Origin of the sequence: Kineococcus gynurae, from assembly GCF_042433995.1 — a bacterium.
GTDB classification, from domain to species: Bacteria; Actinomycetota; Actinomycetes; order Actinomycetales; family Kineococcaceae; genus Kineococcus; species Kineococcus gynurae.
The window spans coordinates 287,220-400,437 of sequence record NZ_JBHLUI010000009.1 but is presented as its reverse complement, the minus strand read 5'-3'; the positions used below and the strand labels follow the sequence as shown (position 1 = coordinate 400,437).

The window sequence follows — 113,218 nt, the reverse complement described above, 5'->3', positions numbered from 1 at the left end:
TCCGCGGCGGGGCGGGTGCTGCCGCCGCCGGCGGGGGTGGACCGGCGGGCGGTCTCGACGGAGAGGGGGCGGTCCAGGATCTCGGTCATCGAATCCTCCTCGGTGAGGTCGTGTCGGGGTGGTGGACCCAGATTGGGCCGTTCTTGACGCAAGTCCGGGCCTCGACCCATGAAATTTGCGCCTTTCTTGACGTAGCGTGCAGCCATGACGGAAGTCGTCGACCTCGAAGGCGCGGACCTGCTGACGCTGGGCCGCCGCGTCCGGCACCTGCGGACCGCGGCGGGCCGCACGCTCGAGGACCTGGCCGGGGCGGTCGGGTCCTCGGCCTCGGGCCTGTCCCTGCTGGAGAACGGTCGGCGCGAACCTCGGTTGTCCCTGCTGCGGGCGCTGGCCGCCGAGCTGAGGGTGCCGGTCACCGAGCTGCTGGCGGCCGAACCTCCGTCGCGGCGGGCGGCCCTGGAGATCCGGCTGGAGCAGGCGCAACGCTCGCCGCTCTACTCGACCCTGGAGCTGCCCACGGTCCGCCCGGGCAAGCGGCTCCCGATCGAGGTGCTGGAGGCCCTGGTCGGGTTGCACGACGAGCTCGTGCGCCGGGCCCACGAGCGGGCCGCCACGCCGGAGGAGGCGCGCAACGCGAACGTGGAGCTGCGGGCCGCGATGCGCGAGCAGGGCAACTTCTTCCCCGAGGTCGAGCAGGCCGCCGAGCGGTTGCTCGCCTCGATCAGCTACCCCGGTGGTCCCTTGTCGGAGCGGCACGTCGAGGCGCTCGGGGCTCGCCTGGACTACGAGTTCCGGATGGTCGAGGACCTGCCGCACGCGACGCGCTCGGTCACCGACACCCGCAACCGCCGGATCTACCTGCGGACCAGCCCGACCGGGATGCGGCGACGAGCGGTTGCGCTGCAGGCGCTCGGGCACCTGGTTCTGGAGCACGGGGTTCCCCGCGGTTACGCCGAGTTCCTGCGGCAACGGGTCGAGGTCAACTACTTCGCGGCCGCGCTGCTGCTGCCCCGGCGGGCCGCCGTGCCGATGCTGCGGACCGCGAAGGCCGAGCGGGACATCGCGGTCGAGGACCTGCGCGACGCGTTCAACGTGTCCTACGAGACGGCCGCGCACCGCTTCACGAACCTCGCCACCCACGACCTGGGTCTGCCGACCCACTTCCTGCGGGTCCACGAGAGCGGCACGATCTCGAAGGCCTACGAGAACGACGGCGTGCTGTTCCCCGTCGACGCGGCGGGGGCGATCGAGGGCCAGCCGGTGTGCCGCAACTGGACGGCGCGCACCGTCTTCGAGCAACCCGAGGGGTCGACCCACTACCAGTACACCGACACCCCGTCGGGCACGTACTGGTGCACGGCCCAGGTCGAGTCGGACGCGAACGGGTTGTTCGCCCTCAACGTGGGGGTCCGGTTCGCCGACGCCCGCTGGTTCCGCGGTCGCGAGGTCACCGGGCGGTCGGTGTCGCGCTGCCCCGATCCGACGTGCTGCCGGCAGGCCCCGCCGGACCTCGCCCGTCGGTGGGGCACCCACGCCCGGCCGGCCGCGCGCGCCCACTCCCACCTGCTGGCGGCGCTGCCGCCCGGGACGTACCCGGGGGTCGACGACACCGAGGTCTACCGCTTCCTGGAGGCGCAGGCCCGCCGACCCGGCTGACGGTCGGGGGGTAGCGTGCCGCCGTGCGCCTGACCCCCGCCGAACGCGACCGGTTGCTGATCTTCACCGCGGCCGAACTGGCCCGCGCCCGCCGGGCCCGAGGGGTGCGGCTCAACGTGCCGGAGGCGAGCGCCCTCATCGCCGACACGGTGTGCGAGGCGGCCCGCGACGGAGCCCGGTTGCGCGACGCCCTCCGGGCCGGGCAGGCCGTCCTGGGGCCGGACGACGTCCTGCCCGGCGTCGCCGACGTCATCGGCGACGTCAAGGTCGAGGCCCACTTCGACGACGGGACCCGGCTGGTCGTCGTGACCGACCCGATCGGTGCCTCCCTCGGACCGGAGGGCCCCGGGGCCGTGCTGCCCGGTCCGACCCCGTTGCCGTCGTGGCCGGACGCGGTGCCGCTGCGGGTGCGCAACACGGCGGCGGTGCCGGTCTCGGTCACCAGCCACTTCCACTTCTTCGAGGTGAACCCCCGGTTGGCGTTCGACCGGGCCCGGGCCTACGGCCGCCGGCTGGCCGTCCCGGCCGGTTCCAGCGTCCGGTTCGGACCGGGGGAGACGGCGGTCGTCGAGCTGACCGCCATGGGCGGTGACCGCATCGCCTATGGGTTCTCCGGGTTGGTCGACGGCGAGCTGGACGCGCCCGGGGCGGCCGAGGCGGCGTTGCGCCGGGCGGTCGAGTGCGGGTACCAGCACGTCCCCGAGGACGCGCCGGACGAGGACGCGCGGGACGAGGACGGGGAGACGCGATGAGCTCGGCGGGTGGTTTCGGTTTCGAGGAGTACGTCGCCTCCTACGGACCCCGGGCCGGCGACCGGATCCGGTTGGGGGACACCGGTCTGGTCGTCCAGGTCGAGAGCGACGCCTCGCGGACGGGGGAGGAGTTCCTCGTCGGTTTCGGCAAGACCGGTCGCGACGGCCTGCACATCAAGGCGGCGACCGCACGGGAGACCTGCGACCTCGTGATCAGCAACGTCGTCGTCGTCGACGCGGTGCTCGGCGTCCGCAAGGTGTCCATCGGCGTGCGCGACGGTCGCATCAGCGGGGTCGGGCGGGCCGGGAACCCGGACACCCTCGACGGGGTCGACGTCGTCGTGGGGACGGGGACCACCGTCGTCAGCGGCGAGGGACTCATCGCCACCGCGGGGGCCATCGACACCCACGTCCACCTGCTGTCCCCGCGGGTCCTGGAGGCCGAGCTGGCCTCCGGGGTCACCACGGTCATCAGCCAGGAGTTCGGGCCCGTGTGGGGCCCGGGGTTCAACACCCCGTGGGCCATGCGGCACGCCTTCACCGCGTTCGACGCCTGGCCGATCAACATCGGTTTCCTGGGGCGCGGGTCGTCCTCGCGCCGCGAGCCGCTGGTCGAGGGCCTGGTCGAGGGCGGAGCCTGCGGGTTCAAGGTGCACGAGGACATCGGGGCGCACCGGCGGGCCCTGGACACCTGCCTCACCGTCGCCGAGGAGTTCGACGTCCAGGTCGCGGTGCACACCGACGGGTTGAACGAGAACCTTGCGGTCGAGGACACGCTGGCCGTGCTGGAGGGACGGACGATCCACGCGTTCCACATCGAGGGGTGCGGCGGCGGTCACGTGCCCAACGTCCTGCGCCTGGCCGGGGTCGCCAACGTCATCGGCTCCTCCACCAACCCGACCCTGCCCTACGGCCGCGACGCGGTCGACGAGCACTTCCACATGATCATGGACGTGCACGGGATGAAACCGGACCTGGAGTCCGACCGGCTGATGGCCCGCGAGCGCATCCGCGCCGGGACGATGGGCGCCGAGGACGTGCTGCACGACCTCGGCGTCATCGCCATCACGTCCTCCGACGCCCAGGGCATGGGCCGGGCGGGGGAGACGTTCCGGCGCACGTTCGCCATGGCCGGGAAGATGAAGCGTGAGTTCGGGGTGCTGAACCCGGTGCACGACAACGACCGCGCGCTGCGGTACGTGGCCAAGCTGACCATCAACCCGGCGATCGCCCACGGCCTCTCCCACGAGGTCGGATCGCTCGAGGTCGGCAAGCTGGCGGACATCGTGCTCTGGCACCCGCACTCGTTCGGGGCGAAACCCCAGCTCGTGCTCAAGGCCGGTTTCCCCGCCTGGGGGGTCACCGGTGACCCGAACGCGACCATCGACAACGCCGAACCCCTGGTCCTGGGCCCGCACCTGGGCGCCTACGGCCCCACCCCGGCCGACCTGTCCGTCGCCTTCGTCAGCCAGGCCGCCGCCGAGGCCGAGACCGACGTCATCGGTGGACGCCGGCGGCGGGTCGGGGTCCGCGGGACCCGCGGGATCGGACCGGCCCAGATGCTGCTCAACGACCGGCTGGGCTCGGTCGAGGTGGCCGCCGACTCGGGCCGGGTCACCCTCGACGGCGCCCCCGTCGACTCCGCCCCCGCCGAGGAGATGTCCCTCTCCCGCCTCTACTACCTCTGACCCACCCGAGGGTGGGAAGGGGTCAGAGGAGGCGGCGTTCCGCAGCGGTGGCGACACCGACGCGCAGGGCCTCGCGGATGGCGAGGACCGCGGGGTGGGCGACCGAGCCGCGGCGGACGCCCGTGTAGAGCCGGCGGGCGGGGCGGCCCGGTAGCCGCACCAGCCGGACGCGGGGCCGGCCCCACGTCCACAGCAGGTCGGGCAGGACCGCGAGCGCGTGCCCGGTCTCGACGAGGTGGGCGTGCAGCACCAGGTCGGGCGTCTCGAAGCGGACGTCGGGCTCGAACCCGGCGTCGCGACAGAGGTCGCGCAGCCAGCGTCCGGGGACGGCCGCGACGGGGTCCATGACCCAGGGGGCGGCCGCCAGCCCGGTGAGGTCGGCCGTCCGTCCCCAGCCCGCGGGTACCGTCCAGGGGCCCTCGGCGGGCAGGGCGAGCCGCATCTCGTCGTAGGTCAGGTCCTCCTCGGCCACTCCCGGGGCGGGCGCGGCGGACATCCCGGGGTACTGCTCACCGAGGACGAGATCGACGTCGTGGGCCAGGAGGGCGGCGAAGGACTCCTCCGGCTCGGCCTGCGTGATCTCGAGCCGCAGCCGCGGGTGCGCGGCGCGCAGGTGGTCCAGCGCCACCGGGACGACGGCCAGCAGCACCGACTGGAACGAGGCGACCCGGACCGTCCCGGCGACCTCGTCGACGGAGGCGGCCAGGTCGGCCTCGGCCTGCTCCAGACGTTGCAGGACCGCGTCGGCGTGGTCGACCAGCAGCCGACCCTGCGCGGTCAGACGGACCCCCCGGCCCACCTTCTCCAGCAGGGCCACCCCGGCCTCGGCCTCGAGCAGGGCGAGCTGCTGGGAGACGGCGGAGGGGCTGTAGGACAACGCCTTCGCGACCGCGGCCAGGGTCCCGCGGCGGCTCAGCTCGCGCAGCAGCCGCAGTCGGTGGACGTCGAGCACGGGCCCTCCTCACCAGTAAGTTCTGCTTCAGGGTATCGGTCGGAAACATGCGCTGGACGGGGGAGTCGACGGCCCCGGAGACTGGCGGGGTGAGAGTTCCCCCCGTCCTGCTCCTCATCGGCTCCTGCGTCTCGCTGCAGTTCGGGGCCGCGTTCGCCGCGCACCTGTTCCCGGTGACCGGCAGCGCGGGGGCCACCGTCCTGCGACTGGGGGTCGCCGCGGTCTTCCTGCTGGCCCTGACCCGCCCGGCCGTGCGGGCCTGGACGCGGGCCCAGTGGCGTTCGGCGCTGGTCCTGGGCGTGACGCTCGCCGGGATGAACGGTTTCTTCTACGCCTCGATCGACCGGATCCCGCTGGGGATCGCGGTCACCCTGGAGTTCCTCGGCCCCCTGACCCTCGCGGCGGTGACCTCGCCGCGGCGGCGCGACCTCTCCTTCATCGGGTTGGCCCTCGTCGGCGTCGTGCTGCTCGGAGTCTCCGGATCGCACGCCGGCGGCGGCGGGCTCGACGTGCTGGGCTGCGTCTACGCCCTGGTCGCGGGAGCGTTCTGGGCCGCCTACATCCTGGCCGCGGCCCGGTTGGGCACGCTGGTTCCGGGCCGCGGGGGCCTGGCCGTCGCGACGGCCGTCGCCGCGCTCGTGGTGCTGCCGATCGGGGCGGCCGGCGCCGGGCAGGTCGTCGTCGAACCCGGTCTGATCCCGTGGGTGCTGGCCACGGCGCTGCTCGCCTCGGTGATCCCGTACTCCCTGGAGTTCGTCGCGCTGCGCACGTTGTCGCCGCGGGTCTTCGGGGTGCTGCTCAGCCTGGAGCCGGCCGTCGCCGCCGTCGCCGGGGCACTGCTGCTGGCGCAGGCGCTGCACCCGCTGGCCGTGCTCGGGATCCTCGTCGTGATCGCGGCCAGTGCCGGGGCCACCCTGAGCGCCCCGGCCCCCGTCTCGGTGGACGAGGCGGGCCCGGTCCCGCCCGAGGCCCCCGCTCCACTGCCCGCCCCGCGGCGGCGGCGTCGCCCCGTCCGGGTGCTCGCCCGCGCTCGACGGTGAGATCCCGTCACCTGCGGTGACGCGAACGGGGGTCGGGACTGCTCCGTCCAGGGGGGTCTGATCGCGTGGACGGGTGACGTGGTGGCGCAGCGTGGTGGAACAGGCGCGCGGACTGGAACGCTGAACGTGTTCCCGCCGCCGACTCCCAGGGGTTCCCCGTGTCCCGCATCCTGATGCCCGCCACTCCGCTCTGGGGCCACCTCGCGCCCGTCCTCACCGCCGCCCGGGCGTTCGTCGACGCGGGTCACGACGTCTCGGTGCTCACCGGTCGCAAGTACCGCGCCCAGGTCGAGAAGTCGGGGGCGGAGTTCCTGGCGCTGCCCGCCGAGGTGGACTACGACGACGACGAGCTCGAGGCCTTCATGCCCGGGCGGGACGCGGTGACCGGGGTCGCCGCGATCAAGCTGAACATCATCGGGTTGTTCGTGCGGACCCTGCCCGGGCAGTACCGGGCCCTGCAGGAACTGATCTCCGACGGCGGGTTCGACGCCGTCGTCGCCGACGCGACGTTCTGCGGGACCTTCCCGTGGTTGCTGGACGTGCCTGCGGCGCAGCGACTCCCGATCGTCGGGCTCGGGGTGCTCCCGCTGCCCTTCGCCAGCCGTGACACCGCCCCCTTCGGCACCGCTCTGGCCCCGAGCTCCTCGGTGCTCGGCCGGCTGCGCAACCGGGTCCTCAACGCCGTGGTCGACGGGATCGTCCTGCGCGAGGTCAAGCAGCTCACCGACGCCGCCCTCGCCGAGGTCGGCGCCGGCGCCACCCGGACCGGGTTCGCGGGCAACGGCGAGCTGTACGACCGCTACTTCCACCTGGCCTGCGAGGGCATCGAGTACCCGCGCAGCGACCTCGCCGCGTCCGTCCGTTTCGTCGGTCCCTTCCCCCCGGCGCGCAACGGCTGGAACCGGCCCGTGCCGGAGTGGTGGACCGACCTCGAGCTGGCCCAGCTGGTGGGGCGCCCGGTCGTGCACGTCACGCAGGGCACGATGGACAACGCCGACCTGACCCGGGTCCTCGTCCCGACCATCCGGGCGCTGGCCGAGGAGGACGTCCTCGTCGTCGCCGCGACCGGTGGCCGTCCCGTCGAGGAGGTCGAACGGCACTTCCCCGACGGCCTGCCCGCCAACGCCCGGGTCGGGGAGTTCCTCGACTACGCCGACCTGCTCCCGCGCTGCTCCCTCGTCGTCACCAACGGCGGGTGGGGCACCGTGCAGCTGGCGTTGTCCGAGGGTGTCCCGGTGGTCGTCGCCGGTTCGACCGAGGAGAAGCCCGAGGTCGGGGCCCGCGTGCAGTGGGCCGGCGCCGGCCGCAGCCTGCGCACCGGCACCCCCACGCCCGGCCAGGTGCGCAAGGCCGTCCGGGAGGTGCTCGCCACGGACTCCCACCGGGTCGCCGCGGCCGGGCTGGCCCAGGAGATGGCCGCCCTGCCCGACCCGCGCGAGGTGATCGTCGCCGAGGTCGAGGAGATGATCGCGGCCCGCACGATCTCGTTGCCGCAGTCGCGGACCATCGACCTCACCGCCCTGGAGCGGCAGTCCGTCCAGCACTGAGACCGGCGGGTCCGGAACCCGGTGGACGACGCCCCCGCCGTTCCGTCACCGTGACGGGGTGACCCGGGCCCTCTGCGTGATCGCGCAGGCGTCGACCGTGGCGATGCGTCTGGCCCCGGGGCGCGGCGGTCGCCGCCTGTTCCTGTCCTACGCCGACCAGGTGCCGCTCGCCGCGGAGTTCGACCCGCTGTCGTTCTGGATGGCCGACGCCTACGCCGCCCGGCTGCAGCTGGCCGGTCTCGCCCCGAGGTTGGCGGCACCGACGTGGGACTGGCTGAGCGGGATCGAGGCGGACCTGGTCGGACGAGGGGTGGTCTCCACCACGCTGGACCGGGTCCCCGCCGGGCGGATGTTCCTGAAGCCGGCATCGCTGAAACTCCTCGGCGTCCCGGCCGGCGTGCAGGAGACGGAGGACTTCCGCCGGGCCGCGGCGGCCGAGGGAGCCGATCCGCGGATGCAGGTGCAGTACAGCCGCCGGATCCTCGACCTCGACCACGAGCACCGGTTCGTGGTGCGCGAAGGGCAGGTGCTCACCGGCAGCGCCTACCGGGTCGGTGGGCGGGCCTGGAGCCCGTCGCTGCGCTCGGACCGGTCGGTGGAGGCGGACCGGTTCGCGCGGGAGGCGGTGCGGGCGCTGGGCGAGGAGTGTCCCCCGGTGTGCGCGCTCGACGTGGCGTGGGACCGCACCGACCGGCGCTGGCTGATCGTCGAGGCCAACCCGCTGTGGGCCTCGGGGCCGTACAGCTGCGATCCGGTGCCCTTCGTCGACGCGGTCGAGCACGCCAACACCGCCGGCGTCGGTCGCTGGGCCTGGCGGGCGGAGGCGACGCAGCTCGCGCGGGCCCGTCGGCACGAGCCGATGGTCGCGGTGGGCGTGGAGAACGCGACGGGGTACGCGGAGTACGCCGCCTGACCGCGCTCGGCATCACCGCGCTCGGCCCCGAGCCGGTCGACGAGGAGGTGGCACCGGCCCGGCGCCGAGCGCTGGGGGGGTTGCACCTGCGACGCACCGACCTCGCCGACGAGGTCCGGGTGGTCAGCGACGGAGAATACGTCGGGCCACCACGCGGTGCGAGATCGCGTGCGCGCGAGCGAAGGGCACGATGCTCAGCTCGGTCGAGCCCGGCTGGTGCGGGTGAGCGAATTCCTTGATCACGGGGGGAGGGGTGGGGGTGGTGGGGGTCGGAAGTCGCGGGGCGGGTGGGGGGCGGGCACGGTGGGGGCATGTCCCGCGCCTGGCTGCTGTCCTGCAACCCCCGCGTGTGGCGGGTCGAGGAATGGCTGGCGGAGGGGGAGGACGCGGAACCCCTGACGGCGTGGACCGTCCGGCACCACAGGGTCCCGATCGCCCCGGGGGACGACGTCGCGCTCTGGGTGAGCGGAGCCGACCGCGGGGTGCGCGCGCTGGGTCGGGTGACCGAGGCGCCGTTCGGGCCGGTGCTGCCGCGGGGGCGGTACTGGGCCGAACCCCCGCGGACGCCGACCTGGATGGTGGGGGTCGAGATCACCCGACGGTTCCCGGTCGAACCCCTGTCGGGGGAGGACCTGCGGGCCGACCCGGGGTTCGCCGGGGCCCTGATCCTCCGCCTCCCCCGGGCCGCCAATCCCGTTGCGCTGCAGACAGAGGAGTGGGCGGCGATCGAACGCCTGGCCGGGGAGCGCGACGCGTCGGGATGACCGCGGGCGGACGTTCCACCTACACTGCTCGCAGATATCCAGGGTCAGGGTCGCGTCAGAGGTGGGGGGCGCGCCGCCGTACTGGAGCACACCCTTGAGCACCCCGTTCGCGGAGTACCGCGTCCTGCCGGCCGTCGCCGGTCGCAGTTTCCTGCCCGTCACGTTCCTGGCCCGGTTGTCGGCCACGATGCTGCCGCTGGCCATGCTGACCTTCATCACCGCCGAACGGTCCTCGATCGCCGTCGGCGGTCTCGTCGCGGCGGGCACCGCCGTCGGGCAGGCGGTGGGGCCGCCGTTGGCCGGGGCGCTCGCCGACCGGCGCGGGCAGCGCGGCATCCTGCTGGCCCTGGTCCCCGTCCACGTGCTGACCCTGCTGGCGCTGGCTGCCGTGGCCGCGACGGCCGCCGAACCCGCCCTGGTGGCGCTGGCCTGGGTCGCGGGGCTCACCCTGCCCGCGGTCGGACCCATGTCGCGGGCCCGGTGGATGCGGTTGGCCCCGGACCGGCTGCGCACGGCGCTCGCGCTCGAGGGCACCCTGGACGAGGCCGGCTTCATCGCCGGCCCGGCCCTCGTCGGGCTGCTCTCCCTGCCGGCCGGCCCCCGGTTGCCGATCGTCGTCGCGGCCGGGCTGACCCTGGTGTTCGTCACCGCGTTCGCCCTGCACCCCTCGGCCGTGCGGGCCCACGCGGAACGGCCGGCCCCGGCAGCCTCCCGGCCAAGGACCCCGGTCGTCGCCGCCCTCGTCCCCTTCGTCGGCATGGTCGCGATGGGCGCGATCTTCGGCGCGACGCAGGCGTCGGTCACCGCGACCGCGGCCGAGGCCGGTCGGGTCGAGCTGGGGCCGCTGGTCTACGCCCTGATGGCCATCGGGTCGACGATCACCACGCTGTGCCTCGTGCTCGTCCCGGGCCGGATCGGGTTGTGGCGGCGCTGGGGCGTCATCGCCCTGGGTCTCGTCGCCGGGGGACTCGCCCTGCTCCTCGCCCCGGGCCTCGGTGGGGTGACCGCCGCGGTCGCCCTGCTGGGGCTGTTCGTCGGGCCGGCCCTCGTCACCATCAACTCGGTCGCCGCCGAGCGGATCGACCTCGCCCGGGGCGGCGCCGTGATGGCCCTGCTCGGCAGCGGGGTGGTCGTCGGCGTCGCGCTCGGGGCGGCCCTGGCCGGGTCGTTGGCCGAGGGGTCCGGGCCCGCGGCCGGGTTCGCGGTGGTCCTGGCCGCGGCCCTCGTCCAGGCGCTGCTGGTGGCCGGCCACGTCCTCGGCGGGGTCCGGACCGGGCGCCGCGGTGGGCCCGACCGGCCCGGGGTTGGGGCTCGGGAGGTCGCCGGAGTACGGTGACCACGTGGCCCGACGGGAGACCCTCCTCCTTCGCTGCCGCGGCGGGGTCTGCTAGGCCGGTCCCCTCGCCGCGGGACATCGTCGTGCGCCGGCCGCCCCCTCCCCAGCAGCACCACCGAGGGACCCGCAGCAGCAGCGTCGCGAGAACCGCGACAGAGGAGATGACCAACGTGCGCAACACCCAGCAGCCGTCCCCGATGCCGTTCCACCGGTACACGCCCTTCCACGAGCAGATCGCGGTCGACCTGCCCGACCGGACGTGGCCGGACAAGCGCATCACCGTCGCCCCGCAGTGGTGCGCGGTCGACCTGCGCGACGGCAACCAGGCCCTGATCGACCCGATGAACGCCGAGCGGAAGCTGCGGATGTTCCAGCTGCTGGTCGGCATGGGCTACAAGGAGATCGAGGTCGGGTTCCCCTCGGCCAGCCAGACCGACTTCGACTTCGTCCGGACGCTCATCGAGGACGACCTGATCCCCGACGACGTCCGCATCCAGGTGCTGACCCAGGCCCGCGAGCACCTCATCGAGCGGACCTACGAGTCGCTGCGCGGGGCCAAGCAGGCCATCGTCCACCTCTACAACTCCACGTCCGTGCTGCAGCGCAAGGTCGTCTTCGGCATGGACCAGGACGGGATCGTGGACCTGGCCCTGCACGGGGCCCGCCTGTGCAAGAAGTTCGAGGAGACGATCCCGGAGACGACCGTCTACTACGAGTACTCCCCGGAGAGCTACACCGGGACCGAGCTGGAGTTCGCCGCCCGGATCTGCAACGCGGTGCTGGACGTGTTCGAGCCCACCCCGGAGCGCAAGGTCATCGTGAACCTGCCGGCGACGGTGGAGATGGCCACGCCTAACGTCTACGCCGACTCCATCGAGTGGATGTCGCGCAACCTGAACCACCGCGAGAACGTCCTGCTGTCGTTGCACCCTCACAACGACCGGGGCACCGCGGTCGCCGCGGCCGAGCTCGGGTACCAGGCGGGTGCCGACCGCATCGAGGGCTGTCTGTTCGGCAACGGGGAGCGGACCGGCAACGTGTGCCTGGTGACCCTGGGCATGAACCTGTTCAGCCAGGGCGTCGACCCGCAGATCGACTTCTCCGACATCGACGCGGTGCGTCGCACCGTCGAGCACTGCAACCAGCTCCCGGTGGCCGAACGCCACCCCTACGGCGGTGACCTGGTCTTCACCGCGTTCTCCGGGTCGCACCAGGACGCGATCAAGAAGGGGCTGGAGGCGCTGGAGCGCGAGGCCGCGGCGCAGGGACGATCCGTCGACGAGATCGGCTGGGAGGTCCCGTACCTGCCGGTCGACCCCAAGGACCTGGGCCGCAGCTACGAGGCCGTCATCCGGGTCAACAGCCAGTCGGGCAAGGGCGGCGTGGCCTACCTGATGAAGACCGAGCACCAGCTGGACCTGCCCCGTCGCCTGCAGATCGAGTTCTCCGGCGTGGTGCAGAAGCGCACCGACACCGGTGGCGGGGAGATCTCGGCCGCCCAGATGTACGAGGTCTTCGCCGACGAGTACCTGCCCTCGCCGACGGGCACCCCCGACTGGGGCCGTTTCGCGCTCCGGGGAACCCGTTCGGTGAGCGAGGTCGACGGTCAGGACGCGCTGGAGGTGGATCTCCTCGACGCCACCGCCGGCGGCGCGGTGGCCACGGTGAGCGGGCGCGGCAACGGTCCGATCGCCGCGTTCTGCGCTGCGCTGCAGGAGAACGTGGGCATCGACGTGCGTGTCCTGGACTACAGCGAGCACGCTCTTTCCGCGGGGGGTGACGCCCGCGCGGCCGCCTACGTCGAGTGCGCGGTCGGCGAACGCGTGCTCTGGGGGGTCGGGGTCGACGCGAACATCACGACCGCCTCGCTCAAGGCGATCGTCTCCGCGGTGAACCGGGCCGTCCGCGACGCCGGGAGCTGACCCGGGTCGTCGGCGCCCCGCCGCGGGCCGAGATCGACGGTGACGGCCGGGTCGGACCTCAGGGTCGGACCCGGCCGTCACCGTTCTCGTGATCGCCGCGTGCGGCCGTCGACGTAGCGTTAGTCTGCGGTAACGTCGAGTCAGGTGAGCGCTCGGGTGGGGACCGGGCGGGCCGAAGGGGGCGAGATCGTGCGTACGGACGGCATCCGTGCCGACGGCGGCAGGACGGTCGGGAAGGTGCTGGAGCCGGCCACGTCCTTCGGTCCCTACGACGCGCTGGCCGAATGGACCCACCGGCTCTACCTCGACGGGTTCGGCGAGCTCGCCGTCCGCCGGGCCCGGGAAGGCTTGGCCTTCTGCGAGGCGGTTGGCGACGAGCAGACCGCCCGCTACCTGAGCTTCGTCTGCGGGGTCGCGCTCCACCAGCTCGGCCGCAGCGCCGAGGCCGCCGAGGAGGCCGGTCACCTGCTGGCCCGGTTGCGCCCCGACCAGGACGTCCTCTGGCGTGCGAAGGCCCTCGCCCTGCTCGCCGAGGCCCGCATCGAGCTCGGGCTCACCGCCCTGGCCATGGACCACCTCGCCGAGGGCCGGATGCTGGTCGCCGGCGACGCCGGTCGCGGGTACAGCCACGTGTCGGCCACCATGTCGGTCGCCCTGGCGCTGCGGGCGCTCGTCCTCTACGAACCCGCCGACGAGCTCATGGTCCAGATGCTGGGCGACCGCTCGCTGCGGCCCGACGTGATGCTGAACGTCGTGCAGGAGGCGGCGGTCCTGCAGGTGTCCTGGGGGGCCATGCTCGAGGTCGTGGGCCGCCCCGAGGAGGCGCGCGAGCACTACGCGGCGACCCGGGAGCGGGCCGCCCGGATGCGGGCCCTCGCGCTGGAGGTCGACTACCCCGAGATGCGGGCGCGGGCCGAGGCGATCGAGGGTTTCGTGCTGCAGCGCACGGGGGACAGCGCGCTCGCAGTGGCCCGCCTGCGCCCGGCGATGGCCGCCTTCCGGCTGCGCGAGGAACTGGCCGAGACCCAGATCGCGCGGCTCGGCCTGGCCATGGCCAGCGCCGACACCGGTGACTTCGCCACGGCCGAGGACCTCGGCGAGCAGGTGGCGAGCACCTCGAACGCGGTGCGTCTCGACGTCTGGGTCCTCACCGCGTTCGCGGTGCAGGCGCGCAACGCCGTGGTCCGGGCGGGGGCGCACCCGGCCGTCGCCCCGATGGAACGACTGGCCCGAGCCTCCCTGCAGCAGCTCTGGGAGGACCGCGAGAGTCGCTTCGAGTCCCTGCAGGACCGCATCCGCATCCGCGAGATGACCGAGCAGGCCGAACGCCGGGGCCGTACCGCGCTCGAGGACCCGCTGACCGGTCTCGGCAACCGCCGCCGGCTGCAGCAGCTCCTGGAGCGGCCCGACCAGCGGTTCGTGGCCGTCTACCTCGACGTCGACCGGTTCGCGCAGGTCAACGAGGAGCACGGACCCGAGGCGGGCGACGACGTGCTGCGTCGCCTGGCCGATCTGCTGCGGCGGCACTGCCGCAGCGAGGACGTCGTCATCCGGTACGGCGGCGACGAGTTCGCGGTCCTGCTGCCGGTGGTCGACGGGATCGTCCCCGACGGCCACGGATTGGCGGCCCGGCTGCACCGGGGGGTGGGCGAGGAGGACTGGACGGTCCGCGACCGCGGGCTGCGGGTCAGCGTGTCGCTCGGGGTCGGGGGCCCGGCGAGCGCGGCCGAGGCGCTCTCCCGCGCCGACAACGCCTGCACGGCCGCCAAGCGCGGCGGACGGGACCGCGTGTTCGTCGCCGCCTGAGGGGCGCCGTCGGCCCGGCGTGGGAAACTTCGGCGGTGGGCGGGATCGGCGGGGCGCGCAGCTACCGCGAGGAGGCGGTGGTCCTGCGCACCCACAAGCTGGGCGAGGCCGACCGGATCATCACCCTGCTCACCCGGCACGGCGGTCGCGTGCGGGCCGTGGCCAAGGGGGTGCGCCGCACCTCGTCCCGCTTCGGGGCCCGGCTGGAACCGTTCTCCCACGTCGACGTGCAGCTGCACCGGGGGCGGGCGCTCGACACCGTGACCCAGGTCGAGGTCATCTCGCCCTACGGACAGGCCATCGGCGCCGACTACGGCCTCTACACGGCCGGCCACGCGTTGCTGGAGACCGCTGAGCGCTTCACCGAGATGGAGGGAGAGTCCGCGACCCAGCAGTACCTGCTCCTCCTCGGGGCGCTGCGGGCCCTGTCGCGCCGCGACCACCCGGCCGGGCTCGTGCTCGACGCGTTCCTGCTGCGCTCGCTCGCGGTCGCGGGGTACGCGGCCACCTTCACCGACTGCGCGCGCTGCGGGGCGCCCGGCCCGCACCGGGCCTTCGCCGTCGCCGCCGGGGGAGCGGTGTGCCCCTCCTGCCGCCCGCCCGGCTGCGCCGCCCCGGCGCCCGAGACCCTGCAGCTGCTGGCGGCGCTGCTGACCGGGGAGTGGGAGGCGGCCGAGGCCTCCGACGACCGGGCCCGCCGCGAGGGCAGCGGTCTGGTCGCGGCCTACCTGCAGTGGCACCTGGAGCGGGGGATCCGCTCGCTGAAGCACGTCGAGCGCGTGTGATCCTGCTGCCGTGAGCCCGACCCGCGCCGTCGCCCCCGTCCCGCCACCGCCGCACCCGTCGGGGGCCCGCCCACCAGCGATCCCCCCGGCGCTCGTGCCCCGCCACGTCGCCGTGGTCATGGACGGCAACGGCCGGTGGGCCAACGAGCGTGGCCTGCCCCGCAACGAGGGGCACAAGCGCGGGGAGGCCGCGCTGCTCGACGTGGTCGCCGGTGCGGTGGAGATGGGGATCGGGCACGTCTCGGCCTACGCGTTCTCGACCGAGAACTGGAAGCGCAGCCCCGACGAGATCCGTTTCCTCATGGGGTTCAACCGCGACGTCATCCGCCGCCGCCGTGACGAGATGCACGCGTGGGGGGTCCGGGTCCGCTGGGCCGGGCGGCGGCCGAAACTCTGGCGGTCGGTGGTCAAGGAGTTGGAGATCGCCGAGGAACTGACCCGGAACAACACCGTCTGCACCCTGACCATGTGCGTGAACTACGGCGGGCGGGCCGAGATCGCCGACGCCGCGCGAATCATCGCCGAGGAGGTCGCCGCCGGTCGCCTCGACCCGGGGAAGGTCGACGAGAAACTCCTGGCCCGCCACCTCGACGAACCCGACATGCCCGACGTCGACCTGTTCTGGCGTTCCTCGGGTGAGCAGCGCACGTCGAACTTCCTGCTCTGGCAGAGCGCCTACGCCGAGATGGTGTTCTCCGACGTGCTCTGGCCCGACGTCGACCGGCGGACTTTGTGGGCGGCCGTCGAGACCTACGCCCGCCGCGACCGCCGGTTCGGCGGTGCGGTGGACGCCCCGCAGCGCTGAGCCCGCGCGGGATTCCAGCGGGGTCCCACCGGGACGACGACGGCCCCCGGTGCGGGGCACCGGGGGCCGTCGGGGCGGACAGCGAGGCGGTCAGCCGGTGTTGCGCATCCCGGCGGCGATCCCGTTGATGGTGAGCAGCAGGGCCCGGCGCAGCGCCGGGTCGACCGCGTCGGGGTCGCCGGCCGCGCGCGAGCGCGAGAGCAGGGTGACCTGCAGCGCGTGCAGCGGGGCCAGGTAGGCGTCACGCAGCTGCAGCGTGTGGCGCAGGATCGGTGCGGTCTCGAGCAACTCCTCCTGACCGGTCAACCAGAGGATCTGCTCCAGCGTGCGGGCGTGCTCGGCCCGGATGGTCTCGAAGACCGCGCGGGCCTGCGGGTCGACCAGGGCGTCGACGTAGCGGCCGGCGATGGTGAGGTCGGTCTTGGCCAGGGTCATCTGCACGTTGGAGACGAACGAGGCGAAGAAGGGCCAGCTCGCGTACATCTCCCGCAGGGCCTCGCCCCGACCGTCCTCGCGGGCGGCGGCCAGCCCCGATCCGACCCCGAACCAGCCCGGCACGTTGATCCGGCTCTGCGTCCACCCGAACACCCACGGGATGGCCCGCAGGTCCTCCAGCCCCCCGGTGCCACCGGGACGGCGGGAGGGACGGGAACCGATGTTGAGGTGACCGAGCTCCTCGACCGGGGTCGCGGCCAGGAAGAACGGGACGAGGGCCTCGTCGCGGACCAGGCCGCGGTAGGCGCGCTGACCGGCCGAGGCGACCAGGTGCATGGTCGCGTCCCAGACGTCGAGCACGTCGCGGGGCAGCAACGAGGTCCGGTGCAGCGTGGAGGCCTCCAGCGCGGCCGACAGCGCCACCTCGAGGTTGTGCCGGGCCAGGCGCGGCTGCACGTACTTGTCCGAGATCACCTCGCCCTGCTCGGTGATCTTGATGGGCCCGTGCAGCGTGCCGTAGGGCTGGGCCAGGATCGCCTGCCCGGTCGGGCCGCCGCCGCGCCCCACGGAACCGCCCCGGCCGTGGAACAGCCGCAGGGTGACCCCGTGCCGGGCGGCCACGTCGCGCAGCGCTCGCTGGGCGCGGTGGATCTGCCAGCGCGAGGCGGCGATCCCCGCGTCCTTGGAGGAGTCGGAGTAGCCGAGCATGATCTCCTGGACGTCCCCGCGGGCGGTGACCACCCGACGGTAGGACGGGTCGGAGAGCAGGCCCTCGAGCAGCTCCTCGGCCGCCTCCAGCTCGGTGACGGTCTCGAACAGCGGCGCGAACCCGATCCGGGCGACGTCCCCGGTCTCGCCGGACTCCCCGTCGGAGAGGTCCACCAGCCCCACCTCGCGGGCCAGCAGGACCACCGCGAACAGGTCGTCGATGCCCTGCGTCATCGAGACGATGTAGGTCTGGACCGCCTCGTCGCCGAAGCGGTCGAGGGCGGTGCGGATGGTCGAGAACAGCCGGAACGTGTCGGCCGGGGCGCCCTGGAGGGTCCGGACGGCCGCCCCGATGAGGGGCCGGTGCCCGGACAGCTCCTTCGACAGCAGTGCGGTGCGCGCCGGGCGGTCCAGCTCGGCGTAGGGGGTGTCCAGCTCGCCGAGCCGGTCGTAGGCGGCGGCCAGGGCGGCGTGGTGCTTGCCCGCGTGCTCCCGGACGTCGAGCGTCGCCAGACCGAACCCGACGGCGCGCACGACGCGCTGCAGGCGGGCGACGGCGCCGTCGGCGGCGAGGCCGCCGTCGTTGGCGCGCAACGAGTCGGCGATGAGCTGCAGGTCGGCGTCGAGCTCCTCGGGGCCGGCGTAGTCGTGGCCGGCCACGGCCGTCGCCCCGCTGCGCAGCCGGGCCCGGGTGTTCTCCAGCCGGGTGAGCACGTAGGAGAGCTTGAAGCGGTAGGGCTCCTCGCCGTTGATCCGCCGCCGTACCTCCTGGACCTGCGGCAGGGCGGCGGCGTCGGCCTCGAGGGAGGCGAGCAGCTCCGGGCTGACGTCGGCGATCTGCGTCGAGGTGGCCAGCTGGGTCCGCAGCGCCGCGACCTGCTCGGCCAGCATGGTCAGCGCGGTGTCGTGCTGCAGCTGCAGGACCTGCAGGGTCACCTCGGGGGTGACGTTGGGGTTGCCGTCGCGGTCGCCGCCCACCCAGCTGCCGAAGCGCAGCGGGCGCGGGGGCACGGCGTCGGCGGGCAGCCCGGTGCGGGCCAGGCCGACCTCGAGGTCCTCCAGGAGGTCCGGCAGGACGTCGGTGGCCAGCGCCCGCAGGTAGTGCAGGGCCGAGCGGGCCTCGTCGACCGGGGTGGGGCGGACGGTGCGCAGCTCGTCGGTCTGCCAGAGGAGGTCGACCAGCTCGGCCTGCCGCCGGGCGGTCCGGGCGGCGTCGGCGGCCGAGAGCCCCGCGGCCTCCCCGGCCTCGATGGTCTGGGTCAGCCGCAGCAGCAGGACCAGCACCGAGCGCCGGGAGGACTCCGTCGGGTGCGCGGTGAAGACGGGGCGGTACTCCAGCCGCTGCAGGATCTCGGCGGTCTCCGCCGGGTCGGCCGACCCGTCGGCCAGGGCCGCGGAGAGGCGCTGCACGACGGGGTCGAGCCCGTCGTCGGCGCGCCCGGCCAGCTCCAGGCCGCGGTGCAGCTGCTCGGCGGCGTTGACCAGCTGGAAGTAGACCGTGAACGCGCGGGCCAGCACGATCGCGGTGCGGTCGTCGACGTCGGCCAGCAGCCGGGCCAGGCCCACGCCGCCGTCGTCCTCGCGGGCCAGGGCCCGGACGCGCTCGACCAGCTCGAGGAACTCCGGGCCCTCGTGCCGGGTCAGCGACTCCCCGAGGAGCTCGCCGAGGCGGCGGACGGAGGAGCGCAGGGCCGCGTGCCCCGCGTCGGAGGACAGGCCGTCGACGGCGGAGAAGGAGCCCGGGGTCGGGGTCTGCCCGGCCCGCGCGCCGGCCGGGGTCGTGCTCGTCGTCATGCGTCGTCCTCGCTGCCGGTTCCGAACGGATGTCGACGCTGACGTCCGAAGAGTGACACCGGGCGTTCCCGGTGGCGGCAGTCTGACGTGATCCACCCCCCGACCGGAAGTCGGGGGGTGGAATCGGTCGTCGCGGGGCCCTCGCGGGGCGGGCGACTCAGCTGCCGGAGGCGGCGGCCTTGAGCTTGGAGCCGGCGGTCAGCTTGGCCCCGAAGGACGCCGCGATCTCGAGGGTCTCCCCGGTGCGGGGGTTTCGGCCGGTGCGCGCGGCCCGCTCGACGCGCTCGACGGTCATCAGACCGGGGAGCTTGACGGCCTCGCCGGAGCCGACCGCCTCGACGAGCACGTCGCCGAAGGCGGTGAGGACCGAGTCGGCCTGCGCCTGGGTGACGCCGGAACGCTCGGCGAGGGAGCTGACGAGTTCGGAGCGGTTCACATGATCTCCCGGATCGTGAGGTCGCTGCTCGGAGCAGCGGCGGACGTCTTGCGCGGAAACGTTACCCGTCGTCACCCGTCGTACCCGCAGTCCGGGGGGAACCGGGCGCGTCCGGGCCGGCTCCCGGGGGCTCCCGGGCACGCGCGGGGGGCTGCTACGGTTCCGTCTTGATGAGAACGCGTCTCAGTAAGAGACGTCCCGGACCGCGACCCCGAGGAGTGCCCCGTGGCCCCCGTGCCCCTGACCGTCGTCTGCTCCCTCGACCCGGTGCTGCGCGACTGCGTGACCGCCACCGTGCTCTGGGACCTCGACGACACCGTCGTGCTGCGCTACGACCTGCACGCGGGTTCGGACACCGAGGAGGGCTGGGTGGCGCGCCTGGTCGCCGACGCCGGCGGGGTGGAGGAGGACGTCCGCCTGCCGCTGGAGCACGCGTGCCTGGACTGCGCGTTGCGCGAGGACCTGCTGCCGACCCTGCTGACCGTCGCCCGCAGCGGCCGCTGGGCCCGGGTCGTGCTGGCCCTGCCCGTCGCCGCCGAGCCCTCCCCGCTGCTGAAGGCGTTGACGCACAGCAGCTGCGAGGGCGTGGCGCTGAGCGAGGCGGTCCGTCTGGACGCGGTCGTCACCGTGGCCGCGACCGACCGGGTGGCCGACGACCTGCTCGGCGACGACTCGTTGCTCGAGGCCGGGGTCCAGGCCGCCGCGGGCGGGGACGAGCGGGCCTGCGGCGAGGTGCTCGCCCACCAGCTCGACGAGACCGACCTGCTGCTCGTCGTCGGCCCCGCCGACGCCCGGGCCGAGGCCGTCCTCGCCCATGTCTGCAGCGGCACGAGGACCGGCCTGCACGAGGTGACCGGCCGCGCGGTCACCGCGCGGCGCCGGGTGGGCACCCACGACCGCTCCGACCTGCGCCGCGCGCACCCCACCGGGGCGGCCGACGGGGAGCACGCCTGGACCCTGGACCTGCACTCGGCCCGCGCCCTGCACCCAAGGAGGCTGCTCTCGCGCCTGGAGCAGATCGGGGCCGGTCGGCTGCGCTCGCGGGGGGTCTTCTGGCTGCCCGCCCGCCGCGACGTCGTCGGGGCCTGGGACGGCGCCGGGGGTTCGCTCTCGATCGGGTCCGTCGGGCCGTGGGACGCGCAGGGGCCCCGCACCCGTCTCGTCGTGACCGGGGACGACCCCGCCGATGCGGACCGGGTCCGCCGCGCTTTCGAGGAGATCCTCGCCACGACCGAGGAGGCCGCGGCGCTCGCCGGGGCCGCCCAGGACGGCCTGGAGCCCTGGCTGGGACCGGTCGCCGGCGACCCCCACGACCTCGAGGGCTACGGCCGGGTGGCCTGATCCGCGACGCCCTGGGCGCTGCAGGAGGCGCAGACCCCGAAGACCTCGACCACGTGCTCGACCTCGGTGAAGCCGTGCTCGGCCCCGATGCGGCGCGCCCAGGACTCCACGGTCGGTCCCTCGACCTCGACGGTGCGCCCGCAGCGGCGGCAGACCAGGTGGTGGTGGTGTCCGGTGCTGCACCGGCGGTAGACCGCCTCGCCGTCGTCGGTCCGCAGCACGTCGACGTCGCCGTCCTCGGCCAACGCCTGCAGCGCGCGGTACACCGTGGCCAGCCCCACCGCCTCGCCGCGATCACGCAACCGGGCGTGCAGGTCCTGGGCGGAGAGGAAGGCGTCGGCCTCGTCGAGGACCGCGGAGACCGCGCTGCGCTGCTTGGTCGAGCGCCGTTGCACGGTCATGGTCCTCCTCCAAGGAATGGGGCGGCCCGATCCTAGACCAGTCGACCCGGCGCTAGCCTGAGCCTCGGCCGCCGCCGACCGGCGGGGCCGACCGCCGACACCCAGCCGGATGGAGCAGCAGTGGCACAGAAGTCCGCGGCGAGTGCACCGGGCAAGAAGCTCGAGGCCGTCGTCAATCTCGCCAAGCGCCGAGGTTTCGTCTTCCCCTCCGGGGAGATCTACGGGGGTACCCGATCGGCGTGGGACTACGGACCCCTCGGGGTCGAGCTGAAGGAGAACATCAAGCGCCAGTGGTGGCGCACCATGGTCTCCAGCCGCGACGACGTCGTCGGCCTCGACTCCTCGGTGATCCTGCCCCGCAAGGTGTGGGAGGCCTCAGGTCACGTCGAGGTGTTCACCGACCCCCTCGTCGAGTCGCTCGTCACCCACAAGCGCTACCGCGCCGACCACCTGCTCGAGGCCTACGAGGCCAAGCACGGGCACCCGCCGGAGAACGGCCTGGCCGACGTCCCCGACCCCGAGACCGGGGTGCGCGGGCAGTGGACCGAACCCCGGGAGTTCTCCGGGCTCATGAAGACCTACCTGGGGCCCGTCGTGGACGAGGAGGGGCTGCACTACCTGCGTCCCGAGACCGCCCAGGGGATCTTCGTGAACTTCGCGAACGTCATGGGGGCGGCCCGCAAGAAACCGCCCTTCGGGATCGGGCAGATCGGCAAGAGCTTCCGCAACGAGATCACCCCCGGGAACTTCATCTTCCGGACGCGCGAGTTCGAGCAGATGGAGATGGAGTTCTTCGTCGAGCCGGGCACCGACGAACGCTGGCACCAGTACTGGCTGGACGAGCGCATGTCCTGGTACGTGGGCCTGGGGATCGACCCGGGCAACCTGCGCTTCTACGAGCACGCGCAGGAGAAGCTGTCGCACTACTCCAAGCGGACCGTCGACATCGAGTACCGCTTCGGGTTCACCGGTTCGGAGTGGGGCGAGCTCGAGGGTATCGCCAACCGGACCGACTACGACCTGTCCACGCACTCGCGCGAGTCCGGCGTCGACCTGTCGTTCTTCGACCAGACCAAGGGCGAGCGCTGGGTGCCCTACGTCATCGAGCCCGCGGCCGGTCTGACCCGCTCGCTCATGGCGTTCCTGGTCGACGCGTACTCCGAGGACGAGGCGCCCAACACCAAGGGCGGGGTCGACAAGCGCACCGTGCTGCGCCTGGACCACCGCCTCGCGCCCGTCAAGGCCGCGGTGTTCCCGTTGTCCCGCAACGAGGCCCTCTCGCCCAAGGCCAAGGACCTCGCGACCGAGCTGCGCCGCAGCTGGAACGTCGAGTTCGACGACGCCGGGGCCATCGGGCGCCGGTACCGCCGTCACGACGAGGTCGGCACGCCCTACTGCATCACCGTCGACTTCGACACCCTCGAGGACCAGGCCGTCACCATCCGGGAACGGGACTCGATGGCCCAGGAGCGGGTCGCCCTCGACCAGGTCACCGCCTGGCTGGGCGCCCGTCTCGTCGGCGCCTGAGTTCGTCGTCCTCCGGTCTCGCGGCCCCCCTGACATCTGTCACGGGGGCCGCGTGACGTCCGGGCCGGGTGCGGGGCCGCGCCCCCGAGCAGGGTGGCCGCATGGACACGCTGACCTCCGCGCCACCGGCCGTGGCCCGCCTCGGAGAGGCCCTCGCGATCGACGTCCGCAACCTCCGCCGGACGTTCGGACCCGTCGTCGCCGTCGACGGCCTCGACCTGGAGGTGGCGGCCGGTGAGGTCGTCGCCTTCCTCGGCCCCAACGGCGCCGGCAAGACCTCGACGATCGACATCCTGCTCGGTCTGTCCCACCCGAGCTCCGGTTCGGTGCAGGTGTTCGGCACCACCCCCCGTCAGGCGGTCGCGAACGGCTGGGTCTCCGCCGTCCTGCAGACCGGGGGGTTGCTGCGCGACCTGACCGTCCGGGAGACCGTGCAGATCACCGCGAGCCTGTTCCCCGCCACCCAGCCCGTCGACGTCGTGCTGCGGCGCGCGGGGATCGAGGACATCGGTTCGCGGCGGGTCGGCGCCTGCTCCGGCGGGCAGCAGCAACGGTTGCGGTTCGCCATGGCCCTGCTGCCCGACCCGCGCCTGCTGGTCCTGGACGAACCCACCACCGGGATGGACGTCGAGGGTCGCCGGGCGTTCTGGCAGGCCATCCACGCCGACGCCGCCCGCGGACGCACCGTCGTCTTCGCGACGCACTACCTGGAGGAGGCCGACGCCTACGCCGACCGGATCGTCCTGGTGGCCCACGGCCGCGTCGTCGCCGACGGGACCCCGGCCGAGATCAAGGCGTTGACGTCGGGACGGACCGTGCGGGCCGCGTGGCCCGGCGTGCGCGCGTCCGACCTGGAGGCGATCTCCCGGGTCGGTGACGTCGAGGTCACCCCGGGGCGGGTCCTCGTGCGCACCGACGACTCCGACGCCGTCGCCCGCTGGTTGTTGACCGAGACGCCCGCCCGCGACGTCGAGATCGCGGGCCGGGGGTTGGAGGACGCGTTCCTCGCGCTGACCGGGCCCGCCGACCCGTCCCAGGACCAGACCGAGAACGCCGGGGGGAACCGATGAGCACCACCGCCACCACCACCGCCACCACCGCTTCGCCGGGCGCCGCGGCGCGCCCGGCCCCCGATCACCCCCGGGCCGGGCTCCGGCTCACCTGGCTGAATCCCACCTACCTCGTCCTGGACGCGCGCCGGGTGCTGCGCAACCGCCGGACGTTGATCTTCACGATCGCCATGCCCGTCGTGTTCTTCTTCGTCTTCGGTGCGGGACAGGGCGATCCGGACGCCAAGGCGTACATCATGATCAGTCTGGGGGTGTACGGCGCGATGGTCGCGGCCACCAGCGTCGGCGCCTCCGTCGCCGTCGAACGGGCCGGCGGGTGGAGCCGACAACTGCGGCTCACCCCGCTGCGACCGTCGTCGTACGTGATGGGCAAGGTCCTCACCGCGACCGCGATCGCGCTGCTGCCGATCCTCGTCGAGTTCGCGGTGGGCGCGGCGTCCGGGGTCCGGTTGTCCGCGGCCGACTGGGTGCTCAGCGGCCTCCTGGCCTGGGTGGGTTCGTTGGTGTTCGCGGCGTTCGGACTGGCCGTCGGGTACCTGGTCCCCTCGGAGAACGCGATGCAGATCGTCGGCGCGGTCATGTCGATCCTCGCCATGCTGGGCGGGTTGTTCGTGCCGCTGAGCGCCTTCCCGCACCTCATGCAGGAGATCGCGCGGTTCACCCCGGCCTACGGGGTCGGCGTCCTGGCCCGGTTCCCGCTGATGGACTCCGGCTGGCTGCCCGGCGCCGTCCTCAACGTCGCGGCCTGGACCGCGGTCTTCTCCCTGGCCGCCGGGCTGCTGTTCCGGCGCGACACGGCGCGGGTGTGAGCGGCCCCGGTCGGCCCCGGTCGGCCTCGGCCGGTCCCGGCCGGTGGTGGACCTGGCAGGCTCGGTCCGTGACCGACGCGCCCGCCCCGGTGCCGCAGACCCCTCCGGTCGGGTTCGACGCCCGCCGGCGGTTCGGCTGGGTCTTCGCCGCCGTCTGGCTGTTCTTCCTGGCCGAACCGTTCGAGGACGCCCTCGCCGCGCGCGACCGCGGTGCGGGCGTCCTCGCCGTGGTGGCCCTGGCGGCCTTCGCGGTGACCTACGTCGCGCTCTGGGTCGGTTGGCAGCGGCGTCGTTTCGACCCCGCCCGCGGGCAGCTCGGGTGGCGGGAGGGCCTCACCGGCGTCCTCGTGCTGGTCGTGCTGGCCGCGCTGGCCTTCCCCGGTGCGGGGCAGTCGGCGGCGAACACGTTCGTCTTCGTCTGCGCCTACGGCATGTTCGCCCTGCCCGTCCGCGGTGCGCTGACGCTGGTGGGGCTGGTCGTCCTCGGTCTGGTCGTGGCCTCGCGGGTGGATCCGGCCTGGTCGGGGCTGCTGAGCACCGCGGCCGGAACCGTCCTGGCCGCGCTGGCGACGTTCGGCATCTCGCGGATGTTCGCCCGGACCCGGGAACTCGCGCTCGCCCACCAGGACCTGGCCCGGTTGGCGGTCGCCGAGGAACGCGGCCGTTTCGCCCGCGACCTGCACGACCTGCTCGGGCACTCCCTCACCGTCATCACGCTGAAGTCGGAACTGGCCGGGCGCCTGATCGAGGTCGACGCGCAGCGGGCCGCGGCCGAGATCACCGACGTGGAACGGTTGTCGCGGCAGGCGCTGACCGACGTCCGGGCCGCGCTCGAGGGGTACCGCGACGTGTCGTTGGCGACCGAGCTCGCGGGGGCCCGGCAGGCTCTGGCGGCGGCCGGGATCACCGCCCACCTGCCCGGCGCGGTCGAGGAGGTCGGCGCCGACGACCAGGAACTCTTCGGCTGGGTCGTGCGGGAGGGGGTCACCAACGTCGTCCGGCACTCCGGGGCGTCGAGCTGCTGGATCGAGGTGGAGCCGAGCGGGGTCGCGGTCTGCGACGACGGCGCCGGCCCCCGGCCCGGTTCCGGCGGGGGACGGGGTCTGACCGGCCTGGCCGACCGGGCCCGGTCGGCGGGGGGCCGCCTCACCGTGGGGCGCTCCGCCCAGGGCGGATTCCGGTTGGAGGTGCGGAGGTGATCCGGTTGCTGCTGGCCGACGACCAGGCCCTGGTGCGGGGGGCGCTGTCGGCGCTGCTCTCGTTGGAGACCGACCTGGAGGTGGTCGCCGAGGTCGAGCGCGGGGACCTGGTGGTGGCCTCCGCCCGCGAGCACCGGCCCGACGTGGCCCTGCTCGACGTGGAGATGCCCGGCCTCGACGGCATCGCCGCCACCGCCGCCCTGCGCCGGGCCCTCCCGTCGTGCCGGGTCCTCATCGTCACCACGTTCGGCCGCCCGGGGTTCCTGCGGCGCGCGATGGACGCCGGGGCCTCGGGTTTCGTGGTCAAGGACACCCCGGCCCGGGAGCTGGCCGACGTCGTCCGCCGGGTGGCCGCGGGGCTCCGGGTCGTCGACCCGGCGCTCGCGGCGGCCACGCTGGCCGGGGGCGGCAACCCGTTGACCGCGCGCGAGCTCGACACCCTCCGCGCGGCCCGCGACGGCGGCACGGTCGCCGACATCGCCGCGGCCGTGCGGCTGTCCGAGGGCACCGTCCGCAACCACCTGTCGGCAGCCATCGGCAAGACGGGCGCCCGGACCCGGGCCGAGGCGGTCCGGCTGGCCGAGGAGGCGGGCTGGTTGTTGTGACCCGGCCTGCCCCCCGGCCCTGACCCCTCGGCCCTGACCTCCCGGCGGGGGACCTCAGAGCTCGACGCGGGCGCTGTCCCCGACGTCGGGCTGACCGCCGGTGAGGATCGCCTTGGCGTACTTCACGGCGGCGACGACCTTGAGGTTCTCGGTGGTCCAGACCTCGGCCGAGTCCGCGTCGACGACCAGCAGGGCGACGCTCGGGTCCTCGCGGCCCTGGTCGAACCAGGCCTCGGCGTGGCGGTTCCACAGCTCGTCGATGAGGGCCGGGTCCTTGCTGATCGAGGCGTGGCCGGCGATCGAGACGTAGTTGCCCCCGCCCTCGGCCGCGACGTTCACATGGCTCTCGGCGCGGACCTGGGCGGTCTTGTCGCTCGGGTCCTGCGTGAAGAAGTACAGGTTGCCGTCGAACTCCTTGTCCAGCAGCGCCATCGGGCGGCTGAGCAGCGAACCGTCGGCGTCGGCCGTCGTGACGGTCGCGAAGCGGGCCTTGCTCAGGACGTCGACCACGGCCTTCAGCGCGGCCGGGTCCGACGGGGTGCTGGGCGTGCTGCTCGGGTGGATGTGATTCATGGTCCAGACGCTAGGACGGGCCGCGGGGACCCGCCCGCCGAGGCGTCACAATGGGGGGGTGAGTGCTCCCACCCCGACCCTGACGGCCCCCCCGCTCGTGGGGCCCCTGCGCATCGGGCCGCACGTCTCGCAGACCCCCGTCGTGCTGGCCCCGATGGCCGGCATCACCAACTCCGCCTTCCGTCGGCTGTGCCGCGAGCACGGGCGCGGCTTCTACGTCTCGGAGATGGTCACCTCGCGCGCGCTGGTCGAGCGCAGCCCCGAGTCCATGCGGCTGGTCGGCTTCGACGGGGACGAGCGTCCCCGCAGCCTGCAGCTCTACGGCGTGGACCCGGCGACCGTGGCCGCGGCCGTGCGGATGGTCGTCGCCGAGGACCTCGCCGACCACGTCGACCTCAACTTCGGCTGCCCGGTCCCCAAGGTGACCCGCAAGGGCGGGGGTGCCGCGCTGCCCTGGAAGGCCGACCTGTTCCGCCAGATCGTGCGGGGGGCGGTGCGCGAGGCCTCTCGCGGAGGCCTGCCGCTGACGGTCAAGATGCGCAAGGGCATCGACGACGACCACCTCACCTACCTGCAGGCCGGGCTGGCCGCCGAGCAGGAGGGGGCCGCCGCCGTGGCGCTGCACGGGCGGACCGCCGCGCAGCACTACTCCGGTCAGGCCGACTGGGAGGCCATCGCCCGGCTCAAGGAGACGGTCACCACCGTCCCGGTGCTCGGCAACGGCGACATCTTCTCGGCCGAGGACGCGCTGGAGATGGTCCGGCGCACCGGCTGCGACGGGGTCGTCGTCGGCCGCGGCTGCCTCGGGCGCCCCTGGTTGTTCGCCGACCTGGAGGCGGCGTTCGCCGGTCGTCCCGAGCGCCACCGCCCCGGCCTGCGGATCGTCGCCGCGACGATCCGCCGCCACGCCGAACTGCTCGCGGAGTTCTACGGCGACGAGCTGCGCGGGTGCCGCGACATCCGCAAGCACGTCGCCTGGTACTTCAAGGGCTACGTGGTCGGCGGGGACCTGCGGGCCCGGCTCGGGCTGGTGGAGTCGTTGGAGAACCTGGACGAGCTGATCGCGACCCTCGACCTCGACGCTCCCTACCCGGGGGCGCCCGCCGAGGGGTCGCGCGGTCGCGCAGGCTCCCCGCAGCGGGTGGCGCTGCCGGAGAACTGGCTGGACGACCAGCACCTCACCGGAGCCGCGGCCGAGACCATCCGCCAGGCCGAGCTAAGCGTCTCCGGTGGCTGAGCAGCATCCCGGTTACACCGAGCAGGACCTGCAGCGGTGGAGTCCGGAACCGCCGAAGACCCACGGCCGCACCGCGTTCGCGCGCGACCGGGCCCGGCTGCTGCACTCCTCGGCGCTGCGGCGCCTGGCGGCCAAGACGCAGGTCGTCGGGCCGGGCACGGACGACTTCACCCGCAACCGGCTCACCCACTCGCTCGAGGTGGCCCAGGTCGGTCGTGAGCTCGGGGCCGCGCTCGGCTGCGACCCCGACGTCGTCGACACCGCCTGCCTGGCCCACGACCTCGGGCACCCGCCGTTCGGGCACAACGGCGAACGGGCGCTGGCCGAGATCGCGGCCGGCGTCGGGGGGTTCGAGGGCAACGCGCAGACCCTGCGGTTGCTGACCCGGTTGGAACCCAAGAGTTCCGCGCCCGACGGTCGACCGGTGGGGCTGAACCTGACCCGCGCGAGCCTCGACGCCTCGACCAAGTACCCGTGGCTGGTCGGGGACGCGCCGCGCCCGACGTCGAAGTTCGGCGCCTACGCCGACGACGCCCCGGTCTTCGGCTGGTTGCGCACCGACGCCCCGGCCCACCGGCCCTGCGTCGAGGCCCAGGTCATGGACTTCGCCGACGACGTGGCCTACAGCGTCCACGACGTCGAGGACGCCGTGGTGGCGGGGTCGGTGCAGCTCGGGTGGCTGGCCGAGGGGGAGACCCGGCAGCGCGTGGCCGCCGTCGTCCGCGACTGGTACGTGCGGGACGCGACCGACGAGGAGGTCTCCGCCGCCCTGCAGCGCCTCGTCGCGCAGCCCTACTGGGCCGGGGAACGCTCCGGGGAGTCCCTCGGGTCGCGCCGGCACCTCGCAGCGCTCAAGGACATGACGTCGCAGCTCATCGGCCGCTTCGCGCACGCGGCCGAGAGCGCCACGCGGGCCGCGCACGGTGCGGGTCGCCTCACCCGCTACGGCGCCGACGTGGTCGTGCCGCGGGAGACGGCGCTGGAGGTCGCCGCCCTCAAGGGGGTCGCGGCCACGTTCGTCATGACCGCCCAGGAACGCCAGCCGTTCTACGCCCGGCAGCGGGAACTGCTGACCGAGTTGGCCGCGGCCCTGCTGCGAGGGGCCCCGGAGACGCTCGAACCGCTGTTCCGGGAGGATTTCGCGGCCGCGGTCGACGACGCGGCCCGGTTGCGCGTGGTCGTGGACCAGATCGCCTCGCTGACCGACCCCTCGGCGGTGCTGCTGCACCGCCGGCTCACGGGGACCTGAGCCCGGATCAGACCGTGCGCGAGGGGGTGCCGGGGGTCTGCAAGGTCCCCTCGGCCAGCGAACCCGTGAGCTGGGCGTCCGGGTCGTCCTCGTCCCAGGCGTAGACGAGGCACACCACCTGGCGGTCGCCGTCGGCCCACGTCTCCTCGCTCGGGACGTACCAGGAGAAGTCCACGGGGTCGGGGCTGAGCGAGGCCTTCTCGAGGGCCGCGAGCAGGTCGGCCCCGCAGCGGTCGTCGGCGTCGGTGGCGACCGACCCGTCCCCGGGGAAGGCGTCCTCCGCCCCGTCGGGGAGGTCGAACGTGGAGACGACCTCGTAGTCGTGGTTCTCGGCGCACGGCTCGACCTCGACCGTCGAGCCGAGCAGACCGGCGTCCTCGTCGAAGCAGTCACCCACCGCCAGGGAGTCCGCCCCCTGGACGGGGCCGTCGACGACGAAGCCGTCGTCGTCGGACAACTGCAGGGCCGCGGTGCCCGCGACGACCAGGACCACGGCGAGGACGAGCCCGGCCAGCACCTCGAGCACCCCGAGGACGAGGGCCGCGACGGCGAACCCTCGTCCGCCCCGGCCCGGGGAGCCGTCGGGCGCCCGGCCGGTGCGGGCGATCCCCACGGCCCCGAGGACGACGGCCGCGACCCCGAGCACCCCGAGCAGGGCGGCCACGAAACCCGCGATCGAGACGGGGTCGGTCTCGCGCGGGGCGGGCGCCGGCGGGGGAGCGGCCCAGGTGCGGGCGGGGTCCATCACCCTTCGATGATGCCGGTCGTCGGCCTCGGCGGGGCGGGGAGACACCGTGGCCCGTCCCGGGACCACCCGGTCAGCGGACGGTGTGCCGCCGGGAGGAGATGACGCCGGTGTCGAAACCGGCCATGTGCAACCCCCCGTGGAAGCGGGCGTGCTCGATCTTGAGGCAGCGGTTCATGACGACGTCGATCCCCGCCTCGTGCCCGCGGCGGGCCACCTCGTCGTCGGAGAGACCGAGCTGCAGCCACAGCACCGGTGAGCCGACGGCCAGCGTCGCGTCGAGGGCGGCGCCGAGGTCGGCCGGGCGGCGGAACACGTCCACGATGTCGGGGACCCCGGGCAGGGCGTCCAGGGAGGGGTAGCAGGGCCGCCCCAGGATCTCGGTCTCGTTCGGGTTCACGAACCAGACCTCGTAGTCGGAGGAGGAGAGCAGATACGTGGCCACGAAGTAGGACGCGCGCGACGACTTCGCCGAGGCCCCGAGGATCGCGACCGTCCGGGTGCGGCGCAGGATGCGCAGCCGCTGCGTCGGGGTGGGCGCGGCCCAGGCCGACGGCGGGGCGTCCTGGGAGCCCGTGCTCGGCGCCGCGGGCGGGTGCTCGACGGCGGCGGTCCCGACGTCCGGGACGGAGCCCAGGGTCGGGTCGGTGGGCCCGGACGGGGTGCTCACGACGCCACCTCCGTCGCCGCGGCCAGCGCCTGGTCGAGGTCCCAGAGGACGTCCTCGACGTCCTCCAGCCCGACGCTGATCCGGATGAGGTCGGCCGGGACGCCCGCCGCCTGCAACTGCTCCGGGGACAACTGCTGGTGGGTGGTCGAGGCGGGGTGCAGCACCAGGGTCCGCGCGTCACCGATGTTGGCGAGGTGCGAGAGCAGCTGGCAGTTCTCGATGAACCGTTCCCCGGCCGCACGCCCGCCGACGACCCCGAAGGAGAACACCGCCCCCGGACCCTCGGGCAGATACCGTTGTGCCAGAGCGTGACTCGGGTGCGACGGCAGCCCCGAGTAGCGGACCCAACCGACCCGCGGGTCCGATTCCAGCCACTCCGCGACGCGGCGTGCGTTCGCGACGTGCTCGCGCATCCGTTGGGGCAGCGTCTCCACGCCCATCAGCAGCAGGAAGGCCGAGTGCGGGGACAGGGTCGCGCCGACGTCGCGCAGCTGCTCCGAGCGCAGCTTCATGAGGAACCCGTACTCGGCGAAGTTCCCCCACCAGGACAGGCCCCCGTAGCTGGCCACCGGTTCGGTCATCGCCGGGAACTTCCCGTTGTCCCACGGGAACGTTCCGGCGTCGATCACGACCCCGCCCAGGGTGGTGCCGTGGCCGCCGAGGAACTTGGTGGCCGAGTGGATCACGATGTCGGCGCCGTGCTCGATCGGGCGGCAGAGGTAGGGGGTCGCGGTGGTCGCGTCGACGATCAGCGGGATCCCGGCGGCGTGGGCCACGTCGGCCAGCCCGCGGATGTCGACCACGAGCGTCGAGGGGTTGGCGACCACCTCGGTGAACACGAACCGGGTCTTCTCGGTGATCGCCGCCGCCACCGACTCCGGTGTCGGGTCGACGAACACCGTGTCGACCCCGAACCGGCGCAGGGTCACGTCGAGCTGCGTGACCGTGCCGCCGTAGAGGTTGTTGGAGGCGACCACGTGGTCGCCCGCGCCGGCCAGGGCGGCGAACGTCAGGAACTCCGCGGCCTGCCCCGATGCCGTCGCGACCGCGCCGAGACCGCCCTCCAGGGAGGCGAGCCGTTCCTCGAACGCCGCGATGGTCGGGTTGGAGATCCGGGAGTAGATGTTGCCGAACTTCTGCAGCGCGAACAGGTTCGCGGCGTCGGCGGCGTCCTCGAACACGAAACTCGTGGTCTGGAAGATCGGGACCGCACGGGCCCCCGTCGTCGGTTCGGGGACGGCTCCGGCGTGCACGGCCCGGGTGCGGAACCCCCAGGCCCGGTCCTCCTGGGTCGCGCCCCGCGCGGGGGCCGGCGTGCCGTGTTCGCTGTCCACAGCCCGATCCTGCCACCTGCGGGGGGCGGTCGCGGCACGCCATACAGTTGCCCCCGTGCCCCGCATCCACGACGACGACGTGCAGGCGGTGCGCGAGCGGGTCCGGGTCGACGAGGTGATCGGGGAGCAGGTCGCGCTGCGACCGGCCGGTATCGGCTCCCTCAAGGGGCTGTGCCCCTTCCACGACGAACGCACCCCCAGCTTCTCCGTCCGCCCCGCGCTCGGGCGCTGGCACTGCTTCGGCTGCGGCGAGCGCGGGGACGTCATCGACTTCGTGCAGCGCCTCGACGGGCTGGGCTTCGCCGACGCCGTGGAGCGCCTGGCCGCCCGGGCCGGGATGCAGCTGCGCTACGTCGACGACGGCGGCCGTCCCGGTCAGCGGCCGGACCCGGGGCGGGCCGGGCAGCGGCAACGGTTGACCGAGGCGCACCGCGTCGCCGCCGAGTACTTCGCCGAGCAGCTCGAAGGGCCGGGGGACGGGCCGGAGACCGCCCGGACCTTCCTGGCCGAGCGGGGTTTCTCCCGGGAGGACTGCGCCCGCTTCGGGGTCGGTTTCGCCCCCGCGGGCGGCGAGGCGCTCCTGCGCCACCTGCGCGGGCGGGGTTTCACCGAGGACGAGATCGTCACCGGCGGTCTGGCCGGACGCGGGCAGCGCGGCCTCTACGACCGGTTCCGGGGACGCCTGGTGTGGCCGATCCGGGACGTCTCGGGGGCGACCATCGCGTTCGGCGCGCGTCGACTCTTCGACGACGACCGCATCGAGGCCAAGTACGTCAACTCCCCCGAGACCCCGCTGTACAAGAAGTCGCAGGCCCTCTACGGCCTCGACCTCGCCAAGCGCGACATCGCCCGGCGGCGCCAGGTGGTCGTCGTCGAGGGCTACACCGACGTCATGGCCTGCCACGTCGCCGGGGTCTCCACCGCGGTCGCCACCTGCGGGACGGCCTTCGGGGAGGACCACGTCCGGATCGTGCGGCGGATGCTGGGCGACGCCGACGGCACCGCCGAGGTGGTCTTCACCTTCGACGGGGACGAGGCCGGGCAGAAGGCCGCGCTGCGCGCCTTCGAGCTGGAGGAGAAGTTCTCCGCGCAGACCTACGTCGCGGTCGAACCGAGCGGGCAGGACCCGTGCGACCTCCGCTTGTCCTCCGGGGACGCCGCCGTCGCCGCCCTCGTGGCCGGGCGGGTGCCCCTGTTCGAGTTCGCGATCCGCTCGACGCTCGACCGCTTCGACCTCGACAACGAGGCCGGTCGGCTCGCCGCGCTCGACGCGGCCGCCCCCATCGTCGCCAACATCCGCGACCGCGGGCTGCGCCACCGCTACGCCGTCAACCTCGACCGCTGGCTGGGCTTCCTGGACGAGCGCTTCGTCCTCGACCGCGTCCGGCGCCATTCCGGCGGTCGTGGGTCCGGCGCCCCCGAACCGGCCCGTCCCGCGACGCCCGCCCCCGAGCGGGACCCGGTGACGCTGCTGGAGCGAGGGGTCCTGGCCTGCGTGCTGCAGGCGCCCGCGGTCCTGGCCGACGACTTCGACGCCCTGGACCCCGACGCGTTCACCGCCCCCGGTCACCGGGCGGTCGCCGAGGCCGTCATCGCCGCCGGGGGACCCGCCGAGGCCCCGGTCGGCCCGGCCTGGGTCGCGACCGTCCTGGACTACTGCACCGGCCCCGTCCTGGCGCTGGCCCAGGAGCTGTCCATGGTGGAGCTGCCCGTGGGCACCGAGGAGGAGCTGGACCGCTGGGGCCGCTCGGCGCTCGCCGCCCTGGCCGGTCAGGCCGCGACCCGGGCCGTCGCCCAGGCCCGCCGGACCCTGCAGCGCCTCGACCCCCAGGCCCACGCCGAGGAGTACCGCGAGGCCTCCGCGGAACTGTTCCGGCTGGAGGCGCAGCGGCGGGAGTGGCAGCAGCGCGCCCGGGGCGGCTGACCGCGATCCCGATGGGGGACAGCGCTCCCCAGGACGTGGGGCCGGCGTCGGCGGCGCCACCCGCCTGGCACGACGTGGCGTCACGGGCTGGTACGGTTGAACCGCTGAACGGGGGAGACCCGCGGTTCGGTCCCGCCTAGCTCAATTGGCAGAGCAGCCGGCTGTTAACCGGCAGGTTACTGGTTCGAGTCCAGTGGCGGGAGCAAGAGACGAGGGGTGTGCGTGCAGACGCACACCCCTCGTCCGTTCCCGCGGAGGTGCTGTGAGCCGGGGCCTGTCGGCCGTCGCCGCCATCGTCGTCCCCCTCCTCGTGCTCGCAGTCCTCGCCCTGGTCTGGGTCGGGCGTGACGTCGCCGAGCCCGAGGTCGGGGTGCCCGCCGGGCCGGTCGGGACGGCGCTCGCCGAGCTGCCGGTGGCCCCCGCCGGGACGATGACGGGCTACTCCCGCTCCGCCTTCGGTCCGGCCTGGGCCGACGTGGACGACAACGGCTGCAGCACGCGGGAGGACGTCCTCGCGCGCGACCTGACCGGCATCGTCGTCGCGGACGACGGGTGCCGCGTCCTGTCGGGGACGCTGGCCGACCCCTACGGCGCGGGGACCGTCGACTTCGTCCGCGGGGTGGACACGTCGGCCGCCGTCCAGATCGACCACGTGGTGGCGCTGGCCGCGGCATGGCGCACCGGAGCCCGCGACTGGGACGCCGAGCGGCGGGAGCGGTTCGCCAACGACCCGTTGGAGCTGCTCGCGGTGGCCGGGGCGGAGAACCAGGCCAAGGGGGACGACGACGCCGCGGAGTGGTTGCCGGTCGAGGGGGCCTGCGCCTACGCGGCCCGTCAGGTGGCGGTCAAGTCGGAGTGGGGACTGTGGGTCACCCCGGACGAACGGGATGCGCTGGCCGCGGTGCTGACGGGGTGCCCGGGGCAGGAGCTCCCCCGTCGTTGAGGAGCGTGCCGGGCGGAGGCTCGGTGAGGGCGCGGTTGCGCCCGGACGACTTGGCGGTGAAGAGCAGTTCGTCGGCGCGGCGGAAGAGGTCGCGGAACAGCTCCTGGACGCTCTCGGTGCCCAGGGGCGGGCCCGAGGCCGCGCCGACGCTGACCGTGACGGCCGGTCGGGTACGGGTCGCGGGGAGGTCGGCGACGGCGGCCCGGAGCCGCTCGGCGAGGGGGGCCAGACCCTCGGCCGGCAGGGCGGCCACCAGCAACAGTTCCTCGCCCCCCATGCGGACGCAGAGGTCCCCGGGCCGGCTGACCTGGCGCACGGTCTTCGCCGCGAGGGTGAGGACCTCGTCGCCGACCGTGTGCCCGAACCGGTCGTTGACCTGCTTGAAGTGGTCGAGGTCGCAGAGCAGGACCGCCACGTCCTCACCGGCCCGGCGGGCCCGCTCGTGCAGGCCCGGAAGCTCGTGGGCCAGGCCGCGCCGGTTCAGCAACCCGGTGAGCGGGTCGTGCCGGGCGGCCCGGTCGGCCTCGGCCTGGGTGCTGCGCAGCTGACGCAGGAGCAGGACGAAGCCGCCGAAGAGGAGCCCGGTCACGGTCAGCGCGCAGAGACCGCGGACGACCAGGGTCTCCAGGTCGCCCGGCGGGCGGCAGGCGATGCTCAGCGTGCCGACGCTGCTGGCGAGCCAGCAGGCGAGGACGTTGCGGCCCCGGCCCGCGAACATCGCCACGTAGACCGGTCCGACCAGCAGACTCATCGCGGCGTACTGCCGGATCTGCGGGTCGGCGACGCAGAGCCCGGCGGCGACCAGCGCCGCGGTCACGTACCACCCCCACCAGGAGGGGGCACCGCCGTCGCGGGTCGGCAGGCAGACCGCGGCGAACGCGACGGGACTGGCGAGGACGGCCACGGCCAGCAGCACGGCGGGCCCGGCCGGGGTGAGGACGTCGGGTGTGGCCAGGGCGACGATCGGGAAGACGGTGCCGGACAGCGTCGCACCGGTGAGGGCGAAGCGGCGTCCGGCGTCGAGCCCGCGGAGCCGGTGCCACCACGACACGAGCCGGGCGCGGGCTCGCTGTCGTCGTTGCTCGGTCACGGTGTCAGCGTCCTTCCGGTGCCCGGCCGGTCGGCCGGTGGAAGGAACATCGACCGTCGGCGTCCCCGGCCTGAGCCCGGACTCCCCGATCGGAGCAGTGGGCCGGGGGGCCGCGGTCGCAGACCCCCCGCCTCCGCCTCGGGCGGGGACGGGCGAGGGCCGGGATAGGCTGCGCGGGCGCCGATCCGGCGCGCGGGGCGGTAGCTCAGTCGGTCAGAGCAGGGGACTCATAATCCCTGGGTCGTGGGTTCGAGCCCCACCCGCCCCACCGTCCTCGGGTGCTCGCCCGGGGTGGGCGTCGTCACCCGGACGCGGGAGCTCAGTCGCGGTCGACCGAGAGTCCCGCCCGGCAGTCCTCGACGATCTGCTCGGGCGAGGGCGAGTCCTCCAGCAGGTCGCGGACCGCGTCGGGGTCGAGGAGGTCGAGGCGGGCGAGGGTCCAGAGCGTCTCCTCCAAGGACTTGCGCCGGCCGAGCGCACCGCCGGCCCCGTTGCGGCGGCGCTGCTGCTGCTCGTCGACGGCCGGGAGGAGCAGGTGGGCCAGACGGCCGATCTCCTGCGGTCGGAACTCGGTGGGGGCGCCGACGGGGACCTCCGCCGGTCCGGACTCCTCGGGGTGGCTCGCTGCCTCGTGCTGCATGGTTCTCCGGCCTTCCGCGTCGGGCCCCGCGCCCGGTCACGCCTCACCCCGAAGCATCGACCCCCGCCCACGCCCGCCCCAGCCGTGATCACCCGTCCGGAGCAGGAGGACCGCCCGCTCGGGCCCCGGCGGCGGCCCCACGGGAGCCCCGACCAGGACGGTCTAGACCAGGAAGCGGTACAGCCGGTCGCCCGCGTCGATCCGTTCGAAGGTCGGCGGGGCCGCGCTCATCCGGGCCAGCAGGTCGGGCAGGTCGGCGGAGCTGGACAGCTCGATGCCCACCAGGGCCGGGCCGGTCTCCCGGTTGGACCGCTTGACGTACTCGAAGAGGGTGATGTCGTCGTCCGGGCCGAGCACCTCGTCGAGGAAGCGGCGCAGCGCGCCGGGCTCCTGCGGGAAGTCGACGAGGAAGTAGTGCTTGCGGCCCTCGTGGACGAGGGCGCGCTCGACCACCTCGGCGTAGCGGCTCACGTCGTTGTTGCCGCCGGAGACGATGGTCAGCACGCGAGACCCGGGGGCCAGGTCGAGGTAGTCCAGCGCGGCCGGGGCCAGCGCACCCGCGGGCTCGGCGATGATCCCGTCGGTCTGGTACATCGCCAGCATCTCCACGCAGACCCGCCCCTCGGGGACGAGCACCACGTCGACGTCGGCGTCGGCGACGGCCGCAAAGGTGTGGTCGCCGACCCGGCGCACGGCGGCGCCGTCGACGAAGGAGTCCACCCGTTCGAGCATGACCGGGTGCCCCACGGCCATGGCCGCGGTGAGGGAGGCCGCCCCGGCCGGTTCGGCCCCGACGACGCGGACGGAGGGATGGCGCTCGCGCAGCCAGGAGAGCATCCCGGCGAGCAACCCGCCCCCGCCGACCGGCGCCACGACCACGTCGGGCAGACCGCCGTCGGGCAGGGCGAGCAGCTGGGCGACGGCCTCGACCGCGACGGTGCCCTGGCCGGCGATGGTCCGCGGGTCGTCGAACGCGGGCACCAGGGTGGCGCCGGAGTCGTGCGAGAAGGCGGTGGCGGCGGCGGACGCGTCGTCGTAGGTGTCCCCGTCGACGATCGTCTCGACGAACGTCCCGCCCAGGCTGGCGATGCGGTCGCGCTTCTGCCGCGGCGTGGTGCGGGGCAGGTGGATGCGTCCCCGGACGCCGAGCGCGGCGCAGGCCGAGGCGACCCCCTGGGCGTGGTTGCCGGCGCTCGCGCAGACGACGCCGCGGGCCCGTTCGTCGTCGGAGAGCTGGGCGATGAGGTTGTAGGCGCCGCGCACCTTGTACGAGCGGACCGTCTGCAGGTCCTCGCGCTTGACGTAGACCTGCGCCCCGGTGGCCTCGGAGAGCCGTCGGTTCAGCTCGACGGGCGTGGTGGCGACGACACCGGTGAGGCGGGCGGCGGCGGCCTCGACGTCGGCGGCCCGCACGGGCGTGAGCGCGGTCGGGCTCGAGAGGGACGTCATGCCCTGATCCTCCCGCGTCCGCGCCGGTGGACGAAATCGCCCCCGGTCCAAGGAAGTTCCCAGCGTGGCTGTGATCCTCGGCACAGATCACCATCGGAGGCTTGAGGTCAGGCAAGGCGGGCCTATCCTCGGTGAGCCTCACCTCACCAGGGTGGGCCGACGAAAGAAGGATCCGTGCTCGCCACCTTCCTCATCGGGCTCCGCGAGGGCCTGGAGGCCGCGCTCGTCGTCGGCATCATCGCCGCCTTCCTGGCCGGCCGCGGTCGGCCCGAGGCCCTGCGTCAGGTCCGGGTCGGCGTGCTCGCCGCGGTCGTCCTGTGCGTCGGCGCGGCCGTCGCGCTGCAGGCCGCCTCAGCCTCGCTGCCCCAGCGCGAGCAGGAGCAGCTCGAGACCGTCATCGGACTCGTCGCCGTCGCGATGGTCACCTACATGATCCTCTGGATGCGGCGGCACGCTCGCAGCCTGCGCGGCGACCTGGAACGCGCCGCCGACGCGGCCCTGGACCGCGGTTCCGCCGGCGCGTTGGTGGCCATGGCCTTCCTCGCCGTGCTGCGCGAGGGGCTGGAGACGTCGGTCTTCCTGCTCGCGACCGTGCAGGCCGCCGGGACCGGCGCGGTCCAGGGCGTCCTCGGGGCGGTCCTCGGGATCGCCGTCGCCGTCGCCCTCGGCTACGGCATCTACCGCGGCGGCGTCCGGCTCGACCTGCGCCGTCTCTTCGGCGTGACGTCCGTCCTGCTCGTGGTCGTCGCCGCGGGCCTGCTGATGTCGGCCGCGCACACCGCCCACGAGGCCGGCTGGCTGCTGGCCGGGCAGGAGCAGGCGCTGGACCTGCGGGCGCTCGTCACGCCGGGCACCGTGCACGGCGCCCTGCTGCAGGGGCTGCTCGGCTGGCAGCCCCGCCCCACGGTCGCCGAGGTCGTGGCGTTCCTCGTCTACGCCGTGCCGATGCTCGCGGTCGTCCTGCTCGCCCCGCGGCGTTCCCGACCGGCGCCGGCCCCCGTGACCGCCTGACCCTTGGCCGTCTGACCCCCTCCGTCCTCGGCCCCGGCCGACCCCTGTCCTCGAAGGGCTCCTCCATGTCTGCTCGCCCCCGGTCGCTGCGCACCGCCCTGCTCGGCCCGGCCCTGCTGCTCGGCCCGACCCTGCTGCTGAGCGCCTGCTCCGCCACGTCGTCGGCCGACCCGACCGCCCCGTCCGCCGGGGGACCGGGCTCGGTCGCGGTGACGCTCACCGACGACGGCTGCACCCCGGAGCCGAGCACCGTCCCCGCCGGGTCGGTGACCTTCACGGTCACCAACAGCGACGCGACCGCGGTCACCGAGGCCGAGCTGGTCAATGCGGGCGGGCGGATCCTCGGGGAGCGGGAGAACCTCACCCCCGGCCTCTCCGCGTCGTTCTCCCTGGACCTCCCGGCCGGCACCTACTCGATGCAATGCCCCAACGCCGCCACCGAGAGCACCCCGTTCACGGTCACCGGGGCCGCGCCGACCGCGACCGCCGACCCGCTCTTCGCCACCGCGACCGAGGGGTACGCGACCTACGTCAAGGAGCAGGTCGCGCAGCTCGTCACCGCGACGACGGCGTTCACGGCCGCGGTCGAGGCCGGGGACGTGGAGCGGGCCAAGGCCCTCTACGGCCCGGCCCGTCTGCCCTACGAACGGATCGAACCCGTGGCCGAGAGCTTCGGCGACCTCGACCCGGCCATCGACGCGCGGATCGCCGACGTCGAGGACCCCACCACCTGGACCGGGTTCCACCGCATCGAGAAGGGGCTCTGGGTCGACGGCTCGACCGACGGACTGGCCCCGGTCGCCCAGCAGCTGATGGGCGACGTCACCCGGCTCGACTCGCTCGTGCAGACCACGACCTACCAGCCGGCCGAGCTCGCCAACGGCGCCAGCGCCCTGCTCGACGAGGTCGCCGCGAGCAAGGTCACGGGGGAGGAGGAGGCCTACTCCCACCTGGACCTGCTCGACTTCGCCGCCAACGTCGAGGGGGCCCAGAAGGCCTTCGAGCTGCTGGTCCCCGCCCTGCAGCAGACCGACCCGGACCTGGTGACGACCGTCCAGGCGCGCTTCACCGACGTCGGGACCGCCCTGCAGCCCTACCGTCGCGGCGACTCCTGGGCGCCCTACACCGAGCTGACCCCCGAGCAGGTGCGGGCCCTGGCCACCGCCGTCGACGCGCTGGCCGAACCGCTCTCCACGGTGTCCGGCAAGATCGTCGGCTCGGCGTCCTGAGATGGCCGGACCCCGTCGTCGTGACCTGATCGCCGGCCTCGGCGTCGTCGGGGCGGGTGCCCTCGCCGCGGGCGGGGTCGCCCTCGCCGGGGGCGAGCGACCCACCCGGACCGCCCGCAGCGACCGGGTCCCCTTCGACGGGCCCCACCAGGCCGGCATCGTCACCCCGGCCCAGGACCAGCTCGTCTTCGCCGCGATCGACGTCACGACCACCGACGCCTCGGCGCTCGCCGACGTGCTCTCGCGGTGGACGACGGCGGTCCGCTCGATGGTCGAGGGCGTCCCCGTCGGAGGCGGCGAGGGCGGGCTGGCGGGTGCGGTCGGTCAGCCGCCGGCGGACACGGGGGAGGCCTACGAGCTGCCCGCGGCCAACCTCACGGTGACCCTCGGCTACGGCCCCTCGTTGTTCGACGGGCGCTTCGGGCTGCAGGACAAGCGTCCGGCCGTGCTGGAGGAGCTGCCCGCGCTGCCCGGCGAGCAGCTCGACCCGTCCCGCTGCGGCGGTGACCTGGCCCTGCAGGCCTGCGCCGACGACCCCCAGGTCGCCTTCCACGCCGTCCGCAACCTGCTGCGGATCGGCCGCGGCGTCGTGGCGCTGCGCTGGATGCAGCTCGGCTTCGGCCGCACCTCGAGCACGGCCGAGGCCCAGACCACGCCGCGCAACCTGATGGGCTTCAAGGACGGGACGGCCAACCTGCGGGCCGAGGACTCCGCCTCGCTGGGGCGCTGGGTCTTCGTCGGCGGGGCCGGGGCGCCCGAGCCCGACCAGGAGTGGATGCGCGGGGGCAGCTACCTCGTGGCCCGGCGCATCCGCATGCTCGTGGAGAGCTGGGACCGCGCCTCGCTGGGGGAGCAGGAACGGGTCGTCGGGCGCACCAAGGTGAGCGGGGCGCCGCTCTCGGCCCCGCACGGCAGCGAGTTCGCCGCCCTGGACCTGGCGGCGACGGACGCGGCGGGGAAGCCGGCGATCGACCTCGCCGCCCACGTCCGGCTGGCCGCCCCGGAGACCAACGGCGGTCAGCGACTGCTGCGGCGCGGTTACTCCTACACCGACGGGATGGACCCGGTGACCGGGCAGCTCGACGCGGGGCTGTTCTTCCTCGCCTACGCCAACGACCCGGACGGCTTCGTCCGGATCCAGCGACGGCTGGGGGCCCACGACGGGCTGACCGAGTACCTGAAGCACACCGGCTCGGCGGTGTTCGCCGTCCCGCCGGGGACCGCCCCGGGCGAGGACTGGGGCGCGAGCCTCTTCGCCTGAGGAGGACGTCTGGCGCGCCGGACCGGGAAGCGCCTCACGGCGCACGGCCGCTCGTAGCGGCTTATTTTGGGACCCGGGGCTACCACGGCCCGGCGCCCCTCCATTGTAAAACTCGTGGTGCGATCCGTCAGCCCCGGGCCGCGCCCGTCCGTCCGATCGGGTCGGTCAACGGTTGAGTTCCCCTGCGCGCCAACGGTTCGCGACCGTCTCCAACTGCTCGGCGGTCCGTACCAGGCGCGCCGCCGACAGGGTGAGCGCCGGCCCGGCCGCGGGGTCCACGCGGGGATCGTCGGCGGTGTGCGCCCGGCCGACGGCGACGATGCGGCAGAACGCGGCGGCCCGGTCCAGCGTGACGGCGAAGTCGCCGGTCGAGACGCCGGTGAGCACGGCGTCGAGGACCGCGGCCACCTCCTCGGGGCCCGGCGGGTCGGCGACCCCGGCGACGACCTCGAGGACGGGGGCGAAGCGGCGTCCCTCGGCGAACTGCCGGGCCACCGACACCCGGGAGCGCTGGACCCAGGTGCGCAGGACGTAGAGGCGCCAGAGGGCGCCGGCCAGGGAGTCGGCCGGGGCGTCGGCCCAGAGCTCGGCGAGCACCTCGAGGCCCTCGTCCTGGGCCAGGGTCACGACGCGGGCGGTGACCGCCGGGTCGGCCGCGGCCCGGGAGCCGTGCACGAGGGCCGAGGCGGCCGCGTGGGCCGCCTCCTGGACGGCGGAGGGGTCGACACCCCCGGCGATCGCGACGATCGCCTGGTCGCCGGGGAGGGCGGGGCGGTGATGGCGGCGGAGAGGGCCGCGGTCGGGCTGGGCCACCGGACGATCCTGCCTCAGCCGTGGCGGGTCTGCCGCCCGCGGGTCAGAAGCGGAACGGCTGGGGCGTGGCGCCCATGACCGTGCGGGGGCAGTCGGCCAGGCGCAGCCCGCCGTGCCCGAGGGCCTCGTCGCACAGGGTCTCGACGGTCCAGCCCAGCTGGGCGCCGAACGCGGTCACGGTCACGCGGTAGACGGTGATCTCGTAGCGGGTCGGGGTGCCGTAGGCGACGTGGATGCGCCCGATGAGCTCGGCCCCGGCCAGGTTCTCGGTGCCGTTCCACGGGCGGTCCCACCGGCTCCAGAGGCTCGGCCCGGCCTGCCAGACCCCGCCGTGCTGCACGTCGCGCAGGGCCAGCTCGACGAGGATCGAGCGGGCCGACTCCTCGGGGACGATGGCGGCCGGTCGCACGACCTCGGTGATCTCCCCGGGGGCGGGGCGAGCCGGGTTCGGGTTCCGCAGATCCGTCACGGGGGGTCCTTCCTGGGCGAGCCGCGGGTCGGGCGGGGGAGCGAGGGTGGGGCGTGAGGCCGGGAGGGCGTCACCCCGCCCTATCGGCGTCCGGGACCCCGGAGTTGAGCGGGACGCCCGGGTGAGGGGACGGATCGGGGGGACGGGTGGTGCGCCGAGCGGCGCGTGGGGCATGATGGGCCCAGCGTGTCGGCGACGGCGCGTCAGCAAGCGGTGACACCATGTCACCGGCGGTCAGATCCGCTGCGGGTACGAGGTCGTTGGGGAAGACGTCCCTCGAACCGATGCAGAGGAGAACGGCATGTCCGGTGCGATCACGCGCGGTGTGCTCTTCGTGCACGCCGCACCGCGAGCGCTGTGCCCTCACGTCGAGTGGGCGGTCGGCGCTCTCCTCGGCGTGCGCGCGTCCTTCGACTGGACGGGCCAGCCGGTGGCTCCCGGCTGCCTGCGCACGGAGTACTCCTGGCAGGCTCCGCAGGGCACGGGCGCCCGGCTCGCCTCGGCGCTGCGCGGGTGGAACCACCTCCGCTACGAGGTCACCGAGGAACCGAGCAGCGGCGTCGACGGCGGCCGTTGGAGCCACACCCCCGCGCTCGGCATCTTCCACACGACCGTCGACGTCCACGGCAACGCGATGGTCAACGAGGAGCGCGTGCGGGGCGCCCTGGAGCTGCTGCAGGCGCCGGGGGCCGACGTCGCCGCCGCCCGCCGCGCCCTGTCCCTGGCCCTGGGCGAGGCGTGGGACTGCGAGCTGGAGGCGTTCCGGCACGCCGGTGAGGACACCCCCGTGCGCTGGCTGCACCAGGTCGGCTGAACCGGCTCGCCCGGAGCGCCCCGGCACACCCCGGACGCACGACGGCCCGGCTCCCTCGGGGGAGCCGGGCCGTCGTGGCGTCGTGGGCGGGCGGTCAGACCGTGCCGAAGACCAGGCTGACGTTGTGCCCGCCGAAGCCGAAGGCGTTGTTCAGCCCGATGAGCCGGCCCTCGCCGGGCAACGACCGGGACTCCTTGCGGACCACGTCGAGGTTGACCTCGGGGTCGAGGTCCTCGACGTTGATCGTGGGCGGGGCGAGGCGGTCGCGCAGGGCCAGGATCGTCAGGATCGACTCGACCGCGCCCGCGGCCCCCAGCAGGTGCCCGGTCATGGACTTGGTCGCCGAGACCGCGATCTGGTCGATGGCCCCGCCCAGGGCCAGGTTGAGGCCCTTGACCTCGGCCACGTCCCCGACCGGGGTCGAGGTGGCGTGGGCGTTGATGTGATGGATGTCCGAGGCGGTGATGCCGGCGTCGCCCAGGGCGTCGCCGACCGCGCGGCTCACGCCCATCCCGGCCGGTTCCGGCGCGGCGATGTGGTGGGCGTCGGCGGACAGGCCCACCCCGAGCAGCTCGGCGTGGATGCGCGCTCCCCGGGCCCGGGCGTGCTCCTCGGACTCCAGCACCACGACCCCGGCGCCCTCGCCGAGCACGAAACCGTCGCGCTGGGTGTCGAAGGGCCGCGAGGCGTGCGCCGGGTCGTCGTTGCGGGTCGACATGGCGTGCATCGCGGCGAAGGCTGCGATGGGCAGCGGGTGGATGGCCGCCTCGGTGCCGCCGGCGATGACCACGTCGGCGCGACCCGAGCGGATCATCTCGGCCCCGTAGGCCAGCGCCTCCGCGCCCGACGCGCACGCGCTGACCGGGGTGTGGGCCCCCGCGCCCGCCTTGAACTCCAGGCTGACCGCCGCCGTCGAGCTGTTGGCCATGAGCATGGGGACGGTGAGCGGGAGGACCCGTCGCGGGCCCTTCTCCTTCAGCGTGTCCCAGGCGTTGAGCAGGGTCCAGATGCCCCCGATGCCGGTCGCCAGCACCGATCCGAGCCGCACCGGGTCGACCTCGGGGCGGCCCGCGTCGGCCCACGCCTCGCGCGCCGCGATCACCGAGAACTGGGCCGAGGGGTCCAGCCGCTTGGTCTCGGGTCGGGTCAGCACGTCGGCACTGGGCACCGCCGCCTGCGCGGCGAAGGTGATGGGGAGTTCGTGCTCCGTGGTCCAGGGCGCGACGATCGGCCGGGCGCCGGAGCGTCCGGCCAGGGCGGCGTCCCAGGTGGAGGCGACGTCGCCACCGAGCGGGGTCGTCGCGCCCATCCCGGTGACGACGACGCGGCGAGCGGTCGAGGTCATGGTGGTCAGCTCCTTCTGCAGCGGGGTGACCCGCTGCGTCGGCCTCGGGAGGCCTGCAGGTGGGGTGGTGCCCCGGCGGTCCCGGGTCGGGACCGCCGGAGCACGGTGACTCGAGGAGTCGGGGTCAGGCCTGGGCCTGCGAGATGTAGGCCACGGCGTCACCGACGGTGCGGAGGTTTTTGACGTCCTCGTCGGGGATGCGGACCGAGAACTTCTCCTCGGCGTTCACCACGATGGTCATCATCGACAGCGAGTCGATGTCCAGGTCGTCGGTGAAGGACTTGTCGGCCTGCACGCTGTCGGTGGGCAGGCCCGTCTCCTCGTTCACGATCTCGGCGAGACCGCTGAGGATCTCCTGCTCACTGGCCATGTGTGGCTCCTTCGTCGTCGGAGGCGGGAAGCCGCCTCATCGGCCCGGCCACGGAATGCGCCCGGGAGTGGGGGGGGAGGGCCGGGCCCTCAGGGGAGACGGACCACCTGGGCCGCGTAGGCGAGCCCGGCGCCGTAGCCGATGAGCAGGGCCAGTCCGCCGGAGGTGGCCTCACCCTCGGCGATGGCCCGCTCCAGCGCCAGCGGGACCGAGGCCGCCGACGTGTTGCCCATGTCGACGATGTCGCGGGCGACGTGCACGGACTCCGGCAGCTTGAGCTGCTTGACCATGGCGTCGATGATCCGCGCGTTGGCCTGGTGGGGGACGAACGTGTCCAGGTCCTCGGCACGGACGCCCGCCGCGTCGAGCGCGCGCTGGGCCACGGGGGCCATCTGCCACACCGCCCAGCGGAACACGGACTGACCCTGCTGCTGCAGGTAGGGCCAGGGGGCCGCGTCCTCGGCCGGGGCCTCGGACGGGCCGTCGGACTCGGGTGCCTCGGCGGCGAGGGCCGCGTCCTGGACCAGCCCGGCCTGCTTCAGCGTCTCCGGCCGCAGGTCCAGCCAGGACACCTTGGAGCGGATGGCGTCGGCCTGGCCCCCGTCGGAACCCCAGACGGTCGGACCGATGCCCGCGGTCTCGGAGCGTCCGATCACGGCCGCCCCGGCGCCGTCGGCGAAGAGGAACGCGGTCGAGCGGTCGTGCTTGTCGGTGAAGTCGGACAGCTTGTCGGCGCCGATGACCAGCACGTTGCGGGCCGACCCGGCGCGGACCAGGTCGGTGGCCATGGACACGCCGTAGCAGAAGCCCGCGCAGCCCGCCGAGATGTCGAAGGCGGCGGCCGGGGTCGCCCCCAGGCGGTGCGCGACCACGGCGGCGGCGGCCGGGGTCTGCATCGGGTAGGAGACGGTCGCCAGGATGACGGCGTCGATGTCGGACCCGGTCACGCCGGCCGCGGCCAGCGCCTTGGACCCGGCGTCCTCGGACATGTCGACGAGGCTCACGTCGGGCGTGGCCCAGCGCCGGGTCTTGATGCCGGTGCGCTGCTGGATCCACTCGTCGGAGGAGTCGATCCAGGTGCACACCTCCTCGTTGTCGATAAGACGCGAGGGGCGGTGGGCCCCGATCCCGAGGATGCGGGCCTCGGTCACCGGGGTCGTCGTGATCGACGGGATGGTGTCGGACACGGTCAGACTCCCTCGGGAACGGTGGTGACGGGGGCGGCCTCGGGGACGGTGCCGTGCTCGGCGATCATCGCCCGGGCGCGGTCGAGGTCGTCGGGAGACTTCAGGGCCAGGGTCTCGACCCCCTTGAGCTGGCGCTTGGCCAGGTTGGTCAACGTGCCGGCCGGGGGGACCTCGATGATCGCGGTGACCCCCAGGGAGGCGAAGGCCTCGGTGCAGAGGTCCCAGCGCACGGGCCGGCTGACCTGGGCGACGATCCGGCGCAGGATCTCCGCCCCGTCGTCGACCAGCGCGCCGTCGGCGTTCGCGGCCACCGGCACGACCGCGGGGGCGGTGGCGACCCCGCCGGCGAGCTGCTCCAGGCGCCCGACCGCGGGGTGCATGTGCTCGGTGTGGAAGGCGCCGGCCACCTGCAGCGGGATCACGCGCGCCCGGGCCGGCGGCTCGGCCGCCAGCGCGGCCAGGGCCTCCAGGGTGCCGGCCGCGACGACCTGCCCGCCGCCGTTGTCGTTGGCCGCGACCAGCCCGTGGCGGGCCAGGGTCTCGGCCACCTCCTCGCGCACGCCGCCGAGCACGGCGCTCATGCCCGTCGGGGTGGCGGCGGCGGCCGCGGCCATGGCCCGACCGCGTTCCCGCACCAGCACCAGGGCCTGCTCGGGGGTCAGCGTCCCGACGGCGGCGGCCGCGGTCAGCTCACCGACCGAGTGCCCGCCCACGGCCGCGGCGACGGAGCTCAGCGCGAGGGGGGAGTCGACCAGTTCGGCGAGGCCGAGGAGACCGGCCGCGACGATGAGCGGCTGGGCCACCGCGGTGTCACGGATGGTGTCGGCGTCGGAGACGGTGCCGTGGGCGGCGAGGTCCTCGCCGACGACCGCGGAGTACCACGCGAGGCGGTCACCGACGCCGGGCAGCTCGAGCCAGGGCGCGAGGAAGCCCGGGGTCTGCGAACCCTGGCCGGGGAAGACGAGAACGAGCACGCGCCCCAGCCTGACGGTCCGACCCGGCCCACGACGGTCACGACGCTCACCACGTTCGGGCTGCCGCCTTGTAGGGATCCTCCAAAGCGGGGCCCCGGAACCGTCCCGTGACGTGTCCGTCCCCGCTCAGCGTCCCGGCGGGTGTGCGCTGGGTCACGAGTCGGTCACCGCGGCAGGGCGGGGGCGTCCCCGGCGGCCAGCCGCCCGAGCGCCAGGGCCGTCTGCAGCACGTAGCGCTCGCGCGGGGCGGTCGGGTTCCAGCCGCAGACCTCGCTCACCCGTCGGAGCCGGTACCGCACGGTGTTGGCGTGGACGAAGAGCGACCGGGCGCACGCCTCGAGCGAGCCCCCGTGCTCGAGGTAGGCGGTGAGGGTCTCCAGCAGGGCGCCCCCCGCCTGCTGCAACGGCCGGTAGGCCCGGTCGACGAGCGCCCGGCGGGCCACCGCGTCACCGGACAGCGCCCGCTCCGGGAGCAGGTCGTCCGCGAGCACCGGGCGGGGCGCCTCGGGCCAGGCCCGGCAGGCGGTCATCCCCGCGAGCGCGGCCCGCGCCGACCGGGCGGCGACCGGGAGGGAGTCCACGAGGGGTCCGACCACGACGGGTCCCTCCCCGAACTCCGAACGGGCCAGGGTCGTGGCCACGGCCAGCGGATCCTCCACCCCGGACACCACCACGACCAGTCGCAGCCCCTGGACCCCGACCAGCGCCTCGCCCCCGCTGCCACCGACGGCCCGGCGCACCCGCGGGACCACCCCGGCGGGCGCCTCGTCGCGGGAGGCGCCGACCACGACGGCGGTCGGGCGGTTCAACCGCCAGCCGAGCGCCGAGGCGCGCGAGGCGATGGTCTCCTCGCCGTCCCCGCGCAGCACGGCGTCGACGACCAGCGCCTCCAACCGGGCGTCCCAGGCCCCGCGGGACTCCGCCGCCCGGGCGTAGACCGCGGCCGCGGCGAAGGCGACCTCGCGGGAGTAGCGCAGCAGCGCGGCCCGCACGACCTCGTGCTCGGCGGGTCCCGGGGCGGGGTGCGGCTCCGCGGCGGGACCCCGGTCGTCGAGCACGTCGCCGATGCCGTCCTCGACCACGTCGATCGCCGTGCGGACGAGTTCGACCGTCTGCTGCAGCGTGACCGAGCGCATCAGCTCCCGGGGTGCCGTGCCGAAGACGGCGGTCCCGGCCAGGGCCTGGGGGTCCGGGTCGGAGAGCCAGCGGACGAAGTCGGTGAAACCCGCCTGGGCGACCATCCCCACCCACGACCGCTCGTCCGGGGGCAGAGCGGTGTACCAGGGGAGGTCGGCCTCCATGCGGGCGGTGATCGCCGAGGCGAAGATCCCGGCCGAGGCCTCCAGGCGCGCGAGGGAGGCCGGGGACGGATCGGCACGAGGGCCCCGCACCGCGCGGGGTGCGGGGCCCTCGTGCCCGACGGCGGGGTCCGTCAGGACTCCCCGCCCGCGTTGCCGCTGCGTCCGGCGCGGACGTCGTGCAACTGGTACTTCTCGATGGCCTGGCCGGGGGCGCGCCAGTCGACCTCACCGCGGCGGGCGAGCATCTGCAGGGCCCGGACCACGACCGAGGGCCCGTCGATGTGGAAGTAGCGGCGGGCGGCGGCCCGGGTGTCGGACAGGCCGAACCCGTCGGCCCCCAGGGAGGCGAACTCGCCCGGCACCCACTGCGCGATCTGGTCGGGCACCTGACGCATCCAGTCGCTGACGGCGACGACCGGACCGCCGGCGTCCTTCAGCTTCTGGGTGACGAACGGGGTCCGCGAGTCGTCGCCGGGGTTGAGGAAGGCGTGCTTGTCGCACTCCAGCCCGTCGCGACGCAGCTCGTTCCAGGACGTGACCGACCACAGGTCGGCGGTGACGCCCCAGTCCGCGCGCAGCAGCTCGGCCGCCTCCTGGATCCACGGGACCCCGACGCCGGAGGCGAGCAGCTGCACCCGCGGCCCGTCACCGGAACCGTCGGCGATCTTGTGCATGCCTCGCACGATGCCCTCGACGTCGACGCCCTCGGGCTCGGCCGGCTGCACCATCGGCTCGTTGTAGACGGTGAGGTAGTAGATGAGGTTCTCGGGGTCCTCGCCGTACATCCGCTCCAGGCCCGAACGCATGATGTGCCCGAGCTCGTAGCCGAAGGCCGGGTCGTAGGCCACGACCGCGGGGTTGGTGGCGGCCAGCATCAGGGAGTGCCCGTCGGCGTGCTGCAGGCCCTCCCCGGTCAGGGTGGTCCGCCCGGCGGTGGCCCCGATCATGAACCCGCGGGCCATGGTGTCGGCGGCCGCCCAGATGTTGTCGCCGGTCCGCTGGAACCCGAACATCGAGTAGAAGACGTAGACCGGGACCATGACCTCGCCGTGGGTGGCGTAGGACGACCCCGCGGCCGTGAACGCCGACAGCGCCCCGCCCTCGTTGATCCCGACGTGCAGGATCTGGCCCTCGACGGCCTCCTTGTAGGCCAGCATCAGCTCGCGGTCGACCGACGTGTAGTTCTGCCCGTGCGGGTTGTAGATCTTCAGCGTCGGGAAGAGGGAGTCCATCCCGAAGGTGCGCGCCTCGTCGGGGATGATCGGCACGACCCGCTTGCCGAAGTCCTTGTCGCGCATGAGGTCCTTGAGCAGCCGGACGAAGGCCATGGTCGTGGCGATCTGCTGCTTGCCCGACCCGCGCTTGACGACCTTGTAGGCGTCCTCGCCCGGCAGGGACAGCGGGGCGTGCTGGACGCGGCGGGTCGGCAGCGCGCCGCCGAGGTCGGCGCGACGCTTGCGCAGGTACTGGATCGTCTCGTCGTCCTCGCCGGGGTGGTAGTACGGCGGGTTGTACGGGTCGGCCTCGAGCTGCTCGTCGGAGATCGGGATCTTGAAGGTGTCCCGGAAGAGCTTGAGGTCGTCCAGGGTCATCTTCTTCATCTGGTGGGTGGCGTTGCGGCCCGCGAAGTGCGAGCCGAGGCCGTACCCCTTGACCGTCTTGGCCAGGATCACCGTGGGCTGCCCGGTGTGGTTCATCGCGGCCTGGTAGGCGGCGAACACCTTGCGGTAGTCGTGACCCCCGCGGCGCAGCTTCCAGATCTCGTCGTCGGACATGTCGGCGACGAGCTTGGCGGTGCGCTCGTCGCGGCCGAAGAAGTTCTCCTTGACGAAGCCGCCGTTCTCGGCCTTGAACGTCTGGAAGTCCCCGTCCGGGGTCCGGTTCATCAGGTTGACCAGGGCGCCCTGGCCGTCGGCGGCGAGCAGGCGGTCCCACTCGCGGCCCCAGAGGACCTTGATGACGTTCCAGCCCGCGCCGCGGAACTGGGCCTCGAGCTCCTGGATGATCTTGCCGTTGCCACGCACCGGGCCGTCGAGCCGCTGCAGGTTGCAGTTGACGACGAAGGTGAGGTTGTCGAGCTCCTCGTAGGAAGCCAGCTGCAGGAACCCGCGCGACTCCGGCTCGTCCATCTCGCCGTCGCCCAGGAACGCCCAGACGTGCTGCTGGGAGGTGTCCTTGAACCCGCGGTTGTGCAGGTACTTGTTGAACTGGGCCTGGTAGATCGCGTTCGCGGGGCCGAGCCCCATCGAGACGGTCGGGAACTCCCAGAAGTCCGGCATGAGTCGCGGGTGCGGGTAGGACGACAGCCCGCCGCCCTCGTGGGAGACCTCCTGGCGGAACCCGTCGAGGTCGTCGGCCGACAACCGACCCTCGAGGAAGGCGCGCGCGTAGACACCGGGGGAGGCGTGGCCCTGGATGAAGACCTGGTCGCCACCGCCGGCGTGGTCCTTGCCCCGGAAGAAGTGGTTGAAGCCGACCTCGTACAGCGTGGCCGAGGAGGCGTAGGAGGAGATGTGCCCGCCGACGCCGATGGTCGGCTTCTGCGCCCGGTGCACCATGACCGCGGCGTTCCAGCGGATCCAGGCGCGGTAGCGGCGCTCGACCTCCTCGTCACCGGGGAACCACGGTTCCTGCTCGGGGCCGATGGTGTTGATGTAGTCGGTGGCGGTGAGGGACGGGACGCCGACCTGCTGCTCACGGGCCCGCTGGAGCAGCTTCAGCATGAGGTAGCGCGCCCGGGTCGAGCCGCGTTCGCCGACCACCGCGTCGAGCGAGGCCAGCCATTCGGCGGTCTCCTCGGGATCGATGTCGGGCAGCTGGCTCGGCAGCCCGTTGAGGATGGGGCCGGCGCCGCCGGAGCCCTGGTCGTCGCGTCTGGCCACGGTGGTGGTCCTCCCGCTGAGTCGATGATCCCCGCGGTGGCGGGTGGGTTCAGATTAGGGCGCGATCCCCGGCGAGGTTCAGTCGGTGCCCCCCCGCGTAGACGTTCGCCGTCGGCGGACGCAGGAAGCCGACCAGGGACAGCCCCGCCTCGCGGGCGAGCTGCACCGCGAGGGACGACGGCGCCGAGACGGCGGTCAGCACGGGGACACCGGCCAGGACCGCCTTCTGGACCAGCTCGAAGGAGGCGCGACCGCTCACCGCGAGCACGTGCCCGCGCAGCGGCAGCAGTCCCTCGCGCAGGGCCCAGCCCACCACCTTGTCGACCGCGTTGTGCCGCCCCACGTCCTCGCGCAGGCAGCGCAGCTCGCCGTCGGGGCCGAACAGCCCGGCCGCGTGCAGCCCCCCGGTGCGCTCGAACGCCGCCTGGGCGGCCCGCAGGCGGTCGGGGATCTCGGCGAGCAGCTCCCCGGGAACGGTCACCGGGTCGGTCGCCACACCCGCCGCGTGTCCGGAGGTGTTGCGCTGCAGCACGTCCTCGACGCTGGTGGTCCCGCAGACCCCGCAGGCGGAGGAGGTCGTGAAGGGCCGGGCCACGCGGTTCAGCGCGAGCCGGCTCCCCGCCCGCGGGGTGACCTCGACCACGTTGAAGGTCGGCTGGCCGTCCTCGCCGAGGTCGGTGCAGTGCCGCATGGCCACCACGTCGTCGGCCGACCCGAGCAGGTTCTCGGCGTGCAGGAAGCCCAGGACGAGGTCGAAGTCGTCGCCCGGGGTGCGCATCGTCACCGTCAGCTGCTCGCCCCCGACGGTGATCTGGAGGGGCTCCTCCACCGCCAGGGTGTCCACCCGGGCGGCGCGGGACGAGGCCGCCGGACCGCCCTCGGACCCCGGCGCCCCGAAGGTCACCCGCTCGGTCCGCGTCCGCGTCGTCACCCGTCCCACGGGGCCAGCTTGCCACCCCGCCCCCGCGGTCGCGCCGCGCCCGGCACGCCCTCGTCTTGCGCGAGGCGGTGTCTCTCCGGTGGACTAGGTGGTCATACCCGCAGATGGAGGACGAGCCCGCCCGCACCGGGGGGCTCCAAGGAGAGGCAGGATTGCTCGTGGGCGCGACCGCGGACCCGGCGGCCGATCAGACGGCGGCGGCCAAGCTGGGATTCCGGCAGGGGCAGCTGGTGCAGGAGTTCGGCTGGGACGAGGGCGTCGACGACGACTTCCGCCTGGCCGTGGAGAACATCACCGGCGGGGAGCTGCTCGACGAGGACGCCGACGACGTCGCCGACATCGCCCTGTGCTGGTTCCGGGACGGCGAGGGTGATCTCGTCGACGCCCTCGTGGACGCGACGACCAACCTCGCCGAGGGCGGGATCGTCTGGCTGCTGACCCCCAAGCAGGGGCGACCCGGCCACGTCGAGCCGGCCGACATCAACGAGGCGGCCCCGACCGCCGGGCTGCACGCGACGACCAGCGTCAGCGCCTCGGCCAACTGGGCCGGCACCCGGATGACCACCCCCAAGAACGGTCGTCGCTGACCCCGGACCGATCCCCGGGCGCGGTCGACGGCCTCAGGGTGGTCGACCAGTTCGGCGGCGACCTGGACCTGGCGGAGCTGTGGGCCGAGGGACCGGCGCTGCTCGTCCTGCTGCCCGCCGCGTTCTCCCCGCACTGCACCTCCGAGGTCGGGGCCCTCGTGGCCGCCGAGGACCGGTTGCGCACCCTCGGGGTGCAGCCGGCCGTCGTCTCCTGCGACCCCGTCCCCGCGCTGCGGGCCTGGGGCGAGGCCCTCGGGGTCGCGTTCCCCCTGCTCAGCGACTTCTGGCCGCACGGCGCGGTGGCGCGGGCCCTGGACGCCTTCGACGCCCACCGGGGCGTGGCCACCCGCCGGTCGCTGCTCGTCGTGGACGGTTCGCCCCGGTGGAGCGCGTGCGGTGGGCCGGACGACGTCCGCGACCTCGGCGCGCACCTGGACGAGATCGAGCGGGTGCTCCGCGACCCCGTCGTCGGGCGGTAGCGTGGCGCCCGCGTGAGCACGGCCCCCGGTCCCGGGAGCCGGGGCCTGTAGCTCAGTTGGTAGAGCACCGCGTTTACACCGCGGGTGTCGTCGGTTCGAGACCGGCCGGGCCCACCCTGCGCCTCGGCACGTCCCCCGCTACCGTGCGCGGACGTCGAGAGCGCAAGGAGGCGTCGATGCCCGCCAGCAGCCCGGTCCGTTCCCTGATCAGCCCCGGCCGGTACGTGCAGGGGCCGGGAGCCCTGCGCGCGGTGGGGGAGAACCTGGCCCGGCTCGGGGCGGTCCCGCTCGTCCTGGTCGACGACGTCGTCTGGGGGTTCGTCGGCCACGACGTCGAGGCCAGTCTGCGCGAGGCCGGACTCCCGGTGCACCGCAAGAGCTTCCACGGGTTCGCCACCGCGGCCGCGGTGGACGACGTCGCCGCCGCGGTCGGGGAGCTCGGCGCGGACGTCCTCGTCGGGGTGGGCGGGGGCAGCACGATCGACACGGCCAAGGCCGCGGGCCACCTGGCCGGCGTCCGCTGGGCGAGCGTGCCGACCGTCGCCTCGACGGACGCCCCCACCTCGGCCCTGGCGGTCATCTACACCGCCGAGGGCGCCTTCGAGGAGTACCGGTTCTTCCCCCGCAACCCCGACCTGGTGCTGGTCGACTCCCAGGTCGTGGCCGCCGCCCCGGCCCACTTCCTCGCGGCCGGTGTCGGTGACGCCCTCGCCACCTGGTTGGAGGCGAGCGCCGCCGCCGCCTCGGGCTCCGCGACGATGGCGGGCGGACTGCCCACCGCGGCCGGGACCGCGCTGGCCCGCCTCAGCTGGGACGTGCTGTGGGAGTTCGCCCTCCCCGCCCTCGACGCCGTCCGCGACCACGCGGTGACCCCGGCGCTGGAGAAGGTGATCGAGGCCAACACGCTGCTGTCCGGCCTGGGGTTCGAGTCCGGCGGGCTGGCCGCCGCCCACGCGGTGCACAACGGGCTGACCGCGGCCCCGCAGACCCACGGGCTGGCCCACGGGCAGAAGGTCAACATCGGCTCGCTGACCCAGCTGATCCTGCAGGGCGCGCCGACCTCGGAGATCCGCGACTTCGTCGAGTTCACGACACGGGTCGGGCTCCCCACCACGTTGACCGAGATCGGGTTGAGCGCCGACGACACCGAGGACCTGCAGGCCGTCGCCGTGGCGGCCACCGCGCCGGGGGAGACCATCCACGCGATGCCCTTCGCGGTCCGTCCCGACGACGTCGTCGCGGCGCTGCGCTCCCTGGAACGGTTCGCGGTGCGGGTGCGCGCGGAGGCGGGGCTGCCCGCCCCGGTCCGCTACGAGGCCGGGCACTGAGGGGGCCGGGGGTGGGCGGCACCGTGGCCCGGCGGTGGTTAGGGTCGGACGGGTGCCGACCGTGATCCCTCCGCAGTCCTCCGCCGAACCGTCGCCGGGGCCGGCCCCCGCGACGCTGGCCGAGGTCATGGCGGTGCTGGAGACCTTCCAGCCCGAGGCCTGGGCGCAGGACTGGGACGCGGTGGGCCTCGTCTGCGGCCACCCCGACCGTCCGGTGCGCACCGTGCTGTTCGCCGTCGACCCGGTCGACGACGTGGTCGAGGAGGCGCTCGCGCTCGACGCCGACCTCCTCGTCACCCACCACCCGCTGCTGCTGCGGCCGGTGACCTCGGTCGCGGCCACGACGGCCAAGGGCCGCGTCGTGCACCGGCTCGTCGAGGCCGGCTGCGCCCTGCTGGTGGCCCACACGAACGCCGATGCCGCGGCCCCCGGGGTCTCCGACGCGCTGGCCCGCATCCTGGACCTCGACGACCTGGTCCCGTTGCAGCCGCTGGCCTCGGTGCCGGACCGCCCGGAGCTCGGCCTCGGCCGGGTCGGCTCGCTGGCCCTGCCCGAGCGGCTGGCCGACTTCGCCGAGCGGGTGGCCGAGGCCCTGCCCGAGACCGAGCAGGGGATCCGGGTCGCAGGCGACCCCGACCGCCTGGTGCAGCGGGTCGCGGTCTGCGGCGGCTCCGGCGACAGCCTGTTCGCCGAGGTGCGGGCCTCGGGCGCCGACGTCTTCGTCACCGCCGACCTCCGTCACCACCCCGCCTCCGAGGCGCGCGAGAGCGCCCGGTTCACGGGCGGCACGACGGGCATCGAGGGGCCGGCGCTGGTGGACGTGGCCCACTGGGCGAGCGAATGGCCGTGGTTGGCGGGGTGCGCCGACCGCTTGGTGGCAGCCTTGGCCGCGCGCGGCCGTACCGTGGTCGCGCACGTGTCCACCACCCGTACCGACCCCTGGTCGATGCGGGTGCCTTCTCGAGGAGAGTGACCCAGGCGGATGCCCAAGGCTCCGGCGATCGACCAGCAGAAGCTGCTGGACCTGCAGGCCGTCGACACCCGGCTCGCGCAGCTGGCCCACCGGCGGACGAGCCTCCCGGAGCAGAAGGAGCTCGAGGCGCTGCTGACCCGGCACCGGGTCGCCTCCGACGAGCTCGTGGCGGCGCAGACCCGGTCCTCGGACCTGGAGCGGCTCGTGGCCCGGGCCGAGGCCGCCGTGCAGCAGGTGCGCGAACGTGCCGCCCGGGACACCGCCCGGTTGAACTCCGGCGCCGGCAGCGCCAAGGACCTGCAGAGCCTGCAGCACGAGCTGGAGACCCTCGGTCGGCGCCAGTCGGTGCTGGAGGACGAGGAGCTGGAGGTCATGGAGCGCCTCGAGCAGGCCCAGCGGGAGACCGTGGCCGCCCAGGCCGTCGTGGACGAGGTCGCGGGTTCGGCCGCCGACGTGCAGGCGCGGCGCGACGCGGCGCTGGAGGAGATCCAGCGTGAGGAGAACGGCACGCTGGCCCGGCGGCAGGCCGCCTCGATGGGGGTCTCGCCCGACCTGGTGGCCCTCTACGAGCGGGTCCGGGCCCCGCGCGGCGGGGTGGGTGCGGCCCTGCTGCGCGCGCGGCGCTGCTCGGGCTGCCAGCTCGAGCTCAACTCCGCGGACCTGGCCGGCATCCGGGCCGCGGCCCCCGACGATGTCGTGATGTGCGAGGAGTGCGGCCGCATCCTCGTCCGGACCGCCGAATCGGGCCTGTGAGCCCCACCGGGTCGCGGCGGCTGCGGGTCGAGGCCGACGGCGGGTCGCGCGGCAACCCCGGGCCGGCCGGGTTCGGGGCCCTGGTCAAGGACGCGGCGACCGGGGAGCTGCTGGCCGAGGTCGCCGAGGCCATCGGGACCGCGACCAACAACGTCGCCGAGTACCGCGGCCTCATCGCCGGGCTGCGCGCCGCCCGCGAGATCGACCCGGGTGCCGCCGTCGAGGTCCGGATGGACTCCAAGCTCGTGGTCGAGCAGATGTCGGGCCGCTGGAAGGTCAAGCACGCCGACATGCGCGTGCTGGCCGACGAGGCCCGCGAGCTGCTCAGCGGGGCCCGGGTCGACTTCGGGTGGATCCCGCGGGCGCAGAACTCCCACGCCGACCGGCTGGCCAACGAGGCGATGGACGCGGCGGCCCAGGGGCGGCAGTGGCAGCGGAGCACCGCGGCCGCCGCGTCGGCGGCCGCGCCGGCCCGCCCGGCCACCGACCCCGACCCGGACGCCCAGCCCGTCCGCCTGGTGCTGGTCCGGCACGGTTCGACCGCCGACACCGAGGCCCGACGGTTGTCCGGACGCTACGGGGTGGACCCCGAGCTGTCCGCGACGGGGCGCGAGGAGGCCCTCGCCGCCGCCCGCTCGGCGGAGGTCCGCGACGCCGACGTGGTGATCTGCTCGACGCTGCGCCGGGCCCGGGAGACCGCCGAGGCGGTCGCCGCCCGGCTGGGCCTGGAGGTGCGGGTGGACCCGCGCTTCGACGAGACCGACTTCGGCGAGTGGGACGGCTGCACCGGGGCCGAGGTGATGCGTCGCTGGCCCGAGCAGTACGCGTCCTGGGCCGGCTCGCCCGCGGTCGGGCCGCCCGGCGGGGAGAGCCTGACCGACGTCGAACGACGGGTGCTGGAGGGTCGGGACGACCTGCTGCGCCGCTACGCCGGGAGGACGGTGGTCCTCGTGACCCACGGGGACCCGTTGCGGATCGTGCTGCGCGCGGTCCTCGGGGTGGACGGGCGCCACCAGCGACGGATCCGCGTCGACTGCGGCTCGCGCACCCTGCTCCGGCTCTGGCCCGACGGGACCGGCGAGGTCGTGGCGGTCAACCGCGTCTGACCTCTCACCCTCAGACGGTGAGCTGCAGGGCGGCGGTCGCGGCCACGACGCAGACGACGGCCCCGACCAGGCCCAGGGCGGCGAAGCGGCCCAGGTGGATCCGGACCCCGCGGGCCCGGCAGCGGCCGAGCCAGAGCAGGGTCGCGAGCGAGGCCCACGGGGTCACCAGCGGTCCCAGGTTGACCCCGATCAGGACCGCGACCAGGCGCCCGGGGCTGCCCGCCACCGACTCCATGGCCAGGTAGGCCGGCAGGTTGTCGACGAGGTTGGCGGCCACCGCCGAGGTCGTGGCCAGGCGCAGGTGGGCACCGAACCCCTCGCCGCTGCCCGCGACCGGACCGAGCAGGGCGTCCATCCCGGCCCGCCGGGCCACCTCGACGAGCACGAAGAGCGCGGCCACCAGCAGCACGGTCTTCCAGGGCAGCAGCGAGAACCGCAGCACCTCCCGGTCGCCGCGCACCGCGAAGACGACCGCGAGCAGCACGGCGGCGGCGGTGGCCGGGATCGCCGGGGTGATCCCGGCCACGAACAGCGGCGCGAGCACGAGGCAGACGACGGCCGACGTCCAGAACAGCACCGGGTCGCGCTGGGGTCCGGGCTCGGGGGCCGTGTACCCGCCGCGCAGCCGCCGCCGGTAGGCGAGCCCCAGCACGGCCACCGCCCCGAGCACGCCGGCCGCGAACGGGGCCCAGGTGAGCGAGGTGAACCCGGGGGCGCCGAGCTGCTCCATCGTGTGCAGCGCGATGAGGTTGGAGAGGTTCGACACCGGGAGCAGCAGCGAGGCGGTGTTGGCCAGCCAGACGGTCGTCATCGCGAACGGCAGGGGGTCCAGCCGCAGCTGCACCGCCAGCGACAGCACGACCGGGGTCAGCAGGACCGCGGTCGTGTCGAGGGACAGGAAGGTCGTCGCCAGGACGCCGAGGAGGACGACGAGCACCCAGAGCCGCCACGTCCGGCCCCGGCCGGCTCGGGCGGCCAGGCGCGCGGCGGCGTCGAAGACCCCGGCCCGGTCGGTCAGCTCGGCCACCACGGTGACGGCCAGCAGGAACAGCAGGACGGGACCGGCCCGGTCGAGCAGGACCGCGGCGATCTCGCCCATCACCGCCCCCCGACCGTGGCGGGGGCCTGGACCTCGAGGGTCCACCCGGCCCGGGTGGGCGGCTGGAGCTCGACGTCGAAGTCACGGGCCACCAGCTCCGCGAGCGCGGCGACCGTCCGCGGCGGGGGGCCCGCCGCGCGCAGGACGTGCCCCGCGACGAGCCCGCGGGTGTGCTTGGCCGCGTGCGAGACGACCTTGCCCCCCGAGAGCACGCGGACCTGGACCGTGCGCCGGGCCGTCGCGGTGTCGGGCACCCACGCCGCGGCGTACGCGGCCGAGCGGCAGTCCAGGACCACGCCCGCCGGCTGCAGCGCCGCGGTCAGGAAGGGGCGCCAGAACGCGGCCAGCGGGCCGATCCCGGGCAGGTCGGTCCCCATCGACAGCCGGTACCCGGGCACCCGGTCGCGCGGCGAGACCAGACCCCACAGGGCCGAGACGACGCGGACCCGGCGCGCGGCCGCGGCGGGCAGGTCGGCCAGACCGAGGGCGTCGTGGAGCACGCCCGTGTAGATCCGGGCGGCCAGCGCGGTCGGCCGCTCCCGCAGCGAGGTGTTGGCCGCCACCGTCCCGGCCAGGCTCGGCCCCGCACCGAGGACGTCGAGCGCGTCGGGTCGGGCGGAGGCCGCGACGAGGGCGTCGAGCACCTTCTCGCGGGCGGGGGTGAGGTCGGGATGGGTCAGGGTCTCGGGGCGCAGCGACGCCCCTCGGGCCGGCCCCGCCCACTTCGACTCCGACGGCGGGAGCAGCACGAGCACGAGACGCGATCCTAGGGGTGCCACCTGGGCGTTCGCCGGTCCGGAGATTCGTCCGGGCGCGCTAGTCTCGACGTGGACGAGTCGGCCGGGCGGTCGCGTCGTCCCCGTCCCGCGAGGGGTGGGGGCGCCGAGGAAAGTCCGGACTCCGAAGGGCAGGGTGGTGGGTAACGCCCACCCGGGGTGACCCGCGGGACAGTGCCACAGAAAGCAGACCGCCTCCCCGAGCGATCGGGGCGGTAAGGGTGAAACGGTGGTGCAAGAGACCACCAGCGTGCCGGGTGACCGGTGCGGCTCGGTAAACCCCACCCGGAGCAAGACCAGACAGGCAGCGTTCGAGGGCGGCCCGCCCGAGCTGCCGGGTAGGTCGCTGGAGGTGCACGGCAACGTGCACCCGAGATGGATGACCGCCGCCCGCCGGGAGACCGGCGGGGCACAGGATCCGGCTTACAGGCCGGCTCGTCCCCACCCCGCCCGGTGCCCGGTCCGTGGCGGCCCCCGTAGGATCGGGCGGCCCGTCCGTCGACCCGCAGGAGCCCACCCCGTGATCGTCCTCGTCGGCTTCATGGGCGGCGGCAAGACCACCGTGGGACGTCTGCTCGCGACCCGGCTGGGCCTGCCCTTCGTCGACACCGACGACGTCATCACCACCCGCGACGGGCGCACGGTGCCCGAGATCTTCGCGGCCGACGGCGAGACCGCCTTCCGCGACCACGAGGAGGCGGTGATCGCCGAGGTGCTCGCCGGCCCCGAGTCCGTCGTCTCGCTGGGCGGCGGGGCGTGCGGACGGGTCGGCACCCGCGAGCGGCTGGCCGGGCACGACGTCGTCCACCTGCGCGCCTCCTTCGCCGAGACGCAGCGCCGCATCGGGGGCGACCCGGGGCGTCCCATGCTGGCCCGTCCCGACCTGGCCGAGATCTACACCGCGCGCCAGGAGGTCTACGCGTCGGTGGCCGGACGGGTGCTCGACACCGACGGTCGCAGCGCCGCCGAGATCGCCGAGTTCCTGCTGGCGGCCCCCGTCCCCACCCACCCCACCGAGGAGACCCGATGAGCAGCGACACCAGCCCGACGGCCGGGACCGCCCCCGTACGGGTGACCGTGTCCGGCGACGCGCCCTACGACGTGGTGATCGGCCGCGGCCTGCTCGGTGAGCTGCCCGCGCTGCTGGCGGGGGCCGAGAAGGTGCTCCTGGTCCACCCCCGGGCCCTGCGCAGCACCGGCGAGGCGGTGCGCGAGGACCTCGTCGGTCAGGGGTTCGAGGTCGTCCTGGCCGAGGTCCCCGACGGCGAGGAGGCCAAGAGCGCCGAGGTCGCCGCGTTCTGCTGGACGGTGCTCGGGCAGTCCGACTTCACCCGCTCCGACGCGGTCCTGGCCGTCGGCGGGGGGGCGGTGACCGACCTGGCCGGGTTCGTCGCGGCCACCTGGCTGCGGGGCGTGCGGGTGGTGCAGGTCCCGACCACCCTGCTGGCCATGGTCGACGCCGCCGTCGGCGGCAAGACCGGGATCAACACCGCCGAGGGCAAGAACCTGGTCGGCTCCTTCCACCCGCCGGCCGGCGTGCTCTGCGACCTGGGAGCGCTGGACACGCTCCCCGCCCACGACCTGCGCGCCGGGATGGCCGAGGTCGTCAAGTGCGGGTTCATCGCCGACGAGCGGATCCTGGAGCTCGTCGAGGCCGACGTCGACGCGGCCACCGACCCGCGCTCGCCCGTGCTGGCCGAACTGGTCGAGCGGGCCGTGCGGGTCAAGGCGAGGGTCGTGGGGGAGGACCTCAAGGAGTCCGGCCTGCGCGAGATCCTCAACTACGGCCACACCTTCGCCCACGCCGTCGAGCTGGTCGAGCGCTACAACTGGCGCCACGGCGCTGCGGTGAGCGTCGGCCTGGTCTACGTCGCCGAACTGGCGCGGATGGCCGGGCGGCTGAGCGACGACGACGCCGACCGCCACGGGCGGGTGCTGCGCTCCCTGGGCCTGCCGGTGACCTACCGCGGCGACCGCTGGCCGCAGCTGCTGGCGGCGATGAAGCGCGACAAGAAGGCCCGCGGGTCCCTGCTGCGGTTCGTGGTCTGCGACGGCATCGGCCGCCCGGGGCGCCTCGAGGGCCCCGACCCGGCGCTGCTGCAGGCGGCCTACGCCGAGATCAGCGCCGACTGAGCCCCGGGGCCGGGCGGGCGGGGCGCTCCGGCGGCCCCGTTACCCTGGTACCGGATCCTGACGGTCGCGAAGACCTCCTGAAGACGACGAAAGAGCTGACGTGGCATCGACGAACGACCTCAAGAACGGCACCGTGCTCAACCTCGACGGCAACCTCTGGTCGGTCGTGGAGTTCCAGCACGTGAAGCCCGGCAAGGGCGGCGCCTTCGTCCGCACGAAGCTGAAGAACGTCCTGTCCGGCAAGGTCGTGGACCGGACCTTCAACGCCGGCGCCAAGGTCGAGACCGCGACCGTGGACAAGCGCGACATGCAGTACCTGTACAAGGACGGCGAGGACTTCGTCTTCATGGACTCGGCCACCTACGACCAGATCATGATCCCGGCCGCCACCGTCGGCGACGCCGCGAACTACATGCTGGAGTCGCAGGAGGCGATGGTCGCCACCCACGAGGGCACCCCGCTCTACGTCGAGCTGCCGACGTCGGTCGTCCTCGAGATCACCTACACCGAACCGGGCCTGCAGGGCGACCGCTCGACCGGCGGCACCAAGCCCGCGACGGTCGAGACCGGCTACGAGATCCAGGTCCCGCTGTTCCTGGAGTCCGGCACCAAGGTCAAGGTGGACACCCGTACCGGGGACTACCTCGGCCGCGTCAACTGAGCGCGGGACCCGATGGCAGCCCGGCGCAAGGCGCGCCTGCGCGCGCTGGACGTCCTGTTCGAGGCCGAGCAGCGTGAGCTGGACCCGATGGTCGTGCTCAAGGCCAAGATCGAGCGGGGCAACCCGCCGGTCGGTCAGTACGCCGTGACCATCGTCGAGGGCGTGCAGGAGCACCGCGCGCGCATCGACGAGATCCTCTCCACCTACTCGATGGGGTGGACGCTGGAGCGGATGCCGGCCGTCGACCGCAACGTCCTCCGGATGGGGGTGTGGGAGGTCCTGTACGCCGAGGACGTCCCCACCCACGTCGCGCTGGCCGAGGCGGTCGAGCTGGTCCAGGACCTCTCCACCGACGCCTCGCCGCAGTTCGTGAACGGGCTGCTGGCCCGCGTCGGGGACCTGGCCGACACCCTGCGCTGAGGCCGTCCGCCCGGACCGGTGCCGGGCCGCCCCGGGTCAGACGGTGAAGGACCGCACCTGGGCGAGGACCTGGGCCGACATCGCCGAGAGCCGGGCGGCGGCCTGGTTGGCCTGACGCACCGCGGTGCTGGTCGCGGTCGCCGCCTGCGCGACGTTGCCCACGCTGGCGGCGATCCGGGCCGAGCCCTCGGCGGTCTCGGCGATGCTGCGGTTCATCTCCGTGGCCGTCGCCGTCTGCTGGGCCACCGCGCTGGAGACGACGGCCTGGTGGCGGGAGATCTCCTCGACGACCCCGGCGATCTCGTCGATGCCCGCGGCCGCGCCCGCCGCGTGGCACTGGATGCGCGCGACCCGATCCCCGACGTCGCCCGTGGCCAGCGAGGTCTGCACGGCGAGCTCCTTGACCTCCGCGGCCACGACCGCGAACCCGCGCCCGGCCGCACCGGCCCGGGCCGCCTCGATGGTGGCGTTGAGCGCGAGCAGGTGGGTCTGCTCGGCGATGACGGTGATGGTCTTGACGACCTCGCCGATCTCGCGCGAGCTGTCGGCCAGAGCGGTGACCGTGGCGGTCGCGGCCCCGGCCAGACCGACCGCGCGGTCGGCGATGCGGGCGACGTCCTCGGCCTTGGCCGAGATCTCCTGGACCGCGGCCGCGGTCTCCCGGGTGCCGATCGCCAGGGTCTCGGCGTTGGCCGACACCTCGTGCGCGGCGCCGGCGACGAGACCCGCCTGGGACGACGTCGTGCCGGCCCAGTCGGCGATCGTGGCCGAGGTCTGGGCCACCTCCCCGGCGCTCGCCGAGACGGCCGTGCTGGACGCGGTCACCGCGCTCATCAGGGCCCGGAGGTTGCCGACGGCCGCGTTCAGCGCGGTCGCGGTGCGGCCGAGCTCGTCGCGGGTCTCGACCCGGACGACGTGGGTCAGGTCGCCCGCGGCCAGGGCCAGGGCGGCGTCGCGCAGCCCCCGCACCTGCCGGACCAGGACGGCACTGAGGTAGAGGCCGAGGGCCAGCGCCAGGGCCAGACCGAGCAGGCCCGCACCCACGATGAAGCCGACCGAGCGCAGGGCCTGGTGCTCGTTGGCCCGCACGGCCGAGTCCGCGGCCCGGGTCTGCTCGGTGAGCTCGGCGGAGAGGGCGTCGAGGAAGGTCGTGGTGAGGGGGCGCACCTGCGCCACGTAGGCCTGCTGGTACGCGGTGGGACCCTGGGCGGCGACGGGCCGGACCGCCGCCGCGGCGGCCCGGTAGTCGCGCAGTGCCGTGCGCGCCCGGGCCATGGCCTCGCGGTCCACCACGAACGGCTCGTAGGCCGCCAGCGACGCGTCCAGCCGCTGCTCGTAGTCGGCCTGCTGCTGCAGCAGCGTGACCCGGTCCGCCGGGGCGCTCGGTCCGTACTCGACGACCCGTGACCGGGTGGCCTGGAACCAGCGCTGGGCGTCGACCAGGTCGGCCCGGGGCTCGACGTGCGGGTGTACAGCTCCTGCATGGAGGTGCGCAGCTGCAGGATGCGGACCGTCCCCACCCCGCCGACCACCAGGGCGACGACGGCGAGCACCGTGATGACGGCGACGATCTTCAACCGCACCGGGAGGTGCCGCAACGAACTCATGCGCAGAAGATCGGCACGCACGGGTCGCCACCTGATCGCGGCGGCCTGGCGGATTCGCCGGGAGCGGGGGACGCAGGACGGCCCGGCCCCCGTGCGGGGACCGGGCCGTCTGGATCAGCCGTGCTGGATCAGCCGTGCTCGACGGCGCGGCGCGCGTCGGCGTTCAGCACGCCCCAGGCGATGAACTCGTCGCAGAGCGTGGTCGCCGGCACGTCGTAGATCACCGCGAGGGTGCGCAGGTCGTCGGCGCGGATCGAGAGGACCCGGCCGTTGTAGTCGCCGCGCTGGGACTGGATGGTCTTCGCGTAGCGGTCCAGGGGCCCGGCCTTCTCGGCGGGGACCTCCTGCAGGCGCTCCAGGTCGAGCACGAGCCGCGGTGGCGGCTCGGAGCTGCCCTGGGGAGCCCCCTCGGGGAGCAGGGCCGAGACGGGAACCCCGTAGAAGTCGGCCAGTTCGGCCAGTCGCTGGACGGTCACCGCACGGTCGCCGCGTTCGTAGGACCCGACGACGACGGCTTTCCATCGCCCTTCAGACTTCTCCTCGACGCCGTGCAGAGACAGTCCCTGTTGGGTGCGGATGGCGCGAAGACGCGATCCGAGTGCGCGGGAGTAGTCCGATGCCATACGAGAATCGTCACTGAGCGTGAATGTCTCCGTCAAGCTGACCGCGCGCATCTGCGCGGAGAGTGCGGCTTTACCACCCGTCTGCCGCGAGCTTGACTACCCAAAGTGACGGGTGTGCATCGCTGCGGCACCCTGGTTGGACCCGGTGCGTCCGCTGTGACCCCCGACCGGGGGACAGGCGAGGTCCGGTAGGGTCGGGACCGTTCAGACATCCGGTGAACAGACATCCTTTAAGGACCGTCCAGAGAGGCGGGGAAGGAGGTCGCTGTGACGGCTGCCCAGGACGCTTCCGGGGCTCCCGCGCGGGTCCTGCTCGAAGCACCCGACGTCCAGCGGGCGCTGACGCGCATCGCCCACGAGATCCTCGAGGCCAACAAGGGCTCGTCCGGGCTGGTCCTGCTCGGCGTCCCGACGCGCGGGGTGCAGCTGGCCCGGCGACTCGCCGCCCGCATCGCCGAGGTCGAGGGCTCCCAGGTTCCCACCGGCTCCCTCGACGTCACCATGTACCGCGACGACCTCCGTCGGCACCCGGTCCGCGAGCTGCTCCCCACCGAGCTCCCGCCGGGCGGCATCGACGAGAAGACGGTCGTCCTGGTCGACGACGTGCTGTTCTCGGGGCGGACCATCCGGGCGGCCCTCGACGCGCTCGCCGCGCTCGGCCGACCCCGCGTCGTGCGCCTGGCCGTGCTCGTCGACCGCGGTCACCGCGAGCTGCCGATCCGCGCCGACCACGTCGGCAAGAACCTGCCCACCTCCCTCGCCGAGCGCGTCGACGTCCAGGTCGCCGAGCTGGACGGCCGCGACGCCGTCCTGATCTCCGGACGGGGGGGCAACTGATGCGACACCTGCTCTCCGCCGCCGACCTCGACCGCGACGCCGCCGTGCGGGTCCTCGACGTCGCCGAGGAGATGGCCGCCACCCAGCGTCGGGAGATCAAGAAGCTCCCCACGCTGCGCGGTCGCACGGTCGTCAACCTCTTCTTCGAGGACTCCACCCGGACCCGGACCTCGTTCGAGGCCGCCGCCAAGCGCCTCTCCGCCGACGTCATCAACTTCTCGGCCAAGGGCTCCAGCGTCTCCAAGGGCGAGTCCCTCAAGGACACCGCGCTGACGCTGCAGGCCATGGGGGCCGACGCGGTCGTCGTGCGGCACTGGGCCTCGGGCGGTCCGCACCGCCTGGCCCACGCGGGCTGGGTCTCCGGCAACGTCGTCAACGCCGGCGACGGGACCCACGAGCACCCGACCCAGGCCCTGCTCGACGCGTACACGATGCGCCGGCACCTGCGCGCCTCGACCGGAGACCTCCGCGGAGCGCGGGTGGTCGTCGTCGGCGACGTGCTGCACTCGCGGGTGGCCCGCTCCAACGTGCTGCTGCTGCACACCCTCGGGGCGCACGTGACCCTGGTCGCGCCGCCCACCCTGCTGCCCTTCGGCGTCGAGACCTGGCCCTGCGCGGTCACCACCGACCTCGACGCGGCGCTCGCCGAGGGCGAGCCCGACGCCGTGATGATGCTGCGGGTCCAGCGCGAACGGATGGACGCCGCCGCGGGCGGGTTCTTCCCCTCCGCGCGCGAGTACACCCGTCGCTACGGCCTCGGCCGCGACCGGCTCGCGCTGCTGCCCGCGCACACCATCGTCATGCACCCCGGCCCCATGAACCGCGGGCTGGAGATCTCCGCCGACGCCGCCGACAGCCCCCGCTCGACGATCGTCGAGCAGGTCGGCAACGGCGTGGCCGTGCGGATGGCCGTCCTCTACCTGCTGATGGCCGGCGAGACACCGGGAGGCAACCAGTGAGCACCACCCTCGTCCGCGGGGTCGCCCCGCTCGGCGCGGAGGCCACCGACCTGCTGCTGCGCGACGGCGTGATCGCCGAGGTCGGCGCCGGGCTGAGCGCCCCCGCGGGGGCCGAGGTCGTCGAGGCGGCCGGGCTCGTGGCGCTGCCCGGCCTGGTCGACCTGCACACCCACCTGCGCGAACCGGGCCGCGAGGACGCCGAGACGGTGGACTCCGGCACCCGGGCGGCCGCGGCCGGCGGGTTCACCGCCGTGTTCGCGATGGCCAACACGTTCCCCGTGGCCGACACGGCCGGGGTCGTCGAGCAGGTCCGGCGCCTCGGGGAGGAGGCCGGGCACGCCGAGGTCCAGCCCATCGGCGCGGTGACCGTCGGTCTGCGCGGCGAGCAGCTCGCCGAGCTCGGCGCCATGGCCGACTCGGCCGCGGCCGTGCGGGTCTTCTCCGACGACGGGCACTGCGTCGCCGACGCCGTCGTGATGCGCCGGGCGCTGGAGTACGTCAAGGCCTTCGACGGGGTGATCGCCCAGCACGCCCAGGAGCCCCGGCTCACCGACGGGGCCCAGATGAACGAGGGCGTGGTCTCCTCCCGCCTGGGGCTGCGCGGCTGGCCGAGCGTGGCCGAGGAGGCGATCATCGCCCGCGACGTGCTGCTGGCCGACCACGTCGGCTCGCGGTTGCACGTGTGCCACCTGTCCACGGCCGGCTCCGTCGAGATCGTCCGCTGGGCCAAGGCCCGGGGCGTGCAGGTCACGGCCGAGGTCACCCCGCACCACCTGCTGCTGACCGACGAGCTGGTCTCCGGCTACGACCCGGTCTTCAAGGTGAACCCGCCGCTGCGGACCCGCGCCGACGTCGAGGCGGTCCGCGAGGGTCTGGCCGACGGGACGATCGACGTCGTCGCCACCGACCACGCCCCCCACCCGGTGGAGGACAAGGACTGCGAGTGGGGCGCCGCGGCCATGGGCATGACCGGGTTGGAGACCGCCCTGTCGGTGGTCCAGCACGCGATGGTCGAGACGGGGCTGCTGACCTGGGAGCAGGTCGCCGACCGCCTGTCGGTGGCGCCGGCCCGCATCGGCCGGTTGACCCACCAGGGTCGACCGTTGGCCGTGGGCTCGCCCGCCAACCTCGTGCTGGTGGACGCCTCGGCGCGCACGGTCGTCGACCCCTCGCGGCACGCCACCGCCGGTCGCAACTCGCCGTTCCGCGGGCTGGAGCTGCCGGGTCGCGTCGTCGCGACCTTCCTGCGCGGTCGACGGACCTTCGCGGCGGGGGGTGCGGTCTGATGCGCTGGCTCGCCGTCATCATCCTGCTCATCGGCCTGCTGCTGCTCTGGCGCATGATGTTCGCCGGGTACCGTGGCCGCGCCCAGCGGCAGGGGGAGCTGCCCCGCCCCGGCGGGGCCCGGGACTGGAAGACGCTCAGCGACCAGGTCGAGGGCGTCTACGTGTCGACGACCGACGCCGAGAACGCGCTGGACCGGATCGCCGCCCACGGGCTCGGCACCCGCAGCGCCGTGCGCGTCGGGTTCGTCGACGGGGGCATCGGTTTCCTCCGCCAGGGCGCCCGCTCGTTCGTGGTGGCCCCGGCCGACATCGTCGGGATCGGGCACGGCCCCGGCATGGTCGGCAAGTGGATGGGCAAGGGCGACGGCCTGCTGGTCGTGCGCTGGAGGCTCGGTGACCGCGTGGTGGACACCGGCGTCAAGCCCCGCCACCCGGCCGAGGGCGCCCGGTTCGCCCGGCAGGTCGAGGAGCTCCTGCGGGAGCGCAACGCCCGGCGCAAGCAGATCGAACAAGGTGAGCAGGAAGGGGAGACGTCGTGAGCTCGGCGGAACAGGGAGGGGCGGTGCTCGTCCTCGAGGACGGTCGCGCCTTCCGGGGTGAGTCCTACGGCGCCGTCGGCCGGACCGTCGGCGAGGCGGTGTTCTCCACCGGGATGACCGGGTACCAGGAGACGCTGACCGACCCGAGCTACCACCGCCAGGTCGTCGTCATGACGGCCCCGCACGTGGGCAACACCGGCTACAACGACGAGGACCAGGAGTCCACCCGGATCTGGGTGGCCGGATACGTCGTGCGCGACCCCGCGCGCATCCCGTCGAACTGGCGCTCCCGGCGGTCCCTCGGCGACGAGCTCGCCGCCCAGGGGGTCGTCGGCATCTCCGGCGTCGACACCCGGGCCCTGACCCGGCACCTGCGCGAGCGCGGGGCCATGCGGGTCGGCATCTTCTCCGGCCCCGACGCGGCCCGCCCGGTCGAGGAACTGCGGCGGGTCGTCGGCGAGGCCCCCGCGATGGTCGGCACCGACCTCGCGAGCCTGGTCTCCACCGACGAGCCCTACACCGTGCCGGCCGTCGGTGAGCGCCGCTTCAGCGTCGCCGCGCTCGACCTCGGCATCAAGTCGATGACCCCGCAGCGCATGGCCGAACGGGGGATCGAGGTGACGGTCCTGCCCTCCACCGCCAGCCTGGAGCAGGTGCTCACCAGCGGTGCCGACGGGGGAGCCCCCGACGGGGTGTTCTTCTCCAACGGTCCCGGCGACCCGGCCGCGGCCACCCACGAGATCGAGCTCCTGCAGAACGTGCTGGAGCGCCGGATCCCGTTCTTCGGCATCTGCTACGGCAACCAGCTGCTCGGCCGGGCCCTCGGTTTCGGCACCTACAAGCTCAAGTACGGCCACCGCGGGATCAACCAGCCGGTGATGGACCTCAGCACCCGCAAGGTCGAGGTCACCGCGCACAACCACGGGTTCGCGGTCGACGGCCGCGCCGGCGAGGTGCGCGAGACGCCCTACGGTCGGGCCGAGGTCAGCCACGTCTGCCTCAACGACGACGTGGTCGAGGGCCTGCGCTGCCTGGACACCCCGGCCTTCAGCGTGCAGTACCACCCGGAGGCGGCCGCCGGTCCGCACGACGCGAGCTACCTGTTCGACCGCTTCGTCGACCTCATGGCCGGGACCGCCACCCCTGACGAGAACGAGAAGGACGCCTGATGCCTCGCCGTACCGACATCTCCTCGGTCCTCGTCATCGGTTCCGGCCCGATCGTCATCGGCCAGGCCGCGGAGTTCGACTACTCCGGGACGCAGGCCTGCCGGGTGCTCAAGGCCGAGGGCCTGCGGGTGATCCTGGTGAACTCCAACCCGGCCACGATCATGACCGACCCGGAGATGGCCGACGCGACCTACGTCGAACCCATCACCCCCACCGCGGTCGAGGCGATCATCGCCCGCGAACGGCCCGACGCCGTGCTGCCGACCCTCGGTGGGCAGACCGCGCTGAACACCGCGATCGCGCTCTTCGAGAGCGGCGTGCTGAGCAAGTACGACGTGGAACTCATCGGCGCCGACGTCGACGCCATCAAGCTCGGCGAGGACCGGCTGCTGTTCAAGGGCGTCGTCGAGCGCTGCGGGGCGGAGTCGGCGAAGTCGCACCTGTGCCACTCGATGGACGAGGTGCTGACCGCGGCCGAGGACCTCGGCTACCCCGTCGTGGTCCGACCCTCGTTCACCATGGGCGGGCTGGGTTCCGGTTTCGCCTACGACGAGACCGACCTGCGCCGGATCGCCGGGCAGGGGCTGCACCACTCCCCCGTCACCGAGGTCCTCCTCGAGGAGTCGATCCTCGGCTGGAAGGAGTACGAGCTGGAGCTCATGCGCGACCGCCACGACAACGTGGTCGTCGTCTGCTCCATCGAGAACTTCGACCCGATGGGCGTGCACACGGGCGACTCGATCACCGTGGCGCCGGCCATGACCCTCACCGACCGCGAGTACCAGCGCATGCGCGACATCGGGATCGCGGTCATCCGCGAGGTCGGGGTGGACACCGGCGGCTGCAACATCCAGTTCGCGGTGAACCCGGTCGACGGTCGCATCATCGTCATCGAGATGAACCCGCGCGTGTCGCGCTCCTCGGCGCTGGCCTCCAAGGCGACGGGGTTCCCGATCGCGAAGATCGCCGCGCGCCTCGCGGTCGGCTACACGCTCGACGAGATCCCGAACGACATCACCCGGGTCACCCCGGCCAGTTTCGAGCCGACGCTGGACTACGTCGTCGTCAAGGTGCCGCGGTTCGCGTTCGAGAAGTTCCCGGCCGCCGACCCGACGCTGACGACGACCATGAAGTCGGTCGGTGAGGCGATGGCGCTGGGCCGCAACTTCACCGAGGCGCTGCAGAAGGCGCTGCGCAGCGTGGAGAAGAAGGGGGCGCAGTTCAGCTGGGCGGGCGACCCGGGCGACCTCCAGGACCTGCTGACCCGGGCGCAGCAGCCCACCGACGTCCGGATCAACCTCGTGATGCGGGCCATCCGGGCCGGGGCCACCCCGGAGCAGCTGTTCGAGTCCACCCGGATCGACCCGTGGTTCCTCGACCAGATGTTCCTGCTCGACGAGGTGGCGGCCGAGGTGCGCGACGCCCCGGAACTGACCGCCGCGGTGCTGCGCACCGCCAAGCGCCACGGGTTCTCCGACCTGCAGATCGGCGAGCTGCGGCACCTGTCCGAGGACGTCGTCCGCGGGGTGCGGCACGCGCTGGGGATCCGCCCGGTCTACAAGACCGTCGACACCTGCGCCGCCGAGTTCGCGGCCACCACGCCGTACCACTACTCCTCCTACGACGAGGAGGACGAGACCGCCGCGCGCGAGAAGCCCGCCATCATGATCCTCGGCTCCGGGCCGAACCGGATCGGGCAGGGCGTGGAGTTCGACTACTCCTGCGTGCACGCCTCGTTCGCGCTGTCCGAGGCCGGGTTCGAGACCGTCATGGTCAACTGCAACCCCGAGACGGTCTCGACCGACTACGACACCTCCGACCGGTTGTACTTCGAACCCCTCACCCTCGAGGACGTCCTCGAGGTCTACGAGGCCGAGAAGCGCTGCGGCCCGGTGGTCGGCGTGATCGTGCAGCTCGGCGGGCAGACGCCGCTGGCCCTCGCCGCCAAGCTGGAGCAGGCCGGGGTGCCCGTCATCGGGACCTCGCCGCACGCCATCGACCTCGCCGAGGAGCGCGGGGCGTTCGGGCGGGTGCTGGAGGAGGCCGGGCTGGTCGCCCCCAAGCACGGCATGGCCGCGAGCTTCGGCGAGGCGCGCGGGCTGGCCGCCGGCATCGGCTACCCGGTGCTGGTGCGCCCGAGCTACGTGCTCGGCGGACGCGGCATGCAGATCGTCTACGACGAGGCCTCCCTCGAGGAGTACATGCGCACCGCGACCGAGGTGTCCCCGGACCGTCCGGTGCTGGTGGACCGGTTCCTGGACGACGCGGTCGAGATCGACGTCGACGCGCTCTTCGACGGCGAGGACCTGTACCTCGGCGGGATCATGGAGCACATCGAGGAGGCCGGGATCCACTCCGGCGACTCGGCCTGCGTCATCCCCCCGGCGACGCTGGGTGCCGGTGAGCTGCAGCGGGTCCGGGAGGCCACCGAGGCGATCGCGCGCGGTGTCGGGGTCCGGGGCCTGCTCAACGTCCAGTTCGCCCTGGCCGCCGACATCCTCTACGTCATCGAGGCCAACCCGCGCGCCTCGCGGACCGTGCCCTTCGTGTCCAAGGCGACCGGGGTCCCGCTGGCCAAGGCCGCGGCCCGCTTGATGGCGGGGAGCTCGATCGCCGAGCTGCGCCGGGAGGGTCTGCTGCCCTACCGCGGGGACGGCGGGGTCCTGCCCGCCGCGGCCCCGGTGTCGGTGAAGGAGGCCGTGCTGCCCTTCGCCCGGTTCCGGACCGCCGAGGGCGAGGTCGTGGACTCGCTGCTCGGGCCCGAGATGCGCTCGACCGGCGAGGTCATGGGCATCGACGTGGACTTCCCGACCGCGTTCGGCAAGGCGCAGGCCGCCGCCTACGGGGGTCTGCCCACCGCGGGCACCGTGTTCGTCTCCATCGCCGACCGCGACAAGCGGGCGATGATCTTCCCGGTGAAGCGCATGGCCGACCTCGGGTTCACCGTCCTGGCCACGCAGGGGACCGCCGACGTGCTGCGGCGCAACGGCATCGTCTCCACCGTGGTGCGCAAGCACTCGCAGGGCGAGGGGGCCGACGGTGAACCCACGATCGTCGGGCAGATCGCCGCCGGTCAGGTCGACATGATCGTCAACACCCCCTCGGGCAACCAGGCCCGCGCCGACGGCTACGAGATCCGGGCCGCGGCCACCGCGGTCGGGTCCCCGATCGTGACGACCATCCAGGAGCTCTCCGCCGCCGTGCAGGCGATCGAGGCGCTGCTGAACGGCCACGGCACCTCGGTGGCCCCGCTTCAGGAGCACACCGCGACGCTGGCCGCGGCCTGGGAGGGGTTCCGCGCGTGAGGTTCGGGGCGCGACTGGCCGCGGCCGTGGCCGAGCACGGTCCGTTGTGCGCGGGCATCGACCCGCACACCCCGCTGCTCGCCGCCTGGGGTCTGCCCGACACCGCCGAGGGCGTCGAGCGGTTCGGGCGCACCTGCGTCGAGGCGCTGGCCGGGTCGGTCTCCTGCCTCAAACCGCAGGCCGCGTTCTTCGAGCGGCACGGCTCGCGCGGCTTGCAGGCCCTGGAACGGGTCGTGGCCGACGCCCGGGACGCCGACGTGCTGACGATCGTCGACGCCAAGCGCGGCGACATCGGTTCGACCATGGCCGCCTACGCCGACGCGTTCGCGGGGGACTCGCCGTTGGCCGGGGACGCGGTGACGGTCTCGCCCTACCTCGGGTTCGGGTCGCTGCGCCCGGTGCTCGACGTGGCCGCCGCCCACGGGCGCGGGGTGTTCGTCCTCGCCCTCACCTCCAACCCCGAGGGGGCGGGCGTCCAGCACGCCCGGCTCGGGGGCACGTCGGTGGCGGGGGCGGTCGCCGCGGCCGCCGCCGCGGAGAACGCCGGTGTCTCGCCCCTGGGCGACGTGGGTCTGGTGGTCGGGGCCACGGTCGGCTCGGCCGTCGACGACCTCGGCATCGACCTGGGCGCCGTCAACGGTCCGCTGCTCGCGCCCGGGGTCGGCGCGCAGGGGGCGACCGCCGAGGACCTGCGCCGGGTCTTCGGCGACGCCCGCCGGCTGGTCCTGGCCTCCAGCTCGCGCGAGATCCTCGCCGCCGGCCCCGACCCCCGCTCCCTGCGCGAGGCCGCGCGCCGGTCCGCCGCGGCCGTCCGGGAAGCGCTGGGGGCGTGAGGCCGTGACCGTCGAGCACCGGACGCACGTCGTCGTCGGGGCGGGGGCGCTCGGAACCGCCGCGGCGTACTGGTTGTCGCGGCGGGGCGCCCACGACGTCCTGGTCCTCGAGCAGTTCGAGCTCGGCCACGGCCGCGGGGCGTCGGAGGACCACTCGCGGATCATCCGGCACGCCTACCACGCACCGGAGTACGCCGCCCTGACCCGGGCGGCCTACGCCGCCTGGGCCGAGGTCGAGGCGGAGACCGGGCTGCCGCTGGTGACGGTGACCGGGGGCCTGGACCTCGCCGCCGACGGCACGGCGGGGGAGACGACCCTCGCGAACTACCGGGCGGCCATGCGGGCCGAGGGGCACGAGTTCGAGGAGCTGACCGCGGCCGAGATCCGCCGACGGTTCCCGCAGTGGCGCATCGACGACGACGTCCGCGGGTTGTTCCAGGCCGAGGGCGGGATCCTCGACATCCGCAAGGCGGGCGCCGGCCACGTGGCGCTGGCCCGGGCCCGGGGCGTGGAGTTCCGGGCCTCGACGACCGTCACCGGCCTCGCCTCCACGGCCGACGGGGTCCGCCTGGAGACCGATCGCGGTCCGGTGCGGGCCGAGAACGTCGTCCTGGCCGTGGCCAGCTGGTTACCTCACCTGCGGGAGGACCTGGGCCTGCCCTGGGAGATGACCCTGAGCCAGGAGCAGGTCGGGTACTTCGCCGGCCCGCACCTGGCGCGTTTCGCCCCGGACCGGTTCCCCATGTTCGTCTTCCACGGCGGGGGCGGGCCCGGGGAGGACCGGGTGCACTACGGCTTCCCGGTGTTCGGCGAGCCGGCCGTCAAGGTCGCCCGGGACATGTCGGGGCGGTTCATCCGCTCCGAGGAGCGTTCCTACGACCCCGATCCGGCGGAGACCGCGCTGCTGCGGAGGTTCCTCGAACGGCACCTGCCGGACGCGGTCGGACCGGAGCTGCTGAGCAAGACCTGCGTCTACGACATGACCCCCGACCGGGACTTCGTCATCGACCGGGTCCCGGGCCACCCCCGGGTGCTGGCGCTGCTCGGTGCCGGTCACGCCGGCAAGTTCGCCGGCCTCATCGGGCAGATCGCCGCCGACCTCAGCCTGGAGGGGCGGACCGAGCACCCGATCGGGGCCTTCGCCTTCGACCGCCCCGCCCTCACCGACCCCGGTTTCGTCCCGACGTTCCGCCTGAACGGGGAGCACTGAACCCCTCTCAGTGCTCCCGGGGCGCCGGGGATGACCTGGTGAGCGCCCCCGACGACCCCGGCCGGACGCAGAACGACCGCCCCGGACGGGCATGATCGGACAATCCGCGCGGGATCCCGACCTGGTAACGACTTCGTGTCGAACGGGGCCGGTGTTTGGTGAACACACAGCCATCGTCTAGCGTCACCGCGTCCGACCGATGTTGTCGATCCGGAAGACGAGGACGTCCATGCTCGAGCAGAGTCCCACCCGCCGCACCTTCACCCTCTCCACGCTCGCCGCGGCCTCCCTGGTCGGGGTCTCCGGCTGCGTCGCCAGCGAGCGGGACGAGCAGGGCGGCGGCGGTGGGGGATCGGCCGCGGACACGTTCGTGTTCGGTCAGTCCTCCGACCCGGACTCCCTCGACCCGGCGCTGGCCAGCGACGGGGAGACCTTCCGCATCAGCCGCCAGATCTTCGAGGGCCTCATCTCCAACGCCTCCGGCAGCACCGACCTCGCGCCCTCCCTCGCGACGGAGTGGACCGCGGCCCCCGACGGGCTGAGCTACACGTTCACCCTCCAGGAGGGGGTGACGTTCCACAACGGCGAGCCCTTCGACGCCGCCGCGGTGGTCGCCAACTTCGAGCGCTGGTTCAACTTCCGCGGGGTCGTCCAGGGCGAGAACCTGGCCTACTACTACCGCTCGATCTTCCGAGGGTTCGCGGTCAACGACGACGACGCGCTGGGGGAGCCGCTCTACGCGGGCTCGACGGCCAACCCGGACGGCACCGTCACGGTCAACCTGACGCGGCCCTTCGCCGGCTTCCTCGCCTCGCTCACGCTGCCCGCGTTCTCCATGCAGGAGACCAAGGCGATCGAGGAGGGCAACGGCAACGGCGCCGACGGCGCCGACCCGCGGCAGAACGCCTACGCCACGACCAACCCGGTCGGGACCGGGCCGTTCAAGTTCGACGAGTGGCAGCGCGGCCAGCAGGTCCGGCTCGTCCGCAACGACGACTACTGGGGTGAGAAGGCCAAGGTCGCCACGGCCGTCATCCGTATCATCGACGACGGGACCGCGCGGCGGCAGGCCCTGGAGAACGGCGACATCGACGGTTACGACCTCGTCGCCCCGAACGACGTCGCCACCCTGAAGAACGGCGGGTTCCAGGTCCTGGAACGCCCGGCGTTCAACATCCTCTACATCGGCATGAACCAGGCCCAGCCCGCCCTGGCCGACCCGCGCGTCCGGCAGGCCATCGCCCACGCGATCGACAAGAACGCGGTCATCTCGAACTCGTTGCCCGAGGGGACCCAGCCGGCGACGCAGTTCATGCCGAGCAACGTGGTCGGGTACAACGACGCGGTCACCACCTACGACCACGACCCCGACCGGGCCCGGCAGCTGCTCTCGGAGGCCGGGCAGTCGAACCTGCAGCTCACGTTCAACTGGCCCACCGGCGTCTCGCGGCCCTACATGCCCTCCCCGGAGGACATCTACAACTCCGTACGCCCGCAGCTGGAAGCGGTGGGTATCACGGTCACCCCGGTCTCGGAGCAGTGGAGCCCCAACTACCTGGACACCGTGCAGGGCACGACCGACCACGGGATCCACCTGCTGGGCTGGACCGGTGACTACAACGACCCGGACAACTTCGTCGGGGTGTTCTTCGGTGCGGCCACCAACGAGTGGGGTTTCACCGACCAGGGGTTGTTCGACGCCCTGGCCGCCGCCCGCGAGGTCACCAGCCAGGCCGAGCAGGTGAGCGCCTACCAGGCGATCAACGAGCAGATCATGCAGCTGCTGCCCGGGATTCCGGTCGCGAGCCCGGTCCCCTCGCTGGGTTTCGCCGCCGGGGTCAAGGGGTACGTGCCGAGCCCCACCCAGGACGAGGTGTGGAACACCGTCACCGTCTCCGACGAGTGAGCCGACGCGTCGGGGGGTCGAGCGCGTGCTGACCTTCGTCGTCCGGCGGCTGGCCCTGCTGGTGCTGGTGCTGTTCGGGCTCTCGATCCTGCTCTTCGCCTGGGTGCGCGCGCTGCCGGGGGACCCGGCGCGCGCGCTCCTGGGCGAGCGGGCGACCGCGTCGGGCATCGCCGCCATCACCAAGGCCTACGGTTTCGACCAACCGGTCTGGCAGCAGTACCTGACCTACCTCGGACGGTTGGTGCGGGGCGACTTCGGCGCCTCCATCCAGACCGGGGAACCCGTGCTCGCCACCTTCGGCGACCGGTTCCCGGCGACGGTCGAGCTCGCCGTCGCGGCGCTGCTGCTGGCCGTGGTCGTGGGCATCCCGCTGGGGTACCTCGCGGCCCGCCGGGCCGGCGGCTGGTTCGACAACGTGGCCGTGGGCGGGTCGCTGCTCGGGGTGGTGGTCCCGGTGTTCTTCCTCGCCGTGCTGCTCAAGTACCTGCTGGCCATCCAGCTCGGGTTGTTCCCGACCTCGGGCCGGCAGGGGGCGCGGATCGACGCGACGCACGTGACCGGGTTCTTCGTCCTCGACGGTCTGCTGACCGGGGAGTTCGACGCGAGCTGGGACGCGCTGAAGCACCTCGTGCTGCCTGCGCTGGCCCTCGGCTCCATCCCGCTGGCCATCATCGTGCGCATCACCCGGGCCTCGGTCCTGGAGGTGCTGCAGGAGGACCACGTCCGGACCGCGCGGGCCAAGGGGTTGCGCAGCGCCCTCATCAGCCGTCGCCACGTCCTGCGCAACGCGCTGCTGCCGGTGTCGACGACGCTCGGCCTGCAGGCCGGGGCGCTGCTGTCGGGGGCCGTGCTCACCGAGACCGTGTTCGCCATCAACGGGATCGGGAACTACCTGTTCACCGCCGTCACCCAGCTCGACTACCCGGTCCTCCAGGGGTTCATCCTGTTCATCGCGCTGATCTACGCCCTCGTCAACCTGGCCGTCGACGTCAGCTACGGGTTCATCGACCCCCGGGTGCGTGTCTCGTGAGCGCGCTCGACGCCCTGCCCCCCGAGGGGGTCCAGGCGGTCGAGAGCCCCCGCGGCGAGGCGGGGGCGGGGCCCTGGCGCTCGGCGCTGCGGCGCTTCCGGCGCAACCCGGCGGGCATCGTCGGCGCCGTCATCGTGCTCCTGTTCGTCCTGGTGGCGATCCTCGCCCCGGTCCTCGCGCCCTACCGACCGGCGACGTCGGAGTGGTTCGCCCAGGTCACCCCGGGCAACGTGCCCGGCCCGAGCGCCGAGCACCCGCTCGGTCTGGACTCCTTCGGCTCCGACCTGCTGACCCAGCTGCTCTACGGGGCCCGCAACTCCCTGGTCATCGGGGTCGTCTCGACCGGCATCGGGTTGGCCGTGGGGGCCGTGCTGGGTGTCCTCGCCGGCGGTCTCGGTGGCTGGGTCGACACCCTGGTCATGCGGGTCGTCGACGTGCTGCTCTCGATCCCGGCCCTGCTGCTGGCGGTGAGCATCGCGGCGGTCCTCACCCGCAGCTCGTTCTCGATCATGCTGGCGATCGCCGCGGCCCAGGTGCCGATCTTCGCGCGCCTGCTCCGGGCCTCGCTGCTCGCCCAGCGCGGGCAGGACTACGTGGTCGCGCTGCGCTCGCTCGGTCTGCGCCGCAGCCGGATCGTCGTCGGGCACATGCTGCCGAACTCCCTCGGTCCGGTGCTGGTGCAGGCGACCCTGGTGCTGGCGACCGCGGTCATCGAGGTCGCGGCCCTGAGCTTCCTGGGCCTCGGCGACCCCAACCCGGCGGTCGCGGAGTGGGGTCGGATGCTCGTGCGGGCCCAGGACCGTCTCGACCAGGCTCCGATGCTGGCCGTCTACCCGGGGCTCTGCATCGCCGTCACCGCGTTGGGTTTCACCCTGCTCGGCGAGGCGCTGCGCGAATCCCTCGACCCGAGGAACCGACGATGAGCCCGCTGCTGCAGGTCGAGGACCTGGCCGTCACCTTCACCCGCAAGGGCGCCGCCCCGGTGCGGGCGGTCGACGGCGTGAGTTTCGACGTCGCGGCCGGCGAGGTGGTGGGACTCGTCGGCGAGTCCGGCTGCGGGAAGTCGGTGACGTCGTTGGCGGTCATGGGTCTGCTGCCCCGCGGGAGGGGGACCCGGGTCACCGGCAAGGTGCTGTTCGAGGGCTCGGACCTGCTGCAGGAGAGCGACCGGCGGCTGGCCCGTCGGCGGGGCAAGGACCTCGCCATGGTGTTCCAGGACCCGATGACCTCGCTCAACCCGGTCCTGACCCTGGGCCGGCAGCTCACCGAGGTGCTGGCCGAGCACACCGACCTGTCCCGCTCGGCGCGGCAGCGCGAGGCGCTGGACCTGCTCGGTCGGGTCGGCATCCCGGACCCCCGACGACGACTGGGGGAGTACCCGCACCAGCTCTCGGGCGGGATGCGCCAACGGGTGCTGATCGCGATCGCCCTCGCCTGCTCGCCGCGGCTGATCATCGCCGACGAGCCGACCACCGCCCTCGACGTCACCATCCAGGCGCAGGTGCTCGACCTGCTCACGACGCTCGTCCGGGAGTCCGGCACGGCGATGGTGCTGATCACCCACGACCTCGGCGTCGTGGCCGGGACCTGCGACCGGGTCAGCGTGCTCTACGCGGGTCGGGTGGTGGAGAGTGCCGACCGCGGAGCCCTGTTCGCCCGTCCGCGCCACCGCTACACCGAGGGTCTGCTCGCGGCGGTGCCCCGGGTCGACTCCCCGCGCGGGACCCCGCTGCACCCGGTGCGGGGCTCGGTGCGCGACCTGCTGCCCTGGGCGCAGGGGTGCGCGTTCGCCCCCCGCTGCGACCACGCCGACGACGCCTGCGCCCGACCCGACCTCCCCCTGATCGCGGTGGGCGGTGACACGGTGGGTCCGGGGAACGGCGAGGCGCACCCGGCGCGCTGCGTCCACCCGGCGCCGACCCGGACGGGGGTGGCCTCGTGAGCGCGCTCCTGCAGGTGCGCGGGCTGGAGGTGCACTACCCCATCCGCAGCGGCATCCTCCGCCGGACGGTGGGGGCGGTGAAGGCCGTCGACGGGGTCGACCTCGACGTGCACCGGGGGACCACCTACGGGTTGGTCGGGGAGTCCGGGTGCGGGAAGTCGACCCTGGGCCGGGCCCTGCTGCGACTGACCGACCCGACGGCGGGCAGCGTGCACCTCGACGGCACCGACGTCCTCGCCCTCGGCGCCGAGGAGCTGCGCACCACCCGGCGGCGCATGCAGATGGTGTTCCAGGACCCGCTCGCGAGCCTCGACCCCCGGCAGAGCGTGGAGAGCGCGCTGCTGGAACCGCTGGCCGTGCACCGGGTCCCGGGCGGGGCGGGCGAGCACCGGCGCCGGGTGCGGGACCTGCTCGACCGGGTCGGGCTGCCGACGTCGGCCGGGTCGCGCTACCCGCACGAGTTCTCCGGAGGTCAGCGCCAACGCGTCGGGATCGCCCGGGCGTTGGTCCTCGACCCGGACCTGCTGGTGGCCGACGAGCCGGTCAGCGCGCTCGACGTCTCGGTGCAGGCCCAGGTGCTGGTGCTGCTGGAGGAGCTGCAGCGCGACCTCGGGCTGACCTACCTCGTCATCGCCCACGACCTGGCGGTGGTGAAGCACCTCTCGACCACGGTCGGCGTCATGTACCTGGGCGGGCTGGTCGAGGAGGGGCCGAGCGAGACGCTGTACGCCGACCCGCTGCACCCCTACACCCGGGCGCTCCTCTCGGCGGCCCCCGTCCCCGACCCCGTCGCCGAGGCCGGCCGGGAGCGCATCCTGCTCGCGGGGGACCTGCCGAGCCCCGCCGACCCGCCCTCGGGTTGCCGGTTCCGCACCCGGTGCCCGTGGGTGCAGCCGACGCGGTGCGCCGACGAACGACCGCAGCTGCGGGTGCTGCCGCGCCACGACCCCGACCGCCGGGTGGCCTGCCACTGGGCCGAGGAGATCGCCGAGGGGCGGCTGACCCCCGGCGGGGCGGGGGCCGGACCGGTGGGGGTGGGCGGATGAGCGAGCACGAACCGATCACGCTGTACGCCGGGGAACCCGAGGCCGGGCCGTTCCGGGTCGTGCCCGTCGCCGACGTCCTGGACCGGCTCGGAACCCCGCCGCCGGGGCGTCCGCGGGTCGTGGCGGTCGACGGTCGCGGGGGCAGCGGCAAGTCCACGGTGGCCCGCCGGCTCGCCGCGGCGGCGGGGGCGACGACGACGGCGACCGTCGTCTCCACCGACGACGTGGCCTGGCACCACTCGTTCTTCGACTGGACCGACCTGCTGGTCGAAGGGGTCCTCCGCCCGGCCCGCGCCGGTCGGGCGGTGGCCTACCGCCCCCCGGCCTGGTCGGCGCGCTGGCGGGGCGGGTCGATCGGCGTCCCGGCGGGGACGCGGTGGGTGTTCCTCGAGGGGGTCGGGTCGGGGCGTCGAGAACTCGCCGACCTCGTCGACGCGGTGCTGTGGGTGCAGTCGGACGCCCGGGCGGCCGAGCACGCCGGCATCGAGCGCGACGTGGCGGCCGGGGACAACGGCGACCGCGACGAGGCGACCCGGTTCTGGCACGAGTGGCAGGCCGAGGAGATCCCGTTCCTGGCCGAGCAGCGGCCCTGGGAACGGGCGATCCTCGTGCTCGCCGGGGTCGGTCTGCCGACGCCCCCGGCCGGTGAGCTGCTCGTCGCGGAACCCCCCACGACGACGAAGGGCTGACCCCGAGGGGGTCAGCCCTTCCCGCCGGACCGGATCACTTGTGGTTGATCTGGTCCTTCGCCTTCTCGACGTTCTGCCGCGCCTCACCCATCGACTGGTCCTTCAGACCCTGGGCGGTGAGCTCCGGGTCGTCGGTCTTGCGGCCGACGGCCTCCTCGGCCTTGCCGACGGTCTTCTGGACGACGTTCTTGGCCTTGTCCCCGATGGACATACCCGCTCCTTCTCGACGGTCTTCACCGGTGGATCCGGCAGAGCCACCGTAGGGAGCGTCGGAATCATCCGCACGGCGAGAGACCGCGGCCCCCCGGCGGGGACCGGTGGTCGACCCGGGGACCGGCGTTGCCCCTGCCCGCCCCGCTCGCTAGGTTGCGGCGACGCCCCTGACCAGATGGTTGACCCCGAGGTGGAACCGTGGCCCTGCCGACCCTGACCGCCGAACAGCGCGCTGCCGCTCTGGAGAAGGCGGCCGCGGCCCGTCGGGAGCGTGCGGAGGTGAAGAACCGCCTCAAGTACGGCGGCGGCAGCCTCGAGCAGGTCATCAAGGAGGGGCAGGCCAACGAGGTGCTGGGCAAGATGAAGGTGTCGGCGCTGCTGGAGTCCCTGCCCAACGTCGGCAAGGTCCGGGCGCGGCAGATCATGGACGAGATCGGCATCTCGGAGTCCCGTCGGGTCCGGGGGCTCGGCGCCCACCAGATCGAGAAGCTCGTCGAGCGCTTCGGCACGGGGGCCGAGTCCTGACCGTGGGTCCCTCCCGTCTCACCGTCCTGGCCGGTCCGACCGCGGTCGGCAAGGGCACCGTCGCCGCCGACCTCCGGTCCCGCTACCCCGAGATCTGGATCTCGGTCTCGGCCACGACGCGAGAGCAGCGTCCGGGCGAGGTCGACGGGGTCCACTACCACTTCGTCCCGGCCGAGGAGTTCGACCGGATGGCCGCGGCCGGGGACCTGCTCGAGTGGGCGGTCGTGCACGGTCGCAACCGGTACGGCACCCCCCGGGGGCCGGTCGAGGCCGTCCTGGCCGAGGGCCGCCCGGCGCTGCTGGAGATCGACCTCGCCGGGGCGCGCCAGGTGCGCGCCGCGATGCCCGACGCCCGCTTCGTGTTCCTGGCCCCGCCGTCGTGGGACGAGCTGGTGCGCCGCCTCGTCGGCCGCGGCACCGAGACGGCCGAGGAGCGGGAGCGGCGCCTGGAGACCGCGCGGGTCGAACTGGCCGCCGAGGCGGAGTTCGACGTGACCATCTACAACGACGACGTGCGCCGCGCCGCCGACGAGCTGGTCCGGCAGATGGGCCTGCCCGTCCGCTGAGCCCGTAGACTGGGCCGGATTCCTTTCCCCGATTCGCAAGGAGCCCCATCGTGGCTGGAACCGTGGCCGCCCCCGAGGGCATCACCAACCCCCCGATCGACGACCTGCTGACGGCCGCCGACTCGAAGTACGCCCTGGTGATCTACTCGGCCAAGCGCGCCCGGCAGATCAACGCCTACTACTCCCAGCTGGGCGAGGGCCTGCTGGAGTACGTCGGCCCGTTGGTCGAGACCCACGTGCAGGAGAAGGCCCTCTCGGTCGCCCTGCGGGAGATCAACGAGGGTCTGCTGACCTCGGAGCCCACCGAGCAGTGAGCCCCACGCCCGTCCGGACCCCGCGGGTCGTCCTCGGGGTCGCGGGCGGGATCGCCGCCTACAAGGCCGCGATCCTCCTGCGGGAGCTGTCGGAGTCCGGTCTCGACGTCCGGGTGGTGCCGACGGCGGCCGCGGAGCACTTCGTCGGACGGGCGACGTGGGAGGCCCTGTCGGGGCACCCCGTCCGCACCGACGTCTGGAGCGACGTCGCCGACGTCCCCCACGTCCGGATCGGGCGCGAGGCCGACCTCGTCGTCGTGGCCCCGGCCACGGCCGACCTGTTGGCGCGGGCGGCCCACGGGCTGGCCGACGACCTGCTGACCAACGTGCTGCTCACGGCGACCTGCCCGGTGCTGCTGGTCCCGGCCATGCACACCGAGATGTGGCTCAACCCCGCGACCGTGGCCAACGTGGCGCGCCTGCGCTCGCGGGGGATCACCGTCCTGGACCCCGCCTCGGGCCGGCTCACCGGGGCCGACTCCGGGCCCGGTCGGCTGCCCGAACCCCCCGAGATCGCCGCGGCCGCCCGTCGCCTGCTCGGGGTGGGCGCCCGGCGGCGCGACCTGGCGGGTCGGCGCGTCGTCGTGTCGGCCGGGGGCACCCGTGAACCGCTGGACCCGGTGCGCTTCCTGGGCAACCGCTCCTCGGGGCGGCAGGGCGTGGCGCTGGCCGCCGCCGCCGCCGCGCGGGGGGCCGCCGTCACCCTGGTCGCCGCGCACCTGGAGGTGCCGCTGCCCTCCGGCGTGGACGTGGTCGCCGTCGGCACCGCCGAGCAGCTGCGCGAGGCCGTCGTCACCGCCGCCACCGGGGCCGACGTCGTGGTCATGGCCGCGGCCGTCGCCGACTTCCGGCCCGCCGAACGGGCCGAGGCCAAGATCAAGAAGACCGACGACCCGGCGGCCGACCCCGAGATCCGGCTGGTCCGCAACCCCGACGTCCTGCGCGGGCTGGTCGAGGCCCGCGCGGGTGCCCGGACCCCGGTCGTGGTCGGGTTCGCCGCCGAGACCGGCGACCCCGGTCGCTCGGTGCTGCAGCTCGGGCGGGAGAAGCTGGCCCGCAAGGGCTGCGACCTGCTCGTGCTGAACGAGGTGGGGGAGACCCGCGGTTTCGCGACCCCCACCAACGCGGTCACGCTGCTCGGGGCCGACGGCACCGAGCGCGAGGTGGCCGAGACCAGCAAGGACGTCGTCGCCGAACTCGTGCTCGACGCGGTGGTGCCTATGCTGGCCCCGCCCATCTCTGACGATCCCCCTGGAGCCTGAGTGAACCCCGCGTCCGCCCTGCGTCTGTTCACGTCCGAGTCGGTCACCGAGGGGCACCCGGACAAGATCTGCGACCAGATCTCCGACGGCATCCTCGACGCGTTGCTCGAGAAGGACCCGAACAGCCGTGTCGCCGTCGAGACGATGGTGACGACCGGGCTCGTGCACGTCGCCGGCGAGGTCACCACCGAGGCCTACGTCGAGATCCCCCAGATCGTCCGGCAGACGCTGCTCGCCATCGGCTACGACTCCTCGGCCAAGGGTTTCGACGGGCACACCTGCGGCGTCGAGGTGTCGATCGGTTCGCAGAGCCCCGACATCGCCCAGGGCGTGGACTCGGCGTGGGAGAACCGGCAGGAGGGGGCCGCGGGCGACCCGCTGGACCTGCAGGGCGCGGGCGACCAGGGCCTCATGTTCGGCTACGCCTGCGACGACACTCCCGAGCTGATGCCGCTGCCCATCCACCTGGCCCACCAGCTGTCCTCCCGGCTGGCCGAGGTGCGGCGCAAGGGCGAGCTGCCCTACCTGCGCCCCGACGGCAAGACCCAGGTCACCATCGGCTACGACGGCGACCGTGCGGTGACCCTCGACACGATCGTGCTCTCCACGCAGCACGAACCCGACGTCGACCTGGCCGCGACCCTGACGCCGGACATCCACCGCTTCGTCGTCGAGCCGGTCCTCGAGGGACTGGACCTTGACACCGACGACCTGCGGCTGCTGGTCAACCCGACCGGGCGTTTCGAGATCGGCGGCCCCATGGGTGACGCCGGGCTGACCGGCCGCAAGATCATCGTGGACACCTACGGGGGCATGGCCCGGCACGGCGGGGGTGCGTTCTCGGGCAAGGACCCCTCGAAGGTCGACCGTTCCGCCGCCTACGCGATGCGCTGGGTCGCCAAGAACGTCGTCGCCGCGGGGCTCGCCCGGCGCTGCGAGGTGCAGGTCGCCTACGCCATCGGCAAGGCCCAGCCCGTCGGGCTGTACGTGGAGACCTTCGGCACCGAGAAGGTGGCCGTCGACAAGATCGCGGCCGCGATCCGGTCGGTCTTCGACCTGCGCCCGGCGGCGATCGTGCGCGACCTCGACCTGCTGCAGCCCAAGTACGCACAGACTGCGGCCTACGGGCACTTCGGTCGTGAGCTGCCCGGGTTCACCTGGGAGCGCACCGACCGGGTCGACGCGCTCACCGCCGCCCTCCGCTGAGCCGCCGCGCGCCCGTCGAGGGCGTCGCCGAGGAGCGGCCGGTCGCCGCGGTCCTGGTGTCGGCCCCGGTGCCACACCTGGACCGGCCCTTCGACTACCTGGTCCCCGCCTCGATGGGGGCGACGGCGGAACCGGGGTGCCTGGTCCGGGTCCCGTTCGCGGGCAAGGACCTCGAGGGCTACGTGCTCGACCGTCTGGCCGCCTCCGAGCACGAGGGGCGGCTCGCCCGGTTGCGCCGGGTGGTCTCGCCCGTGCCCGTGCTCGGCCCGCAGGTGCTCGGGCTGGCCCGGGCGGTGGCCGACCGCTACGCGGGGACCCTGGCCGACGTCGTCCGCCTCGCGGTGCCCTCCCGCCACGCCGGGGCGGAGAAGGCCGTGCTGGCCGGCCCGCCGCCGGGAGACCCCGTCCGGCCCGGACCCCCGGCCGACGTCGCCGGCTGGGAGCTGCACCAGGCGGGCCCGGCCTTCCTCGCCCACGTCGCCCAGGGCGGCTCGCCGCGGGCGGTGCTAGCCACCGCCCCCGGCTGCGACGCGGCCGCCCTGCTCGCCGTGGCGGCCCGCGCGGCCCTGACCTCCGGGCGCGGGGCGCTGCTTGTGGTGCCCGACCACCGCGACCTCGACCGGCTCGACGCGGCCCTCACCGCCACGTTGCCGCCCGGCTCGCACGTCCGGCTGGAGGCCGACACGGGCCCGGAGGCCCGGTGGCGGGCGTTCCTCACCGCCGCCACGGGTCGGGCCCGCGTGGTCGCGGGGACCCGGGCCGCCGCCTTCGCCCCGGTCGCCGACCTCGGTCTGGTCGCCATCCTCGACGACGGTGACGACTCCTACGACGAGCAGCGCGCCCCCTACCCGCACACCCGCGAGGTGCTGCGGCTGCGCGCGGAGCAGGACGGGGCCGCGGCGCTGCTGCTCGGGGTGACCCGGACCGGCGAGTCGCAGCTCCTGCTGGAGCAGGGCTGGGCCCGCCCCGTGCAGGCCACGCGCGAGGTGCTGCGGGCGAGGGCTCCCCGGATCCTGGTCGCGGGATCCGGGCCCGGTGGCCAGGACCCGGTGGCCGCGGCCGCCCGGCTGCCCACCGACGCCTGGCGGGTCGCGCGCGAGGCCCTCGCCCACGGGCCGGTGCTGGTGCAGGTGCCGCGGACGGGGTACGTGCCCACACTCGCCTGCCGGACCTGTCGCGCCCCGGCCCGCTGCGCCCACTGCGCGGGACCCCTGCACCTGGCGGGGGCGGGGGAGACCGCGGCCTGCCGTTGGTGCGGGCGACCGGCCGTCGGCGGCGGTGCCTCCTGGCGCTGCCCCGAGTGCTCCGACACGACCTTCCGGGCCGTGGTGACCGGCGCGGCCCGCACCGCCGAGGAGCTCGGCCGTGCGTTCCCGGGGGCCACCGTGCGCACCTCGGGCGGTCCCCGCGTCCTCGACTCGCTCGTGGCGGGCCCGGGGCAGGGCCGCTCCACGCTGGTCGTCGCCACCCCGGGGGCGGAGCCGGTGGTCGAGGGTGGCTACGCCGCCGCGCTGCTGCTCGACGGGTGGGCGATGCTCGGTCGGCCCGACCTGCGGGCCCAGGAGCAGACCCTGCACCGGTGGCTCGCCGCCGCCGCCCGGGTCCGACCGGCCGCGGCCGGCGGGCGGGTCGTGGTCGTGGCCGACCCGCAGGCCCCCGCGGTGCAGGCGCTGGTCCGGTGGGACCCGGCCACGTTCGCCGAGCGCGAGCTGCGCGCCCGCGCCGAGCTCGGGCTGCCCCCCGCGGAGCGGTTGGCCGGCTTGCTGGGCGCCGAACCCGACGTCGCCGAGGCCGTCGAGGCGCTGCGCCGCAGCCCCGGCTTCGGGCCCACCTGGCGGGTGCTCGGCCCCGTCCCGGTCCCCGGGCGGCCCGGGGCCCCCGAGCTCGTCCGGACGCTGGTCGCGGCGCCGCTGGCCGAGGGCGCCCGGCTGGGCGAGGAGGTCAAGGCCCTCACCGCGGGCCGCAGCGCCCGCAAACTGCCGACCGTCCGGGTCCGCATCGATCCGACCCAGATCGGTTGACGTCGACCCGCCCGGCGTGGGGGTTCCGTCCCCGCGCTCGTCGTGACTATGGTGCGGGAACCGGCGGAAGGAACGACGTGGGGACTTCACAGCTCGACGAACTCCGGTCGGTGGTGCCCTCGTTCTCCGACGAGGTCACCCGCCGCCTGGCCGACATCTCGACGGGTGCGCTCGCGGGCGAGTTCGACGCCGCGATCGAGCTCCTGGCCGATTCCGTGGCCCAGGGCGGGGTGGTGCAGGCCTTCGGCACGGGACACTCCGAGGCATTCGCGATGGAGGTGGCCGGTCGGGCCGGGGGACTGATCCCCACGAACCGGATCGCGTTGCGCGACGTGGTGCTCCACGGATCGCGCACGACCGGGGAACTCTTCGGCCGGCCCCCGTTGGAACGGGATCCGCGGATCGCCGAGGAGATCTTCGCGACGGTGGACCGGCACGAGGCCGACGTGTTCGTCATCGCCTCGAACTCCGGGGTCAACGGTTCGGTGGTGGGGGTCGCGCTGCTCGCCCACCAGCACGGTCACCCGGTCGTCGCGGTGACCTCCCTGGAGCACACCGCTCGGGTGGAGCCCAAGCACCCCAGCGGGAAGCGGTTGAGCGAGGTCGCCGACGTGGTCCTCGACAACCGGGCGCCCTACGGTGACTCCACCCTGGCCGGGATCGCCGGGCAGGACGTCGCGATGGGCGCCGTCTCCTCCCTCACCTCCGCCTACATCGCCCAGGTCCTCACGCTGGGCACGGTCACCCGGCTCGCCGCCCTGGGGGTCGAACCCCCCGTCTACGTCTCGGCGAACGTGCCCGGCGGGGACGAGCACAACCGCGCCTGGGAGGACCGCTACGCGGGCCGCATCCGCCGCGGGGCCTGACCCGACAACCGCACCGAGCTCCACCGAGAACCACCCGAGGAGACGTCATGGACCGTCGAAACCTTCTCCGTTTCCTCTGCGCTGCACCGCCTCTGGTCATGGTGGCCGGGTGCGCCGCGGGCGGGGACGACGGCGGGGGGACCCCGCAGCAGACCGGGGAGGTCAGCGCCGACAACCCGTTCGGGGTGCCGGCCGACTCGACGGTGGACGCGGTGATCTTCGACGGCGGGTACGGCACGGACTACGCGACCTTCGCCGCGGGCGTCCTGCAGAAGGCGCGCCCGGGCGTCGAGGTCACGATCTCCCCCTCGACCCAGATCGCCCAGCAGCTGCAACCGCGTTTCGTGGGCGGCAACCCGCCGGATCTCGTCGACAACTCGGGCGCGGGGGCGATCGGGCTAGCGACGATCGCGGCGCAGCTGGAGGACCTCAGCGCGGTCGTGGAGGCGAAGAACCTCGAGGGCACCACGATCTCGGACACCCTCTACCCCGGGGTGCTGGACGTCGGGCAGTACGACGGCAAGCTCGCCGCGATCAACTACGTCCTGACCGTCTACGCCGTCTGGTACTCGGCGTCGCTGTTCGAGGCCAACGGGTGGACACCGCCGACCACCTGGGACGAGGCCCTCGCGCTCGGCGCGGCCGCCCGGGCGCAGGACAAGTACCTGTTCACCTGGGGCAAGGAGGCGGCGTCCTACTACCTCACCCTGATGCTCGACTCGGCCATCAAGGAGGGTGGCGACGACGTCCGGGTGTCGATGGGCAACCTGGCCGCCGACGCGTGGTCGCGGCCCGCCGTCACCGCGGTGCTGGCCGCGATGGAGCAGGTCGTCGCCCGGGGCTACATGCGTCCGGGCGGGGCGGGGACGCAGTTCACCGCGGCACAGGCGCAGTGGAGCCAGGCCCAGGAGGCGCTGCTCTACCCCTCGGGATCCTGGATCGAGAACGAGATGAAGGACGCGACGGCCGAGGACTTCCGCATGACGGGGGCGCCGGCCCCGGTCGCCTCGTCGTCGGCCGCGCTGCCCGTGACGGCGATCAACAACACCCCCAACGAGCCCTACGTCGTGCCCAGCCGCGGCAAGAACCCGGCCGGGGGCAAGGAGATGCTGCGGGTCATGCTGTCCAAGGAGACGGCCACGGAGTTCGCCCGCACCAAGCTGGCCTCGACCATCGTGAGCGGGACGGTCCCCGCCGACGCGTTCGGCTCCACCGCGCTGGCCAGCCAGGTGTCCATGCTCGACGCCGCCGGGACGGACACGTTCTCCTACAACTTCGTGCAGACCTACGGCATGACGTCGGACGTGAACGTGCTCTGGAACTCGTTCCTGTCCGGGGACTCCGACGCCGCCAGGCTGGCCGCGGGCATGCAGGACCTCTTCGACCGGATCCGGGAGGACGACTCGGTCGTCAAGATCGAGGTGAAGTGAGGTCCCCGACCCCGACCCCGACCCCGGGTCCGGCCCGGACGCGGGGTCGGCGGTCGGGCTGGGACCGGCGCAGCCTCATCCTGGTCTTCCTCGGGGTCCCCTTCGCGTTCTACTTCCTCATGGTCCTGTACCCGTTCTCGCAGGCCGTCTACTACTCGGTGACCGGGTGGAGCGGGTTCAGCCCGGACCAGCCGTTCGTGGGCCTGGCCAACTACCAGCGGCTGTTCTCCGACGGCACCTTCCTCACGGCCCTCGGCAACAGTCTGCTCCTGCTGCTGGTCGTCCCCGCGGTGACGCTGTTCCTGTCCTTCGTCCTCGCCGTCCTCGTCACCTTCGGCGGGTCGACCTCCGGCGGGGTCCGCGGGTTGCGGAACTCGGGGTTCTACCGCGTGGTCTCGTTCTTCCCCTACGTCGTCCCGGCCATCGTCATCGGCATCATCTTCAGCCAGGTCTTCAACCCGGCGAACGGTCTGCTCAACGGGTTCCTGCTGGCCCTCGGGCTGGACGGGTTCCGGGACTTCGCCTGGCTGGGAGACCCCGGCACGGCGATGCCGGCGACCATGGCGGTCATCGTGTGGGCGTTCGTCGGCTTCTACCTGGTGCTGTTCGTCGCGGCGATCCGGGGCATCGATCCCGAGCTGTTCGAGGCGGCGCGCCTCGACGGGGCGGGGCGGTTCCGCTCCGCGGTGCACATCGCCGCCCCGGGCATCGCCGGCGGGGTCCGCACCGCCTACGTCTACATGGGCATCCTCGCCCTCGACGCCTTCGTGTACCTCCAGGCGCTCAACCCGACCGGGGGGCCCGACAACTCGACCCTCGTCGTCACCCAGCAGATCTTCACCACGGCCTTCACCCGCGGTCAGTTCGGGGTGGCCTGCGCGATGGGCGTGGTGCTCGCCGTGGTGACCCTGCTCTTCGTGGGGGTCGTGTTCGGGCTGAGCCGGTTCCTGCCCGGTTTCGAGCGCGGCGGGCGCACCCGGGGTGGTCTGCGGTGAGCGGGGTCGGGGCCCGGCGGGGGGAGCGGTGGGTCGGGACCGCCTCGCACGCGGTGCTGGTCCTCTGGTCGGTGGCGGTGCTCGCCCCGCTGCTGTGGACGGTCCTGAGCTCGTTGAAGACGACCCGGGAGATCCTCTCCTCCCCGTTCTCGCTGCCCGCGTCGCCGCAGTTCGGCAACTACGCCAACGCCTGGACGGAAGCCGGGATCGGGGTGTCGTTCGTCAACTCGCTGGTCGTGGTCGGCGCCGCCCTCGTGCTGACCATGCTGCTCGGCTCGATGTCGGCCTACGTCCTGGCCCGGTTCGCCTTCCCCGGGCGGGCGGTCGTCCGGATCCTCATCATCGCCGGGCTGACGTTCCCGGTGTTCCTGGCCGTGGTGCCGTTGTTCTTCATCCTGCGCCAGGCCGGGCTGCTCAACACGCTGCCCGGGCTGGTCGCGGCCTACACCGCCTACGCCTACCCGTTCACCGTCTTCTTCCTGCTCTCGTTCTTCGAGGACCTGCCCGGGGAGATCGCCGAGGCGGCCTCGATCGACGGGTCGGGGGAGTGGCGTACCTTCTTCCAGGTGATGCTGCCGATGGCGACGCCGGGTCTGGTCTCGGTCGCCATCCTCAACTTCGTCGGGCTGTGGAACCAGTTCCTGCTGCCCGTCGTCCTGAACTCCGACCGGGGGACCTACGTGCTCACCCAGGCGATGGCCGGGTTCGCCTCGCAGGCCGGCTACGCCATCGACTTCGGCGGCCTGTTCGCGGCCGCGGTGCTGACGATCCTGCCGGTGCTCGTGGTCTACATCGTGTTCCAACGTCGGCTGCAGGGGTCGGTCGCCCAGGGCAGCCTGCGGTGAGCGTGCAGGACCTGCTGCTGGCCCTGGACGCCGGCGGCACCTCGACCCGCGCCCTGCTGCTGCGCAGCGACGGGACGGTGCTCGGGCGGGGTCGGTCGGGAGCCGGGAACCCCACGTCGGCCGGCTCGGAGCGTGCTCTGGCGTCGGTCGCCGCCGCGTCGGCCGAGGCCGTGACCGGCGCCGACCCGGCCCGGGTGTCGCTGGCCGTGCTGGCGATGGCCGGCGAGCAGCACCTGCTGGGCGCGGCGGACCTGCGCTCCGCCCTCGGGGTGGGCCCGGCCACGGAGGTCCGGGTCGTCTCCGACGTGCTGGCGATGTTCCGATCCGGCGCCGACGAACCGACCGGGGCCGCCGTGGTCTCGGGAACCGGGTCGAACGCGGCGCGGGTCGAGGACGGGGTCGTCGTCCGCGCCGTCGGGGGCGCGGGGTGGCTGCTCGGGGACGGCGGCTCCGGTTTCGCGATCGGTCACGCGATCGTGCGGGCCGTCGTCGCCGCCGAGCACGGCCTCGGCCCCCGCACGAGCCTCGCCGGACCGGTGCTCGCCGGGGTCGGCGGGGACTACGCGGGTCTGGTGCGGCACACCTACGCCGAGCGCCCGGTCGCCCTCGCCCGGCTCGCGCCCCTGGCGTTCGAGCACGCGGCGACGGACGCGGTGGCCGCCGCCGTCGTCGCGGCGGCGCAGGACGACCTCGCGGCCCTCATCGCCCGGGTCGCCGGGCCGGGCGACCCGCTCGTGGTCGGCGGCAGCGTGGCCCACCACGGCCTCCTCGCCCCCGGTCGTTCGCGGACGCCGGCCCTCACCGACGCCCTGCGCGGGCTGGACCTCCGCTCGGCGCGCGACGGCGCCCAGGGGGCCGCCGTCGCCGCCCTGGCCCTGCACGGCGGGGAACCGTCCGCCGAGGTGCTGGCCCGGGTGCGGAGCGGTGCCGTGTGATCCCTGGTCCGCCCGTGCGGCCAGAGCATCAGCGAGGCGTTGCGCGTCCGCCCGCGGCATCCCGGAGGACCACTACGAGCGAGAGCGTGGCCACGGCGAGGCTGACGAGAACAGCGGAGGGCCAGCCGGGATTTCTCATCAACCTCCAGGTTGGGGGCGCGGCGGTCAAGGTGGATTTGCCGACCGGAGGACGGCACCGGTCCGTCCCGGTTGTGCGCGCATCGCGGCCCTCTGTTGCTCTACGTCGGTCGTTGCCGATGTCACGCGCACCGCGGGGTCACCGTTCACCCTCGCACCGCGGGGTGACCAGTTCATCTCGCCGGTCAGCTGGGATTGGGGTGCGCGGGACCTACCCCGCTACGTCAGGCCGCGTAGGGTCTCCTGCAAGACGTTCAAGACACGTCCCACCTCGTCGGCAACGGCATTGAAGACTTCGCCGACTTCCTTGGCGTCGTCTAAATCGTGAAAGACATGAGCCGTGTTGAGGCCGACGTTGGCCGTCATGTCTGGTGGCAACGGCACATCGGCCATGACCCCGCCGATGGGCTTCCACTCACCGACCTTGAGCGGGCCGGTCGGCGCCAGCCATGGCCCAAGGCCCTCGATACCGTCCACATAAGTGATCTCGGCGAGAGACGCGGGCTGTGCCAGCGACATCAGGTGGAGCGAGCGGTGCTTGGCCCTGTTGCTGAGGTCATTAAGCCACCTCAACGCCGGATCGCCAGTAGTCCAGGGTTGCGCCCGGACGATGGCGTCGATCACCGGCAGCGGAAGCAGTTTGGCGAGCGTCTTGGCGAACTTCTTCCACTTCGCCGCGTCCTCGGTGATCGGGAACGACAGCAGACGGTCGGACGGCGGCGGGTCGGCCTGGTGGTGCACGCAAGCAATGGCATGGACGGCATGGTCGAGCGCGTCGCGGAAGGACTGCACCGCCTCAGATGCGGCGACTGCCCAGTCCAGCAGCGGTGGCTCCTCTGAGGCGGGCGAGGATGCCGATGCGGCGTCCCTCATCGTCGAAGACAGCATTCGCCAGCTCGACGTGGCCAGGAAGGTTCCACGCCTCGATGCTCTCGATCAACTCCTGACGCCGCGCAAGGGCACGGCGCCACTTAGCGCCCACGCTGGCGAATGCGGGGTGCATGCCGGACTCGGCCGTCGTCATTCACGGAACGTTAGAAGAGATTAACAGGTTTCGCCTACTGCCGGTTGCTCTAACCAGTACGAGCCGGGCACCCGCGGTGCCCTAATCATCGACACGAGCGCGACAGTGCGGTCATCGGCAGGACCGTGACGTCCGTGACCGTGACCGTGACCGTGACCGTGAACTCGGAGCCGGTCCGGGTAGGCCGCGGCCGGGGCCGCCCGTCGCCCCATGTATCCGCGTGTGGGTCGCCGCGCGTAGGGGGTCCGCGCCGTGCCGTCGCCGGCTGAGGCAATCGGCGCCCGCTCGTGAGACTGAGGTTGTGTTCGCTCCATCGGCCGAAACCCCCGGCCTCGGAACCCTAGAACGGCGGCGTTTCCGGACCACCCCAGGTGAGATGCGTCTGCTGACGCACTCGCCGGCGGTGGGCGGTGCGGTGCTCGAACACGTACAGGGTCTTCTGCCGGTGATGCCGACGGCAGGAGGCGTGCAGGTTCGACCGGACCGTCTGCCCGCCTTCCTCGAACGGGATCCGATGGTCGAGGTCGCAGTCGATCGCGGGCACCAGGCAGCCCGGGGTGGTGCAGGTCCGGTCCCTGGCCTGGACGAATCTTTTCAGTGCGGCGCCGGGGCGGTAGACCCGGGATGAGACGTCGAGAACCTCACCCGATACCGGATCGGTGAGGATTCTTCGCCAGTCCCCATCCGCGGCCAACGCGCGGGCCAGGGCACCGGGAACCGGACCGATCCCGGCGACCTCGCCCGGTTCGTCGTCCAACCCCAGCAGCGTCCGCGCGGCGATCGTCACGTGCACGGTGGTGGAGGACGCGGGGCGGTGGGTCAGGACGTGCTTGACCGGGTTCACCTCACCGGGCTCCGCCGGCGTGGTGGGGTCGGAGAGGGCGGGGACGCCCTCGCGCATCGCGGTGGTGAGGACGTCGGTGAACACGTCGGCGCGGCGCTGCTGATGCGTGCGGTGATCGCGGGTACCCGCAGCGCGGGCGTGGTCGGCGGCCGCGTCGGCCGCGGCGGTCAACCACCGATCGAAGCGCAGCGCGACGTCCCTGCCGACCAGGGCGGTGAGGTGCGCGGACAGACCGGAGTCCCCACCGGTGTCGCAGAGGTCGACGCTGACGTGGCGGTTCGCGTCGGCCACCCGGACCGCGACGGGGACGTGCTCGGGGGTGAGCCGTCGGATGACCTTGGTGCAGTGCCGGGTCAGTTGCTGCGGCGTGGGTTGAGCGGTCGCGATGTAGGCCAGCGCCGAGGCGGTCAGTTCCTTCCGGGCCGAGACCAGCGCGTCGCCGTCGAGGACGGGTTCCCCGAACACCCCCACCCGCACTCCCCCCGAGCCCTCGACCGGGACCAGCGTCGCTTCGCGGGCGGCGAGGCGGTCCTGCGCGCGCCGGATCACCGCGCGGTGCGTGGCGGTGATGCCACCGGCCCGGTAGGCGTCGTGCAGGACCGGGTCGGCCAGCGCGTCGAGGGCATCCCCGACCTGACCGACCGCCTGCAGGTGGGAGAGGTGCCGTGCCTCGGCCAGGATCATCGCCGCCACCTCGGCGATGAGGTGGTCGAGGAGTTCGGGGGTGAGTTCCTCCCCGTCGCGGGTGCAGCCCAGGTCCCGGGCACGGACCACGTCGGGGTGCTCACGACGGACCCAGTCCAGCACCGCGACCACGGCGTCGATCGCCATCGCGTGACCGGTGGAGCGGAGCCGTTCGGTGGCCTGCAGCAACTCGGTCAGGGCGTCACGGGGCGCCAACTGATCCCCCACCTTGACCGGTTCCACGACCCCCGTACTCATGTCCGAATTCTACCCGGACAGCCGTCCAAGATCAACCGAAAAGGTTGCCAGAACCGTTGCAGGACAAGGCGTAATGACCTCGCACATGCCTTCACCGGGCCGCGGGCCCGCACCCGGACGTCGACGAGGCGAGGGCCCCACCTCCACCTGGACCCGGTGCCCTCGGGGCGACGGTTCCGATCTCCGCCGCATCCCGCGCCCGACCCGTCGTGCGGCCCTCCGCGATGTTGGGCAGGGTGTGGCCCGTGACCCACCACGACGACCCGGCCACGGGCGGCAGCGAGAGCCCGACCAGCGATGCGCCCGGTGCGGGCGGGGGGCACGGAGCCTCCGGCGCCCGGCAGGACGGTCGGTCCGGCGGCGACCCGGTCGCGACGCTGCTCATCCTCGGCGCCAGCGGCGACCTCGCCTCGCGCCTGCTCATGCCGGGGCTCGCCCGGCTGCTCGTCTCCGACCGCAGCGAGGACCCGGCGCACGGCCACGGATCGGGCCTGCAGCTCGTCGGCGCGGGGTCCGAGGACTGGGACGACGACCGGTGGCGCGAGGTGGTCACCAGGTCGTTCGCGGAGGCGATCGACGCGGGACCCGACGCCGAGGCGGCGACGGCGGTGCGGGACGGGAGCCGGTACGCCCAGGTCGACGTCACCGACGCCGAGGCGTTGCTGGACCTGATGAACTCCTGCACGGCGCCCGTCGCGGTGTACTTCGCGCTGCCGCCCGCGGTCACCGCCGAGGCCTGCCGCAACCTGGTGGGGAAGGACCTGCCGGAGAGCACCCGGCTGGTCATGGAGAAACCCTTCGGTTCCGACGAGGCCGGCGCCCACGAGTTGAACCAGGTCGTCGCCCAGCTCGTCCCCGAGGAGCACGTGCACCGCGTCGACCACTTCCTCGGGACCTCGACGGTCCTCGGAACCCTCGGGGTGCGTTTCGCCAACCGGATCTTCGAGCCGACCTGGAACGCCGGGCACGTCGAACGGGTCGACGTGTTCTACGACGAGGACCTGGCGCTGGAGGGACGGGCCCGGTACTACGACCACGCCGGTGCCCTGGTCGACATGATCCAGAGCCATCTCCTGCAGGTCCTCGCGGTGCTCGCGATGGACGCGCCCTCGGCGCTCGACGAACGCGAGTTCCGCGACCGCAAAGCGCAGCTGCTCCGGGCGACGAGGCTGGCCGGGACGCCGCAGGAGGCGAGCCGTCGGGCCCGCTACACCGCGGGAACCATCGGGGACCGGGACCTGCCGGACTACGCCGCCGAGGACGGGGTCGACCCCGACCGGCAGACGGAGACCCTGGCCGAGGTCGTCCTGCACATCGACACCTGGCGCTGGGCCGGCGTGCCGTTCCGGCTGCGTTCGGGCAAGGCGCTGGGCCGGGCCCGCAAGGAGGCCGTGATCACCTACAAGCCGGTGCCGCACCTCATGGCGGGCCTGCTCGGCACCCCGGGGCCGACCCGGCTGCGGCTGGGGTTCAAACCCGACACGGTGAGCCTCGACCTGAACGTCAACGCCCCCGGTGACCCGTTCGACCTCGACGGGGCCACCATCACGGCCCGCCTCGGCGACTCCGAGCTGCCCGCCTACGGGGAGGTGCTGGCGGGGGTCCTCGACGGCGACCCGTTGCTCTCCGTGCGCGGCGACACCGCGGAGGACTGCTGGCGCATCCTCGCCCCGGTCATCCAGGCCTGGCGCGACGACGAGGTGCCGCTGGAGACGTACCCCGCGGGCAGCGACGGGCCGGAGCCGACGGCGGGTTTCCCCGCCGTCTGAGCCCCGCCGTCCGAGTCCCGCCGTCGGAGGGGGTCAGAGCTCGCGGCGCGTGGTGGTCGTGGTCGAGCGACCGGCCCGCGGCCGGAACAGGGCGAACTCGAGGATGATCCCGAGGACGCCGACGACCATGAGGATGATCCCGACGGTCTTCAGGTCGATCCCCGAGACGGAGAGGCTGACGGCGAAGGCCAGGATCGCCCCGAGGGCGAGGAGGAAGATGCTGGTTCCGAGGCGCATGGGATCACAGTGTCCTCCGCCCGCGGGGCGCGCACCTCGAACTGCGCCGACCGGGGGACACCCCGTCACGCCGTAGACTCGGCGGTTGCGAAGCACCCTAGAGACGTCGAGGAGCACCGTGGCAGTCCAGCCGATCCGGCTGTTCGGGGACCCCGTCCTCCGGCAGCGCGCCCAGGAGGTCACGACCTTCGACAAGGAGCTGCGCCGCCTGGTCAAGGACCTCGAGGACACCATGCTGGCCGCGCCCGGTGCCGGGCTGGCCGCCCCGCAGCTCGGGGTGTCGCTGCGGGTCTTCACGTACCACGCCGACGGTGAGCTCGGGCACCTCGTGAACCCGGTGCTGGACCTGTCCGAGGAGTGCCAGGAGGGCGACGAGGGCTGCCTCTCGTTCCCCGGCATCTTCGCCGACACCCGTCGCTCGCTGCACGTCGTCGCGAAGGGCTTCGACATGCACGGCGAACCGGTGGTCATCAGCGGTTCGGAGTTCAAGGCCCGTGCCATCCAGCACGAGACCGACCACCTCGACGGCGTGCTGTTCATCGACCGGCTGGACAAGGCCCAGCGCAAGCTCGCGCTCAAGGCCGTCCGCGAGGCGGAGTGGCTCGGGCAGGACGTCCCGCAGGTCAAGGTCAGCCCCCACTCCACGTTCGGGCAGGCCCGCTAGTGCGGTTGGTCGTCGCGGGCACGCCGGAGGTCGCGGTGCCCGCCCTGCGAACCCTGCTGGATTCCACCCACGAGGTGGTCGCGGTGCTCACCCGCCCCGACGCGCAGTCCGGGCGCGGTCGCCGGGTCGTCCCCTCGCCCATGGCCGCCCTGGCCCGTGACGCCGGGATCGAACTGCTGCAACCCGAGCGTCCGCGCGACCCGGAGTTCCTGGACCGCCTGCGGGAGCTGGCCCCCGACGCCTGCCCGGTGGTGGCCTACGGCGCCCTCGTCCCGCGGGCCGCGCTCGACGTCCCCCGGTTCGGCTGGCTCAACCTGCACTTCTCCCTGCTGCCCGCCTGGCGCGGGGCCGCGCCCGTGCAACGCGCGCTGATGAACGGCGACGAGGTCACCGGCGCGTGCGTGTTCTCCCTCGAGGAGGGGCTGGACACCGGCCCGGTCCACGGTCGGTTCACGACCCCGGTCGGGTCGGAGGAGACGGCCGGGGAGCTCCTGGACCGGCTCGCGGCCTCGGGGGCCGAGCTGCTGCGTGATGTGCTCGACCGGGTCGAGGCGGGGGAGTCCCGGCCCGTCCCGCAACCCTCCGACGGAATCAGCCTGGCCCCGAAGATCGACGTCGCCGAGGCCCGCGTCGACTGGACCGGGACCGCCGACGTCGTGCACCGCCGGGTCCGGGGGTGCACCCCCGACCCGGGGGCGTGGACCACGTTCCGCGACGCCCGGCTCAAGGTGGGGCGGCTGGCCCGGCCCGCCGACGCGCCCGACGGGCTCCTCCCGGGCCGGCTGCGGGTGGAACGACGGCGGGTCCTCGTCGGGACGGGGACGCACCCTCTGGAACTGGTGTCGGTGCAACCGGCGGGCAAGAAGGCGATGGCGGCGACCGACTGGGCCCGCGGGGTCCGACCGGACGGAGAGGAACTGCGATGAGCGAGGCCCGAGGCGGACGACCGGGGGGGCCGCGTCGACCCCGGCAGGACCGGGCGATCGGCGAGCAGGCTCGCCCCGCCGGGCAGCGGGAGCGCTCCGGCGTGCAGCGCGACCGGTTCACCGCGGTCGACGACGCCCGTCGGGTCGCGTTCGCGGTGCTGCGGGCGGTCGGGGACGAGGACGCCTACGCCAACCTCGTCCTCCCGAAGATGTTGCGCGCCAAGCGGCTCGACGCCCGGGACGCGGCCTTCGCGACCGAGCTGACCTACGGCGTGCTGCGTGGGCGGGGGGCCTACGACGCGCTCATCGCCTCCGTCACCGACCGGGCGCTGTCCGAGATCGACGCCCCCGTCCTCGACGTGCTGCGGATCGGCGCCCACCAGTTGCTGGCGATGCGGGTCCCCGACCACGCGGCCGTGGCGACCAGTGTCGCGCTGGCCCGGGTCGAGGTCGGGGCCGGTCCCTCGGGCCTCGTCAACGCCGTGCTGCGGTCCCTGGTGGGCCTCGACCTCGCCACCGAGCTCGACCGGCTGGCCGCCGAGGCGGGCGGCAGCGAGGACGCGCGGCTGGCGCTGGTCTCCTCCCACCCCGAGTGGATCGTGCGCAGCCTCCGGGAGGCGTTGCGCGCGCACGGGTCCGACCCCGCGGAGCTGCCCGTCCTGCTGGCCGCCGACAACGAGGCGCCGGCGGTGGCCCTGTGCGCGCTGCCGGGGCTGGCCGCCCCCCGCAAGCTCCTCGAGCCCGACACCCGGGTCGAGCTGGAGCCGGGACGCTGGTCGCCCACCGCGGCCGTGGTCCGCCGGGGCGACCCGGGGGCCGTCCCCGCGGTGCGCGACGGCAACGCGCGGGTGCAGGACGAGGGGTCCCAGCTCGTGGCCCACGTGCTCGCCGCGGCTCCGCTCGAGGGGCGCGACGAGGCCTGGCTCGACCTCTGCGCCGGCCCCGGCGGCAAGGCGGCGCTGCTGGCCGCCGTCGCCGCCACCCGGGGCGCGCGGTTGACCGCGGTCGAGGTCGCCCCGCACCGGGCCGAGCTGGTCCGGACCTCCCTCGCGGGCATCCGCCGCAGCCACGGCGAGGACGCGGTGACCGTGCGCGTCGCCGACGGGCGCGAGGTCGGCGACGACGAACCGGCGGCCTACGACCGGATCCTGGTCGACGCGCCCTGCACGGGCCTCGGTGCGCTGCGGCGCCGGCCCGAGGCCCGCTGGCGCCGTACCCCGGCCGACCTCGGCAGCCTCGGTCCGTTGCAGCGGGAGCTGCTGGGCTCGGCGCTGCGCGCGGTGCGCCCCGGTGGCGTCGTGGCCTACGCGACCTGCTCGCCGGTGCTCGCCGAGACCCGGTTGGTGGTCGACGACGCGATCCGCGCGGCCGGCAAGCAGGGCCTGGAGGTCGAGCGGCTCGACACCCCGGCCGTCCTGGCCACGGTGCCCGGGGCCGAGAGCATGCCCGGAGTCGCTGCGGGACAGGCGGTCCAGCTGTGGCCGCACACCCACGGCACCGACGCGATGCACGTGCAGCTGCTGCGGCGGCGCTGACCCACCCGCGCCGCCGCGCCCTCTTCCGCCGCGCCCCGTCAGCCGCGCAGCGCGGCCAGCTCGGCCCGCAGGTCGGCGGCGGAACTCGTCGCCGGCCCGACGGACGTCCGGCCCGGCCCGGTCCGGACCAGGAGCGTCGGGTAGCGGTCGACCCCCAGCGCGCGGGCCTGCTGCTGCGCGGTCCGCGCCGCGGCGGCGACCTCGGGGTCGGCCAGCGCGGCCGCGGTCGCCCCGGGGTCCAGGCCGAGGGACGCCGCCACCGTGGTCGCGGTGCCCGGATCGGACAGCGAGCGCCCCTCGACGAAGAACGCGGCCTGCAGGGCGGTCACCAGCTCGACGTCGCGCCCCGGCCCGGCCACCGCGCGCAGGGCGGTCCAGAGCCGGGCGGCGTCGTCGGAGTCGGGGACGAGGCTGCCCTCGTCGAGCGTCGCCTCGAACTCGGCGCCGAACTCCACCCCGGTCAGGGCGGTCACCTGCTGGTTGGCCTGGCGGATGAACCCGAACGCCGACAGCGGCGCGCGCCGCGACCCGGTGAACAACGAACCGGGCAGCGCGGTCACGGCGAGGCCGTCGTCGGCGGCGAGCTCGCGGACGGCCGGGTGGAAACCCCAGCACCAACCGCAGTAGCCGTCGAAGACGTAGACGAGGTCCGTCACGGTGAAAACCTTTCCGGTGGGCGTGGAGGGGACGGGTCGGGCACTACGGTCGGCCGGTGATCAGAATCCTCCCGGCGCTGCTGGAGCTCGCCCTCCTGGTCTTCTGCCTGATCGACTGCATCCAGACCGACAAGGACCGGGTGCGGAACCTGCCCAAGGTGGCCTGGATCGTCCTCATCATCCTGCTCCCGCTGGTCGGCGGGATCGCCTGGCTGGTCGCGGGACGCCCGCAGCGCGTCGAGCGCCGCAGCGGCGTCTGGTACGCCGACCAGGCCGGGTTCGCGGAGAGTTCCCGACCGGCGCCCCCGAGCACCCGCGACATCGACGACCGGTTGGCCGCCGACCAGGCCCGGGTGGACGCCGAGTTCGACGACCTCGTGCGCCGGGCGCGTACCCGGGGCGAGGGGGAGGTGCCAGGATCGGGCGGGTGACCTGGATCGAGGAGCTCGCCGCCCGCGCCGACGCCGTCCTGCCCGACTACGTCTCCCGCTACGTCCACTCCGTCGCCGGTGACGGAGCCTGCGCCCGGGAGGGCGTCGAGGACTGGGACGCCCTGCGCCTGCGGCCGAGCGTCCTGCGCGACGTCAGCACGATCCGCACCGGCGTCGAACTCCTCGGGACCCCGGTGGCCAGCCCGATCGTGGTCGCCCCCATGGCCCAGCAGGTCGCGGCGAACCCGCTCGGCGAGGTCGCGACCGCCCGGGGCGCCGCCGCGCAGGGATCGCTGCTCGGGGTGTCCACCAACACCGGCGTCCGGTTCGCCGACATCGCCGCCGAGGGCGCGCCCTGGTGGTACCAGGTCTACCTGACCGCCGACCGGGGGATCACCCGCACCCTGGTGGAACGCGCGGTCGAGGCCGGGGCGGCGGCGCTCGTCCTCACTGTCGACACCACCTCGCTCTCGGTCGAGCACCCCGAGATCCACCCGCCGAACTGGCCGGACGAGTCGCTGCGGTTCCGGACAGGCAACCTCAGCGCGGCCGAGGTCGAGGCGGCGGGGGCCGGGCTGGGCACGAACTTCGCCGTGGGCCCCGACGACATCGGCTGGCTCGCCTCGATCTCGGGTCTGCCGGTGCTGGCCAAGGGGGTGCTGACCGCGCGCGACGCCCGACGCTGCGTCGACGCCGGCGCCGAGGGCGTCGTCGTCTCGACCCATGGCGGGCGCCGGCTGGGGAACTCCGTCACCAGCGCCTCGGCCCTGCCCGAGGTGGTCGCCGAGGTCGGCGGCGAGTGCGAGGTCCACGTCGACTCGGGCGTGCGCGGCGGGCACCACGTGGTCGCGGCGCTGGCGACGGGGGCCCGGGCGGTGCACGTGGGTCGTCCCGTCATGTGGGGGCTCGCGGCCGGTGGGGCGCAGGGGGTCGCCGACGTGCTGGGCCGGTTCCGTGGCGAGCTGGAGACGACGCTGCGGCAGCTGGGGGTGGCCTCCGTCCTCGACCTGTACCCGGTCGACGTGGTCCGCCGGGGGAGTGCCGGCCCCCACCGCGGCGGTCGGTAGGGTCGGGCGCCGTGGCCGCCCCGCAGATCAACCCCAGCATCCTGTCCGCCGACTTCGCCAACCTGCAGGCGGAACTCGAGCGGATCGCCTCGGCGGACGCCGCCCACGTCGACGTCATGGACGGGCACTTCGTCCCCAACCTGACCCTCGGGCTGCCGATCGTCGAGGCGCTGCAACGGGTCTCGCCGATCCCGCTGGACTGCCACCTGATGATCGAGGACCCGGACCGGTGGGCCCCGGGGTACGCCGAGGCGGGCGCGGCCGGGGTCACGTTCCACGCCGAGGCGGCGGCCGCCCCCGTGAAACTCGCCCGTGACATCCGGGCCGCGGGCGGTCGGGCCGGGCTGGCGCTGCGCCCGGCGACCCCGCTCGAACCGTTCGTCGACCTGCTCCCCGAGATCGACATGATCCTGGTGATGACCGTCGAGCCGGGTTTCGGCGGGCAGAGCTTCCTCGACGTGACGCTGCCCAAGATCCGCCGGGCGCGGGCCGCGATCGGGGACCTGGACATCCGGCTGCAGGTCGACGGGGGAATCTCCGCGGCGACGATCGAGCGGGCCGCCGAGGCCGGTGCCGACGTGTTCGTGGCGGGCTCGGCCGTCTACGGCGTCGAGGACGTCGCCGGGCGCATCGCCGAGCTCCGGGCCCTCGCCGCCGCCTGCGGGTGACGCCGGTCACGTCGGTCTGCGGTGGGAAGAGCGCCGCCGACGTGGCACACTCGCCCCCAAGTACCGCATGACACGCGTGCTCCGGGGTCGGTGCAATTCCGAACCGGCGGTGACAGTCCGCGAGCCCTCCGCCTCGGTGGGGGGTTGATCCGGTGGAATTCCGGGGCCGACGGTGAAAGTCCGGATGGGAGGCAGCGCGCGGCGTCGTGGGGCGCTGCGTGGTCCTGCCGACCCTGGTTCGTCCCGGGTCCGCCCCGGAGTCGTCTCCGGGTCCTCGTCGCGTCCCTCGCCGCCCGTCGGGTGGACGTCCGTCGTCCTCCCGTGCCTCCGTGTCGCCCCGTAGTCCGCCCGGACCGGAGGTGACAGGAATGACCGCAGTGCTCCCCGCCGACCGTGCGCTCCCGCACGAGGTCGAGGCCATGCGTCGCGCCCTCGACCTGGCCGCGCGGGGACCGGTGCGCGGTCCCAACCCCCGCGTCGGCTGCGTGCTGCTGGATCCGGGCAGCGGGCGGGTCCTCGCCGAGGGGCACCACCGCGGGGCCGGCAGCCTGCACGCCGAGGCCGACGCCCTGCGTGACCTCGGGCGTCCGGCCGCCGGGCTGACCGCCGTCGTGACCCTCGAACCCTGCGCGCACACGGGCCGGACGGGCCCCTGCACCGAGGCCCTGGTGTCCGCCGGGGTCACCCGCGTCGTCGTCGGCGCCCCCGACCCGAACCCCGTCGCCGCGGGCGGGGCCGACGTGCTGGCCGCGGCGGGCGTCGAGGTCGTCGCCGGGGTCGCCGCCGCCGACTCGCGCGAGCTCAACGAACGCTGGGACACCGCGGTCGGCCGGGGCCGCCCCTGGGTCACCTGGAAGTGGGCCGCGACCCTCGACGGTCGATCCGCGGCCGCCGACGGCAGCAGCCGCTGGATCACCTCTCCCGAGGCGCGGGCCGACGTCCACCGGCTCCGGGCCGAGCACGACGCCGTCCTCGTCGGCACCGGCACCGCGCTGGCCGACGACCCGGCCCTGAGCGTCCGCTCGCACGGGCGGGTCGTCGGGCCGCAGCCGCTGCGGGTGGTGCTGGGCCGCCGACCGGTGCCCGCGGGTGCCCGGCTGCGGGCCCCGGGCGCGGACTTCCTGCAGATCGCCTCCCATGATCCCGTCGAGGCTCTGCAGGTGCTGCAGGACAGGGAGATCCGCAGCGTCCTCCTCGAGGGCGGGCCGCAGGTCGCCGCCGCCTTCTGGCGGGCCGGGCTCGTCGACGAGGTGGTCGCCTACCTCGCCCCCGCCCTGCTCGGCGCCGGTCCGCAGGCCGTCGGCGACCTCGGGATCGGCGCCATGGACGACATCGCCCGGCTGCGCACCCGCAGCGTCTCCCGCATCGGCGACGACGTCCGGCTCGTCGCCCGCCCGACCCTCACCGTCCCCACCGTCCTGCAGGCGGCCCAGCCGCTGCAGGGCTGCAGCACGAAGGAGCACTGACATGTTCACCGGAATCGTCGAGGAGATCGGCGAGGTGGTCGAGGTCGAGCTGATCGGCGACGCCCAGGACGGGGCCGCCCGGCTCACCGTGCGCGGGCCGCTGGTCACCTCCGACGCGACCCACGGCGCCTCGATCGCCGTGGACGGCGTCTGCCTCACCGTGACCGACCAGCCCGCCCCCGACACCTTCAGCGTCGACGTCATGGCCGAGACGTTGCGGCGCAGCTCGTTGCGCGGCGTCGAGGCGGGGCGCCGGGTCAACCTGGAACGGGCCATGGCCGCCTCCGGCCGGTTCGGGGGCCACGTCGTGCAGGGCCACGTGGACGGCACCGGGACGATCGCCGCCCGCACCCCGGGGGAGCGCTGGGAGGTCGTCCGGGTCGCCGTCCCGACCGGACTCGCCCGGTACGTCGTCGAGAAGGGCTCGATCACCCTCGACGGCACCTCGCTCACGGTGTCGGCGGTGAGCGCCCCCGACGCCGTCGACCCGTGGCTGGAGGTGTCGCTCATCCCCACCACGCTGGAGCTGACCACGTTGGGGCGCAAACAGATCGGAGAACTCGTGAACCTGGAGGTGGACGTCTTGGCCAAGTACGTGGAACGACTCGTCGCGACGGGGGGCGCCCGGTGAGCACGCTCGTCGCCTCCCCCCTGGACACCGCGCTCGCGGCGCTCGCCGCCGGTCGCCCCGTCCTCGTCACCGACGACGCCGACCGGGAGAACGAGGGCGACGTCGTCCTGCCCGCGGCGCTCGCGACCGAGGAGTGGATGGGCTGGACCGTGCGCTGGACCTCGGGGATGATCTGCGTCCCCATGCCCGCCGAGCGGGCCGCCGAACTCGCCCTGCCGCCCATGGTGGAGCGCAACGAGGACTCGCTGCGCACCGACTACACGGTCAGCGTGGACGCGGCGGCCGGGGTCGGCACGGGGATCTCCGCGGCCGACCGTGCCCGCACCGCGCGCGTCCTGGCCGACCCGACGTCGGTCCCCGCCGACCTGATCCGCCCGGGCCACGTGTTCCCGTTGCGGGCCCGTCCGGGCGGCGTCCTGGAACGCCCCGGGCACACCGAGGCCGCCGTGGACCTCTGCCGGCTGGCCGGTCTGCCGCCCGTGGCCGTCATCTCCGAGCTCGTCACCGACGCCGGCCCGGTCATGAAGGGGCCGGAGATCGCCGAGCTGGGTGCGCGCTACGACCTGCCCGTCCTGACCATCGCCGAGCTGCGCGCCCACCTCGCGGCGACGCGGTCGTGACGTCCAGCATGATCGAGGCAGCACGCCCCGCCGGGAACCGTCGCACGACTGGAGGACACGCATGAGTGGTCAGGGAGCCCCCGCCGACGTCGAGGTCGACGGGACCGGGTTGAGGGTCGCGCTCGTCGCCGCCCGCTGGCACACCCAGATCATGGACGGCCTGCTGGCCGGGGCGCGCAAGGCCCTGCAGGACACCGGGGTCGCCGACGTCGTCGAGATCCGGGTGCCGGGCAGCTTCGAGCTGCCGGTCGCCGCGGCCCGACTGGCCCCGACCGTGGACGCGGTCGTCGCCCTGGGCGTCGTCATCCGCGGGTCCACGCCGCACTTCGACTACGTGTGCTCCGCCGCCACCGACGGGCTGACCCAGGTCTCGGTGCAGACCGGGACCCCGGTCGGGTTCGGCGTGCTGACCGTCGACAACGAGGGGCAGGCCATCGACCGGGCCGGGTTGCACGGCAGCCGCGAGGACAAGGGCCGCGAGGCCGTGTTCGCGGCGCTGGAGACCGCGGTGGCGCTGCGCGAGGTCGCGCCCCGGTAGCCTTTCCGGAGTGAAGACGTTCGAGGACCTGTTCGCCGAACTGGGCGAGAAGGCCCGTACCCGACCCGCGAACTCCGGCACCGTGGCGGAGCTCGACGCCGGGGTCCATGCGATCGGCAAGAAGATCGTGGAGGAGGCCGCCGAGGTCTGGATGGCGGCCGAGCACGAGTCGGACGAGCGCACCGCCGAGGAGGTCTCGCAGCTGCTGTACCACCTGCAGGTGCTGCTGATCGCCCGCGGGCTGACCCTCGCCGACGTCTACAAGCACCTGTGAGGGAAACCCGCGTGGACAAGGACCGACGACCCGTGCTGCGCATCGCGGTGCCCAACAAGGGGGCGCTGTCGGAGGCGGCCAGCGCCATGCTCCGCGAGGCCGGGTACCAGCAGCACCGCCAGTCCAAGGAACTGCTGCTGGACGACCCGACCAACAACGTCCAGTTCGTGTTCCTGCGCCCGCGCGACATCGCGCTGTACGTGGGCGCGGGGACGCTGGACGCCGGGATCACCGGGCGCGACCTGCTGCAGGACTCCGGGGCCCCGGCCGACGAGATCCTGCAGCTCGGCTTCGCCCGCAGCACCTTCCGGTTCGCGGCCTTCCCGGGAACGGCCGCCTCGGTGGCCGACCTGCAGGGGCGACGGATCGCGACGAGCTACTCGGGGCTGCTCGGCAAGCACCTCGCCGAGCACGGGGTCTCGGCCGACGTCGTGCACCTCGACGGCGCGGTCGAGACCGCCGTCGCGCTCGGCATCGCCGACGTGATCGCGGACGTCGTCGAGACCGGGACGACGCTGCGCGCGGCCGGTCTGGAGATCTTCGGCGAGCCGGTCATGACGTCGGAGGCGGTGCTGATCCGTCGGGCCGGCGCCGAGCCGTCCTCGGCGGTCGACGTCCTCGTCCGCCGCCTGCAGGGGGTCCTGGTCGCGCGGCAGTACGTGATCGTCGACTACGACTGCCCGCGCGAGATCCTCGACCGCGCCTGCGCCATCACGCCGGGGCTGGAGTCGCCCACGGTGTCGCCGCTGGCCGACCCGGACTGGGTGGCGGTGCGGGCCATGGTGAAGGCGCGCCAGACCAACCAGGTCATGGACGACCTCTACGACCTCGGCGCCCGGGCGATCATGGTCACCAGCATCCACGCGTGCCGCCTGTGAGTGCGGACGGGACCGTCTCCACCCGCGCGTTCCGCCCGCGTCGGGCCCGGTGGGTCGGCTACCCCTTGGCGGCCCTGGTGATGGCGTCGATGATCGCCATGTCGGTGGCGCTGACCGTCGATCCCGAGGCGACCTGGACCCCGCTGGACACGATCTCGGCGCTGCTGTTCGGGGTGGTGGTCGCGGGTGGGCTGGTCCGGTTGGTCGGGGTGCGGGCCCTGGTGACCCGCGAGGCCCTCGTCGTCCGCAACGTCGTCTTCACCCGGCGGGTGGACTGGGACGGGATCGTCGGGGTGCGCTTCGGGGGCGCCGGCCCGTGGCTGACCCTCGACACCGACGACGGCGAGAACATCCCGGTCATGGCCGTGCAGCGCGCCGACGGGAAGGCCGCCGAGGACGAGGCCATGCGGCTGGCCCGCCTGGTCGACCAGCGCAGCCCGCGCCCGCCGCGCGACTGAGCTCGCTCGCCACGCTCGACCCGGGGAGCAGGGTCCCGTCCAGCACGCCCCGCACCGTCCGGGGGAGGACGACGAGCCAGGCGGTCACCAGCAGGCCGAACAGGACGACGGCCAGTCCGGCGAGGACGGGTGACCCCGTCCGGTGGGCGAGCGCCCCGGCGCCGGTGACCAGCGTCCCGACCGGGAACGTGAAGCTCCACCACGTCATCGAGAACGGCAGCCCGCCCCGAGCCCACGCGGTGCGCACGGTCAGCACCACGACCACCGCGAGCCAGGCCAGCGCGGCCCCGCCCAGGACGACACCGGCCCCGACCGCGGTGAGCCCGGCGACCGGTACCCAGGCGGCGGGGAGGGTCCCGGGGGCGTGCGCGGCCAGCGACACCAGCGCGGTGACCCCCTGGCCCAGCGGGCCGAGCACGATCCACCAGGTCGGGACCGCGGCCGCCGGCCCGGCGCCGTGCCGCCGCCACCGGGTGAGCAGGACGGGGACGAGCACCGCCGTGGCCAGCAGCGAGACGGCGGCGCACGCGTAGCAGAGCAGGAGCACGGCCTCGCGGCCCGCCCCCGCCGGCGCGTGCGGCACCAGCAGGGCGCCGACGCTGGCCGACACCATGGGCGGGACGACGGGCACCAACCACCCGCCGAACGCGGTCGCCTGGTCGTACCCGTTCTGCCGCAACCCCACCCACGGGACCAGCACGGTGCTGGCCAGTCCCCCCACGGTCCCCAGGGCCCACAGCAGCGCACCCAGGCCGAGGGCCGCGCGCGGGCCGACGACGTCCGGTCCGAGCAGCAGCGTGCCCGCTCCGACGGTCATCAGGGCCATCGGCGGGGCGCCGTAGAAGTGACCACGCACGGGGTGGCGCAGGTGGGCCCGCGCCACCGACGGGTGCCGTAGCCCGTGGGCCACCGAGACCGCGAGCAGCGTGAGGAGCAGGGCGCCGGCCAGCAGCCAGACCCCGGTGGCGACGGGCCGCAGTCCGGGGACCGGCACCGGCAGGGTGGCGGCCGCGGTCGCGACGATGCCCGTCCCCATGACGGCCGTGAACCAGTTCGGGCCGAACTGGGCCAGTCCGCGGGCGACGGGCGTTCGGGGGACGCGGACGGGGGCGGTCGCGGTGCTCACCCTCCGAGCCTCGGCCGGTCGCAGCGCGGGCGGCAGCCCTCCGTCCGTGGGGAGGTCCCAACGTTTCGTGATGGCCGGGGCGTAGCCTCGAGCGGGTGCTCTCCCCGCGCGTGCCGGACCTGACCTCGCTGGAGCTGCTGCTCGCGGTCGACGAGACCGGCAGCTTCGGCCAGGCGGCCCTGCGCCACGGCGTGACCCAGCCCGCGGTGAGCGCCCGCCTGGCCCGGATGGAACGCCAGGTCGGGGTGCGGCTGCTGGACCGGGGTCCGCGCGGGGCCCGGGTGACCCGGGAGGGTGCGCTCCTGGTCGTGTGGGCCCGGGAGGTCCTGGCCGCGGCGGGCGCCCTCGACGCCGGGATCGCCTCGTTGCGGGCCGACCACGGGACGAGGCTGCGGGTCGCGGCGAGCCTCACCGTGGCCGAGTACCTGCTGCCGCAGTGGCTGGTCCGGCTCGCGGCCGAGCACCCGGAGACCGCGGTGAGCCTCGAACCGGTGAACAGCGCCGAGGTGCTGCGCCGGGTCCGCGACGCGCGGGTGGACCTCGGTTTCGTCGAGGGGCCGGACGTGCCGGAGGGGGTGGACTCGACCGTGGTCGCCCACGACGAGCTGCGGGTCGTGGTCGCCCCGAGCCACCCGTGGCGGCGGCGCCGGGCCCGACCGCTGACGGCGGTCGAGCTGGCCCGGGTCCGCCTCGTCCAGCGGGAGCCGCACTCGGGTACGCGGACGGCCCTGGAGGGAGCCCTGCGCACCGCGTTGACGGCCGCGGGGGAGGACGTCGACCTCGCCCCGCCGCTGCTGGAGCTCGCCTCCACCAGTGCCGTCCGCTCGGCGGCGCTGACCGGGGCCGGTCCGGCCGTGCTGAGCGCGCTCGCCGTCGCCGACGACGTGCGCGGCGGGCGCCTGGTCGCCCTCCCGGTGGCCGGCGTCGACCTGCGGCGGGCCCTGCGGGCCGTGTGGCCGCGCGGGGTCCTGCCCGCGGGGCCGGCCCGCGACCTGCTGGGCATCGCCGGACGCGCCGGGGAAACCGGTTGACCCGTGGGTCAGGATGCGGGGGTGCGCATCGTGACCCTGGACGCCGCCACGTTCGCCGCGCTGGCCGCGGGTGACGCCGGACGGGCGGGCCGGCTGAGCCCGGTCCCCGTGACCGACCACGTCCTCGGCGCCGACGCCCGACGGGTGTGGGAGTACCGGCGCGACCAGGTGGGCGCGGACCCCGACCAGGCGGCCTGGGTCACCGGCCTGCTGCACGACGCCGAACTCGGGACGGTCGGCCACGCGGGGTTCCACGGCCCCCCGGACGAGCGGGGGATGGTCGAGATCGGCTATTCCGTCGACCCGCGGTTCCGGCGGCGGGGGATCGCGCGGGCGGCCGTCGATCTCCTCCTGGCCCGGGCGCACGTCGAACCCGCGGTCCGGGTCGTCCGGGCCACGGTCGCACCGGACAACACCGCCTCCCTGCGCCTGGTCGAGGACCGCGGGTTCCGGCACGTGGGGGAGCAGATCGACGAGGAGGACGGCCTGGAACTCGTCTACGAGATCGCCGTCGCCCACCCCGGCGTGCAGCGAGTCTTCGACGCCCACCTGCACGTGGTGGACCACCGTTTCCCGCTCACCGACAACGACGGGTTCCGCCCCGTGGAGTTCCGGGTCGCCGACTACCACCGCTCGGTCGCCGACCTCGCCGAGGCGGGGTTCGTCGTGGTCGGGGGAGCGGTGGTGTCGGGATCGTTCCAGGGTTTCGACCAGACCTACCTGCGCGACGGTCTCCGCCGGTTCGGGCCGGGTTTCGTCGGGGTCACCCAGGTCCCGGCGGACGTGACCGACACGGAACTCGGCGATCTGGCCGCCGACGGCGTCCGGGGGATCCGGTTCAACCTGCGCCGGGGCGGGTCGGCGGGTCGCGAGGAGCTGGAGACGCTGGCGCGCAGGGCTTTCGACGTCGCCGGGTTGCACGCGGAACTCTACGTCGACTCCCGCGAGCTGTCCGGCCTGGCCCCGGTCCTGCGGCGGTTGCCGGCGGTCTCGATCGACCACCTGGGGCTGTCCGACGCCGGGCTGGACGACCTGCTGCGTCTGGTGGAGGACGGTGTCCGGGTGAAGGCGACGGGTTTCGGGCGGGTCGACCTCGACGTCACCGCGACCGTCCGCGCGATCCTGGCGGTGGACCCGGGCGCCCTGCTGGCGGGGACCGATCTCCCGTCAACCCGGGCCCGGCGACCCTTCCGGGCGGCCGACCTGCAGCTGCTGGCCGATGTCGCGGACGAGCACCGCGCGGCCGTCCTGCACGACAACGCCGCCGCGTTCTACCGGGTGGGCTGAGAACAGGGCGTCCTCCTGGGCCGCCCACCGGTCCCAGAACGGCGCGAACGTGTCCCCGTCGCGGGCCAGGGCCCGGGCCTTGCGGGTGGGGGCGTCGAGCTCCAACCAGACCAGCAGGTCGACCCCGTCCGCCGCGCTGCACCCCACGCCCTCCACGACCAGCAGCGGCGCGGGCGCGACCGTGACCTCGGCCCCGTCGCACCCCGCCGCCCAGTCCCACCGCCGGAACCGGGCGGGAACGCCCGCCCGCCACCGCCGCAGCAGGGGCGACAGTTCTTCGACCGCCCCGGCGAGCCCGTCCCAGCCGCGGTAGAGGTCCTCGACGGCGAGCACGGGTGCGGCGAGGGCGGCGCCCAGCCGGGCCGCGAACCCGGTCTTGCCGGCCCCCGACCGTCCGTCGACCCCCACCACCCGCGGCCGCGCGGTGCGCACCGCCTCCAGCACGCACGCCAGCGGATCGGTCGGGTGCGAGGGGGCGGTGGGCTCAGAAGTGCGTGTCACACCAGGGTTCCCGGTCGGTGCCGAACAGCAGGGCCGCCCGGCGCAACCCCGACCGCGTCCCGCCGGCCCGACCGGCGGCGGCCAGGGTCATGACGTCGGATCCGCCCAGCAGCAACGCCGCGAGGGCGTCGGCCCCGAGCCGGACGTCGGGGTCGGCGGTCGTGGGGGTGACCTCGGCGCGCGCCCAGCCCTCGGCGTCGCGGCCGGACTCCTCGACCGCGATGCGCAGCGTCCCGGCGGCGAACGCCTCCGGCGTCTCGTCGACGACCTCGACGACGGCCTCGCCCGTCCC

At 74.1% G+C, this 113,218-nt stretch carries 110 protein-coding genes, 3 tRNA genes, 1 other RNA gene, 2 pseudogenes and 1 riboswitch (2 of these 117 only partly in view); of the genes and pseudogenes, 82 read left to right on the top strand and 34 right to left on the bottom strand.

The features are described 5' to 3' along the window. Positions 1-89 carry the beginning of an isocitrate lyase gene (aceA, locus tag ACFFKU_RS13490; RefSeq protein ID WP_380138657.1) on the bottom strand. It extends 1,270 nt beyond the left edge of the window, so only the first 89 of its 1,359 coding nucleotides appear in the window; its start codon is at positions 87-89; the stop codon falls past the left edge of the window. 115 nt (positions 90-204) lie between these two features. Between aceA and ACFFKU_RS13485 the strand changes: the two genes are divergently transcribed. The 3 genes from ACFFKU_RS13485 to ACFFKU_RS13475 are packed head-to-tail and all read left to right on the top strand — an operon-like array spanning position 205 to position 4,096. Beyond that, positions 205-1,656, top strand: a complete 1,452-nt coding sequence (locus tag ACFFKU_RS13485) for a helix-turn-helix domain-containing protein (protein ID WP_380138656.1) — start codon at positions 205-207, stop codon at positions 1,654-1,656. Between the two features lie 23 nt (positions 1,657-1,679). Beyond that, positions 1,680-2,408 (top strand): urease subunit gamma, encoded by a 729-nt coding sequence (gene ureA / locus ACFFKU_RS13480; protein ID WP_380138655.1) that lies wholly within the window; start codon positions 1,680-1,682, stop codon positions 2,406-2,408. Next, positions 2,405-4,096 carry an urease subunit alpha gene (locus ACFFKU_RS13475; protein ID WP_380138654.1) on the top strand — a complete coding sequence of 564 codons (1,692 nt, stop codon included), beginning with the start codon at positions 2,405-2,407 and terminating at the stop codon, positions 4,094-4,096. The genes ureA and ACFFKU_RS13475 overlap by 4 nt, the downstream gene beginning before the upstream one ends. A gap of 22 nt (positions 4,097-4,118) precedes the next feature. Here ACFFKU_RS13475 and ACFFKU_RS13470 read toward each other — a convergent pair whose 3' ends face one another. After that, complete coding sequence (locus ACFFKU_RS13470) at positions 4,119-5,048, bottom strand: LysR substrate-binding domain-containing protein (RefSeq protein ID WP_380138653.1); 930 nt, start codon at positions 5,046-5,048, stop codon at positions 4,119-4,121. 89 nt (positions 5,049-5,137) lie between these two features. Between ACFFKU_RS13470 and ACFFKU_RS13465 the strand changes: the two genes are divergently transcribed. The 9 genes from ACFFKU_RS13465 (at position 5,138) to ACFFKU_RS13425 (ending at position 15,966) form a co-directional block, all read left to right on the top strand. Beyond that, entirely contained in the window at positions 5,138-6,088 is a 951-nt protein-coding gene (locus ACFFKU_RS13465; RefSeq protein ID WP_380138651.1) for an EamA family transporter, read from the top strand. 158 nt (positions 6,089-6,246) lie between these two features. Then, entirely contained in the window at positions 6,247-7,635 is a 1,389-nt protein-coding gene (locus tag ACFFKU_RS13460; protein WP_380138650.1) for a glycosyltransferase, read from the top strand. A 58-nt stretch (positions 7,636-7,693) separates the two neighbouring features. Next, entirely contained in the window at positions 7,694-8,548 is an 855-nt protein-coding gene (locus tag ACFFKU_RS13455) for an ATP-grasp domain-containing protein (RefSeq protein WP_380138648.1), read from the top strand. Positions 8,549-8,859: 311 nt separating this feature from the next. Beyond that, the gene (locus ACFFKU_RS13450; RefSeq protein ID WP_380138647.1) at positions 8,860-9,312 is read left to right on the top strand and encodes an EVE domain-containing protein; all 453 of its coding nucleotides are present in this window, start codon (positions 8,860-8,862) and stop codon (positions 9,310-9,312) included. A 94-nt stretch (positions 9,313-9,406) separates the two neighbouring features. Next, positions 9,407-10,648, top strand: coding sequence for an MFS transporter (locus ACFFKU_RS13445; protein ID WP_380138645.1), 1,242 nt, complete (start codon positions 9,407-9,409; stop codon positions 10,646-10,648). A 161-nt stretch (positions 10,649-10,809) separates the two neighbouring features. Further along, on the top strand, positions 10,810-12,570 hold the full coding sequence (gene leuA / locus ACFFKU_RS13440) for a 2-isopropylmalate synthase (protein ID WP_380138643.1): 1,761 nt from the start codon (positions 10,810-10,812) through the stop codon (positions 12,568-12,570). 144 nt (positions 12,571-12,714) lie between these two features. Beyond that, positions 12,715-14,376 carry a GGDEF domain-containing protein gene (locus ACFFKU_RS13435; protein WP_380138642.1) on the top strand — a complete coding sequence of 554 codons (1,662 nt, stop codon included), beginning with the start codon at positions 12,715-12,717 and terminating at the stop codon, positions 14,374-14,376. A 35-nt stretch (positions 14,377-14,411) separates the two neighbouring features. After that, positions 14,412-15,161 (top strand): DNA repair protein RecO, encoded by a 750-nt coding sequence (gene recO / locus ACFFKU_RS13430; RefSeq protein ID WP_380138640.1) that lies wholly within the window; start codon positions 14,412-14,414, stop codon positions 15,159-15,161. Positions 15,162-15,171: 10 nt separating this feature from the next. Beyond that, positions 15,172-15,966 (top strand): isoprenyl transferase, encoded by a 795-nt coding sequence (locus ACFFKU_RS13425; protein WP_380138638.1) that lies wholly within the window; start codon positions 15,172-15,174, stop codon positions 15,964-15,966. 90 nt (positions 15,967-16,056) lie between these two features. Here ACFFKU_RS13425 and ppc read toward each other — a convergent pair whose 3' ends face one another. Together ppc and ACFFKU_RS13415 are read right to left on the bottom strand one after the other, a co-directional pair. Then, positions 16,057-18,903 (bottom strand): phosphoenolpyruvate carboxylase, encoded by a 2,847-nt coding sequence (gene ppc / locus ACFFKU_RS13420; RefSeq protein WP_380138636.1) that lies wholly within the window; start codon positions 18,901-18,903, stop codon positions 16,057-16,059. A 157-nt stretch (positions 18,904-19,060) separates the two neighbouring features. Beyond that, positions 19,061-19,339: an HU family DNA-binding protein gene (locus tag ACFFKU_RS13415; RefSeq protein ID WP_380138635.1), complete on the bottom strand. Its 279-nt coding sequence runs from the start codon at positions 19,337-19,339 to the stop codon at positions 19,061-19,063. A 225-nt stretch (positions 19,340-19,564) separates the two neighbouring features. Between ACFFKU_RS13415 and ACFFKU_RS13410 the strand changes: the two genes are divergently transcribed. Then, positions 19,565-20,680 carry a CobW family GTP-binding protein gene (locus ACFFKU_RS13410; protein ID WP_380138634.1) on the top strand — a complete coding sequence of 372 codons (1,116 nt, stop codon included), beginning with the start codon at positions 19,565-19,567 and terminating at the stop codon, positions 20,678-20,680. Here ACFFKU_RS13410 and ACFFKU_RS13405 read toward each other — a convergent pair. Next, positions 20,662-21,081: a Fur family transcriptional regulator gene (locus ACFFKU_RS13405; protein ID WP_380138633.1), complete on the bottom strand. Its 420-nt coding sequence runs from the start codon at positions 21,079-21,081 to the stop codon at positions 20,662-20,664. The genes ACFFKU_RS13410 and ACFFKU_RS13405 overlap by 19 nt on opposite strands. A gap of 120 nt (positions 21,082-21,201) precedes the next feature. Here ACFFKU_RS13405 and ACFFKU_RS13400 point away from each other — a divergent pair, with 120 nt between their 5' ends. From ACFFKU_RS13400 to ACFFKU_RS13380, 5 genes are all read left to right on the top strand, one after another. After that, the gene (locus ACFFKU_RS13400; protein ID WP_380138632.1) at positions 21,202-22,608 is read left to right on the top strand and encodes a glycine--tRNA ligase; all 1,407 of its coding nucleotides are present in this window, start codon (positions 21,202-21,204) and stop codon (positions 22,606-22,608) included. A gap of 101 nt (positions 22,609-22,709) precedes the next feature. Next, positions 22,710-23,678 carry an ABC transporter ATP-binding protein gene (locus tag ACFFKU_RS13395; protein ID WP_380138630.1) on the top strand — a complete coding sequence of 323 codons (969 nt, stop codon included), beginning with the start codon at positions 22,710-22,712 and terminating at the stop codon, positions 23,676-23,678. Beyond that, positions 23,675-24,487, top strand: coding sequence for an ABC transporter permease (locus ACFFKU_RS13390; RefSeq protein WP_380138629.1), 813 nt, complete (start codon positions 23,675-23,677; stop codon positions 24,485-24,487). Before ACFFKU_RS13395 ends, ACFFKU_RS13390 begins: the two co-directional genes overlap by 4 nt. A gap of 68 nt (positions 24,488-24,555) precedes the next feature. Continuing rightward, positions 24,556-25,686, top strand: coding sequence for a sensor histidine kinase (locus tag ACFFKU_RS13385; RefSeq protein ID WP_380138628.1), 1,131 nt, complete (start codon positions 24,556-24,558; stop codon positions 25,684-25,686). Continuing rightward, complete coding sequence (locus ACFFKU_RS13380) at positions 25,683-26,291, top strand: response regulator transcription factor (protein WP_380138627.1); 609 nt, start codon at positions 25,683-25,685, stop codon at positions 26,289-26,291. The genes ACFFKU_RS13385 and ACFFKU_RS13380 overlap by 4 nt, the downstream gene beginning before the upstream one ends. A gap of 54 nt (positions 26,292-26,345) precedes the next feature. On the opposite strand, the gene ACFFKU_RS13375 is transcribed toward ACFFKU_RS13380, so the two are convergent. Then, a complete protein-coding gene (locus ACFFKU_RS13375; RefSeq protein ID WP_380138626.1) occupies positions 26,346-26,864 on the bottom strand; it encodes a pyridoxamine 5'-phosphate oxidase family protein in 519 nt (172 codons plus the stop codon). Between the two features lie 58 nt (positions 26,865-26,922). Here ACFFKU_RS13375 and dusB point away from each other — a divergent pair, with 58 nt between their 5' ends. After that, positions 26,923-28,101, top strand: coding sequence for a tRNA dihydrouridine synthase DusB (dusB, locus tag ACFFKU_RS13370; RefSeq protein WP_380138624.1), 1,179 nt, complete (start codon positions 26,923-26,925; stop codon positions 28,099-28,101). Beyond that, positions 28,094-29,350: a deoxyguanosinetriphosphate triphosphohydrolase gene (locus tag ACFFKU_RS13365; protein WP_380138623.1), complete on the top strand. Its 1,257-nt coding sequence runs from the start codon at positions 28,094-28,096 to the stop codon at positions 29,348-29,350. Before dusB ends, ACFFKU_RS13365 begins: the two co-directional genes overlap by 8 nt. 7 nt (positions 29,351-29,357) lie before the next feature. Here ACFFKU_RS13365 and ACFFKU_RS13360 read toward each other — a convergent pair whose 3' ends face one another. From ACFFKU_RS13360 to ACFFKU_RS13350, 3 genes are all read right to left on the bottom strand, one after another. Then, positions 29,358-30,095: a DUF4190 domain-containing protein gene (locus ACFFKU_RS13360; protein ID WP_380138724.1), complete on the bottom strand. Its 738-nt coding sequence runs from the start codon at positions 30,093-30,095 to the stop codon at positions 29,358-29,360. 73 nt (positions 30,096-30,168) lie between these two features. Then, positions 30,169-30,765, bottom strand: coding sequence for a CoA-binding protein (locus ACFFKU_RS13355; RefSeq protein ID WP_380138622.1), 597 nt, complete (start codon positions 30,763-30,765; stop codon positions 30,169-30,171). After that, positions 30,762-32,099, bottom strand: a complete 1,338-nt coding sequence (locus ACFFKU_RS13350) for an O-acetylhomoserine aminocarboxypropyltransferase/cysteine synthase family protein (protein ID WP_380138621.1) — start codon at positions 32,097-32,099, stop codon at positions 30,762-30,764. Before ACFFKU_RS13350 ends, ACFFKU_RS13355 begins: the two co-directional genes overlap by 4 nt. A 55-nt stretch (positions 32,100-32,154) precedes the next feature. Between ACFFKU_RS13350 and dnaG the strand changes: the two genes are divergently transcribed. The 3 genes from dnaG to ACFFKU_RS13335 all read left to right on the top strand — a co-directional run bounded on the left by dnaG (position 32,155) and on the right by ACFFKU_RS13335 (position 34,966). Continuing rightward, complete coding sequence (dnaG, locus tag ACFFKU_RS13345; RefSeq protein WP_380138620.1) at positions 32,155-34,023, top strand: DNA primase; 1,869 nt, start codon at positions 32,155-32,157, stop codon at positions 34,021-34,023. Positions 34,024-34,153: 130 nt separating this feature from the next. Next, positions 34,154-34,226, top strand: a tRNA-Asn gene (locus tag ACFFKU_RS13340). A gap of 59 nt (positions 34,227-34,285) precedes the next feature. Beyond that, the gene (locus ACFFKU_RS13335) at positions 34,286-34,966 is read left to right on the top strand and encodes an HNH endonuclease family protein (protein WP_380138618.1); all 681 of its coding nucleotides are present in this window, start codon (positions 34,286-34,288) and stop codon (positions 34,964-34,966) included. Here the strand turns inward: ACFFKU_RS13335 and ACFFKU_RS13330 are convergent. After that, a complete protein-coding gene (locus ACFFKU_RS13330; protein WP_380138617.1) occupies positions 34,893-36,056 on the bottom strand; it encodes a GGDEF domain-containing protein in 1,164 nt (387 codons plus the stop codon). The two genes, ACFFKU_RS13335 and ACFFKU_RS13330, sit on opposite strands and share 74 nt — an antisense overlap. Positions 36,057-36,250: 194 nt before the next feature. Here ACFFKU_RS13330 and ACFFKU_RS13325 point away from each other — a divergent pair. Further along, a tRNA-Ile gene (locus ACFFKU_RS13325) sits at positions 36,251-36,324 on the top strand. 51 nt (positions 36,325-36,375) lie between these two features. On the opposite strand, the gene ACFFKU_RS13320 is transcribed toward ACFFKU_RS13325, so the two are convergent. Both ACFFKU_RS13320 and ilvA read right to left on the bottom strand, forming a co-directional pair. Further along, on the bottom strand, positions 36,376-36,696 hold the full coding sequence (locus ACFFKU_RS13320) for a hypothetical protein (RefSeq protein ID WP_380138616.1): 321 nt from the start codon (positions 36,694-36,696) through the stop codon (positions 36,376-36,378). 162 nt (positions 36,697-36,858) lie between these two features. Then, positions 36,859-38,145 carry a threonine ammonia-lyase IlvA gene (gene ilvA / locus ACFFKU_RS13315; RefSeq protein WP_380138615.1) on the bottom strand — a complete coding sequence of 429 codons (1,287 nt, stop codon included), beginning with the start codon at positions 38,143-38,145 and terminating at the stop codon, positions 36,859-36,861. Between the two features lie 174 nt (positions 38,146-38,319). Between ilvA and efeU the strand changes: the two genes are divergently transcribed. The 3 genes from efeU (at position 38,320) to efeB (ending at position 41,646) form a co-directional block, all read left to right on the top strand. Further along, entirely contained in the window at positions 38,320-39,156 is an 837-nt protein-coding gene (gene efeU, locus ACFFKU_RS13310; RefSeq protein WP_380138614.1) for an iron uptake transporter permease EfeU, read from the top strand. Between the two features lie 65 nt (positions 39,157-39,221). Continuing rightward, positions 39,222-40,385, top strand: a complete 1,164-nt coding sequence (gene efeO, locus ACFFKU_RS13305; RefSeq protein WP_380138613.1) for an iron uptake system protein EfeO — start codon at positions 39,222-39,224, stop codon at positions 40,383-40,385. Between the two features lies 1 nt (position 40,386). Next, a complete protein-coding gene (gene efeB, locus ACFFKU_RS13300; RefSeq protein ID WP_380138612.1) occupies positions 40,387-41,646 on the top strand; it encodes an iron uptake transporter deferrochelatase/peroxidase subunit in 1,260 nt (419 codons plus the stop codon). Positions 41,647-41,811: 165 nt separating this feature from the next. Here the strand turns inward: efeB and ACFFKU_RS13295 are convergent, their stop codons facing one another. Both ACFFKU_RS13295 and ACFFKU_RS13290 read right to left on the bottom strand, forming a co-directional pair. Next, positions 41,812-42,459 (bottom strand): hypothetical protein, encoded by a 648-nt coding sequence (locus ACFFKU_RS13295; protein ID WP_380138610.1) that lies wholly within the window; start codon positions 42,457-42,459, stop codon positions 41,812-41,814. A gap of 43 nt (positions 42,460-42,502) precedes the next feature. Continuing rightward, positions 42,503-42,928: a hypothetical protein gene (locus tag ACFFKU_RS13290; RefSeq protein ID WP_380138609.1), complete on the bottom strand. Its 426-nt coding sequence runs from the start codon at positions 42,926-42,928 to the stop codon at positions 42,503-42,505. A 301-nt stretch (positions 42,929-43,229) separates the two neighbouring features. Between ACFFKU_RS13290 and ACFFKU_RS13285 the strand changes: the two genes are divergently transcribed. After that, a complete protein-coding gene (locus ACFFKU_RS13285; protein WP_380138608.1) occupies positions 43,230-43,742 on the top strand; it encodes a DUF3145 domain-containing protein in 513 nt (170 codons plus the stop codon). A 94-nt stretch (positions 43,743-43,836) separates the two neighbouring features. Here ACFFKU_RS13285 and ACFFKU_RS13280 read toward each other — a convergent pair whose 3' ends face one another. From ACFFKU_RS13280 to fdhD, 7 genes are all read right to left on the bottom strand, one after another. Beyond that, complete coding sequence (locus ACFFKU_RS13280; RefSeq protein WP_380138606.1) at positions 43,837-45,087, bottom strand: beta-ketoacyl-[acyl-carrier-protein] synthase family protein; 1,251 nt, start codon at positions 45,085-45,087, stop codon at positions 43,837-43,839. Between the two features lie 124 nt (positions 45,088-45,211). Beyond that, a complete protein-coding gene (locus ACFFKU_RS13275) occupies positions 45,212-45,457 on the bottom strand; it encodes an acyl carrier protein (protein ID WP_380138605.1) in 246 nt (81 codons plus the stop codon). 89 nt (positions 45,458-45,546) lie between these two features. Continuing rightward, positions 45,547-46,644: a beta-ketoacyl-ACP synthase III gene (locus tag ACFFKU_RS13270; protein WP_380138604.1), complete on the bottom strand. Its 1,098-nt coding sequence runs from the start codon at positions 46,642-46,644 to the stop codon at positions 45,547-45,549. Positions 46,645-46,646: 2 nt separating this feature from the next. Continuing rightward, positions 46,647-47,618 (bottom strand): ACP S-malonyltransferase, encoded by a 972-nt coding sequence (locus ACFFKU_RS13265; protein ID WP_380138603.1) that lies wholly within the window; start codon positions 47,616-47,618, stop codon positions 46,647-46,649. 164 nt (positions 47,619-47,782) lie between these two features. Beyond that, on the bottom strand, positions 47,783-49,054 hold the full coding sequence (locus tag ACFFKU_RS13260; protein ID WP_380138722.1) for a PucR family transcriptional regulator: 1,272 nt from the start codon (positions 49,052-49,054) through the stop codon (positions 47,783-47,785). Continuing rightward, positions 49,051-51,801 (bottom strand): pyruvate dehydrogenase (acetyl-transferring), homodimeric type, encoded by a 2,751-nt coding sequence (gene aceE / locus ACFFKU_RS13255; protein ID WP_380138601.1) that lies wholly within the window; start codon positions 51,799-51,801, stop codon positions 49,051-49,053. The genes ACFFKU_RS13260 and aceE overlap by 4 nt, the downstream gene beginning before the upstream one ends. A 49-nt stretch (positions 51,802-51,850) precedes the next feature. Further along, positions 51,851-52,741 carry a formate dehydrogenase accessory sulfurtransferase FdhD gene (gene fdhD, locus ACFFKU_RS13250; protein WP_380138599.1) on the bottom strand — a complete coding sequence of 297 codons (891 nt, stop codon included), beginning with the start codon at positions 52,739-52,741 and terminating at the stop codon, positions 51,851-51,853. 158 nt (positions 52,742-52,899) lie between these two features. Between fdhD and ACFFKU_RS13245 the strand changes: the two genes are divergently transcribed. The 7 genes from ACFFKU_RS13245 (at position 52,900) to ACFFKU_RS13215 (ending at position 57,967) form a co-directional block, all read left to right on the top strand. After that, positions 52,900-53,328: a DUF3052 domain-containing protein gene (locus ACFFKU_RS13245; RefSeq protein WP_380138598.1), complete on the top strand. Its 429-nt coding sequence runs from the start codon at positions 52,900-52,902 to the stop codon at positions 53,326-53,328. Positions 53,329-53,366: 38 nt separating this feature from the next. Beyond that, the gene (locus tag ACFFKU_RS13240; protein WP_380138597.1) at positions 53,367-53,807 is read left to right on the top strand and encodes a redoxin domain-containing protein; all 441 of its coding nucleotides are present in this window, start codon (positions 53,367-53,369) and stop codon (positions 53,805-53,807) included. Positions 53,808-53,848: 41 nt separating this feature from the next. Then, positions 53,849-53,921: transfer RNA gene (locus ACFFKU_RS13235), tRNA-Val, on the top strand. 62 nt (positions 53,922-53,983) lie between these two features. Next, positions 53,984-55,135, top strand: coding sequence for a glycerol dehydrogenase (locus ACFFKU_RS13230; RefSeq protein WP_380138595.1), 1,152 nt, complete (start codon positions 53,984-53,986; stop codon positions 55,133-55,135). 61 nt (positions 55,136-55,196) lie between these two features. Then, entirely contained in the window at positions 55,197-56,108 is a 912-nt protein-coding gene (locus ACFFKU_RS13225) for a Nif3-like dinuclear metal center hexameric protein (RefSeq protein WP_446685449.1), read from the top strand. Positions 56,109-56,117: 9 nt separating this feature from the next. Beyond that, positions 56,118-56,861: a zinc ribbon domain-containing protein gene (locus ACFFKU_RS13220; RefSeq protein WP_380138594.1), complete on the top strand. Its 744-nt coding sequence runs from the start codon at positions 56,118-56,120 to the stop codon at positions 56,859-56,861. Then, a complete protein-coding gene (locus ACFFKU_RS13215) occupies positions 56,858-57,967 on the top strand; it encodes a bifunctional RNase H/acid phosphatase (RefSeq protein ID WP_380138593.1) in 1,110 nt (369 codons plus the stop codon). Before ACFFKU_RS13220 ends, ACFFKU_RS13215 begins: the two co-directional genes overlap by 4 nt. Before the next feature lie 10 nt (positions 57,968-57,977). Here ACFFKU_RS13215 and ACFFKU_RS13210 read toward each other — a convergent pair whose 3' ends face one another. Both ACFFKU_RS13210 and ACFFKU_RS13205 read right to left on the bottom strand, forming a co-directional pair. After that, positions 57,978-59,066, bottom strand: coding sequence for an ArsB/NhaD family transporter (locus ACFFKU_RS13210; RefSeq protein ID WP_380138592.1), 1,089 nt, complete (start codon positions 59,064-59,066; stop codon positions 57,978-57,980). Next, positions 59,066-59,821 (bottom strand): YaaA family protein, encoded by a 756-nt coding sequence (locus ACFFKU_RS13205; protein WP_380138590.1) that lies wholly within the window; start codon positions 59,819-59,821, stop codon positions 59,066-59,068. The genes ACFFKU_RS13210 and ACFFKU_RS13205 overlap by 1 nt, the downstream gene beginning before the upstream one ends. A 77-nt stretch (positions 59,822-59,898) precedes the next feature. Here ACFFKU_RS13205 and rnpB point away from each other — a divergent pair. From rnpB to nusB, 5 genes are all read left to right on the top strand, one after another. Further along, an RNA gene (gene rnpB, locus ACFFKU_RS13200) (RNase P RNA component class A) lies at positions 59,899-60,284 on the top strand. A gap of 78 nt (positions 60,285-60,362) precedes the next feature. After that, positions 60,363-60,872, top strand: coding sequence for a shikimate kinase (locus tag ACFFKU_RS13195; protein WP_380138588.1), 510 nt, complete (start codon positions 60,363-60,365; stop codon positions 60,870-60,872). Next, positions 60,869-61,975, top strand: a complete 1,107-nt coding sequence (gene aroB, locus ACFFKU_RS13190; RefSeq protein WP_380138586.1) for a 3-dehydroquinate synthase — start codon at positions 60,869-60,871, stop codon at positions 61,973-61,975. Before ACFFKU_RS13195 ends, aroB begins: the two co-directional genes overlap by 4 nt. A gap of 100 nt (positions 61,976-62,075) precedes the next feature. Then, on the top strand, positions 62,076-62,636 hold the full coding sequence (efp, locus tag ACFFKU_RS13185; RefSeq protein ID WP_380138584.1) for an elongation factor P: 561 nt from the start codon (positions 62,076-62,078) through the stop codon (positions 62,634-62,636). Positions 62,637-62,648: 12 nt separating this feature from the next. Next, a complete protein-coding gene (gene nusB / locus ACFFKU_RS13180; protein ID WP_380138582.1) occupies positions 62,649-63,056 on the top strand; it encodes a transcription antitermination factor NusB in 408 nt (135 codons plus the stop codon). Between the two features lie 36 nt (positions 63,057-63,092). Here the strand turns inward: nusB and ACFFKU_RS13175 are convergent, their stop codons facing one another. Then, positions 63,093-64,349, bottom strand: coding sequence for a methyl-accepting chemotaxis protein (locus ACFFKU_RS13175; protein ID WP_380138581.1), 1,257 nt, complete (start codon positions 64,347-64,349; stop codon positions 63,093-63,095). Between the two features lie 442 nt (positions 64,350-64,791). Continuing rightward, entirely contained in the window at positions 64,792-65,286 is a 495-nt protein-coding gene (gene bldD, locus ACFFKU_RS13170) for a transcriptional regulator BldD (RefSeq protein WP_106206055.1), read from the bottom strand. A 267-nt stretch (positions 65,287-65,553) separates the two neighbouring features. Between bldD and pyrR the strand changes: the two genes are divergently transcribed. The 14 genes from pyrR to ACFFKU_RS13100 all read left to right on the top strand — a co-directional run bounded on the left by pyrR (position 65,554) and on the right by ACFFKU_RS13100 (position 82,037). Continuing rightward, entirely contained in the window at positions 65,554-66,123 is a 570-nt protein-coding gene (gene pyrR, locus ACFFKU_RS13165; RefSeq protein ID WP_380138579.1) for a bifunctional pyr operon transcriptional regulator/uracil phosphoribosyltransferase PyrR, read from the top strand. Beyond that, positions 66,123-67,082: an aspartate carbamoyltransferase catalytic subunit gene (locus ACFFKU_RS13160; protein WP_380138578.1), complete on the top strand. Its 960-nt coding sequence runs from the start codon at positions 66,123-66,125 to the stop codon at positions 67,080-67,082. The genes pyrR and ACFFKU_RS13160 overlap by 1 nt, the downstream gene beginning before the upstream one ends. After that, on the top strand, positions 67,079-68,368 hold the full coding sequence (locus ACFFKU_RS13155) for a dihydroorotase (RefSeq protein ID WP_380138576.1): 1,290 nt from the start codon (positions 67,079-67,081) through the stop codon (positions 68,366-68,368). Before ACFFKU_RS13160 ends, ACFFKU_RS13155 begins: the two co-directional genes overlap by 4 nt. Further along, entirely contained in the window at positions 68,368-68,907 is a 540-nt protein-coding gene (locus ACFFKU_RS13150; protein WP_380138574.1) for a PH-like domain-containing protein, read from the top strand. Before ACFFKU_RS13155 ends, ACFFKU_RS13150 begins: the two co-directional genes overlap by 1 nt. Beyond that, positions 68,904-70,076: a glutamine-hydrolyzing carbamoyl-phosphate synthase small subunit gene (gene carA, locus ACFFKU_RS13145; RefSeq protein ID WP_380138572.1), complete on the top strand. Its 1,173-nt coding sequence runs from the start codon at positions 68,904-68,906 to the stop codon at positions 70,074-70,076. The genes ACFFKU_RS13150 and carA overlap by 4 nt, the downstream gene beginning before the upstream one ends. Next, positions 70,076-73,381, top strand: a complete 3,306-nt coding sequence (gene carB, locus ACFFKU_RS13140; RefSeq protein ID WP_380138570.1) for a carbamoyl-phosphate synthase large subunit — start codon at positions 70,076-70,078, stop codon at positions 73,379-73,381. Before carA ends, carB begins: the two co-directional genes overlap by 1 nt. Beyond that, positions 73,378-74,214 carry an orotidine-5'-phosphate decarboxylase gene (pyrF, locus tag ACFFKU_RS13135; protein WP_380138568.1) on the top strand — a complete coding sequence of 279 codons (837 nt, stop codon included), beginning with the start codon at positions 73,378-73,380 and terminating at the stop codon, positions 74,212-74,214. The genes carB and pyrF overlap by 4 nt, the downstream gene beginning before the upstream one ends. A 4-nt stretch (positions 74,215-74,218) precedes the next feature. Beyond that, entirely contained in the window at positions 74,219-75,424 is a 1,206-nt protein-coding gene (solA, locus tag ACFFKU_RS13130) for an N-methyl-L-tryptophan oxidase (RefSeq protein ID WP_380138566.1), read from the top strand. A 229-nt stretch (positions 75,425-75,653) separates the two neighbouring features. Beyond that, complete coding sequence (locus tag ACFFKU_RS13125; RefSeq protein ID WP_380138565.1) at positions 75,654-77,330, top strand: ABC transporter substrate-binding protein; 1,677 nt, start codon at positions 75,654-75,656, stop codon at positions 77,328-77,330. Between the two features lie 25 nt (positions 77,331-77,355). Next, complete coding sequence (locus ACFFKU_RS13120) at positions 77,356-78,360, top strand: ABC transporter permease (RefSeq protein WP_380138563.1); 1,005 nt, start codon at positions 77,356-77,358, stop codon at positions 78,358-78,360. Beyond that, entirely contained in the window at positions 78,357-79,283 is a 927-nt protein-coding gene (locus tag ACFFKU_RS13115) for an ABC transporter permease (RefSeq protein ID WP_380138561.1), read from the top strand. Before ACFFKU_RS13120 ends, ACFFKU_RS13115 begins: the two co-directional genes overlap by 4 nt. Beyond that, entirely contained in the window at positions 79,280-80,302 is a 1,023-nt protein-coding gene (locus ACFFKU_RS13110; RefSeq protein ID WP_380138560.1) for an ABC transporter ATP-binding protein, read from the top strand. The genes ACFFKU_RS13115 and ACFFKU_RS13110 overlap by 4 nt, the downstream gene beginning before the upstream one ends. Then, positions 80,299-81,348 carry an ABC transporter ATP-binding protein gene (locus tag ACFFKU_RS13105; protein ID WP_380138558.1) on the top strand — a complete coding sequence of 350 codons (1,050 nt, stop codon included), beginning with the start codon at positions 80,299-80,301 and terminating at the stop codon, positions 81,346-81,348. Before ACFFKU_RS13110 ends, ACFFKU_RS13105 begins: the two co-directional genes overlap by 4 nt. After that, positions 81,345-82,037 carry a nucleoside/nucleotide kinase family protein gene (locus ACFFKU_RS13100; RefSeq protein WP_380138556.1) on the top strand — a complete coding sequence of 231 codons (693 nt, stop codon included), beginning with the start codon at positions 81,345-81,347 and terminating at the stop codon, positions 82,035-82,037. The genes ACFFKU_RS13105 and ACFFKU_RS13100 overlap by 4 nt, the downstream gene beginning before the upstream one ends. 34 nt (positions 82,038-82,071) lie before the next feature. On the opposite strand, the gene ACFFKU_RS13095 is transcribed toward ACFFKU_RS13100, so the two are convergent. Beyond that, entirely contained in the window at positions 82,072-82,248 is a 177-nt protein-coding gene (locus ACFFKU_RS13095) for a CsbD family protein (RefSeq protein ID WP_380138555.1), read from the bottom strand. Positions 82,249-82,448: 200 nt separating this feature from the next. On the opposite strand from ACFFKU_RS13095, the gene mihF reads away from it, so the two are divergent. The 11 genes from mihF (at position 82,449) to ACFFKU_RS13040 (ending at position 93,215) form a co-directional block, all read left to right on the top strand. Continuing rightward, positions 82,449-82,775, top strand: a complete 327-nt coding sequence (mihF, locus tag ACFFKU_RS13090) for an integration host factor, actinobacterial type (protein ID WP_380138554.1) — start codon at positions 82,449-82,451, stop codon at positions 82,773-82,775. Next, positions 82,772-83,341 (top strand): guanylate kinase, encoded by a 570-nt coding sequence (gene gmk / locus ACFFKU_RS13085; RefSeq protein WP_380138717.1) that lies wholly within the window; start codon positions 82,772-82,774, stop codon positions 83,339-83,341. Before mihF ends, gmk begins: the two co-directional genes overlap by 4 nt. Before the next feature lie 50 nt (positions 83,342-83,391). Next, the gene (gene rpoZ, locus ACFFKU_RS13080; RefSeq protein WP_380138552.1) at positions 83,392-83,655 is read left to right on the top strand and encodes a DNA-directed RNA polymerase subunit omega; all 264 of its coding nucleotides are present in this window, start codon (positions 83,392-83,394) and stop codon (positions 83,653-83,655) included. Further along, entirely contained in the window at positions 83,652-84,917 is a 1,266-nt protein-coding gene (gene coaBC, locus ACFFKU_RS13075; RefSeq protein WP_380138550.1) for a bifunctional phosphopantothenoylcysteine decarboxylase/phosphopantothenate--cysteine ligase CoaBC, read from the top strand. Before rpoZ ends, coaBC begins: the two co-directional genes overlap by 4 nt. Continuing rightward, entirely contained in the window at positions 84,918-86,123 is a 1,206-nt protein-coding gene (gene metK / locus ACFFKU_RS13070; RefSeq protein ID WP_380138549.1) for a methionine adenosyltransferase, read from the top strand. Then, the gene (locus tag ACFFKU_RS13065) at positions 86,120-88,144 is read left to right on the top strand and encodes a primosomal protein N' (protein WP_432499542.1); all 2,025 of its coding nucleotides are present in this window, start codon (positions 86,120-86,122) and stop codon (positions 88,142-88,144) included. Before metK ends, ACFFKU_RS13065 begins: the two co-directional genes overlap by 4 nt. 77 nt (positions 88,145-88,221) lie before the next feature. Next, the gene (locus ACFFKU_RS13060; protein ID WP_380138547.1) at positions 88,222-89,010 is read left to right on the top strand and encodes a sugar isomerase domain-containing protein; all 789 of its coding nucleotides are present in this window, start codon (positions 88,222-88,224) and stop codon (positions 89,008-89,010) included. A 47-nt stretch (positions 89,011-89,057) separates the two neighbouring features. Continuing rightward, a complete protein-coding gene (ngcE, locus tag ACFFKU_RS13055) occupies positions 89,058-90,440 on the top strand; it encodes an N-acetylglucosamine/diacetylchitobiose ABC transporter substrate-binding protein (RefSeq protein WP_380138545.1) in 1,383 nt (460 codons plus the stop codon). After that, positions 90,437-91,435: a carbohydrate ABC transporter permease gene (locus ACFFKU_RS13050; RefSeq protein WP_380138543.1), complete on the top strand. Its 999-nt coding sequence runs from the start codon at positions 90,437-90,439 to the stop codon at positions 91,433-91,435. The genes ngcE and ACFFKU_RS13050 overlap by 4 nt, the downstream gene beginning before the upstream one ends. Beyond that, complete coding sequence (locus tag ACFFKU_RS13045; RefSeq protein ID WP_380138541.1) at positions 91,432-92,280, top strand: carbohydrate ABC transporter permease; 849 nt, start codon at positions 91,432-91,434, stop codon at positions 92,278-92,280. Before ACFFKU_RS13050 ends, ACFFKU_RS13045 begins: the two co-directional genes overlap by 4 nt. Continuing rightward, on the top strand, positions 92,277-93,215 hold the full coding sequence (locus ACFFKU_RS13040) for an N-acetylglucosamine kinase (RefSeq protein ID WP_380138539.1): 939 nt from the start codon (positions 92,277-92,279) through the stop codon (positions 93,213-93,215). The genes ACFFKU_RS13045 and ACFFKU_RS13040 overlap by 4 nt, the downstream gene beginning before the upstream one ends. Before the next feature lie 357 nt (positions 93,216-93,572). On the opposite strand, the gene ACFFKU_RS13035 is transcribed toward ACFFKU_RS13040, so the two are convergent. The 3 genes from ACFFKU_RS13035 to ACFFKU_RS13025 form a co-directional block, all read right to left on the bottom strand. Continuing rightward, positions 93,573-94,145, bottom strand: a complete 573-nt coding sequence (locus ACFFKU_RS13035) for a hypothetical protein (RefSeq protein ID WP_380138538.1) — start codon at positions 94,143-94,145, stop codon at positions 93,573-93,575. A 4-nt stretch (positions 94,146-94,149) separates the two neighbouring features. Further along, on the bottom strand, positions 94,150-94,377 hold the full coding sequence (locus tag ACFFKU_RS13030) for a hypothetical protein (RefSeq protein WP_380138536.1): 228 nt from the start codon (positions 94,375-94,377) through the stop codon (positions 94,150-94,152). 340 nt (positions 94,378-94,717) lie between these two features. After that, positions 94,718-96,163, bottom strand: coding sequence for an HNH endonuclease signature motif containing protein (locus ACFFKU_RS13025; protein WP_380138534.1), 1,446 nt, complete (start codon positions 96,161-96,163; stop codon positions 94,718-94,720). Between the two features lie 245 nt (positions 96,164-96,408). Between ACFFKU_RS13025 and ACFFKU_RS13020 the strand changes: the two genes are divergently transcribed. Then, positions 96,409-97,932 (top strand): glucose-6-phosphate dehydrogenase, encoded by a 1,524-nt coding sequence (locus ACFFKU_RS13020; RefSeq protein WP_380138532.1) that lies wholly within the window; start codon positions 96,409-96,411, stop codon positions 97,930-97,932. A 33-nt stretch (positions 97,933-97,965) separates the two neighbouring features. Here the strand turns inward: ACFFKU_RS13020 and ACFFKU_RS13015 are convergent, their stop codons facing one another. Beyond that, positions 97,966-98,169 (bottom strand): DUF6458 family protein, encoded by a 204-nt coding sequence (locus ACFFKU_RS13015; RefSeq protein ID WP_380138531.1) that lies wholly within the window; start codon positions 98,167-98,169, stop codon positions 97,966-97,968. A 118-nt stretch (positions 98,170-98,287) separates the two neighbouring features. Here ACFFKU_RS13015 and def point away from each other — a divergent pair, with 118 nt between their 5' ends. From def to ACFFKU_RS13000, 3 genes are read left to right on the top strand one after another with little or no spacing between them, the layout of a single operon-like run. After that, the gene (gene def, locus ACFFKU_RS13010) at positions 98,288-98,833 is read left to right on the top strand and encodes a peptide deformylase (protein ID WP_380138529.1); all 546 of its coding nucleotides are present in this window, start codon (positions 98,288-98,290) and stop codon (positions 98,831-98,833) included. Beyond that, entirely contained in the window at positions 98,833-99,759 is a 927-nt protein-coding gene (gene fmt / locus ACFFKU_RS13005) for a methionyl-tRNA formyltransferase (RefSeq protein WP_380138527.1), read from the top strand. Before def ends, fmt begins: the two co-directional genes overlap by 1 nt. Beyond that, the gene (locus ACFFKU_RS13000) at positions 99,756-101,294 is read left to right on the top strand and encodes an RsmB/NOP family class I SAM-dependent RNA methyltransferase (protein ID WP_380138526.1); all 1,539 of its coding nucleotides are present in this window, start codon (positions 99,756-99,758) and stop codon (positions 101,292-101,294) included. Before fmt ends, ACFFKU_RS13000 begins: the two co-directional genes overlap by 4 nt. Positions 101,295-101,332: 38 nt before the next feature. Here the strand turns inward: ACFFKU_RS13000 and ACFFKU_RS12995 are convergent, their stop codons facing one another. Continuing rightward, positions 101,333-101,950, bottom strand: a complete 618-nt coding sequence (locus tag ACFFKU_RS12995; protein ID WP_380138525.1) for a DsbA family protein — start codon at positions 101,948-101,950, stop codon at positions 101,333-101,335. A 56-nt stretch (positions 101,951-102,006) separates the two neighbouring features. Here ACFFKU_RS12995 and ACFFKU_RS12990 point away from each other — a divergent pair, with 56 nt between their 5' ends. The 10 genes and pseudogenes from ACFFKU_RS12990 to ACFFKU_RS12945 all read left to right on the top strand — a co-directional run bounded on the left by ACFFKU_RS12990 (position 102,007) and on the right by ACFFKU_RS12945 (position 108,981). After that, positions 102,007-102,381: a PLD nuclease N-terminal domain-containing protein gene (locus ACFFKU_RS12990; protein WP_380138523.1), complete on the top strand. Its 375-nt coding sequence runs from the start codon at positions 102,007-102,009 to the stop codon at positions 102,379-102,381. Beyond that, positions 102,378-103,448, top strand: coding sequence for an alpha-hydroxy acid oxidase (locus ACFFKU_RS12985; protein WP_380138521.1), 1,071 nt, complete (start codon positions 102,378-102,380; stop codon positions 103,446-103,448). The genes ACFFKU_RS12990 and ACFFKU_RS12985 overlap by 4 nt, the downstream gene beginning before the upstream one ends. A gap of 11 nt (positions 103,449-103,459) precedes the next feature. Continuing rightward, a complete protein-coding gene (rpe, locus tag ACFFKU_RS12980) occupies positions 103,460-104,116 on the top strand; it encodes a ribulose-phosphate 3-epimerase (protein WP_380138519.1) in 657 nt (218 codons plus the stop codon). Between the two features lie 72 nt (positions 104,117-104,188). Beyond that, positions 104,189-104,316: riboswitch (FMN riboswitch) on the top strand. Between the two features lie 168 nt (positions 104,317-104,484). Continuing rightward, positions 104,485-105,582, top strand: coding sequence for a bifunctional diaminohydroxyphosphoribosylaminopyrimidine deaminase/5-amino-6-(5-phosphoribosylamino)uracil reductase RibD (gene ribD / locus ACFFKU_RS12975; protein ID WP_380138517.1), 1,098 nt, complete (start codon positions 104,485-104,487; stop codon positions 105,580-105,582). Between the two features lies 1 nt (position 105,583). Next, positions 105,584-106,213, top strand: a complete 630-nt coding sequence (locus tag ACFFKU_RS12970) for a riboflavin synthase (RefSeq protein ID WP_380138515.1) — start codon at positions 105,584-105,586, stop codon at positions 106,211-106,213. Between the two features lie 20 nt (positions 106,214-106,233). After that, positions 106,234-106,821: pseudogene (gene ribB / locus ACFFKU_RS12965) on the top strand (3,4-dihydroxy-2-butanone-4-phosphate synthase); the annotation flags it as partial. Positions 106,822-106,894: 73 nt separating this feature from the next. Next, the gene (ribH, locus tag ACFFKU_RS12960) at positions 106,895-107,371 is read left to right on the top strand and encodes a 6,7-dimethyl-8-ribityllumazine synthase (RefSeq protein ID WP_380138513.1); all 477 of its coding nucleotides are present in this window, start codon (positions 106,895-106,897) and stop codon (positions 107,369-107,371) included. A gap of 10 nt (positions 107,372-107,381) precedes the next feature. After that, positions 107,382-107,645 (top strand): phosphoribosyl-ATP diphosphatase, encoded by a 264-nt coding sequence (locus ACFFKU_RS12955; RefSeq protein WP_380138511.1) that lies wholly within the window; start codon positions 107,382-107,384, stop codon positions 107,643-107,645. A gap of 32 nt (positions 107,646-107,677) precedes the next feature. After that, on the top strand, positions 107,678-108,523 hold the full coding sequence (hisG, locus tag ACFFKU_RS12950) for an ATP phosphoribosyltransferase (protein WP_380138715.1): 846 nt from the start codon (positions 107,678-107,680) through the stop codon (positions 108,521-108,523). After that, positions 108,511-108,981 carry a PH domain-containing protein gene (locus ACFFKU_RS12945; protein ID WP_380138510.1) on the top strand — a complete coding sequence of 157 codons (471 nt, stop codon included), beginning with the start codon at positions 108,511-108,513 and terminating at the stop codon, positions 108,979-108,981. The genes hisG and ACFFKU_RS12945 overlap by 13 nt, the downstream gene beginning before the upstream one ends. Here the strand turns inward: ACFFKU_RS12945 and ACFFKU_RS12940 are convergent. Further along, positions 108,881-110,107: a TDT family transporter gene (locus ACFFKU_RS12940; RefSeq protein ID WP_380138509.1), complete on the bottom strand. Its 1,227-nt coding sequence runs from the start codon at positions 110,105-110,107 to the stop codon at positions 108,881-108,883. The genes ACFFKU_RS12945 and ACFFKU_RS12940 overlap by 101 nt on opposite strands. A 95-nt stretch (positions 110,108-110,202) precedes the next feature. Here ACFFKU_RS12940 and ACFFKU_RS12935 point away from each other — a divergent pair, with 95 nt between their 5' ends. The 3 genes and pseudogenes from ACFFKU_RS12935 (at position 110,203) to ACFFKU_RS12925 (ending at position 112,425) form a co-directional block, all read left to right on the top strand. Beyond that, entirely contained in the window at positions 110,203-111,138 is a 936-nt protein-coding gene (locus ACFFKU_RS12935) for a LysR family transcriptional regulator (protein ID WP_380138508.1), read from the top strand. Positions 111,139-111,141: 3 nt separating this feature from the next. Beyond that, positions 111,142-111,579 (top strand): annotated as a pseudogene (locus ACFFKU_RS12930) (GNAT family N-acetyltransferase); the annotation flags it as partial. A gap of 84 nt (positions 111,580-111,663) precedes the next feature. Then, positions 111,664-112,425 carry an amidohydrolase family protein gene (locus ACFFKU_RS12925; protein WP_380138714.1) on the top strand — a complete coding sequence of 254 codons (762 nt, stop codon included), beginning with the start codon at positions 111,664-111,666 and terminating at the stop codon, positions 112,423-112,425. Here ACFFKU_RS12925 and ACFFKU_RS12920 read toward each other — a convergent pair. Beyond that, positions 112,306-112,926 carry a nucleoside/nucleotide kinase family protein gene (locus ACFFKU_RS12920; protein ID WP_380138507.1) on the bottom strand — a complete coding sequence of 207 codons (621 nt, stop codon included), beginning with the start codon at positions 112,924-112,926 and terminating at the stop codon, positions 112,306-112,308. The two genes, ACFFKU_RS12925 and ACFFKU_RS12920, sit on opposite strands and share 120 nt — an antisense overlap. Then, positions 112,910-113,218: the 3' end of a GNAT family N-acetyltransferase gene (locus ACFFKU_RS12915; protein WP_380138505.1), read on the bottom strand. The gene runs 957 nt beyond the window's last position; only the last 309 of its 1,266 coding nucleotides appear in the window; its start codon lies off the right edge, out of view; its stop codon occupies positions 112,910-112,912. The genes ACFFKU_RS12920 and ACFFKU_RS12915 overlap by 17 nt, the downstream gene beginning before the upstream one ends.

What these genes read in the sequence shown, in the direction of transcription:
- ACFFKU_RS13375 (WP_380138626.1), bottom strand. Translation starts at nt 26,864, where the DNA reads ATGAATCACATCCACCCGAGCAGCACGCCCAGCACCCCGTCGGACCCG.
- ACFFKU_RS13000 (WP_380138526.1), top strand. Translation starts at nt 99,756, where the DNA reads ATGAGCGAGGCCCGAGGCGGACGACCGGGGGGGCCGCGTCGACCCCGG.
- efeO (WP_380138613.1), top strand. Translation starts at nt 39,222, where the DNA reads ATGTCTGCTCGCCCCCGGTCGCTGCGCACCGCCCTGCTCGGCCCGGCC.
- ACFFKU_RS13485 (WP_380138656.1), top strand. Translation starts at nt 205, where the DNA reads ATGACGGAAGTCGTCGACCTCGAAGGCGCGGACCTGCTGACGCTGGGC.
- ACFFKU_RS13450 (WP_380138647.1), top strand. Translation starts at nt 8,860, where the DNA reads ATGTCCCGCGCCTGGCTGCTGTCCTGCAACCCCCGCGTGTGGCGGGTC.
- ACFFKU_RS13210 (WP_380138592.1), bottom strand. Translation starts at nt 59,066, where the DNA reads ATGGGCGAGATCGCCGCGGTCCTGCTCGACCGGGCCGGTCCCGTCCTG.
- ACFFKU_RS13025 (WP_380138534.1), bottom strand. Translation starts at nt 96,163, where the DNA reads ATGAGTACGGGGGTCGTGGAACCGGTCAAGGTGGGGGATCAGTTGGCG.
- ACFFKU_RS13390 (WP_380138629.1), top strand. Translation starts at nt 23,675, where the DNA reads ATGAGCACCACCGCCACCACCACCGCCACCACCGCTTCGCCGGGCGCC.
- ACFFKU_RS13285 (WP_380138608.1), top strand. Translation starts at nt 43,230, where the DNA reads ATGTCCGGTGCGATCACGCGCGGTGTGCTCTTCGTGCACGCCGCACCG.
- ACFFKU_RS12970 (WP_380138515.1), top strand. Translation starts at nt 105,584, where the DNA reads ATGTTCACCGGAATCGTCGAGGAGATCGGCGAGGTGGTCGAGGTCGAG.
- efeB (WP_380138612.1), top strand. Translation starts at nt 40,387, where the DNA reads ATGGCCGGACCCCGTCGTCGTGACCTGATCGCCGGCCTCGGCGTCGTC.
- ACFFKU_RS13015 (WP_380138531.1), bottom strand. Translation starts at nt 98,169, where the DNA reads ATGCGCCTCGGAACCAGCATCTTCCTCCTCGCCCTCGGGGCGATCCTG.
- ACFFKU_RS13405 (WP_380138633.1), bottom strand. Translation starts at nt 21,081, where the DNA reads ATGACCGTGCAACGGCGCTCGACCAAGCAGCGCAGCGCGGTCTCCGCG.
- ACFFKU_RS13320 (WP_380138616.1), bottom strand. Translation starts at nt 36,696, where the DNA reads ATGCAGCACGAGGCAGCGAGCCACCCCGAGGAGTCCGGACCGGCGGAG.
- ACFFKU_RS13125 (WP_380138565.1), top strand. Translation starts at nt 75,654, where the DNA reads ATGCTCGAGCAGAGTCCCACCCGCCGCACCTTCACCCTCTCCACGCTC.
- ACFFKU_RS13280 (WP_380138606.1), bottom strand. Translation starts at nt 45,087, where the DNA reads ATGACCTCGACCGCTCGCCGCGTCGTCGTCACCGGGATGGGCGCGACG.
- carB (WP_380138570.1), top strand. Translation starts at nt 70,076, where the DNA reads ATGCCTCGCCGTACCGACATCTCCTCGGTCCTCGTCATCGGTTCCGGC.
- ACFFKU_RS13220 (WP_380138594.1), top strand. Translation starts at nt 56,118, where the DNA reads ATGCCCAAGGCTCCGGCGATCGACCAGCAGAAGCTGCTGGACCTGCAG.
- leuA (WP_380138643.1), top strand. Translation starts at nt 10,810, where the DNA reads ATGACCAACGTGCGCAACACCCAGCAGCCGTCCCCGATGCCGTTCCAC.
- ilvA (WP_380138615.1), bottom strand. Translation starts at nt 38,145, where the DNA reads ATGACGTCCCTCTCGAGCCCGACCGCGCTCACGCCCGTGCGGGCCGCC.
- ACFFKU_RS13475 (WP_380138654.1), top strand. Translation starts at nt 2,405, where the DNA reads ATGAGCTCGGCGGGTGGTTTCGGTTTCGAGGAGTACGTCGCCTCCTAC.
- ngcE (WP_380138545.1), top strand. Translation starts at nt 89,058, where the DNA reads ATGGACCGTCGAAACCTTCTCCGTTTCCTCTGCGCTGCACCGCCTCTG.
- nusB (WP_380138582.1), top strand. Translation starts at nt 62,649, where the DNA reads ATGGCAGCCCGGCGCAAGGCGCGCCTGCGCGCGCTGGACGTCCTGTTC.
- ACFFKU_RS13100 (WP_380138556.1), top strand. Translation starts at nt 81,345, where the DNA reads ATGAGCGAGCACGAACCGATCACGCTGTACGCCGGGGAACCCGAGGCC.
- ppc (WP_380138636.1), bottom strand. Translation starts at nt 18,903, where the DNA reads ATGACGACGAGCACGACCCCGGCCGGCGCGCGGGCCGGGCAGACCCCG.
- ACFFKU_RS13095 (WP_380138555.1), bottom strand. Translation starts at nt 82,248, where the DNA reads ATGTCCATCGGGGACAAGGCCAAGAACGTCGTCCAGAAGACCGTCGGC.
- ACFFKU_RS13160 (WP_380138578.1), top strand. Translation starts at nt 66,123, where the DNA reads ATGCGACACCTGCTCTCCGCCGCCGACCTCGACCGCGACGCCGCCGTG.
- ACFFKU_RS13395 (WP_380138630.1), top strand. Translation starts at nt 22,710, where the DNA reads ATGGACACGCTGACCTCCGCGCCACCGGCCGTGGCCCGCCTCGGAGAG.
- ACFFKU_RS13030 (WP_380138536.1), bottom strand. Translation starts at nt 94,377, where the DNA reads ATGACGACGGCCGAGTCCGGCATGCACCCCGCATTCGCCAGCGTGGGC.
- ACFFKU_RS13150 (WP_380138574.1), top strand. Translation starts at nt 68,368, where the DNA reads ATGCGCTGGCTCGCCGTCATCATCCTGCTCATCGGCCTGCTGCTGCTC.
- ACFFKU_RS13360 (WP_380138724.1), bottom strand. Translation starts at nt 30,095, where the DNA reads ATGGACCCCGCCCGCACCTGGGCCGCTCCCCCGCCGGCGCCCGCCCCG.
- aroB (WP_380138586.1), top strand. Translation starts at nt 60,869, where the DNA reads ATGAGCAGCGACACCAGCCCGACGGCCGGGACCGCCCCCGTACGGGTG.
- ribD (WP_380138517.1), top strand. Translation starts at nt 104,485, where the DNA reads ATGACCGCAGTGCTCCCCGCCGACCGTGCGCTCCCGCACGAGGTCGAG.
- bldD (WP_106206055.1), bottom strand. Translation starts at nt 65,286, where the DNA reads ATGGCATCGGACTACTCCCGCGCACTCGGATCGCGTCTTCGCGCCATC.
- ribH (WP_380138513.1), top strand. Translation starts at nt 106,895, where the DNA reads ATGAGTGGTCAGGGAGCCCCCGCCGACGTCGAGGTCGACGGGACCGGG.
- ACFFKU_RS13110 (WP_380138560.1), top strand. Translation starts at nt 79,280, where the DNA reads ATGAGCCCGCTGCTGCAGGTCGAGGACCTGGCCGTCACCTTCACCCGC.
- ACFFKU_RS13230 (WP_380138595.1), top strand. Translation starts at nt 53,984, where the DNA reads ATGCCCGCCAGCAGCCCGGTCCGTTCCCTGATCAGCCCCGGCCGGTAC.
- ACFFKU_RS13275 (WP_380138605.1), bottom strand. Translation starts at nt 45,457, where the DNA reads ATGGCCAGTGAGCAGGAGATCCTCAGCGGTCTCGCCGAGATCGTGAAC.